The sequence below is a fragment of the Kitasatospora sp. NPDC001119 genome (assembly GCF_053598475.1).
This window is the reverse complement of record NZ_JBSFKI010000017.1, coordinates 1-113,579: the sequence shown is the minus strand read 5'-3', so window position 1 is coordinate 113,579 and position 113,579 is coordinate 1. Positions and strand designations below refer to the sequence as shown.

Annotated in this window: 97 protein-coding genes (1 of these 97 running past the window's edge); 47 read left to right on the top strand and 50 right to left on the bottom strand. The window is 73.6% G+C overall.

All coding sequences use genetic code 11. The annotated features are described in order from the left end of the window. Positions 1-183, top strand: the 3' portion of a protein-coding gene (locus ACWDD9_RS22090) for a PIG-L deacetylase family protein (RefSeq protein WP_375872947.1). 864 nt of this gene lie to the left of the window's left edge; only the last 183 of its 1,047 coding nucleotides appear in the window; the start codon falls outside the window, past its left edge; the stop codon is at positions 181-183. A 209-nt stretch (positions 184-392) separates the two neighbouring features. Here the strand turns inward: ACWDD9_RS22090 and ACWDD9_RS22085 are convergent, their stop codons facing one another. Continuing rightward, positions 393-1,628 carry a hypothetical protein gene (locus tag ACWDD9_RS22085; RefSeq protein WP_449812432.1) on the bottom strand — a complete coding sequence of 412 codons (1,236 nt, stop codon included), beginning with the start codon at positions 1,626-1,628 and terminating at the stop codon, positions 393-395. A gap of 161 nt (positions 1,629-1,789) precedes the next feature. On the opposite strand from ACWDD9_RS22085, the gene ACWDD9_RS22080 reads away from it, so the two are divergent. The 5 genes from ACWDD9_RS22080 (at position 1,790) to ACWDD9_RS22060 (ending at position 7,016) form a co-directional block, all read left to right on the top strand. After that, entirely contained in the window at positions 1,790-2,992 is a 1,203-nt protein-coding gene (locus tag ACWDD9_RS22080) for a nucleotide disphospho-sugar-binding domain-containing protein (protein ID WP_375872949.1), read from the top strand. Continuing rightward, positions 2,989-4,233, top strand: a complete 1,245-nt coding sequence (locus tag ACWDD9_RS22075; protein WP_375872950.1) for a hypothetical protein — start codon at positions 2,989-2,991, stop codon at positions 4,231-4,233. The genes ACWDD9_RS22080 and ACWDD9_RS22075 overlap by 4 nt, the downstream gene beginning before the upstream one ends. Before the next feature lie 79 nt (positions 4,234-4,312). Then, on the top strand, positions 4,313-5,068 hold the full coding sequence (locus ACWDD9_RS22070) for a TylF/MycF family methyltransferase (protein WP_234348545.1): 756 nt from the start codon (positions 4,313-4,315) through the stop codon (positions 5,066-5,068). Beyond that, positions 5,065-5,820: a tRNA-dependent cyclodipeptide synthase gene (locus tag ACWDD9_RS22065; protein ID WP_375872951.1), complete on the top strand. Its 756-nt coding sequence runs from the start codon at positions 5,065-5,067 to the stop codon at positions 5,818-5,820. Before ACWDD9_RS22070 ends, ACWDD9_RS22065 begins: the two co-directional genes overlap by 4 nt. Beyond that, entirely contained in the window at positions 5,817-7,016 is a 1,200-nt protein-coding gene (locus ACWDD9_RS22060; protein ID WP_049655872.1) for a cytochrome P450, read from the top strand. Before ACWDD9_RS22065 ends, ACWDD9_RS22060 begins: the two co-directional genes overlap by 4 nt. Before the next feature lie 205 nt (positions 7,017-7,221). On the opposite strand, the gene ACWDD9_RS22055 is transcribed toward ACWDD9_RS22060, so the two are convergent. The 4 genes from ACWDD9_RS22055 to ACWDD9_RS22040 form a co-directional block, all read right to left on the bottom strand. Continuing rightward, on the bottom strand, positions 7,222-9,036 hold the full coding sequence (locus ACWDD9_RS22055) for a trypsin-like serine protease (protein WP_375872952.1): 1,815 nt from the start codon (positions 9,034-9,036) through the stop codon (positions 7,222-7,224). A gap of 609 nt (positions 9,037-9,645) precedes the next feature. After that, positions 9,646-10,188, bottom strand: coding sequence for a hypothetical protein (locus tag ACWDD9_RS22050; protein WP_053112263.1), 543 nt, complete (start codon positions 10,186-10,188; stop codon positions 9,646-9,648). Between the two features lie 268 nt (positions 10,189-10,456). Next, on the bottom strand, positions 10,457-10,756 hold the full coding sequence (locus ACWDD9_RS22045; RefSeq protein ID WP_143204551.1) for a hypothetical protein: 300 nt from the start codon (positions 10,754-10,756) through the stop codon (positions 10,457-10,459). Between the two features lie 202 nt (positions 10,757-10,958). Further along, on the bottom strand, positions 10,959-14,276 hold the full coding sequence (locus ACWDD9_RS22040) for an ALF repeat-containing protein (RefSeq protein WP_449812431.1): 3,318 nt from the start codon (positions 14,274-14,276) through the stop codon (positions 10,959-10,961). Between the two features lie 749 nt (positions 14,277-15,025). Between ACWDD9_RS22040 and ACWDD9_RS22035 the strand changes: the two genes are divergently transcribed. The 4 genes from ACWDD9_RS22035 to ACWDD9_RS22020 all read left to right on the top strand — a co-directional run bounded on the left by ACWDD9_RS22035 (position 15,026) and on the right by ACWDD9_RS22020 (position 17,888). After that, the gene (locus ACWDD9_RS22035; RefSeq protein WP_449812430.1) at positions 15,026-15,394 is read left to right on the top strand and encodes a hypothetical protein; all 369 of its coding nucleotides are present in this window, start codon (positions 15,026-15,028) and stop codon (positions 15,392-15,394) included. Between the two features lie 294 nt (positions 15,395-15,688). Continuing rightward, on the top strand, positions 15,689-16,186 hold the full coding sequence (locus ACWDD9_RS22030; RefSeq protein WP_074002869.1) for a beta-class carbonic anhydrase: 498 nt from the start codon (positions 15,689-15,691) through the stop codon (positions 16,184-16,186). 109 nt (positions 16,187-16,295) lie between these two features. After that, entirely contained in the window at positions 16,296-16,889 is a 594-nt protein-coding gene (gene thpR / locus ACWDD9_RS22025; protein ID WP_449812429.1) for an RNA 2',3'-cyclic phosphodiesterase, read from the top strand. 276 nt (positions 16,890-17,165) lie between these two features. Then, the gene (locus tag ACWDD9_RS22020) at positions 17,166-17,888 is read left to right on the top strand and encodes a phospholipid scramblase-related protein (RefSeq protein WP_449812428.1); all 723 of its coding nucleotides are present in this window, start codon (positions 17,166-17,168) and stop codon (positions 17,886-17,888) included. 150 nt (positions 17,889-18,038) lie between these two features. Here the strand turns inward: ACWDD9_RS22020 and ACWDD9_RS22015 are convergent, their stop codons facing one another. The 4 genes from ACWDD9_RS22015 to ACWDD9_RS22000 all read right to left on the bottom strand — a co-directional run bounded on the left by ACWDD9_RS22015 (position 18,039) and on the right by ACWDD9_RS22000 (position 22,158). Further along, the gene (locus tag ACWDD9_RS22015; protein ID WP_074002867.1) at positions 18,039-18,362 is read right to left on the bottom strand and encodes a hypothetical protein; all 324 of its coding nucleotides are present in this window, start codon (positions 18,360-18,362) and stop codon (positions 18,039-18,041) included. Positions 18,363-18,504: 142 nt separating this feature from the next. Continuing rightward, positions 18,505-19,836, bottom strand: a complete 1,332-nt coding sequence (locus ACWDD9_RS22010; RefSeq protein ID WP_449812427.1) for a M64 family metallopeptidase — start codon at positions 19,834-19,836, stop codon at positions 18,505-18,507. Positions 19,837-20,120: 284 nt separating this feature from the next. Then, on the bottom strand, positions 20,121-21,374 hold the full coding sequence (locus ACWDD9_RS22005; RefSeq protein ID WP_449812426.1) for an MFS transporter: 1,254 nt from the start codon (positions 21,372-21,374) through the stop codon (positions 20,121-20,123). Between the two features lie 43 nt (positions 21,375-21,417). Continuing rightward, the gene (locus tag ACWDD9_RS22000; protein WP_449812425.1) at positions 21,418-22,158 is read right to left on the bottom strand and encodes a class II aldolase/adducin family protein; all 741 of its coding nucleotides are present in this window, start codon (positions 22,156-22,158) and stop codon (positions 21,418-21,420) included. 191 nt (positions 22,159-22,349) lie between these two features. Between ACWDD9_RS22000 and ACWDD9_RS21995 the strand changes: the two genes are divergently transcribed. After that, complete coding sequence (locus tag ACWDD9_RS21995) at positions 22,350-23,267, top strand: LysR family transcriptional regulator (RefSeq protein WP_449812424.1); 918 nt, start codon at positions 22,350-22,352, stop codon at positions 23,265-23,267. A 215-nt stretch (positions 23,268-23,482) separates the two neighbouring features. Here the strand turns inward: ACWDD9_RS21995 and ACWDD9_RS21990 are convergent, their stop codons facing one another. Together ACWDD9_RS21990 and ACWDD9_RS21985 are read right to left on the bottom strand one after the other, a co-directional pair. Beyond that, a complete protein-coding gene (locus ACWDD9_RS21990) occupies positions 23,483-23,959 on the bottom strand; it encodes a hypothetical protein (protein ID WP_049654339.1) in 477 nt (158 codons plus the stop codon). A 322-nt stretch (positions 23,960-24,281) separates the two neighbouring features. Then, the gene (locus ACWDD9_RS21985; RefSeq protein ID WP_449812423.1) at positions 24,282-25,598 is read right to left on the bottom strand and encodes a serine hydrolase domain-containing protein; all 1,317 of its coding nucleotides are present in this window, start codon (positions 25,596-25,598) and stop codon (positions 24,282-24,284) included. A gap of 378 nt (positions 25,599-25,976) precedes the next feature. Here ACWDD9_RS21985 and ACWDD9_RS21980 point away from each other — a divergent pair, with 378 nt between their 5' ends. The 5 genes from ACWDD9_RS21980 to ACWDD9_RS21960 all read left to right on the top strand — a co-directional run bounded on the left by ACWDD9_RS21980 (position 25,977) and on the right by ACWDD9_RS21960 (position 31,197). Next, on the top strand, positions 25,977-26,777 hold the full coding sequence (locus ACWDD9_RS21980; RefSeq protein WP_449812422.1) for a ferritin-like domain-containing protein: 801 nt from the start codon (positions 25,977-25,979) through the stop codon (positions 26,775-26,777). Then, positions 26,774-27,580, top strand: coding sequence for a ferritin-like domain-containing protein (locus ACWDD9_RS21975; RefSeq protein WP_375872966.1), 807 nt, complete (start codon positions 26,774-26,776; stop codon positions 27,578-27,580). Before ACWDD9_RS21980 ends, ACWDD9_RS21975 begins: the two co-directional genes overlap by 4 nt. Positions 27,581-27,777: 197 nt before the next feature. Further along, the gene (locus ACWDD9_RS21970) at positions 27,778-28,362 is read left to right on the top strand and encodes a sigma-70 family RNA polymerase sigma factor (RefSeq protein ID WP_380739316.1); all 585 of its coding nucleotides are present in this window, start codon (positions 27,778-27,780) and stop codon (positions 28,360-28,362) included. After that, a complete protein-coding gene (locus ACWDD9_RS21965; protein WP_449812421.1) occupies positions 28,359-29,105 on the top strand; it encodes an anti-sigma factor in 747 nt (248 codons plus the stop codon). Before ACWDD9_RS21970 ends, ACWDD9_RS21965 begins: the two co-directional genes overlap by 4 nt. Before the next feature lie 289 nt (positions 29,106-29,394). Further along, positions 29,395-31,197 carry a S8 family peptidase gene (locus ACWDD9_RS21960; RefSeq protein ID WP_449812487.1) on the top strand — a complete coding sequence of 601 codons (1,803 nt, stop codon included), beginning with the start codon at positions 29,395-29,397 and terminating at the stop codon, positions 31,195-31,197. Between the two features lie 106 nt (positions 31,198-31,303). Here the strand turns inward: ACWDD9_RS21960 and ACWDD9_RS21955 are convergent, their stop codons facing one another. From ACWDD9_RS21955 to ACWDD9_RS21925, 7 genes are all read right to left on the bottom strand, one after another. Next, entirely contained in the window at positions 31,304-31,474 is a 171-nt protein-coding gene (locus tag ACWDD9_RS21955; RefSeq protein WP_181970411.1) for a hypothetical protein, read from the bottom strand. Between the two features lie 346 nt (positions 31,475-31,820). Then, positions 31,821-32,912, bottom strand: coding sequence for a glycosyltransferase (locus ACWDD9_RS21950; protein WP_449812420.1), 1,092 nt, complete (start codon positions 32,910-32,912; stop codon positions 31,821-31,823). Positions 32,913-32,916: 4 nt separating this feature from the next. Then, positions 32,917-33,951 (bottom strand): GTP 3',8-cyclase MoaA, encoded by a 1,035-nt coding sequence (gene moaA, locus ACWDD9_RS21945; RefSeq protein WP_049657070.1) that lies wholly within the window; start codon positions 33,949-33,951, stop codon positions 32,917-32,919. Further along, complete coding sequence (locus ACWDD9_RS21940) at positions 33,932-35,125, bottom strand: deoxynucleoside kinase (RefSeq protein WP_449812419.1); 1,194 nt, start codon at positions 35,123-35,125, stop codon at positions 33,932-33,934. The genes moaA and ACWDD9_RS21940 overlap by 20 nt, the downstream gene beginning before the upstream one ends. Before the next feature lie 44 nt (positions 35,126-35,169). Next, entirely contained in the window at positions 35,170-37,560 is a 2,391-nt protein-coding gene (locus ACWDD9_RS21935) for an MBL fold metallo-hydrolase (protein WP_449812418.1), read from the bottom strand. Next, positions 37,545-38,144 carry a non-canonical purine NTP pyrophosphatase gene (locus ACWDD9_RS21930; protein ID WP_449812417.1) on the bottom strand — a complete coding sequence of 200 codons (600 nt, stop codon included), beginning with the start codon at positions 38,142-38,144 and terminating at the stop codon, positions 37,545-37,547. Before ACWDD9_RS21930 ends, ACWDD9_RS21935 begins: the two co-directional genes overlap by 16 nt. Next, positions 38,141-38,944, bottom strand: coding sequence for an SDR family oxidoreductase (locus ACWDD9_RS21925; protein ID WP_449812416.1), 804 nt, complete (start codon positions 38,942-38,944; stop codon positions 38,141-38,143). The genes ACWDD9_RS21930 and ACWDD9_RS21925 overlap by 4 nt, the downstream gene beginning before the upstream one ends. Positions 38,945-39,360: 416 nt before the next feature. Between ACWDD9_RS21925 and ACWDD9_RS21920 the strand changes: the two genes are divergently transcribed. The 3 genes from ACWDD9_RS21920 (at position 39,361) to ACWDD9_RS21910 (ending at position 42,140) form a co-directional block, all read left to right on the top strand. Then, positions 39,361-40,164: a class I SAM-dependent methyltransferase gene (locus ACWDD9_RS21920; protein ID WP_449812415.1), complete on the top strand. Its 804-nt coding sequence runs from the start codon at positions 39,361-39,363 to the stop codon at positions 40,162-40,164. Positions 40,165-40,633: 469 nt separating this feature from the next. Continuing rightward, positions 40,634-40,852, top strand: a complete 219-nt coding sequence (locus ACWDD9_RS21915; protein WP_049653036.1) for a ferredoxin — start codon at positions 40,634-40,636, stop codon at positions 40,850-40,852. Between the two features lie 82 nt (positions 40,853-40,934). Continuing rightward, positions 40,935-42,140: a cytochrome P450 gene (locus ACWDD9_RS21910; RefSeq protein WP_449812414.1), complete on the top strand. Its 1,206-nt coding sequence runs from the start codon at positions 40,935-40,937 to the stop codon at positions 42,138-42,140. 47 nt (positions 42,141-42,187) lie between these two features. Here the strand turns inward: ACWDD9_RS21910 and ACWDD9_RS21905 are convergent, their stop codons facing one another. Beyond that, positions 42,188-42,832: a sulfotransferase family protein gene (locus ACWDD9_RS21905; protein WP_053112125.1), complete on the bottom strand. Its 645-nt coding sequence runs from the start codon at positions 42,830-42,832 to the stop codon at positions 42,188-42,190. An 86-nt stretch (positions 42,833-42,918) separates the two neighbouring features. Here ACWDD9_RS21905 and cysC point away from each other — a divergent pair, with 86 nt between their 5' ends. Both cysC and cysD read left to right on the top strand, forming a co-directional pair. Next, the gene (gene cysC, locus ACWDD9_RS21900) at positions 42,919-43,497 is read left to right on the top strand and encodes an adenylyl-sulfate kinase (RefSeq protein ID WP_049653039.1); all 579 of its coding nucleotides are present in this window, start codon (positions 42,919-42,921) and stop codon (positions 43,495-43,497) included. Then, entirely contained in the window at positions 43,494-44,432 is a 939-nt protein-coding gene (gene cysD / locus ACWDD9_RS21895; RefSeq protein ID WP_049653051.1) for a sulfate adenylyltransferase subunit CysD, read from the top strand. The genes cysC and cysD overlap by 4 nt, the downstream gene beginning before the upstream one ends. 103 nt (positions 44,433-44,535) lie before the next feature. Here cysD and ACWDD9_RS21890 read toward each other — a convergent pair whose 3' ends face one another. From ACWDD9_RS21890 to ACWDD9_RS21880, 3 genes are all read right to left on the bottom strand, one after another. After that, positions 44,536-45,525, bottom strand: a complete 990-nt coding sequence (locus ACWDD9_RS21890; protein WP_449812413.1) for an aldo/keto reductase — start codon at positions 45,523-45,525, stop codon at positions 44,536-44,538. A 193-nt stretch (positions 45,526-45,718) separates the two neighbouring features. After that, the gene (locus ACWDD9_RS21885; protein WP_449812412.1) at positions 45,719-46,897 is read right to left on the bottom strand and encodes a DmpA family aminopeptidase; all 1,179 of its coding nucleotides are present in this window, start codon (positions 46,895-46,897) and stop codon (positions 45,719-45,721) included. A 58-nt stretch (positions 46,898-46,955) separates the two neighbouring features. Next, a complete protein-coding gene (locus tag ACWDD9_RS21880; RefSeq protein ID WP_375872978.1) occupies positions 46,956-47,603 on the bottom strand; it encodes a TetR/AcrR family transcriptional regulator in 648 nt (215 codons plus the stop codon). A gap of 118 nt (positions 47,604-47,721) precedes the next feature. Between ACWDD9_RS21880 and ACWDD9_RS21875 the strand changes: the two genes are divergently transcribed. After that, entirely contained in the window at positions 47,722-49,191 is a 1,470-nt protein-coding gene (locus ACWDD9_RS21875; protein WP_449812411.1) for an APC family permease, read from the top strand. Positions 49,192-49,298: 107 nt separating this feature from the next. On the opposite strand, the gene ACWDD9_RS21870 is transcribed toward ACWDD9_RS21875, so the two are convergent. From ACWDD9_RS21870 to ACWDD9_RS21860, 3 genes are all read right to left on the bottom strand, one after another. Further along, the gene (locus tag ACWDD9_RS21870) at positions 49,299-50,216 is read right to left on the bottom strand and encodes a glycoside hydrolase family 19 protein (protein ID WP_380739352.1); all 918 of its coding nucleotides are present in this window, start codon (positions 50,214-50,216) and stop codon (positions 49,299-49,301) included. A 253-nt stretch (positions 50,217-50,469) separates the two neighbouring features. Continuing rightward, positions 50,470-51,480, bottom strand: a complete 1,011-nt coding sequence (locus tag ACWDD9_RS21865) for an NAD-dependent epimerase/dehydratase family protein (protein ID WP_449812410.1) — start codon at positions 51,478-51,480, stop codon at positions 50,470-50,472. Next, positions 51,477-52,430, bottom strand: coding sequence for a putative sugar O-methyltransferase (locus ACWDD9_RS21860; RefSeq protein ID WP_449812409.1), 954 nt, complete (start codon positions 52,428-52,430; stop codon positions 51,477-51,479). The genes ACWDD9_RS21865 and ACWDD9_RS21860 overlap by 4 nt, the downstream gene beginning before the upstream one ends. Before the next feature lie 170 nt (positions 52,431-52,600). Here ACWDD9_RS21860 and ACWDD9_RS21855 point away from each other — a divergent pair, with 170 nt between their 5' ends. Beyond that, the gene (locus ACWDD9_RS21855) at positions 52,601-53,890 is read left to right on the top strand and encodes an activator-dependent family glycosyltransferase (protein WP_449812408.1); all 1,290 of its coding nucleotides are present in this window, start codon (positions 52,601-52,603) and stop codon (positions 53,888-53,890) included. 49 nt (positions 53,891-53,939) lie between these two features. On the opposite strand, the gene ACWDD9_RS21850 is transcribed toward ACWDD9_RS21855, so the two are convergent. From ACWDD9_RS21850 to ACWDD9_RS21815, 8 genes are all read right to left on the bottom strand, one after another. Further along, positions 53,940-55,214: an RNA polymerase sigma factor gene (locus tag ACWDD9_RS21850; RefSeq protein WP_449812407.1), complete on the bottom strand. Its 1,275-nt coding sequence runs from the start codon at positions 55,212-55,214 to the stop codon at positions 53,940-53,942. 36 nt (positions 55,215-55,250) lie between these two features. Then, positions 55,251-55,850 (bottom strand): dTDP-4-dehydrorhamnose 3,5-epimerase family protein, encoded by a 600-nt coding sequence (locus tag ACWDD9_RS21845; RefSeq protein ID WP_074002845.1) that lies wholly within the window; start codon positions 55,848-55,850, stop codon positions 55,251-55,253. A 60-nt stretch (positions 55,851-55,910) separates the two neighbouring features. After that, positions 55,911-57,173 carry a methyltransferase domain-containing protein gene (locus tag ACWDD9_RS21840; RefSeq protein ID WP_449812406.1) on the bottom strand — a complete coding sequence of 421 codons (1,263 nt, stop codon included), beginning with the start codon at positions 57,171-57,173 and terminating at the stop codon, positions 55,911-55,913. A 64-nt stretch (positions 57,174-57,237) separates the two neighbouring features. Next, positions 57,238-58,359 (bottom strand): DegT/DnrJ/EryC1/StrS family aminotransferase, encoded by a 1,122-nt coding sequence (locus tag ACWDD9_RS21835; protein ID WP_449812405.1) that lies wholly within the window; start codon positions 58,357-58,359, stop codon positions 57,238-57,240. Between the two features lie 19 nt (positions 58,360-58,378). Beyond that, positions 58,379-59,635 (bottom strand): acyl-CoA dehydrogenase family protein, encoded by a 1,257-nt coding sequence (locus ACWDD9_RS21830; protein WP_449812404.1) that lies wholly within the window; start codon positions 59,633-59,635, stop codon positions 58,379-58,381. Positions 59,636-59,685: 50 nt separating this feature from the next. Next, the gene (locus ACWDD9_RS21825; protein ID WP_049650264.1) at positions 59,686-60,879 is read right to left on the bottom strand and encodes an acyl-CoA dehydrogenase family protein; all 1,194 of its coding nucleotides are present in this window, start codon (positions 60,877-60,879) and stop codon (positions 59,686-59,688) included. A 127-nt stretch (positions 60,880-61,006) separates the two neighbouring features. After that, entirely contained in the window at positions 61,007-62,365 is a 1,359-nt protein-coding gene (locus tag ACWDD9_RS21820; protein WP_449812486.1) for an NDP-hexose 2,3-dehydratase family protein, read from the bottom strand. A gap of 134 nt (positions 62,366-62,499) precedes the next feature. Next, positions 62,500-64,023 (bottom strand): FAD-binding protein, encoded by a 1,524-nt coding sequence (locus tag ACWDD9_RS21815; protein ID WP_449812403.1) that lies wholly within the window; start codon positions 64,021-64,023, stop codon positions 62,500-62,502. 408 nt (positions 64,024-64,431) lie between these two features. Between ACWDD9_RS21815 and ACWDD9_RS21810 the strand changes: the two genes are divergently transcribed. Beyond that, positions 64,432-65,178, top strand: a complete 747-nt coding sequence (locus tag ACWDD9_RS21810) for a DUF2306 domain-containing protein (protein ID WP_449812402.1) — start codon at positions 64,432-64,434, stop codon at positions 65,176-65,178. 25 nt (positions 65,179-65,203) lie between these two features. On the opposite strand, the gene ACWDD9_RS21805 is transcribed toward ACWDD9_RS21810, so the two are convergent. Then, the gene (locus tag ACWDD9_RS21805) at positions 65,204-65,548 is read right to left on the bottom strand and encodes a YciI family protein (RefSeq protein WP_234348258.1); all 345 of its coding nucleotides are present in this window, start codon (positions 65,546-65,548) and stop codon (positions 65,204-65,206) included. A 157-nt stretch (positions 65,549-65,705) separates the two neighbouring features. Here ACWDD9_RS21805 and ACWDD9_RS21800 point away from each other — a divergent pair, with 157 nt between their 5' ends. Together ACWDD9_RS21800 and ACWDD9_RS21795 are read left to right on the top strand one after the other, a co-directional pair. Beyond that, positions 65,706-67,292: an MFS transporter gene (locus tag ACWDD9_RS21800; protein WP_449812401.1), complete on the top strand. Its 1,587-nt coding sequence runs from the start codon at positions 65,706-65,708 to the stop codon at positions 67,290-67,292. Between the two features lie 131 nt (positions 67,293-67,423). Beyond that, positions 67,424-68,113: a DUF899 domain-containing protein gene (locus tag ACWDD9_RS21795; protein WP_449812400.1), complete on the top strand. Its 690-nt coding sequence runs from the start codon at positions 67,424-67,426 to the stop codon at positions 68,111-68,113. A 65-nt stretch (positions 68,114-68,178) separates the two neighbouring features. Here the strand turns inward: ACWDD9_RS21795 and ACWDD9_RS21790 are convergent, their stop codons facing one another. Then, complete coding sequence (locus tag ACWDD9_RS21790) at positions 68,179-68,811, bottom strand: streptomycin biosynthesis protein StrG (protein ID WP_241852903.1); 633 nt, start codon at positions 68,809-68,811, stop codon at positions 68,179-68,181. A gap of 156 nt (positions 68,812-68,967) precedes the next feature. Continuing rightward, on the bottom strand, positions 68,968-69,648 hold the full coding sequence (locus ACWDD9_RS21785) for a TetR/AcrR family transcriptional regulator (protein ID WP_449812399.1): 681 nt from the start codon (positions 69,646-69,648) through the stop codon (positions 68,968-68,970). A gap of 152 nt (positions 69,649-69,800) precedes the next feature. Between ACWDD9_RS21785 and ACWDD9_RS21780 the strand changes: the two genes are divergently transcribed. From ACWDD9_RS21780 to ACWDD9_RS21770, 3 genes are all read left to right on the top strand, one after another. Next, positions 69,801-71,291: an MFS transporter gene (locus ACWDD9_RS21780; protein WP_449812398.1), complete on the top strand. Its 1,491-nt coding sequence runs from the start codon at positions 69,801-69,803 to the stop codon at positions 71,289-71,291. A 167-nt stretch (positions 71,292-71,458) separates the two neighbouring features. Beyond that, positions 71,459-72,262: a TIGR03084 family metal-binding protein gene (locus ACWDD9_RS21775; protein ID WP_074002837.1), complete on the top strand. Its 804-nt coding sequence runs from the start codon at positions 71,459-71,461 to the stop codon at positions 72,260-72,262. Between the two features lie 153 nt (positions 72,263-72,415). Beyond that, complete coding sequence (locus ACWDD9_RS21770; RefSeq protein WP_449812397.1) at positions 72,416-73,807, top strand: FAD-dependent oxidoreductase; 1,392 nt, start codon at positions 72,416-72,418, stop codon at positions 73,805-73,807. 126 nt (positions 73,808-73,933) lie between these two features. On the opposite strand, the gene ACWDD9_RS21765 is transcribed toward ACWDD9_RS21770, so the two are convergent. Next, entirely contained in the window at positions 73,934-75,091 is a 1,158-nt protein-coding gene (locus ACWDD9_RS21765) for an epoxide hydrolase family protein (RefSeq protein ID WP_449812396.1), read from the bottom strand. Between the two features lie 256 nt (positions 75,092-75,347). Next, positions 75,348-75,761 carry an SgcJ/EcaC family oxidoreductase gene (locus ACWDD9_RS21760; RefSeq protein ID WP_074002835.1) on the bottom strand — a complete coding sequence of 138 codons (414 nt, stop codon included), beginning with the start codon at positions 75,759-75,761 and terminating at the stop codon, positions 75,348-75,350. A 280-nt stretch (positions 75,762-76,041) separates the two neighbouring features. On the opposite strand from ACWDD9_RS21760, the gene ACWDD9_RS21755 reads away from it, so the two are divergent. The 4 genes from ACWDD9_RS21755 (at position 76,042) to ACWDD9_RS21740 (ending at position 81,667) form a co-directional block, all read left to right on the top strand. Next, a complete protein-coding gene (locus ACWDD9_RS21755; protein WP_449812395.1) occupies positions 76,042-77,274 on the top strand; it encodes a cytochrome P450 family protein in 1,233 nt (410 codons plus the stop codon). Positions 77,275-77,295: 21 nt separating this feature from the next. Then, on the top strand, positions 77,296-78,315 hold the full coding sequence (locus ACWDD9_RS21750; protein WP_449812394.1) for an alcohol dehydrogenase catalytic domain-containing protein: 1,020 nt from the start codon (positions 77,296-77,298) through the stop codon (positions 78,313-78,315). A 416-nt stretch (positions 78,316-78,731) separates the two neighbouring features. Next, positions 78,732-80,660, top strand: coding sequence for a CRTAC1 family protein (locus ACWDD9_RS21745; protein WP_181970774.1), 1,929 nt, complete (start codon positions 78,732-78,734; stop codon positions 80,658-80,660). Next, positions 80,657-81,667 carry an enediyne biosynthesis protein gene (locus ACWDD9_RS21740; RefSeq protein ID WP_449812393.1) on the top strand — a complete coding sequence of 337 codons (1,011 nt, stop codon included), beginning with the start codon at positions 80,657-80,659 and terminating at the stop codon, positions 81,665-81,667. The genes ACWDD9_RS21745 and ACWDD9_RS21740 overlap by 4 nt, the downstream gene beginning before the upstream one ends. Before the next feature lie 104 nt (positions 81,668-81,771). Here the strand turns inward: ACWDD9_RS21740 and ACWDD9_RS21735 are convergent, their stop codons facing one another. Beyond that, positions 81,772-82,503, bottom strand: coding sequence for a maleylpyruvate isomerase family mycothiol-dependent enzyme (locus tag ACWDD9_RS21735; RefSeq protein ID WP_449812392.1), 732 nt, complete (start codon positions 82,501-82,503; stop codon positions 81,772-81,774). Positions 82,504-82,821: 318 nt separating this feature from the next. Between ACWDD9_RS21735 and ACWDD9_RS21730 the strand changes: the two genes are divergently transcribed. The 3 genes from ACWDD9_RS21730 (at position 82,822) to ACWDD9_RS21720 (ending at position 86,286) form a co-directional block, all read left to right on the top strand. Beyond that, positions 82,822-83,862 (top strand): DUF1702 family protein, encoded by a 1,041-nt coding sequence (locus ACWDD9_RS21730; RefSeq protein WP_449812391.1) that lies wholly within the window; start codon positions 82,822-82,824, stop codon positions 83,860-83,862. Between the two features lie 88 nt (positions 83,863-83,950). After that, entirely contained in the window at positions 83,951-84,925 is a 975-nt protein-coding gene (locus tag ACWDD9_RS21725) for a DUF1702 family protein (protein ID WP_449812390.1), read from the top strand. Between the two features lie 2 nt (positions 84,926-84,927). Next, a complete protein-coding gene (locus ACWDD9_RS21720; RefSeq protein ID WP_375872997.1) occupies positions 84,928-86,286 on the top strand; it encodes a cytochrome P450 in 1,359 nt (452 codons plus the stop codon). 117 nt (positions 86,287-86,403) lie between these two features. On the opposite strand, the gene ACWDD9_RS21715 is transcribed toward ACWDD9_RS21720, so the two are convergent. After that, entirely contained in the window at positions 86,404-87,195 is a 792-nt protein-coding gene (locus tag ACWDD9_RS21715; RefSeq protein WP_449812389.1) for a helix-turn-helix transcriptional regulator, read from the bottom strand. 578 nt (positions 87,196-87,773) lie between these two features. Here ACWDD9_RS21715 and ACWDD9_RS21710 point away from each other — a divergent pair. The 8 genes from ACWDD9_RS21710 to ACWDD9_RS21675 all read left to right on the top strand — a co-directional run bounded on the left by ACWDD9_RS21710 (position 87,774) and on the right by ACWDD9_RS21675 (position 100,746). Further along, the gene (locus ACWDD9_RS21710; RefSeq protein ID WP_380740992.1) at positions 87,774-88,304 is read left to right on the top strand and encodes a DUF5987 family protein; all 531 of its coding nucleotides are present in this window, start codon (positions 87,774-87,776) and stop codon (positions 88,302-88,304) included. Continuing rightward, a complete protein-coding gene (locus ACWDD9_RS21705; protein WP_049657656.1) occupies positions 88,301-89,956 on the top strand; it encodes an FAD-dependent oxidoreductase in 1,656 nt (551 codons plus the stop codon). The genes ACWDD9_RS21710 and ACWDD9_RS21705 overlap by 4 nt, the downstream gene beginning before the upstream one ends. 97 nt (positions 89,957-90,053) lie before the next feature. Continuing rightward, positions 90,054-91,121 carry a carboxymuconolactone decarboxylase family protein gene (locus ACWDD9_RS21700; protein ID WP_449812388.1) on the top strand — a complete coding sequence of 356 codons (1,068 nt, stop codon included), beginning with the start codon at positions 90,054-90,056 and terminating at the stop codon, positions 91,119-91,121. A 289-nt stretch (positions 91,122-91,410) separates the two neighbouring features. After that, a complete protein-coding gene (locus ACWDD9_RS21695) occupies positions 91,411-97,281 on the top strand; it encodes a type I polyketide synthase (RefSeq protein WP_449812387.1) in 5,871 nt (1,956 codons plus the stop codon). Then, the gene (locus tag ACWDD9_RS21690; RefSeq protein ID WP_074002823.1) at positions 97,281-97,778 is read left to right on the top strand and encodes an acyl-CoA thioesterase; all 498 of its coding nucleotides are present in this window, start codon (positions 97,281-97,283) and stop codon (positions 97,776-97,778) included. Before ACWDD9_RS21695 ends, ACWDD9_RS21690 begins: the two co-directional genes overlap by 1 nt. A 98-nt stretch (positions 97,779-97,876) precedes the next feature. Further along, positions 97,877-98,353, top strand: a complete 477-nt coding sequence (locus tag ACWDD9_RS21685; RefSeq protein ID WP_053112049.1) for a flavin reductase family protein — start codon at positions 97,877-97,879, stop codon at positions 98,351-98,353. Positions 98,354-98,369: 16 nt separating this feature from the next. After that, positions 98,370-99,401: an NAD-dependent epimerase/dehydratase family protein gene (locus ACWDD9_RS21680; RefSeq protein ID WP_449812386.1), complete on the top strand. Its 1,032-nt coding sequence runs from the start codon at positions 98,370-98,372 to the stop codon at positions 99,399-99,401. Between the two features lie 160 nt (positions 99,402-99,561). After that, positions 99,562-100,746, top strand: a complete 1,185-nt coding sequence (locus ACWDD9_RS21675) for a cytochrome P450 (RefSeq protein WP_079272181.1) — start codon at positions 99,562-99,564, stop codon at positions 100,744-100,746. Between the two features lie 45 nt (positions 100,747-100,791). On the opposite strand, the gene ACWDD9_RS21670 is transcribed toward ACWDD9_RS21675, so the two are convergent. Both ACWDD9_RS21670 and ACWDD9_RS21665 read right to left on the bottom strand, forming a co-directional pair. Continuing rightward, a complete protein-coding gene (locus ACWDD9_RS21670; protein ID WP_449812385.1) occupies positions 100,792-102,162 on the bottom strand; it encodes an ammonium transporter in 1,371 nt (456 codons plus the stop codon). Between the two features lie 11 nt (positions 102,163-102,173). Beyond that, positions 102,174-102,545, bottom strand: a complete 372-nt coding sequence (locus ACWDD9_RS21665) for a hypothetical protein (RefSeq protein WP_159028431.1) — start codon at positions 102,543-102,545, stop codon at positions 102,174-102,176. A gap of 187 nt (positions 102,546-102,732) precedes the next feature. On the opposite strand from ACWDD9_RS21665, the gene ACWDD9_RS21660 reads away from it, so the two are divergent. The 3 genes from ACWDD9_RS21660 to ACWDD9_RS21650 are packed head-to-tail and all read left to right on the top strand — an operon-like array spanning position 102,733 to position 104,112. Next, on the top strand, positions 102,733-103,308 hold the full coding sequence (locus tag ACWDD9_RS21660) for a hypothetical protein (RefSeq protein ID WP_159028432.1): 576 nt from the start codon (positions 102,733-102,735) through the stop codon (positions 103,306-103,308). Continuing rightward, on the top strand, positions 103,305-103,808 hold the full coding sequence (locus ACWDD9_RS21655) for a hypothetical protein (protein ID WP_049651320.1): 504 nt from the start codon (positions 103,305-103,307) through the stop codon (positions 103,806-103,808). The genes ACWDD9_RS21660 and ACWDD9_RS21655 overlap by 4 nt, the downstream gene beginning before the upstream one ends. Continuing rightward, entirely contained in the window at positions 103,798-104,112 is a 315-nt protein-coding gene (locus ACWDD9_RS21650; RefSeq protein ID WP_159028433.1) for a DUF6968 family protein, read from the top strand. Before ACWDD9_RS21655 ends, ACWDD9_RS21650 begins: the two co-directional genes overlap by 11 nt. 39 nt (positions 104,113-104,151) lie before the next feature. Here the strand turns inward: ACWDD9_RS21650 and ACWDD9_RS21645 are convergent, their stop codons facing one another. The 8 genes from ACWDD9_RS21645 to ACWDD9_RS21610 all read right to left on the bottom strand — a co-directional run bounded on the left by ACWDD9_RS21645 (position 104,152) and on the right by ACWDD9_RS21610 (position 113,444). After that, the gene (locus ACWDD9_RS21645) at positions 104,152-104,619 is read right to left on the bottom strand and encodes a nuclear transport factor 2 family protein (RefSeq protein WP_449812384.1); all 468 of its coding nucleotides are present in this window, start codon (positions 104,617-104,619) and stop codon (positions 104,152-104,154) included. Positions 104,620-104,733: 114 nt separating this feature from the next. After that, positions 104,734-105,369, bottom strand: coding sequence for a TetR/AcrR family transcriptional regulator (locus ACWDD9_RS21640; RefSeq protein ID WP_449812383.1), 636 nt, complete (start codon positions 105,367-105,369; stop codon positions 104,734-104,736). 79 nt (positions 105,370-105,448) lie between these two features. After that, positions 105,449-107,059 carry a benzoylformate decarboxylase gene (gene mdlC / locus ACWDD9_RS21635; protein WP_449812382.1) on the bottom strand — a complete coding sequence of 537 codons (1,611 nt, stop codon included), beginning with the start codon at positions 107,057-107,059 and terminating at the stop codon, positions 105,449-105,451. Positions 107,060-107,203: 144 nt separating this feature from the next. Next, entirely contained in the window at positions 107,204-108,040 is an 837-nt protein-coding gene (locus ACWDD9_RS21630) for an alpha/beta fold hydrolase (RefSeq protein ID WP_388045484.1), read from the bottom strand. Positions 108,041-108,322: 282 nt separating this feature from the next. Next, positions 108,323-109,594 carry an MFS transporter gene (locus tag ACWDD9_RS21625; RefSeq protein WP_449812381.1) on the bottom strand — a complete coding sequence of 424 codons (1,272 nt, stop codon included), beginning with the start codon at positions 109,592-109,594 and terminating at the stop codon, positions 108,323-108,325. Beyond that, entirely contained in the window at positions 109,587-110,786 is a 1,200-nt protein-coding gene (locus tag ACWDD9_RS21620) for a cytochrome P450 family protein (protein WP_449812380.1), read from the bottom strand. The genes ACWDD9_RS21625 and ACWDD9_RS21620 overlap by 8 nt, the downstream gene beginning before the upstream one ends. Positions 110,787-110,833: 47 nt before the next feature. Further along, on the bottom strand, positions 110,834-111,550 hold the full coding sequence (locus tag ACWDD9_RS21615) for a DUF5825 family protein (RefSeq protein WP_449812379.1): 717 nt from the start codon (positions 111,548-111,550) through the stop codon (positions 110,834-110,836). Next, positions 111,531-113,444 carry a RiPP maturation radical SAM C-methyltransferase gene (locus tag ACWDD9_RS21610; protein WP_449812378.1) on the bottom strand — a complete coding sequence of 638 codons (1,914 nt, stop codon included), beginning with the start codon at positions 113,442-113,444 and terminating at the stop codon, positions 111,531-111,533. The genes ACWDD9_RS21615 and ACWDD9_RS21610 overlap by 20 nt, the downstream gene beginning before the upstream one ends. Between the last annotated feature and the right edge of the window lie 135 nt (positions 113,445-113,579).

Here is a 113,579-nt window from a genome sequence, read left to right as displayed (position 1 = left end):
TGCTACAACAGCTGGGATCCGTCCAAGAACCTCTACGCGCTCGGCTACCACAGCGTCCCGGAGAAGCTGGAGGGCGCAGCGGCCGACCCGCACGAGTACGTCTTCGCCCTCCCCAACAACAAGTACCAGTACGGGGACATCGGCCGCAAGGACAACGGCAAGCCGCAGTGGGGGTGGTCCTGACGGGGCCGCCGGGCGCGGTCCGGTGCCCGGGACGGTCGGTCGCCGACCGCCCCGGGCGGTTCGTTTCCTGACCGCCGGTCGGGACTGCGAGGTGATGATCGCCGACCCCGGTCGGACGCACTGTCGCACCCTCGACGAGGCCCGCGCCGTGCTGGGGTCCGCCTGGCTCTTCGCCGGGCTCTGCCTGTGGAACGAGCGGTGTTGCGGACTCAGTGGCGGATCCAGCCCGGGATCCCCCCTTCGGCGTTGCGGCCCTTCTCCAGGAACGCGATGTTGCGGTAGAGGTGCATTCCGGCCAGGGACGGACCGACTCCGCCGGTGGTCTTCAACGGCTGCTCCTCGTAGTGCAGGTCGTCGACGAGCCGTTTGACGAGGCCGAGCGTGGTGCTGTCGCACGCCTCCGGGTCCTCGTTTCCGCCGAAGCCCGGGGCGTAGGAGGTCCACAGGTCCTCGATGACGTAGAGGCCTCCGGCGCGGACGTGGGGGAACAGCGCCCGGAATGTTGTCCTGACGTGTTCGTTGATATGACTTCCGTCGTCGATGACGATATCGAACGGACCGTGCCGTTCGGCGATTTCGATCATCTGGGCGGGGTCGCTCTGGTCCGCCTTCAGTGTGTGCAGGCGCTGTTGGTCGAGGCCGCTCTTGTCGTACAGGTCGACGCCGAATACCAGACCGCGCGGGAAGTAGTGTTTCCACATCTTCAATGACCCGCCGCCCAGGGTGGGGTGGTCGTATCCGCCGATTCCGATTTCGAGCACTCGGACGGGTTGGTCGCGCAGCTGGCGCAGGTGGCGTTCGTACAGGGCGGCGAACCAGTGCAGGCCGCCCCACTTGTCCGAGTCGTGGCGCAGGGCCAGCCGGGCGAGTCCGGGGTGGTCGGAGGAGCAGCCGGTGAGGATGGTGCTGGCCGCCGCCATGATCGAGCCGAGCGGGCGAACGCCCTCCACTGTCATGGACTCCGGGACGAACCGCAGCTCGGTCCGTCGGTTCGCCGGCCCGCCGGGCGCGGACGGCCCGAACAACTCCCGTACCAGGTCGAGCACATCGTATTCGATGCGGAAGAGTGCGGCCGGGCCGTCCGCACCGTTCAGGCCGACCGGTCGACCGGCTTGGACGAGAAAGGAGGTGCTGACCCGCTCCTCGCCGCGCGTGACGTCCAGGTCGACGGTGACCGGATCGGTGTTGCCCGGTGGATCGCAGCGGAACAGGATCTCGTCGACCAACACGGCCGTGAGGTCGGCCAGTTCGAAGGAGTGGACGACGGAGTGCAGGGAGCGGGTGTCGTCTCCGGCCAGCCTGAGACATTCGATGGGTGTGGCCGAATCGGCTTTCCTGTCCGCCATGGGATCCGAGAATGTGCTCATCACATGAAATCCCTTTGTCCGAACTCTGTTGGAATGACCGTCGCGTGACACGGTCTCGTGTCCGTTGCTTCCGGTCAAGCTCCCCCGGAATGCGCGTGCCAGGCAATCCGGTGCGATCGGTCCCGGGGTGACGGTCCCGGCCCGGCGTACTTGAATACGGTGTGGCCGAGCTGGACAATCCCAACGAATCACGCCGAATTCGGCGGTCCTCGATGCCTCCAGCCGGTTAGGAGCACTTCGTGCGCATCTTGTTCGTGGTGGCACCCGGGGTCGGCCACCTCATGCCTGCGGTGCCCACCATGTGGGCGGCGCAGTCGGCCGGTCACGAGGTACTCGTGGCCGCGACCGGACCGAGCCTGGACATGGCCGCGCGTTCGGGCCTGGCCGCCGTGGACGTATCCGACGGCGACGCCGCCGACGCCTACCACCGGCTCGGTGTCCGGGTCACGAAGAACCGGCCGGACCGGTACGACCTGTCCGACGCCTGGCGCCGGTTCACCGGTGCGGCGGGCCGGCCGGGCCCGACGGCCGCCGATCGGCTGGACCCCGCGCGCGAGGACGTCGCCGCCCTGGTCCTCGGGGTGGGAGGCCGGATGGTGGACGGCACCGTGGACCTGATCCGCCGGTGGCGCGCGGACCTCCTGGTCTTCACGACCTTCCTGGCCGGCGGTCAGCTCGCCGCCGAGGCCACCGGAATCCCCTGCGTGATGCACGGGATCGGGCTGCCCTACCCGTCCTTCGCCGCGGTGCTGAGCGCACTGGAGGACGTGCGGGCACGCCACGGGATCACCGGTGCGCTCACCGATCCGGTGGCGACGGTCGACCTGTGCCCGGAGAGCCTGCGCCCTCCGGACGCCAAGGCCGGATGGCCGATGCGTTACGTGCCGTACAACGGCGGTGCCGTGCTGCCCGACTGGGTGAGCGCTGCGCCGCGGCGCCCACGCATCTGCGTCACCTGGGGATCGGTGCTTCCCGCGGTCGGTGGAACCCCGGTCCTGCGGGACGTGGTCGACGCGCTGGCCGCCGCGGACGCCGAGGTCGTCCTCACCACGGGTGGGGCGGACCTGTCCGGCCTGGGGCCGCTCCCGCCGAACCTCCGTGCCGTCGACTGGGCGCCGCTCAGCGCTCTGCTGCCGAGCTGCGCCGCCGTCGTCCATCACGGCGGGTCGGGCACCACCTTCACCGCACTCGCCAACGGGGTGCCACAGCTGGTCCTGCCCCAGGTGGCGGATCAGCCGGTGAACGCACAAGCGGTGGTGGAGCGGGGGGTGGGGGTGGCGTTCCCCGACCGGGACATCGACCCCGCGGCACTCGCCGACGGGATCCACCGCGCACTGACCGACCGGCGGATCCGAGAGGCCTGCCGGCAGGTCCGGGAGGAGATCAAGGCCATGCCCGGCCCCGAGCAGGTCGTCCGACAGCTGGTCGAGGCCGCGTCATGACCCGCACCGGCCCTGGACCGGTCGGCGCCCCGACCGCGGCACCGGTCGGCGGCGCCCCCACGGGCGCGGTGGCTGGCCCCGGCTGGCCCGCGATCGAACCGCTGCTGCGCGCGGCGGCCGACGAGCACCGGCTGGCGCGGGCCGTCGCCGACCTCGGGCTCGACCGGGTCGCGGAGGTCGTCGTCGAGGAACTGGCCGTGCGGTGCGATCCGGTGCCGGTGGACGGCGCCGCGCACCTCGCCTTCGAGCTCACGTCGGGCGGTGAACGGGCCTGTCGCCTCCTCACCGTCGACCGCGACGGGCTGACCTCGAAGCGGGACGGCTGGCAGGCGGCGCCGGTGCGGATCACCCATGACGCCGTCGACCTCCTGCGCGGCCTCTACGGCCCCGGCACCGATCGTCGGACCAGTCGACGGGTCACCACCTGCGCCGAGCTGAATGCTCCAAACCCGGCCCCCGGTGGGCTCACCGCGATCGTCCGCGAACGCCAGCGGCTGGCGGTCGCGGTCCAGGCGGTCGTGGCCGCCTGCCAACGGCACCCGGTCGACCTCGGCGGGCTCTCGACCCGGTTCGGCTCGGACAAGTGGGCCGACCTCCACTGGTACACCCAGCACTACGAGCGGCACTTCGCCCGCTTCCGGAACGCGCCGGTCCGAGTGCTGGAGATCGGGATCGGCGGCTACGACGCACCCGACCAGGGCGGCGCGTCACTGCGCATGTGGCAGCGCTACTTCCCGGCGGGACTGGTCCTCGGGCTCGACATCGTCCCCAAACCCGGTGTTCGGGGCCCCCGCATCGCCACCGCCGTCGGGGACCAGGGCGACCCCGGACTCCTGGACGACCTCGGCCGTCGGTTCGGGCCGTTCGACATCGTCATCGACGACGGCAGCCACCTCAACGCCCATGTGCGAGCCTCCTTCACCGCCCTGTTCCCGCACGTGCGGCCCGGCGGGCTGTACGTCGTCGAGGATCTCCAGACCGCCTACTGGCCCGGCTACGGCGGCACCGCCGGCCCCGTCGCCGGGCCCGGAACCTCGGTCGGCCTGCTCAAGCAGCTCGTCGACGGCCTGCACCACCGGGAGTGGGTGCCACCGGCGGCAGCGCCCGGACCGTCCTACGCCGACCGGCATGCCGTGGCTCTGACGATCTACCACAACCTCGCCTTCGTCGAGAAGGGCGTCAACTCCGAGGAGGGCGCTCCCGACTTCATCGACCGCGGGTGGTCCGCACCACCAGCGTGACGTCCGCCAAGCCCTCCGGACCGATCTTGACCGATCTGGACCGATCCGGACCAGAACCGACCTGCCAGGGAGACAGCCAGTGGATGACTGCGACAGTGACGGGCACCTCTACCTGGACCTCATGAAGAAGGTCCTGACCAATGTCATCTACCAGGACGGTGGGCTCACTCCGGACGGACCGACCGGCTACCAGGCCGAGGAGCGGCACGGAGGGTTGGACTGGCCCGCTGCCGCGCACACGATGATCGGAAGGGAGCGGCTGGACAACCTGCACGACTGCCTGGAGCGGGTCGTCGCGGACGGCGTCGACGGCGATCTCATCGAGACCGGCGTCTGGCGCGGCGGGGCCTGCATCTTCATGCGTGCCTTCCTGAAGGCGCACGGCATCACCGACCGCCGCGTGTGGGTGGCCGACTCCTTCACCGGCATCCCCGAGGTGGGTGCGGACGGGCACCCCCTGGACCGCGAACTGGCCCTGCACGAGGCCAACGGGGTACTCGGCGTGCCCCAGGAGGAGGTGGCGGAGAACTTCCGCCGCTACGGGCTGCTGGACGACCACGTCGCCTTCCTCCCGGGCCGGTTCCGGGACAGCCTGCCCCAGGCGCCGGTCGAGAAGCTGGCGCTGCTCCGGCTCGACGGCGACCTCTACGAATCCACCTGGGACGCCCTGACCCACCTGTACCCCAGGCTGTCCACCGGAGGGTTCGTGATCATCGACGACTACGTCATCCCGGCGTGCCGGGCCGCTGTGCACGACTTCCGTGAGGAGCAGCGGATCGACGACCCGATCCGACGGATCGACGTCTGCGGCGCGTACTGGCGGCGGAGCCTGTGATCGCGGTCCCGGCGGAAGCCGTCACGGTCCACCCGCTCAACGAGCAGTCGCGGGAGATCCTCGACACCGGTGAGGCCGCGGTGTTCGGACTGAGCCCGTTCAACGGGTTCTACCGGCCCGCGACCGTCGAGACCCTGCTGGCCTGGGCCGCCGGAAGGTTTCGGCACGTCGAAGCCGTCCTGCCCGGCTACGAGATGGCCTTCGGCCTCATCGCCTGCGGGCGGGCACCCCGGGAGGCCGCACAGAGCGCGACCCGGGCCGTGCGCAGGATGCGCGCGGCGGCACGGCGCGCCCTCCACGCCTCCGGCCCGAACCCGCACGACCGGGTCAACAGCTGGACCCGGCTCATCAACCGGAAGCGCTACCGCGAGCTGCGCGCCCAGGTCGACGACGCCTTCCGCTCGGACGGCCGGTTACGGGAACTGTGCCGGGAAGCATCCCGCGGCTACCTCATGACGGTCCTCGGCGGCGAGCCGACCCCGGCGCAGATCGAACTCAACCTCGGCTACGTCCTCGCCGAACTCCCGCTCGTCCTGGACCTGCCCGGCATCACGGGGACCCGGACCGCCCTCCTCCTCTACAACCGTCCCTGGCCCTTGCAGCTCGCCCTGTGGAACGGCGAGGTCCCGGCCCTGGCGCCGGCGCCGGGCCACGGCTTCGCCACCATCGCACTGGCCGTCGAGCCGGCCGTGGCACCGGCCGTCGAGCAGGCCGCGCCGCCGAACGCCGGTACCAGAGGAGCCCAGTCGTGACCCTGTCGGACACCGACATCCTCCAGTGGCCGCTGCCCGCGGGGGAGCACGGGACCCCGCCGCCGCTGTACGCCACGCTGCGGCGGGAGCGCCCGGTCTGCCCGCTGCGCATGCCCAGTGGGCAGACCACCTGGCTGCTGACCCGCCACGACGACATCACCGGAGTCCTGACCGACCCGCGCTTCTCCAGGGACCTGGTCTACCCGGGCGCGCCGCGACTGATCGGCGAGGACTTCAACTCCGTGCCCGGGGGCATCTTCAACCTGGACCCGCCCCGGCACACCCGGGTGCGGCAGATCCTCAACCCGCTGTTCAACCGGCGAGCCGCCGAACGGTACTCCACCGCCATCGCGGCGCACGCCGAGGACCTGCTGACGGCGATGGCCGCGGGAAGCAACCCCGCGGATCTGGTCAGCGCCTACACGGCGCCCCTCGCCCTGCGGGTCAGCTGCGGGCTGCTCCGCATCCCGGCGGACCGGCGCCAGGCGCTGCACGGCTGCTTCCGTGAGCAGACCAGCCAGAACGCCGACCGGACGGACGTCTCGGCCGCCACCGAGCAGATCGGCGCGCTGGCCGCCGAGATCGTCGCGGACAAGTGGTCCGCTCCCGACCCGACCGAACCGATCGGCGCCCTGATCGCGGCCCGTCAGGCCGACGAGATCACCTCCGACGAGCTGCACGGCACCGTCAGCTACCTGCTCGTCACCGGGATCGAACCGCTCGTCTCCTCGGCGTCCACGGGCATCGTCACCCTGCTCAGGCACCCCGAGGAGCTGCAGTGCGTCCTCGAAGACCCGCGGCTGTGGCCCGCCGTCGTGGAGGAGGTCCTGCGGTTCCACCACAACGGCTACCTGTCCAACCCGCGAGTCGCGTTGGAGGACACCGAGATCCGCGGCGTGCCGATCCGCGCGGGGGAGTCGGTCGTCACGCCGATGATCGCGGCGACCTGGGACCCGGATCACTACAAGCACCCCCACCGGTTCAACATCCACCGCCGTACGGACGGATCGAGGACCTTCGGCGCCGGCCCGCACTTCTGCCTGGGCGCCTCACTGGCCCGGGCGCACCTGCGGATCGCTTTCGAAGCACTCTTCACCCGGTTCCCGAGGCTCATCCTCGCGATCGACGCGGACGAACTCCCCTGGGACGAGGACAACCTGTTCACCCGCCCGCTCGTCCTGCCGGTCGCCTGGTGAGGGGGGCGACAGCGCACGGGCCGGGGTCGGCGGACTACCAGCGCGTCGTGCGGGTTCGAGCGGACCGCGACCGGATCGGTCACGGTCCGCTCGAAGGCCCTGGGCGGGAGAGTGCGTAGCATCGACGCCGCACCACAGCCCGGCGTCCGGGGCCCGCATCGCGCAGTGCGCGGCGCGGGCCCCGGACGGTGAGGCGGGCCCGGGATCAGGCGAAGGTGTTGGTGGACCAGATGGCGTTGCCGATGCCTTCGCCGCCGTCGGCCTTGTAGACGACGAGGTTGCCGTCGTCCTGGAGCTTCAGGAAGGCGCCCGCCGACCAGAAGGTGCCGGAGGCCCAGAGGCTGCGGCTGCCGTCCGCGGAGTAGACGACGGCGTTGCCGTCGGGCTGGATCCGGAGGAAGGCGTTGCCGTTGCCGGCGGTGTTGCTGTGCCACAGGACCGCGTTGTCGCTCAGGCGGTAGAGGACGAGGTCACCGTCCCACTGCATGGCCAGGCGGGTGGTCTTCGCGTACACCTGCTGGCCGGCCACGAGCTGGGTGCCGGAGCGGAAGGTGGTGGCGCTCCAGACGGTGTTGGCGACCGTCTCGGCGGCGTTCTTCTTGTAGAGCGCGAAGGTGCCGTCGTCCTGGAGCTTGAGGAACGCGCCGTTCTGGCCCCAGGTGTTGGAGCCCCACAGGGCGCCGGTGCCGGCGGCCGGGTTGCCGTCGCTCTTGTACAGGACGAAGTTGCCGTCCGTCTGCACGTACGCCCACGCCCCCTTGTTCCCGGAGGTGTTGGTGTTCCAGGTGGGCTCGGCGTCGGCGCGGCGGTAGCGGACCAGGTTGCCGTCCGCCTGCATCTCGACCACGGCGGTCTGCGACTGGAACCACTGACCGGGCTTGATCTTGGTGTCGCTGTTCAGCTTCTGGTCCAGGCGGATGGTGCCGGCGGACCACAGGACGGAGCTGCCGTCGGCCTTGACCATGGCCACGTTGCCGTCGTTCCGGAGCTTGAGGAACGCGCCGTTCTGGCCCCAGGTGCCGGAGGCCCACAGGGCGCCGGTGCCGGCGGCCGGGTTGCCGTCGCTCTTGTAGACGACGAGGTTGCCGTCCGGCTGGATGTACGCCCAGGCGCCGTTGTTGCCCGAAGTCCCGCTCGACCACAGGATCCCGTTGTCGACCTGCTTGTGGGTGACGACCAGGTCGCCGTCCGGCCGCATGGTCAGCTTCAGGTCCGCGCCGACGATCGACTGTCCGGAGGTCAGCTTGGTGTCCGACTTGACCGACACGCCGCCGGCGGCCACGGTCGAGGAGACCCATCCACCGAGGTCGTCGACGCGGGTGGCGGTCGCGCCGGTGCGGGTCTCGGTGGCCGGGGTGTCGAGGCAGCCGCCCTGCCAGGAGCGGGAGGCGACGGCGACGAGTTCGGACTTGCCGCCCGTCTCGCGGATCGTGGGGGCGCCGGTGTCGCCCTTGCAGACCGCCGCGCCGCCGGTGCCGGTGACGCTGATGCCGGTCGCGCTCACGGTACCGAGGGTGAAGGAGCCGGTGTGGGGCTTCAGCGGGGCCCACTCGTCCTTGGTGCGGCCGTACCCGGCCACCCGCAGGTTCTCGCCCGAGGTGGGGGCGGTCGTGGCGAACGCCGGCGGGGTGATGCCGTCCACGGCGGTGGCCAGGCGGGCCATCACCAGGTCGCGCTCCTGCCGCGGCACCAGCTCGGCCACGTCGGCGGACTTGGCGCCCACGGTGACGGTCGTCTTCCACTTCGGCGCGCCGGCCGCCAGCGTCTGCGGCTGTGCGGGGTCGTCGGAGAAGCAGGACGCGGCGGTCAGCACCCAGTAGTGGTCCACCAGCGTGCCGGTGCAGCCGCGCAGGGCGTCGCCGACGACGATCCGGGCGGTGTAGGCGTACGAGCCGTCGGCGGCGGCGTCGCCGGTCACCGCGCCGGCCGGGGTGAAGGAGGTCATCGTGCCGGCGGCCGCGGCGGCGGCCGCTACCAGCACGCCCGCTCGTCGGGAGCGGAGCGAGGAGTTGCGAGGCATGAACAGGGTTCCCAACGATAAGAGGTGAATTCGGGTAGCGATCGGTCCGACGTGGTCCGGCGGGTTTCCCGCCGGCGTCCTCGCCGACGATCGCGAAGCGCTGTCCTGGAGCGCGCAGGGCCTGCGGGGCAGGTCAGCGGTGAGGCTGGCCCGGCAGTTCGGGCCCGTGGTCGCCGAGGCCGGGGACGAGTGAGCCGCCCGCGTCCGACGGAGTCCGCGATCGTGCGGCCTCTGACGGGCCGCCAGGCCGTCGCCCTGCACCCGCTCAGCGGCCTGGAGCGGTACGAGCGGCAGGCCTGCAGCAGGCTCGCCGGCCTGTGCGGCCGGTGGCCCATCGCCGAGCGACGGCAGCCGGCTGCCGAGGAACTCGCAGCGCAGGCCCGGCCGTTCGGCACCCTGGCGGTCGGAGTCCCGCTGTGCGGCCCCGTTGGACTTCGTGGAGTCGGCCGCCGTCTGCGGGGTGGACGCGGAGGGCGTTCGCACCGCTCGCGGGCCGCGGCGATGCGGGCCGCTCGGATGGTTCGGGTCCCGCTGGTCCCGGTCCCGCCACTCGCGCGGCGGGGCCGGGATCGGGGGATCAGGCGTGCGTCAAACCGCCTGATCGGAGCCTCACTTGGAGGTGGTGAGCTCCAGCAGGGTGAACGGGCGCTGCTGCGGGTCGGTGAGCTCGCCGACCTTGTTCCAGGTGTTCGGCTTCAGGTCGTGGATCTTGGTCTCGGTGCCGTTCACCATGACCACGTGGACGGAGTAGTCGGAGGTGGAGACGGCGTAGGTCGACGGCAGCTCCAGGCTGAGCCGACCGGACGTGCCGGTGGTGGTGAAGCAGAAGCGGCCGCCGCCGACCTTGTCGGTCTCCGCCATGTTCCGGGCGTCGACCTCCAGCAGACCCGGGGCGCAGGGCACGAGGACGATGTGGCCGTCACCGCTCTTCAGCCGGATGCCACGGTCCGCGAAGATCTGGTCCGCGCCGGGGTAGGCGAAGTCCTCCACGGCCGGCGGCGGAGTGTCGTCGGCGGTCAGCGCCTTCGGAGCGGCGGCGGTGCCGCCGGGCGCGGCGGCGCTGCGGTCAGCCGCGACGGCGCCCACGACGCCGGACACCGCGACCGTGCCGGCGACCGCGCCGACGATGACCATCTTGGTGATGGAACGCATGAATAAAACCCCCTGATTAGCCGTCAATTGCTGCTGGTTCGCAGCGGACCTGCCGAGTCGGTGCACGTACCGGCGACCTGGTCGAATGGCGTTTCCGGCCACCCCCGGCCACCCCCGGCCCCGACCGGCACCATTGCTATCACGAGCGGGTCGACTTCCGGAAGATCGTTTCCCGCTTCGGAAGCATCTGGAATTCCGCCATGTTCGTGTACGGTCTATATGGCCGGGGAGAAGGTTGTCGCGGGCGGGTGAGCCGTGGACCGAGCCGCTACCGGGTGGTCCAGATCGCCGCGGTCCCGAAGACGACCAAGGACACGAAGACCTGCGCCATCATGGCGGGCGGCCACGTGTTGTCCTCCGACTCGCCCCTCTCCTTCGCCTCCATCAGGCGCTGCGCGAACTTCCTGCGGTGGCCGACCATTCCCACCGGGAAGGCCACCACCGCGAAGGAGTACATGGCGAGCACCGCGGCCGCGTCCATGTGCTTCGCGTAGTAGCTGCCGAGGCCGAAGACCACCATCGCGGCCGGCGCCAGCGCCATGCTGATCCGGTGCGTGCGCGTGGGCATTCCCGGTACCAGGACCGCCCAGAACACCGCGGTCGCCAGAATCGCGAGCCACCACCACGAAACGACACCAAGCCCCAACGGATACACCGCACACCCCCCTCGTTCCGGCTGTGGAGCCCGCGTCGGACGCGGGCTCCACAGCCACCGTTCTGTCACGGCCATTCGAACACGGCCGATCACTCACTGCCTAGCGATCACCTGATCAGTCGTCGCTCGAGAACCAGCTGACGACGGACGAGACGGCACTGTGTCCGGCCTTCACCAGCCTCTCGCCGACCTTCTCGGTCACCTTCACGCCGAACTTGGCCGCTTCCGCCGCGCCCTTCTCGATCGCGCCGACCACTCGGCCACCGATCAGGGAGAGGCCGACGGATGCCACCGAGCCGATGAACTTGTCGCTGCTGAAGCCGTAGCCGATCCCGGTGTACAGGGCCGAAGCCACACCCGTCACCAGCGAGAACGTGCCGACGGCGGCCGCGAAGGGCTGGCCACCCGGAATGAGCATCAGGCCGGCCGCGACGAACCCGCTCCAGGTGCTGACACTGCCCAGGAAGTCTCCGTAGTCCTTGAACAGCTGCTTGTCGTCCTTCGGCGGAGAGCCCGGAGCGGGCTTCTCGGGAGCCGGAGCCGGAGTGGTCACCTTGTCGTTGGCCGGCGTGTTCACCGGGTCGACGTGGTTGGCCTCGTTGGCCTTCGCCTGGGCCGCCGCGGCGGCGGCAGCGGCGGCCTGCTCCTGCGCCCGCTTCTGCGCGGCGATGGCGTGGGCGTCGCTCGCGGCCTGCGACGCCGTGGCGGCGTCCTTGCCCGCCGCGCTCGCGCTGGCCGCGGCCTGCGCCGCCGAGGCCCTCGCGCTCGCCGCCGAGTTCACGGCCTGGTTCGCGGAGGTGGTCGCCTGGGTGGCCGAGTAGTTGGCCTGCCGGTTGGCCGTCTGCGCGGTCGCCGCCGCACTCTTGGCCTTCTGCGCCGAAGCGGCGGCGGCTGCCGCGGAGGCGTCGGCGGCGGCGGACTTGGCCTTGGCGTCGTCCGCGTACCCCTTCGCCTGCTGGGCCGACTGCCCTGCCAGGCTCGCCCAGTGAGCGGCCTCATCCGACGCGTGGCGCGCGTCCGCGGCGATCTGGTACGCCCGCTGGGCGCTCTCGCTCGCGGTGGCCGCGTCCTTCGCGGCGTTGGCGATCATGCTCAGCACGGACGACACGTGCGCGTCGGTGTCCGCGTCCTTCTGCGCCGCCGTGAACTGGGTCTTGCGGACGAACTCGTGCTGCATCCAGGCCGGTCCGGCCAGGGCGACCGCGCCCGCGGCCTTCACGTTGGGCCCGCCGCCGTCCGTGGCGACCACCACGGCCACCCGGTCGTCCTCGGCCAGGGCCTTGGCGTAGCCGTTGGACAGGAAGGCGGCCAGGACCGACACCCGGCCGTCGGCCAGTGCGGCGCCGCCGTCCCGCTGGACGGCCTTGCCGCCGTCCGAGACCAGGGAGACGGTCCGCACCCGCAGGTCCTCGGCCTGGGCCTGGAGCGCCCCACCGCTGAGGAACTTCTCGACCGCGGTCGGGTCGGTGCTCTCCAGCGTCTTCTGCGCCTCGGTCGCCAGCTTGGCGTTCGCGATGCTCGTGACGGCCAGGATCTTCTCCCGGTCGTCGAGCTGCAGGCTGCGCTGGTAGTCCGACTTGGCCCAGGAGACCACGGCCTCGTCGGTGCCGGAGAGCGCGGCCTGCGCCGACGCCCGGGTCCAGGAGCCGGTGGACTTCAGCAGGTTGACCGCGGCCTTGCGGCCGGCCTGGGCGGCCGTCGCCGTGGCGGTTCCGGTCGCCGCGGCCTGCTTGACCAGGTCCTTCGTCGCGGCGTCCTGCGAGGCGGCCTCGGTCTGCTGCTGGTTGAAGTCCGCCTGGGTGGCCTGATCGTCCTTCAGCAGCAGGTCGGCCTGGGTGACACCGAGCTGCTTGTCCGACTCCAGCTGCACGGCCTCGGCGTCACGGGCCAGCTTCTCGAGCGTCTGGGCCTTCGCCACCGCCGAGGCCGCGGTCTCGGCGGCGACAGCGGCGGCGTCCGCGTGCTGCCCCGCGATCTTCGCCCAGTCCTGGGCTTGGCCCGCGGCGGCTGCCGCGGCGTCGGCTGCCGCGGCGGCCTTCTCCGCGTGGTCGGCGGTCCGGTTGGCCAGATCCTTGGCCTCGCCCGCCGCGGCGGCGGCCGCGGTGGCGAGGTTCTGGGCACGGGTCGCGGCCGTGCTGGCCGCGTTGGCCGCGTTGCGGGCGGTGGTGGCCGCGTTGCGGGCGCGGGCCGCCTGCTCGGTGGCCTGGCCAGCGGAACCGGCCGCCTGGGCGCTGGCCTCGGCGGCAGCGGCGGCGTTGTTGGCGGCGCGGGCCGCGGCGGAGCCGGCCTGGCCCGCCCGGGCACTCGCGTCGGCGGCGGACGAGGCGGCCGACGCCGCGTCCCGCGCACCGGCGGCGGCGTTGCGCGCCAGCACAGCGGCGTCGCTCGCCGCCTTGGCCTGGGACCGGTCGCCCGCGGCGGCGGCAGCGGCGTTGTACGCGCGGCTGGCGGCCTGGCCGGCGGCGGCGGCGGCCGAAGCGGCCGAACGCGCCGCCGTGGCAGCCGTCTTGGCCGCCGCCACCGCCGTGTTGGAGGCGTCGATCGCGGTCTTCGCGGCCTCCGCCGCACCCTGGGCGGCCTCGGCGGCCCGGTTGGCCGCGGCGCCCGTCTTCTCGGCGTCGTCCTTGGTCTTGGCAGCCTCGTCCGCGGCCGTCAGCGCGGCCTGCTTGGCCGTCTCGGCGGCCTTCTCGGCCCGGGCGCCCGCCTCCTGGGCGGCGGCCGTCTCCTCCAGGGCGCGCTTGGTGGCGTCCTTCGCGGTCTGGGCGAGCTGCTTGACGTCGAGCGTCTCCTGGTCCCTCGCCTGGGCGAGGAGCTGGCCGTTCTCCAGGAACTCGCGGATGTCGGCGGGTGTGCCGCTGAGCGCCCGGCCGGCCTGCTTGGTGAACTCCGGGCCGGTGTAGACGTCCATCAGGCGCAGGACGGCGACCCGGTCGTCCTCCTCCTGCGCCTTGAACCGGCCGGTGGTCAGGAAGGCGTCCATGGCCTCGGCGGTGCCGTCGCCGAGCGCCTTGGTCCCGGCCGTGCGGACGGCGACGTCGGCGCCGTCGACGATGGTGACGATCGCCGCCCGGCGGTCGTCCATCATCGGGTTCTGCCAGCCGCTGGTGACGAACGCGTGGAGGTCGGCGTCCGACCCGCTCAGCGCCTTCGACGCGGCGTCGCGCACGCCCTTGCCGGTGTTGCTCAGCATCTTGATGACGGCGAAGCGCTCGTCCGACGCCTGAGCACGGCTCAGCGTGCTGGTCAAGAACGTGGTGATGTCGGCGTCCGAGCCGACCAGTGCCCGTGCGGCCGCGTCCTTCACCGCTGTGCCGCCGCCCTGCCAGGCTTCGACCACCTGTGCGCGGTAGTTGGCCGGCAGCGGCTCCGGGGCCGTGTCGGACGGAAGTGCTTGGGCGACCGTCGTCCCCATGACGGTCGCGGCCAGCATCATGGCCGTGGCGGACAGGATCCTGGCGCGTGAGCGCCGTGCCGACCCTGCCCTCATTGGCGAGTTCGCCATTTCCCCCTCTTCTTCCCCAATCTCCTGGCCCGTCAGGGCCAGTGTTCACCAGGACAGTTGTCCTGATGCCGCAGGAATCCTAATGCCGGAGAAGGCGGATCGACGGGGCGGAATGATTTTGTCTGGATCGCATGCCAACTGGCTGAATCCCCGTCGGTTTCGGCCACCGATCGCATAGTCCTGCAATGGATTCACCCAAACGGCGGCAAAGGACCGGTTCATCACCCTCGTCCGGTTCACGTACATCCCCCCTGCGCCCCGAATGTCAGAGTGACTGACCGTCAGTATGGCGGCCAGTCACTGAAAGTGATGGCAGGATAGGGATTTGCCAAACCAGGAAAAATACAGGAAGGGCACAGGAAGAACACAGGAAGAGTGCCGCTCCGGGGGCGCGAGCATCCGATCCACCGGGGAGCAGCGAACACCACCGTGGTGTTCGCCGAAGCTCGCGAGGTTGCTGAAGGTTTCCGGGGTCGAGTCGATCGGTGCGCCGGCCGCTGTTCCGGAGAAAGGGCGACGGCCGGGCGCGGTGGCGCATCAACTAGCGCATGTCGGTGGGTATTTCGGCGGGGTGTCGTCCTGCTGGGCGGGCGGGAATCCGTCATCACGCACCTGTGTTTCCGTGATCACGTGGTCATCCGAGGGTGCTGTGTTGATCCTTGGGTTCGCCACCGTTTTCCGTGAGGGAAGCGGTTCGCCGGCGTGCGATCGACGCCTTCCAGGCCGCCACCGCACTGGCCTGCTTCCTCCACGTTCCCGATCTCGCCGCGCGCTTCTCGAAGGAGGACCGCGGCGGCGGGTGGCGGCTCCTCGAGAACCCGGCGTCGACCGGCGCGGTCCGAGAGGGCGGCATGTGGCGTGAGGGAACGTGTGGGATCGCCGCAGCTCGGCTGTCCACGGAGGCGGTCACCCGGCGGAGTGGAGAATGGGCGAATCCTGGGCGGGGCCGCTCCGGCGGGCAGTACGGTGCCCGCATGACCGTGCTCGTCCGCCGTCGTCACATCGACTTCGGCCGCATCCACTCCACAGGCTGTCTGGTCATCGTCTGATCGCCCGTTCCAGCCGCCCGGCCGTGCCGTTCCGTTGCGCCCTTCCGTTGCGCTCCGTTCCGAACGGCACCGCCGTGGCGGCCGTCGCTCCCCGCCGCCACGAGGGTCGGCCGTCGCCCCGGTCGACGGACCCTCCGAGCGGCGCTCCGGACGCATCCGGCGGGACGCGCTCACCCGCTGCTCCGTGCCGCCCGCTCCGTGCTGCCCGCAGCACGCACCCGCGGGCGGGACGGGGCGCTCCCACGCGTCCCGGCCGACCACGATCCGACCGCACCGAGAGGACAGCCGTCCACCATGACCGACACCGCCACCGACCACTACCTGCGCAACAACGCCGACTACGCCGCGGCCTTCGACGGGCCGCTCCCGCTCCCGCCGGCCCGCCGCACGGCCGTCCTGGCCTGCATGGACGCCCGGCTCAACGTGTACGGCGCGCTCGGCCTCGCCGAAGGCGACTCGCACGTGATCCGCAACGCCGGCGGGGTGGCCACCGACGACGCCATCCGCTCGCTGGCGATCAGCCAGCGGCTGCTCGGGACCCGGGAGATCATCCTCATCCACCACACCGACTGCGGCATGCTCACCTTCGGCGACGACGCCTTCCGCGAGTCGATCCGGGAGGAGACCGGCGTCAAGCCCCCGTGGGCCGCCGAGGCCTTCGCCGACCTGGAGACGGACGTGCGCCAGTCGGCCGCCCGGATCCGCACCAGTCCCTTCGTCCCGCACACGGACGCCGTGCGCGGCTTCGTCCTCGACGTCGCGACCGGCCTCCTCAAGGAGGTCGTGCTCTGACCTGACGGCGTCCCGGTGCGGCGGTCGGACGGGGCCGCCGCACCGGGGCCCGGCCGGCCCGTACGGGAGAGTCGAGGGCGGCGCCGGCCGTCGACTACCCTCCCCCCTCGTGGACGATCACCCCGAACCCCGGACCCTGCGCGTCTTCGTTGCGCTCGCCCCGCCCGACGACGCCAAGGACGAACTGGCCAGGGCCCTGCGACCCGCCTATGCCGGCTACCCGCGGCTGCGGTGGAACCGGATCGAGGACTGGCACATCACCCTGGCCTTCCTCGGCGAACAGTCGTCCGCGGCGGTGCCGCTGCTCCGGTCGGCGCTGGCCGCCGCGGCCCCGTCGCGCCCCGCCCTGCAGCTGGGCCTGCGCGGCGGCGGCTACTTCGACCAGCGGCTGCTGTGGACCGGCGTCGACGGTGACCTGGAAGGACTGCACCGGCTCGCCGCCGACGTCCGGGACCTCGCCAGGTCCTGCGGGATCGACTTCAGGGAGCGGCCGCTGAACCCCCATCTCACCCTGGCCCGCTCCCGCCGCGACGACTCCGTCAGCGTGCCGCTGGCGGCGGCCGGGCTCACGGGATTCGTGGGCCGGCCGTGGCGGACCGAACGCCTCCACCTCGTCGGCAGCAACATCGGTCGCGGCCCCGGGCCGATCCACTACCGCGACATCGAGGCGTGGCGGCTCGGCGTCGCCGCGGCCCCGGCCTGAGGCGCCCGGGGGCGTAGGCCGGGGAGGCGGGTGCCTGTACCGGCTTACGGGTACGTGCCTACGGGTGCGGCTCCGTTCGATGTCGCACGGTTTTTCCGCCGTCCGTGATCGATCGGCGGATGTGACATCGGCCACACGCCTGCCGGCCGTCGGTCGGCCCTCGTTGGCAACACCCGGACCCGCAGGTCGAATTCGCGACTCGGAGCCCCCGGCGCGCCGGGTGGGCGTCCGAAACGATCTCGCTGCTGACGGTGGATTGGCCCTAGCCTGCCGGGCATGTCCCAGAACACGAACATCCCCGGTTTCCCCGGGGGGCCGACCGTTGCGGTCGGCGACTCCGCCAAGGTGCAGCGCCAGGTGCGGCAGCAGGCGGGCGTCGGACCGGTCTACGGTGGCGGCGGCACCCTCTTCTCCGAGCCCGTCCTGGTGGTGAACCAGAAGGCCAAGCTGATCGAGCTGACCAACGAGTACTCGGTCTTCGACCAGCAGGGTGCCACGCTGGGCTCGGTGGTCCAGGTCGGCCAGAGCGGCCTGCGCAAGGTGGTACGGCTGCTCTTCTCCATCGACCAGTACCTGACCCACAAGCTGGAGATCCGCGACGCGCAGGGCACCCCGGTGCTGCTGCTGACCCGTCCGGCGAAGTTCATCAAGTCGCGGGTGATCGTGCAGCGTCCGGACGGCCAGGAGGTCGGCCAGATCGTTCAGCAGAACGCCATCGGGAAGATCAACTTCTCGCTGGAGGTCGGCGGTCAGAAGGTCGGCGCGATCAAGGCCGAGAACTGGCGGGCCTGGAACTTCTCCATCGTCGACGGGACGGACACCGAGATCGCCCGGATCACCAAGACCTGGGAGGGCCTGGCGAAGACGATGTTCACCACGGCCGACAACTACGTTCTCCAGATCCACCGCCCGCTCCCCGACCCGCTGCTCAGCCTGGTCGTGGCGACCGCGCTGACCGTGGACACCGCGCTGAAGCAGGACGCCCGCGGCCTCGGATAGCCGCGAACCGGGGAAACCGGGGACTGACGGGCAGGCCGCCCGAACGTTGCGGGCGGCCTGCCCGTCCCCGCGTTCCGGGTGGTCCCCGGTGCGTGCACTCCGGGCGGGAGGCACCCGTAGGCGATGCCCGGGGGCGGGCCGCCCCCCGACTCAGACGAAGGCGATGACGAGCAGGACGGCCGCCAGCAGGAGAACGACCGTCAGCGCCGGGGCGCCGGTACGCCCGCCGGCCTCGGAGGTGACGGCGATCAGCGAGACGGCGGGGACCGCCAGCGAGAGGAAGACCGCCAGCCACCTGACGGTACCGATGGGAACCCCGGCGACCATGGCTCCCCAGACGGTCGTGAACATCACCGCGAGCCAGCCCGTCGCGGTCAGCGCCGCCCAGGTCGCACGCGCGGTCCACCGCTCGACCGGGTCGGCCGAGCGGAAGTTGGTACGGGTCATCGTGAAGATCCGGGTCAAGTTCGCCACCTGAGCATCCTTTCGAACAACACGGCCGGGCACCAGCGACGGAAGCACACGGCGACCCGGCGTACGGAGTAAGGGTGACGTCGTGTCGGACCAGGTCGGCGTGGGCCCTCGCCGGCTCGGCCGTGAGGGTCCACGCCCGTGGTCAGCGGGTGACGCTCCAGACCAGGCTGCGGGTCAGCGCCGGGGTCAGCGCCGGGTCGATGACGGCCGAGGTGGGGTCGTTCGCCACGGCCTTGAGCTCGTGGGACGCGGGCTTGGAGCCGGTGGGGCCGAGGTCGGAGACGGCGATCGACTTGTGGTCGCGCAGGGCCGTCACCTCCTTGCCGTCGAGGTACCAGCGCAGCTTGGTGCCGGAGACCGGGAGGTCGACGGTGAGGTGGTCGGTCGCGGTCAGGCGGGTGGTGACCGGCGTGCTGCTGGAGAGGGTGGAGGCGTGCCGGTAGAAGCCGGCGATCATCGCCTCGCGGCCGGGAAGGTTGAACTCCCGCCCGAGGGAGCGCATCACGGAGTTGTCGGTCGGCCGGTTGAGGCCGGTCGGGTAGTTGCTGCCGCCCTGGTACGCGCCGACGGCGCCGCCGTCGGGCGAGGTCTTCCCGAGCCAGCGGTACCACTTGGCCTTGTCCTGGCGCATCCGGTCGGCGCTCAGGGTGGTGATGTTGGGCTGCGGGGGCTCCGCGCCCTGGTAGGGCCCCGCCCCGTCGGCCCAGTACTCGTCCGCGAGCTTGCCCAGCGAGTGGCCGGTCTCGTGCACGGCTATCTGACCGGACGCGCTGTTGCCGCCCGCGACGGTGGCGATGCCCTCGTACCCGAGCGGCGACTGGGTGCTGCCGTAGCCGGCGCCGCCGTACTTGGCGGTGTTGGCGACGACGATCACGAGGTCGGCCTGCGGGGCCTTGGCGGCGTAGGTGTCGACGGCCTTGATGTCCACGCACAGCAGCCGCTCGATGGAGTTGCACCAGAAGCGCGAGCCGAGGGCGGTCTTGCGGACGGTGTCCTGCTTCGGGTCGCCGGAGACGCCCGACTGGGCGGAGACGGCGCCCACGGCCCACACGTTGAACAGCTTGCGGTAGGTGGCGTAGGGCTCGACGGCGCTGATGTCCTTCCACTTCGCCGCGGCGTCCTTGCGGAACTTGTCCTGCTCCGAGGCCGTGTAGCCGTCGCCGATCATGACCACGTCCAGCTTGCTGTCCGTGCTCCCGTTGTTGACGATCTTCGTCACGGTGCCGTCCGCCGCGGCGCCGGCCGCGTTCATGACCGGCGCGCCGACGAAGGGGGAGGCGGCAGGGACCTTGGTCCGGCTGATGGCACCGTCCTCGGCGAAGACCTCCACGTCCTGGTCCCCCGGGGAGACGGTGACGGAGGCCGGGTCGACCGGGTCGGACGGAGCGGCGACCGCCGGGCCGACGCCGACGGCGAGAGCCGCCAGTGTCATGGCGCCGGCCAGGGTGACCGAGGTGAACCTGCTGGTGCGCAAGAGGGTTTCTCCGAAATCTATGGGCGGCGAAAAGTGGTGGAGCGCGGGGGAGTGCGGCCCCGTGCCGTGCTGCCGCCGCACTCCGCCAACACGGCTGCACGGAGCCGGAACTGACAAGGTGACACTGTCGGGTGGTCACCTCATCGGTGGATACGGCCGGCTGCCCACGAACGGTTCACGCGGGCTGTCGCCGTCTCGCCGGTGAGCGAGCTCCTGGCGGCTGCGGGACCGTCTCATCGCCTGCCGGCGTGTTCCGGTGGCCGGCCGGCCCGGTCTCCGGGGAGTCACCGGCGGGCGGGTGCCCGCTGGGTCAGGAGGACGGCGGCGGCCAGGGCGGCGACCGCGGCGGCGAAGACGGTGGTGGCGGTGCGCAGTCCGACGGCGCCGATCAGCGCGCCGACGCCTACGGCCGGCAGGGCCAGCATGGTGTACAGGGCGGCGAAGAAGGCCGAGACGGTACGGCTGCGGGTCCCGGGCGGGGTGCGCGCGCCGATGAGCGCGATCCCGTGGCCGACCGCGACGCCGGTCGCCAGGCCGACCGTCAGCGCCGCGCCGAGCAGCGGCAGGAGGGAGGAGGCCGCCACGGCGGCGGCGATCAGCCCGGCCGCGACGATCAGTCCGGCGCACGCCGCGGGCAGGGCGGCGCGCCCCAGTCGTGCGGCCAGGAGCTGGCCCGTGCCGGTACAGGCGAAAGCGAGGGAGACGGTTGCCGCGGTGGCCAGGAGGTCGTGGAGGTGCGCGACTTCGGCCAGGAACAGCCCGGTCACCGCGGTGAGCACGCCGAGGACGGCGAATCCCGCGCCAGCGGCGAGCGCGGCGTGCCGGAACTCCCTGCGGATGGCGGTCGGCACACGGGGCGTGCGGGCGACCGAACCGGTTCCCCGCTCCCTCGGCGTCACGGTCTCCGGGGCCACGGCGAGTGCGGCCAGGGCTGCCGTCAGCAGGGCCGCGGCGGCGACCCAGACGGCTCGCAGCGGCCAGCCGGTGGTGTCGGCGAGCACGGCCGCGAGCAGCGGGCCGCAGGCCAGGCCACCCATGTTCGCGGCGAGTGCCAGCCGCCCGGCACGGAACCGGCCGTCGGCGGGCGCCAGTTCGGCCAGGTGGGCGGTGGCGGTCCCGGTGATGAGCGCGGCGGCCAGCCCGGACAGCACCCGTCCGACCAGGAGGGCGGCCAGGTTCTCGGCGAGGAGGAACACGACGGCGGCCGCCAGGGCGGTGAGCAGCGCCGCGGCGGCGACGGGACGGCGGCCGTACCGGTCGGAGAGCCCGCCGAGCGCCAGCAGCCCCGCGACCACGGCCAGCGCGTAGACCGCGAAGGCCACGGTCACGGCCAGCGGTGAGAAACCGAAGGCGCGCTCGTACAGCGGGTAGAGCGGGGTGGGCACCGTCGTTCCGGCCGTGACGGCCCAGAAGGCGCCGGCGACCGCCCAGGTGCCGGTCCGCCGTCTGCCGCCTGGGGCGCCCGCCCCGGGAGTGGCGGCGGTCCCGGCGGCGGGCGCGGTCGGTGGGGCGGGTATCGGGGAGGCGTGGGTGTTCACGTGCGGGGTTCCTTCCGCGTGGGCGTTCCGGGAACGGGAAGGGTCAGTGGGCCTGGAGGAGTGCGGCTCGGCGCAGCCAGTACCGCCAGCCGGCGTCGATCTGGCTGTCGGGCCAGGCCACCGCGTCCTTCTCCAGGCATTCCTGATGGCCGGTCCAGTGCCGGAGCTCGCCCGCGGCGCGGGCGGTGAGCTGGGTCCGGCAGGCCCGTTCGAGCAGGATCGCGTACATGACGGCATGGGCGGTGTCCCGACCGACCGCCGCCAGGCCGTGTCCGGGCATCAGGCAGGCGCGGGCGCCGCCGAGGTCGGCCGCGAGCGCGCGGCCCAGCCCGGGGGTGCGGACGAGGTTGTCGGTGGCGGTGTACCGGGGCAGGCCGTGCTCGGCGAAGACGACGGCGTCGTGGCTGAGCGCACGGAGCGGTTCACCGAGCGCGCTGAAGGCGTTGACCGTCGGGGAGTGGGTGTGGACGCTGGCGCGCACGTCGGGACGGGCCCGCATGAGTTCGGTGTGGAGGTGGTGTTCGAGGTGGACGCGTCCGGTTCCCGCCAACCGTTCGCCGGTCCACGAGACGAGCAGGACGCGTTCGGGAGTGATCTCCTCCAGGCCCCAGCCGGCCGACTTCATCCACACGCCGCGCCCGTCCGGGTCGCGGACCGCCAGGTGTCCCCACACCATGTCACCGTGCCCGGCGGCGGCCAGCGCCCGGCTGCCGAGCGCGACCAGCTCGACCGGGTCGATCGGGTCGATCGGGTCGATTGGGTCGTCCATCGTGTCGTCCGTCATGGGTGGTGCTCCTTGATGTCGTGTCCGGGCCCGTTCTCGGGCTGCTGTGGCCGCCGTCTTCCCTCGTGTGCCGGGGGTTTCGGGCCATGCGTCCAGGGCGTCCGGGACCGCATCCTGCGGCGGTGCTCACGACCCTAGGAGCGGTCGCGGATTGCGACCAGTGAAAAGAATGCAAGTGCTATTTTCACTTGGTGAAAGTCACGTCCCTCGACCTCAACCTCCTCGTCATCCTCGACGCCGTACTGGAGGAGGGCAGCGTCACCGGGGCGGCCCGCCGGCTGGACCTGTCGGCACCGGCCGTCAGCAGGGCCCTGGGCCGGCTGCGGACCGCTTTCGGCGATCCCCTGCTGGTGCGCTCCAGCCGCGGACTGAAGCCGACCGCGCACGCGCTGGCGCTGCGTCCGCGGGTACGAGCCCTGGTCGAGGACGCCCGGAACCTGCTGGGGCCCGCGGAGGAGGACGCGCCGGCCGCCTGGTGCCGCAGCTTCACCGTTCTGGCGCCCGAGGACCTGATCGGGTGCTTCGGTACGGACCTGCTGGCCCTCGTGCGCGCCGAAGCCCCCGGCGTCCAGCTGTGCTTCCTCGGCGAAGGGCGGGCGGCCGACGAAGGCGCGGCGGTGCGCGAGGGCACCGCGGATGTCGCGATCGCGGTCAACGCCTCCAAGGAGGCCGACCTCCGCTCGGAAGGGCTGGTCCGCGAGCCGCTGCTCGGCGTGGTCCGCGCCGGTCACCCGCTGAGCAGCGGCGAGGTCACGGCGGCCGGCTTCGCGGCGTGGGAGCACGTCGTGGTCTCCCGTCACGGCCGCCTGCGCACCGCGGTCGACAGGCTGCTGGAGGCCGAGGGCGTGCGGCGTAGCGTCGCGGCCTCCGTGCCCGGCTTCGCCACGGCGCTGCGCCTGGTAGCCGCCGGCGACCTGGTCGGGATCGTGCCGGCAGCTCTGGCCGGCCGTCTGGCCGACCCGCTCGAACTGGTCACCTTCCCGGTGCCGTTGGACGTGAAGCCGCTGCGCGTCAGCATGCTGTGGCACCCTCGCCACGACAACGACCCGGCCCACCGCTGGCTGCGTGCCCGCGTCCGCGAAGCGGCCGGCCGGCGGACCGCCCCGTGACGCGCGCCGCCCCGCCCGTCCGCACGGGGCGCGGACGGGCGGGGCGGTCAAGTGCCGTGGCGTGGTCAGGCCTTGGAGCCTCGGCAGCCTGTCGGCGACGGTGAGGCCGAGGGTACGTTCCTCGGCACGGTCCGGCGCCGTGACGGGTCCTCGGTCCCCGTCACGGCGCCGTGTCCTGATCCGGAAAGATCCCGGGGAAAGGCCCGGGGGCGGCGTCAGTAGATGAGGACGTCCCAGTGGCTGCCCTCGTTGCAGTACAGGTTGCCCGACGCGGCCTGCCACTGCGGGTAGCCGTCGCCCCGGAGGCCGATGTAGGTGAAGCTGTTCTGGATGTAGCCGTCGATGCAGGAGCTGCGGGCGATGTCGACCTTGTAGCCGTTGTAGTGGCTGTAGGTGCCGGAGGCGTGGCCGACCTCGGTGCCGCCCGTGATGTTGATGGCGCAGCCGCTGGCCTGCTTGAGGGTGATGACGGCGCTGACCGTGCCCGAGTTGATCTGGTCGAACGAGGTGCAGGTGGAGTTGGACCTGGTGGTGCAGCCCCCGCTGGAACTCCACGTGATGCCGGCGCCGCTGAACTGGCCGGCGGCCGCGGACTGCGACAGCTTGGTGCCGCTGGCGCCGGCCGTGGGCGCCGAGAGGGCGAGGCCGGCCAGGGCCAGGGCGACGACGGTGGCTGCGGTGCGTGGCTTCATCTGCATCTCCCGGTGAGGATGGTGTGCATCCGACTCGACCCCCGCCCTCCTGCCGCGCCTCGCTGGGAGGGCGGGAGGTCCGGCGCCGGGCCGACGGAAACGGCCCGGACGTAGGGGGCGTACGCAGTGCTGTGACGCGACAGTGCTCCGGCACGAGGGCCGACCGATCCCTCCGGCGCCACCGCCTGCCGCTCCCGGATTAGGGGGACGACGGGCTTCGAGCGCCGGCATCGGACCAGGATGCCCCATCGTTGTCTATGCGAGTAGACCCCGGGCTGTGAATTTCGCGTGACCGGGAGCGGCCTTCAGTGCGTCGAAACGCTCAGGCGAGCGGTCCGGCGGAGTACGGTGTCGCGGCGGCGTCGGACGGGAGGATCGACGGCGAGGAGGCCGACGGGCCGCCGCCGCAAGTGCCCGCGGAGTACAGGGCGTTGGAGGTCCTCAGCATCGCGGCATGGTCCGACAGGTCGTACCGGTTGATCGAGGTGGCGAACTGCCGCTTGCCGGTGACCTCGCCGACCAGCAGGGTGTTGTAGCCGGGGATGCCGCCGTCGTGTCCCCAGAACTCGCCGCAGGGCGTGGACAGCCGCTGGAGCCCGAGGCCGTAGCCGGCGGCCGCGTTCGGGCCGCTGGTGTCCTTCATCGCGGCGAGTTCGGCCGGGCCGAGCAGCTGCCCGCCGAGCAGGGCGGCGATGAAGCGGGTGAGGTCCGCGGTGGTGGAGATGCCCGCCCCGGCGGCGGACGCCATCGACGGGTTGAGCAGCGTCACGTCGGCGGGGCCGGTGGGGAGCTTGTAGTAGCCGTGCGCGTGGGAGCCGGGGATGAAGGGCGAGTAGAGGGGCATCGAGGTGCCCGTCAGGCCCAGCGGCCGGATGATGCGGCGGTCCACCTCCTGCCCCCAACTGCGCCCGGTGAGGCGCTCGATGATCATGCTGATGAGCACGTAGTCGGTGTTGGAGTAGTGCCAGCCCTGACCGGGGGCGAAGTACGGCGGGTACGTGTTGGCGATGTCCACGAGCTGCTGCGGCCGGTAGGACGTCCAGCGCCCACCCGCCAGCCACTGCCGCAGTGTCTCCTCGTTGCTCGCGTCGAACGCCGGGTCCTCGGTGAAGTCGTGGATGCCGCTGGTGTGGTTGAGCAGTTGGCGCACGGTGATGCCGGCGCCGTTCGGGACCACACCCGGCAGGCGGCTCTCGACGGAGTCGTCGAGGCCGATCCGGTGTTCCGCGACCAGTTGGAGGACCACCGTCGCGACGAAGGTCTTGGTGACGCTGCCGATCCGGAACCGGCCGTCCGGATCGGCGGGCGCACCGGTGGCCAGGTCGGCCACGCCGGCCGCACCCTTCCAGACCGTGGAGCCGTTCTCCCGGACGCGGGCCAGTGTCGCCGCCGCACCGCCCTCCCGCACCATGGCCCGGACCGCCGCGTCCAGGGCCGCCCCGTCCGCCGTCCGCTCACCGCCCGCCGTCACCCGGTGGGGCGCCGCCGGGCTGTCCGCCGCGCCGGCGGCCGGGGCCAAGGCCGCCAGCAGGCCCGCGCCTGCGAGCGCGACGATCGCCGACCGCCCGACCGGGCGCCGCCACCGTCGACCCTTCGAGCCGAGTCTCCCGCGCCTCGGATCCGCCGTCCCGTCCGCCATGCCGTCCTCCCGAAGTCGACCGACGGATGCGATCAACACCCGTCACAACAAAGACAGTTGACAGAATGTCAGTCAGCAGCGTTACGAGGCGTCCACCTCAGGTCCGGAGCGTCTCCGCCCAGGGATCCATCTTCCCGCCCGGAGGACTCCACCTCAGGTCGAAGGCCGCCCCCGACGGATCCCTGAGGCCTCGGTGGATCGAGTGGCCGGCAGCCGGGATAGGGGCTGGCGCACGCCGTCCACCTCGCCCTGGTGGTTCACCCTCACGGGTGAACTACGGGCCCATCCGGCCCTGTGACCAAGCCGGGGCCGGGGAGGCGCCGAAGGCCGGGAGGAAGCGGTCCGGCATTCGGCCGGGCCGACGAGCCGAGACGGGACATGATGGCCAGCGAGCACATCGACACCCGGCTGCTGGAAGAACTCGCCGAGCAGTCAGAGGACTTGAACAGTGACGCGCTGCGGGTCACCCGCACCGCGCTGACCGACTTCGAGCAGGGCGCCGAGCCCGCGCGCCGCTGGTGGCAGCGTGGCACGGCGCTCGCGGGCCTGGCGGGAGCGGTCGGCCTGGCCGGCCTGACCCGGGCGGCGGCCTCCCCGTCGGCGACGGCCTCCGGGGACGACATCCGGGCGCTGCAGACCGCCGCGTCGATCGAGAACCTGGCCGTGGCCGTCTACCGGGCCGCCGCGGGCCTGCCGTTCATCAAGGACGGCAACCGGACGGTGGCCGCGTTCATCGCCAGGACCACCGAGCAGCACCAGGCCCACGCCAAGGCCTTCAACACCGCCGCGACCTCCGCCGGTGGCAAGGCGCAGAACGACCCCGACCCGAAGTACAAGGCCGTCGTCGACCAGGCGCTGCCCACCCTCAGGACCCCGGCGGACGTGGTGAAGCTCGCCATCACCCTGGAGGACGTCGCCGCGCAGACCTACACCAGGAACGTCGGCCAGGTGGGTAGCGCGGACCTGCGCAGGCTGTTCGCCTCCGTCGCCCCGGTCGAGGCCCAGCACCGCGCCGTCCTGCTGGCCGTGCAGGCGCTGCTGGCGGGCGACGCCGCCGACCTGGTGACCATTCCGGTCGACCCGGCGAAGCTGCCCGCCGCGGCCGGAAGCGTGGGTTTCCCCGATGCCTTCCAGACGACCGAGAACGCCTCCCCGATCGCCGAAGGGGCCGTGAAGTGACTGCCGACCGTACCTGGGAGCCCGCCGTCGGCGAGGCCGAACTCACCCGTCTGACCCGGGAGATGAACGAAGCCCACCGGGCCACCCTCCCGGCCATGCGGGCGACCGCCCGCGAGCTGGTCGCGGACATCCGCGCCACCAGGCGGGTCGACGTGGGCCGCCGCCGCTTCCTGCTCGGCGCGGGCGGGGCCGCCGCCGGCCTCGTCCTGACCGCGTGCTCCAGCAGCCGGAGCCGCACCAACCCCGTCCCCGGCGGCGGCGCCTCCACCACGCCGGCTTCGGCCCGGGCGTCCGGGAGGTACACCGGCGATCTGAAGGTGGTGGCCCTGGCCACCGCGCTGGAGAACCAGGCCGTCGGTGCCTACCAGGCCGCACTCGACGCCGCGAAGGCCGGCAGGCTCGGTGCCGTCCCCCCGGCGGTGGCGACGTTCGTGACCGCCGCGATGGCCCAGCACGCCGACCACGCCAAGGCCTGGAACGCCGTCCTCACCGGTGCCGGCCTGCCCGCGATCACCGACGTGCCGCTCTCCAACCAGCCGGAGACGCTGGCCGCGCTGGGCAAGGCCGCCTCCGTCGGCGACGTTGCCGAGCTCGCCCTCCGACTGGAGGACCAGGCGGCCCAGACGTACCTCTTCGCGGCCTACAACGTCGCCAGCCCCGCCGGCATCGCCACCGCTGCCGGTATCGCCCCCGTCGAGGCCATGCACGCCGCGATCCTCAACTTCGTGCTCGGCCGGTACCCCGTTCCGGACGACTTCCTGCCCACCGACAAGGCCGCCGCGCCCACCCTGCTCACCGTCTGACCCCCCAGCAGGCGCGCGCCCGGCGATCCGGACCGACACCCCCCCGGCGGGCGCGCGCCCCATCCCGACCGGTGCCGATCGACCGGTCCTGCCCGCCGCTCGGCCCAGGAGGCCCTCATGCATTGCTACCGTTCGCACGGCAGGCCCGGACGGTCGCAGCCGGCCGGATCCGACAACGGCCGCGGAGGGAGGCGGGGGTGAGCGCCGTCGTGTACCTTCCCGCTCCCCGCTTCCGCGGCCCGGATCTGAAGGAACTGGTCGCCAGGACGGCGTTCGGCGACCAGGAGGCGTTCGCCCGGCTGTACGACGCGGTGGCCGGCCCGGTGCTGGGCCTCGTGCTGCGGGTGCTGCGGGATCCGTCGCAGTCGGAGGAGGTCACCCAGGAGGTGATGTTCGAGCTGTGGCGCACCGCGGACCGGTACGAGCCGCAGCGCGGAGAGGTGATGGCCTGGGTGCTGACGGTGGCCCACCGACGAGCGGTGGACCGGGTCCGGGCCGCGCAGGCCGCCACCGAGCGGGACCAGAGGGCGGCCGCCCGGGCGCGTGTTCCCGCGTTCGACGAGGTCGTCGAGCAGGTCGAGGGCCGGCTGGAGCGCGAGCAGGTCCGCCGATGCCTGCGGTCGCTGACGGAACTGCAGCGTGAATCGGTCACCCTGGCGTACTACCGGGGGCACACCTACCCCGAGGTCGCCCAGCTGTTGGGCATCCCGCTCGGCACCGTCAAGACCCGGATGCGGGACGGCCTGATCCGCCTGCGCGACTGCCTGGGAGTGGGATCATGAATGCGGTACCCGATGCGCACACCCTCACCGGTGCGTACGCGGCGGACGCGTTGCCGGACGGGGACCGCGTCGCGTTCGAGCGCCACCTCGCCCAGTGCCCGGCCTGCGCGCGGGAGGTCTCCGAGTTCCAGGTGACCCTGGCGCGGCTCGGGGCCGCCGAATCGGTGGAGCCGCCGCAGGAGCTCAAGGCGCGGGTGATGCGGGGCATCGGCCACGTCCGCCAGCTCCGGTCGACGGCCGGGCCCGCGGCGGCGCGACCGCGGTACACGTCGAGCCTGGCATGGCAGTGGCCCAGGGTGCTCCTGGCGGCGTGCCTGGCCCTGGCTGCGGGGGCCGGTGCCATCGCGGTGCGACAGCACGGTGAGGCGGGCCGGGCCCAGGCCCAGGCGAGCCGGCTGCGCGACCAGCAGGCGGCCGTCGCGAGCCTGCTGTCCGCTCCGGATGTGCGCACCTCCACTGCGGTCTCCGGCCCGGCCGCCGCCACGGTCGTGTGGTCGGCCGGCCGCGGGCAGGCCGCGTTCCTCGTCACCGGCATGCCCGTCCCGCCGCGGGGGCGTGCCTACGAGCTGTGGTTCGACGATGGCGGCACGATGAGGCCGGCCGGCCTGCTGCGGGCCGGCGACGGGCAGTTGCTGCTCACCGGGAGCATCGGCGGCGCCGGCGGGGTCGGCGTGACCGAGGAACCGTCCGGCGGATCGGACCACCCCACCGGGCGGCCCCTCATGATGCTGCCGCTCGTCTGACGCCCCGGCGGGAGGATTCCCGCGAGGTCAGGAAAACGGCGGCGGCGATCAGCCTGGTGCACGTCGTGGGCGGGGCGGCGGGTGCCGGAGGCCCCATGACATCAAAACGTAACGCTTCCGTGGAAAGTCGCCGGGCGTAAAGTCTTCCCCAACTCCTGCTAAATCTGGCATGTTTCCCTCAATTCCCGTGCGATCCCCCTCACGCACGGTCTGAATCGGAGGATACGTGTCACCCCTGATATCCCGGCGGCTCGGCCGCCCGGCCGCAGCCCTCGCCGTGCTCTCGGCCATGGCGCTCGCCACCCCCACCGCGTTCGCGACCGCCGCCACCACGACCACCACCCCCACCGTCCCCGGCGCCGTCTCCGCGCCCGCGGCACAAGCGCCCGCGGCACAAGCGCCCGCCGCCCAGGCCCCCGCCGTTCCCGCCGCCGCGGGCAGCGCGGCGGGCTGGGCCGCCGGCACCCGTGCCTACCTGGTGATCAGCGCCCCCGCCGACATCGCCGCCGCCAAGGCCGCCGTCGCCGCCAAGGGCGGTACGGTCTTCTCGAGTTACGACCAGATCGGTGTCATCGTCGCCCACTCCACCAGCGCCGGCTTCGCCGCCGCGCTGCGCACCGTCACCGGCATCCAGCAGGTCGGCGCGACCCGCACCTCCGACGTGCCGGCCGACGCCTACAGCCCGGCGCTGCCCGCCAACCCGGCGCAGGCGGCCACCACGCTCACCGAGTCCAACCGCTGGGACATGACGCAGATCAAGGCCGACCAGGCCTGGAGCGTCAGCACCGGCTCGCCGTCCGTCAAGGTCGGCGTGCTCGACACCGGCGTGGACGACCAGCACCAGGACCTCGCGCCGAACTTCGACGCCGCCGACTCGGTCTCCTGCGCCTACGGCAAGCCCGACGCCCGCACCGGCGCCTGGCGGGACGTGGACACCCACGGCACCCACGTCGCCGGCACCATCGCGGCCGCGAAGAACGGCAAGGGCGTCATCGGTGTCGCACCGGGCGTGAAGATCGCCTCGGTCCGGATCGCCGAGCCGACCAGCACCCTGTTCTACGCCGAGAACACCGTCTGCGGCTTCGTCTGGGCCGGCGACCACGGCTTCAAGGTCACCAACAACAGCTACTACACCGACCCCTGGCAGTTCAACTGCCCGAACGACCTCGACCAGGCGGCCATCATCGAGGGCGTCAAGCGCGCCCAGGAGTACGCCGAGGGCAAGGGCTCGCTGCAGGTCGCGGCGGCCGGCAACGCCAACTACGACCTGGCCAACAAGACCACCGACACCGAGAGCCCGAACGACTCCACCAAGGTCACCCGGACGATCAGCAACGCCTGCATCGACATCCCCACCGAACTCCCCGGCGTGGTGACCGTCGCGGCCACGGGCAGCGGCAGCGGCAAGGCCTCCTACTCCAACTTCGGCCGGGGCGTCATCGACGTCGCGGCGCCCGGCGGTGACGGTGCCACCGGCGTCTACTCGACCCTGCCCGGCGGCAAGTACGGCACCAAGAACGGCACTTCGATGGCGTCCCCGCACGTCACCGGGGTGGCCGCGCTGATCGCGAGCAGCAACCCCTCGCTCACCCCGGCGGACATCCGGGCCCGGCTGGCGAGCCAGGCCAACGACCTGGCCTGCCCCGCCTCCGACAGCCGCTGCACCGGCACCACCGCCGACAACTCCTTCTTCGGCGAGGGCCAGGTCGACGCGCTGAAGGCGGTCGGCGGCGCCACCCAGCCCACCGGCACGTACTTCGAGAACACCGCCGACGTGGCGATCCCCGACAACACCACGGTGGAGAGCCCGATCACCGTCACCGGTGTCACCGGCAACGCCCCGGCGACGCTCAAGGTCGGCGTGGACATCAAGCACACCTACCGCGGCGACCTCGTTATCTCCCTGGTCGCGCCCGACGGCACGGTCTACCTCCTGGAGGACTTCCCGAACAGCGACAGCACCGACAACGTCGCCAAGACCTACACCGTCAACGCCTCCGCGAGCGCGGCGAACGGCACCTGGAAGCTCCGGGTGAAGGACGGCGCCTCCGGCGACACCGGCACGATCGACGCCTGGAACCTCACCTTCTGATCCCGCGGTTCGGCCCGGCCGGCCGACGCCCGAGCGCGTCGGTCGGCCGGGAGCGTGCGCAGGCCGCCGACCACCACCGGGGCGGGCGGCTCACCAGGCCCTGCTCCTATCTGCCGTCCTCGTCGGCCTCGTCGGCGTCGGGCGCCAGGCCGACCTCCTCGCGGTCCTCCTCGGTGCGCTCCTCGAGCTCGGCCTCGTCGGGGCGTCGCGGCAGGCCGCGGCCGTGGCCGGTGTCGGGGTCGCCCTCGACGTCCTTGTTCGACTTGTGGTGCGACATGGTTCCTCCTGGGCCGGACGGCCCGCGGGCGGGTTCGCTGTTCTTCCCCCTCCTATCACCGCCCCTGGTCCGGCAGTCCGCAAGTCGGCTGGTAGGCCCGCGGCCGAAGGGCGGGACCGGTAGCCGGTGCGGAACCGGGTCAGCCCCAGAACTCCCGCAGGGCGGCGTTGACGGCGGCGGGTCCCTGGGCGTGCGGCCGCCGGCCCGGTCGCGGTCGTCCCACACGGTCACGTGCACGGCTGCCACGGGGCATCCTCCCGAAGCCGAGGAAGATCAACTCCACTGAGGGCAGGATTCGGTGGTCAGCTCGACATCGACCGTGTCGAGCGGGGGCGGTGTCCGGGCGTCACGGTGCCCCCGCGCCGCTGCCGCGGGAGGTGGCGGCGACCAGGTCGCGGGCGATCCGGGCGGCGCCGTCCGCCTGTCGGGCGGGGGTGGCGGCCGGCCGGGCCCGGGTGCCGGACGGGCCGTTCAGGGCTTCGGCCAGGGCCCGGGCGATGGCGTGCTCCTCGGCGTCGGCGACCACCACGTTCGGGCTGTCGGCGGCCTTCAGGTGGACGCGCTGGTCGTCGAAGTCGCGGATGCCGGGGACGGCCACCACCGGCACGCCGGAACGGACCAGTTCCTGCACGGTGTTGTACCCGGCGTGGGTGATCGCGGCGTCGGCGTGCCGGTACACGTCGTACGACGGCCCCAGGTACGGGCGGACCCGCACCGGCCCGGGCAGGCCGGGTGGCACGAGGACGGCTCCGTCGAAGTGCGGGCCGGTGAGCACCAGAACGTCGACGCCGGCGGGGCGTCCGCGCGTGAACGCGCGGATGCCGTGCAGCGCGGCCGTGAGGAATCCGGGCGCGTCGTCGTGCCCGCCGCCGCCGGCCACCACCGCGACCCGGAGGGCGCGGGTGTCCTCGGGCCAGGGCGACCGGTCGTCGAGCAGCGGTCGGACGACGTGGGGCACCCCCAGCACACGCACCCCGTGGACGGTCTCCTCCGGTCCGGGCTCGCCCAGCAGGTAGATCGTGCCGATGGCGGGCGTGTGGCGGGAGACCCAGTGGGGCGGGTCCGGGCGGTTGCGCTGGAAGCGGTGCACCAGGAACTGGGGGCAGCCCAGCCGGGCGGCCTGGTCGTACAGTTCCCGCTGCACCGTCACGTCGTGCAGCACCACGTCGTCCGGCCGCAGCACCCAGGCGACCATGGCCCGGGCGAGACCGTGGTCCACCGCGGGGCCGGTCCCGTGCAGTGGCTCGCCGACCAGGCTGTCGGCGTCGGTGGGCAGGACGGTCTGGGCGAAGCCGTAGTCCTCGATCAGCCGTTGGGGCCGTTCGGTCAGCAGCAGGGAGTCCCGGCCCAGCCCGCGCAGTTCGCGGTGGACGGCGATCTGGCGGGAGACGTGGCCCAGCCCCCGGCCCCAGGTGAAGGAGACCACACGGCCGTTCACGGCTTCAGCCGCCGATCATCGACATGCTGCGGTCGGGCCGGACGAAGTCGGGGTGGTTGATCTTGTGTCCGGGCCACTTGTGCCAGAGCGCCTCGCGGACCAGCCGTTCCAGTTCGGCGTCGTCGGCACCGGAGCGGAGCGCGGTGCGCAGGTCGGTCTCCTCCAGCGCGAACAGGCAGACGCGGAAGGCTCCTTCGGCCGTGGTCCGCATGCGGTTGCAGCTGTCGCAGAAGGGCTTCGTCACCGAGGGGATGAAGCCCAGGACCCCCGGGGCCCCGTCGGCGAAGCGGAAGGAGGTGGCCGGCTGCGGCGCGTCCTGGACGACGGGGGCGAGGTCGTAGGCCGCGGAGACCGCCGCCAGCGTCTCGGCGGCCGGGACGACCTTCTCCCGCTCCCAGGTCCGCTCCGCGTCCAGCGGCATGTACTCGATGAAGCGCACGTCGTAGCCGCCTTCCCGCGCCAGGCGGGCGAAGTCGACGGCCTCGTCCTCGTTGCTGCCGCGGATCACCACACAGTTGATCTTGATCGGGTCGAATCCGGCCTCGCGGGCCGCCTCCAGCCCCGCGGTCACCTTGTCGAAGGCGTCCCGACGGGTCATCTCGGCGTAGCGGTGCCTCATCAGGGAGTCGCAGGACACCGTGATCCTGCGCAGCCCCGCCTCCCGCAGGGGCCGGGCCAGGCGGTCCAGCAGCAGCCCGTTGGTGGTGATGGAGACGTCCACCCCCTCCAGCGCGCACACCCGGGCCACGATCTCGGGCAGTTCCCGGCGGACGGTCGGCTCCCCGCCGGTGATCTTGAAGTCGCGCACCCCGAGGGAGTGGAAGAGCCGGGCGAGCCGGTCGATCTCGTCGACGGTGAGGAGCTCCTCCTTCTCCAGCCAGGGCAGCCCCTCGGCCGGCATGCAGTAGGTGCACCGCAGATTGCACTTATCGATCACGGAGATCCGGAGGTCGCCGCCGACCCGGCCGAACGTGTCGATGAGCGGGCCGCCGGTCGGAGCGGGTCCCGGATTGCGCCAGTCAGCCTTGGGCTTGGTCATGTCGGTCGGTCCTTCGGTCGGCGGAGCCGGTGCGCACGGGGAGCAGCTCCTCGAAGCGCGCCAGCACCTGGTCGGGGTTCAGCTCGGAGGTGTCGAGGTGGTGGACGGGGATCCGCGGGGCGAGCTCCTCGGCCACGTCCTCGAAGCACTGGGCCACCAGGGACACGTAGGAGCTGGTGAACGAGCGCTCCAGGACGCGGTCGCGGCGGCGCAGCCGGCGCATCAGCACGTCGGTACGGGCGGTCAGGTGGACCACCGCCTCGGGCGGCGGCAGTGCGGAGGTGATCAGGTGGTGGTAGCGGTAGTACGTCTCGTACTGCTGGGCGCTCAGGGCGCCGCTCAGCCGGAGCGCCTTGGCGTAGGCCAGCGAGCTGTGCACGTCCTGGTCCATGACGCCGCTCTCGCCGGTGCGGAGGTTCTGCAGGACCCGCAGCAGCAGGGTCTCCATCTGGCAGAAGAACCCCGAGGCGTCGTCCCCGCGCAGGTAGCGGGTCAGGTAGTTGTCCGGGCCCGGGCCCCGGTCCCGGCGCACCGGGACGACGTCCCGCACGTGCTCGGTGTCCGGGGCGCGGGCGGTGTGCCGCTTCAGCAGGGTGCTCTTGCCGACGGCGGGCGGGCCGATGACCACCACGCGGGCCGCTCCGTCCCTGCGCCACAGCGCGGGGACCGGATCGATCAGCCGCCGCGCCTCGTCCTCGATCTCGGCCACGGCACGGATCCCGCCGTCGTCCGCGGCGTCGCCGGGGCGGTGCCGCAGCAACTCGCCGACGCAGTACGCGGATGCCGCGTCGAGTCCAAGGCCCTCCCCGGTACCGGACTGCGGCGGGCTCCAGCGCAGGTCCGGGCCGGGTGCGGTACGCCGGGAGGCGCCCGCGTACCGGTGGACGAACACCCGCAGGTCGTGGGGCGCTTCCCCGTGGGGGCCGGGCGGGAGGTGGAGTTCGGTGAGGTAGCGCAGCCGGGCCGCGGCCACGCGCTGGCGGCAGGCGTGGCGGGCCACGGCCGCGGCGGTCTCCCGAGCGGTGCTGCCCGGCGGCACGACGGCCCAGGGCAGGCCGGGCCGCTCGTCGGCCGACCGCGGTTCGGTGAGCAGGACCCGGTCCTGCCCGTCGAGGATGACGCACGCGGCGCGGAGGTGGTCCGGGCGGTGCCGGGGCGGTAGTTCGGAGAGCATCACGGTCCTTGAGGTCGGTCGGAAGCGGCCGGGGGCGGTCGGGGTCAGCCGGTGCCGGCCGGTGGCGGCCCGGTCCTCGGGTACGCCCGGCGGGCCAGTTCCGCGAGGGCGAGCAGGGCGACCCGCTCCGCGAAGGCGACCGGGTCCACGGCCCGTCCGGCCTTCCGTACGGTCTCCCGGGGCGGCAGCAGCCAGGAGAACCGCACGTCACCGCCGAGCAGTGCGTGCAGGACGGCGTCCGGTGGCGCCGACGGGCGGGACAGCGCCGCCCGCACGCGGAAGTCGGGCTGTTCCACTGCCGGGTCCTCCGGCCCGGGGGCGGCCTCGACCAGACCGTGGAGCCGGCACCCGGGCGACTCCTGGAGGACCAGGGCCCGCCGGCCGTCGGACGGCCCCTCCAGCGGGGGCACGCCGAGCCACCAGCAGCGCTCGGCTCCGCCGGTCACGGCGGGGTCGGGACCGACCGGGCCGAGCAGTTCGCCGTCCCAGCCCCGGCGGGCCAGGTCGGCCCGGAGCCGCTCGGCCGAGACGGGGAACAGCGAGGCCGCACGCCACCGGGGCACCCGCACCCCCGGGGGAAGCGCCGTCGCCACCCGCCACCGGCGGACGGGAGAGTGCTCGATGTTCGCCAGCAACCGCCGGTAGGAGGAGTCCGGGAACCGCACCCCGCCACCGAGGTGGGGTTGGGCGTCCAGCAGGCTCGTCAGCACGAGCAGCCCCACGCCGTCGTCCGGCCCGGGCTCGGGCGCGGGCCACTCGCCGCGCCCGAGCACACCGAGGTAGTGCGTACGACCGGCGTCGGTGAAGGTCCCGGACGCGGCGGACGGGTCCTCGCCCCGCGCCAGGCAGCGGGCGACGCGCGGCCAGAACCGGGGCGGCTGCTCCCCGGCCCGCGACTGAGGCCGGACGACCGGGGGAAGGGTACGGGCCGGCGGCGCGGAGGGCGGAAGCACCGGAAGCACCGAAGGCACCGGACGGTCCGGGAGCCGGGCGTCGAGCTCGTGGTCCAGTTCCACCAGTGCCGAACCGAGCCGGGCGCGCAGCAGGATCGCGAACAGCCCGATGCCCGACAGCATCACCGCCCCGGTGGCGGGGACCGGGTCATGACGGCTGGTGACAACGGCGGGGCCGGCGTCGGGATCGGCCGCCGGCCCGGGCCGCACCTCGCGCAGCCGCCCGCCGTACTGCGCCGCGGAGTAGCCCAGGCGCCCGTCGAGCAGGTCGTCCAGATCCCGGACGGAGACCGCCAGTTCGACGTCCGGCACGCTCTCCGGCGGCAGGGCGGACAGCGTGCCCTCGACGCCCAGCCGTACGGTCCGCTCCGCGAGCGGCTCCGCGCCGGCGCCCACCGTGACGAAGCGGTACGCGGTGGCGCGGAGCCGGCCCCGGGCGGCCGTGGCGAGCTCGGGCAGGCCGGGCACCGTCACCCGGCCGGAGGGGGCGTCAGCCCCGGGAAGCCCCGGGAGCCCGGGGAACAGCCGGTCCAGTGCGGCCGCTCCGCTGTGGCCGTCCGGCGCGCTCCGGCCGTCCCCGGCGGCGGGACCGGGGCCCGCGGCCAGCCGGCCGATCCAGCTTCCCGGACGGTAGCTGCGGTCGCGCGGCTCGTCGGTGGCCCGCACCCACTCCGCGGCGGCCTCCTCCCACCGCACGGTCCCTCCCGTCACGGTGAGCCGGTCTCCCGGGCCGGGGCGCAGCACCCGGCGGTCCGGGTCGTCCGCGCGCAGCGCCCGGTCGACCAGCCGGGGCGGTACGGGAAACTTGTGCCCGTTGAGCCAGGCCGCTTCGCCCAGCCCGTACTGCCCCTCCGGCAGCGGGACCACGTGTGCGGGGCGGACCTGTGCCATCAGCGCCGTCAGCGGGTCGGACCAGTCCGGGTCCACTCCGGGTGGGACGCCCTCCACACTGCGGGTCTCCTCGATCGGCTGGCAGGGAGCCAGCAGGACGTCCGGCGGTGGTCCGTCGGCGAGCAGCCGCCGCACCCACGCGGGCGTGACCAGGCTGTCGACCATGTGCCAGACGAAGGCGTCCCGGGTGCGGACCGAGAGCCCGTGCTCGGGGACCGCCATCGTCGAGGGCGTCCAGGTCAGTTCGACGCCCCGGCGGGGGCTGAACGCCGTCCAGTCGCGCACCACGACGGTGTCGCGGAAGCCCAGCCGGCGGAGGGCGTGCGCGATCCTCGGGTCGTCGGGGTGCAGGACCGGCAGCGCCCGGTCGAGCCGGGCCAGGGAGGCGAGGTCGAAGTGGTCGCGGTGGGAGTGGGAGATCCACACCGCGTCGGGCCGGGGCAGCGCGTGCGGCAGGACGCGTCGAGCGGGGGCGAAGCCGAGGAGGCCGCCGCGGTAGCTGTCGTGCAGGTGGGGGTCGCAGAGCAGGGTGAAGGCGTCCGCCCGGATCAGGACCGTCGCGTGTCCGCCGAGCTCTAGCGCGACCGGCATGCCGCGCTCTTCAGGGAGGCGGCCAGGCCGCGGAACGCCCGCCCCCGGCAGTACAGCCGGGCCTTCTCGTCCGCGGTCATCTGGCCGAGCGTGCGTCCGTCGCCGTCGTCGGGCACGAACACGGCGTCGTAGCCGAACCCGCGGTCGCCGAGCGGGCGTTCGGTGATCCGGCCCCGGGCGACCCCTTCGCTGACCACCCGCCGTCCGTCCGGGTAGCAGAGCAGCGCCACGGTGCGCACCCGGGCTCCCCGGCCCGGGGCGGCGACACCCGCCATCTCGGCGAGCACCTTGGCCACGTTCGCGGCGTCGCCCGCGCCCTCGCCGGCGTAGCGGGCCGAGAACAGCCCGGGAGCGCGCCCGAGGGCGTCCACCTCCATCACGGTGTCGTCGGCCACCGCGGGCAGGCGGGTCGCGAGGGCCACCGCGGAGGCCTTGAGGTAGGCGTTCTCCTCGACCGTCGTCCCGTCCTCGACGGTCTCGGGAAGCCACCCGGGCCGGGGCAGCAACTCCAGGACCCCGTGGAGCAGTTCGACGATCTCGGCGGCCTTGCGGGGATTGCCGGTCGCCAGTACGGCGTGCATCATGCGGGCGTCCCGTCCACGTGCCGGGAAGGGGCCCGGTCGTCCCTGCGCCCCGGCAGCACCTCGGGTTCCGACCTGCTGTGGCCCATCGCCAGGTAGCCGCCGTCGACCGGCAGGTCGGCGCCGGTGATGAACGACGCGCCGGGCCCGCAGAGGAACAGCACGACGGCCGCGACCTCCTCCGGCTGCCCCACCCGCCGCAGGATGTGGTGGTCGCCGAGCAGGGGCCCCCAGCGCGCCCGGTCGCCGCCGGTCATCCGGTCGGTCTCCGGGGTCCAGATCAGGCCCGGCGAGACGCTGTTGACCCGGATGCCGTCGTCCGCCAGGTCGAGCGCCTGGCAGCGGGTCAGCGCGAGCAGCGCCCCCTTGCCGGCGCTGTACGTCCACTGGCGGGGCTGGGCGATGTGCCCCGAGACGGACGCGACGTTGACCACCGAAGCCCCTCCCGCCTTGCGCAGCAGAGGGGCCAGCGCCGACGTCATCATCGCGCTGCCCTTGACGTTCACGCCCAGGCTCCGGTCCCAGTCCGCGGGGCCGGCGCCCTCGCCGAGGGCCAGGAAGCTCGCCGCGCAGTTGACCAGCGACCGGACCGGCAGCGCCGTCCCCTCGGCCGCCCGCGCGGCCTCCAGGCAGTCCGCGTGCCGCGAGATGTCGCCCACCACCACGGAGGCCGTCGGGCCGAGTTCTCCGGCGACCCGGTGCAGCCCGTCGGAGTCCCGGTCCACCAGGACGGCGTGGGCTCCCGCGCCGACGAAGGCGTGGGCGACGGCGCGACCGATGCCCGACGCGCTTCCGGTGATCACACAGGTCGTGTCCGCGAGGCCCGGACGAGGAGCGGAACGCGGCTTCGCGGGGTCGGGGTGAGGGTGGGGCGCCATGTCCCGCCTCCTCGGCTTGGAGCGACGGCGATCAGTCGTCGGACGAACCACCTACCTGTGACTTATGGTGCACGTGGCGATACGCACCGCAACCCAGCACCCCCGCCTTCCCAGCCCGCCCCGCCCGCCGCCTGTCGGAGGAACGCCCGTGCACCCGCCCGTGACGACCGGATTCCCGGTGCCTCCCGAGGATCGCCGGCCCCCACCGAACGCCGGCCGGACGCGAGCCCATTGGGAGGCCGCCGCCGACCGCCTGCCGGAAGCCCTGCCGCCCCTCACCCGCCCGGACGGGGCGGCGGTGAACCCGCCCGGCACGCCCCGGCCGGTCGTCGGAGGTCCGGATGTCCTCCCCGGGTGAGCTCTTCGCCTCCGGCGCGTCGCACTACGCCCGCTACCAGCCGCGGTACCCGCGGGAGCTCTTCGACTTCCTCGCCGAGGCCTTCGGGCTGGACGGGACCCAGACGGCCCTCGACCTCGGATGCGGGCCAGGCATCCTCGCCCTCCCGCTGTCCCGGCTGGTCGCCCGCGTCATCGCGGTGGACCCGGAACCGGGCATGCTCGAAGAAGGCCGGTCGATCGCCGAACGGCAGGGCGTCGACACCATCCGGTGGAGGCGGGGAGACTCCTCGGACCTGCGCGCGCTGGGCCTTCCCCCGCTGGACCTCTGCGTCATGGGCAGGTCGTTCCACTGGATGTCCCGCGAGCAGGTCCTCGCCGACCTCGACGGCCTCGTCAACCCTGAGGGCGGCGTGGTCATCGTGGCCACGGAACCGGCCGGGACGGCGTGGTCGCGCGCCGTGGACGAGGTGCGGGAGGCGTACCGCACGCTCCCCGGCGGCGGAGACGACGGCTCCCGCCCGGAACAGGAGGAGTCGAACCGCGAGATCCTCCGCCGCTCCCCCTTCCCCCGCGTCACGGCCGCGCACTGGACGTACCGCATCGACCGCACCCTCGACGAGGTCATCGGCCTCCAGTTCTCGCACTCCTCCTTCACCCCTGCCCGGCTCGGCGGCCGGAAGGACGCCTTCGAACGGGACCTGCGGGCGGCGCTGACCGGCATCAGTTCGGGCGGCCGCTTCGAACAGACCGTCCGTACCGAGGCGTTGACCGCGACGCGGCGGCATCGAGGACTCCGCCCCGGGTAGGTTCTGTCATGAGCGGAGCCGTACGACCAGTGCGGTGCCGCCCGGGAGACCGGGCGGGACGCCCGGACGGTGCCGGTCCGGCCGGAACCGGTCGTCGAGGTCGCCTTCGACGGCCTCCGGCGCGGCCCCCGCCACCCCGCCGGGCCGGCCCGGCGGTTCGCCCGGGCGGTGCGCTACCGGACGGACAGGAGCGCCGCCGAGGCCGATACAGTGGCCTCCGTGCGGGAGTTGGCCACCGCCGAAGGCTTGTGATGCCGTCCGCGCGGCCGGGTCCGCCGACCCCTCCGATGAAGTACCACGGGTTGAACGCATTGTGCGGCCATGGGGGTTCACGCACAGGGGCCGATTCAGCCGTTCTCGGTCCGGCCACCGTACCCGTCCGTAAGCGGACCGGCGACGGCTAGTTTGACCGTGACAACGAGAGGCGGCCGCCGGGCAGCCGGCGCCGCCCTGGCGAAAGGTGCCCGACATGCAGGTGAGCGTCGACCGGGACCGTTGCTGCAGCTCCGGCATGTGCGTGACGAACGCCCCCGCGGTCTTCGACCAGGACGAACGGGACAGTCTGGTGAGGCTCCGTCAGACCGTCCTGCTGCCCGAGCAGTTCGACGACGTCAGACTCGCCTCCGAGCTCTGCCCGGGCCGGGCGATCACCGTCACCGGGGACGAGCCCGCGCGGACCGGGGCCTGACGGACCCCCGCCGCAGGCCGCCGGGAACCCTCCCGGGCCCCGAACCCCACGAGAACACCCGCGACGTGAGGAGACCCCCGCCGTGACCACCGCACCCACCACCCCCGTCCTCCCACTGCCGGCCCGGCACTCCGGCGGCTGCCCGTTCGGCCCGCCGCCCGCGTACCCCGAGGCCGCCGCCACCGGGCCGGTGACCAGGGCCGTGCTGCCCGACGGCGACCTCTGCTGGCTGGTCACCGGCATCGCCGAGGTCCGCACCGTGCTGTCCGACCGCCGGTTCAGTGCCGACATTCGCCACCCGACCTTCCCGCTGCTGATCGCCGGCGCTCGCGAGCTGATCACCGACAATCCGGACTTCCTGCGGCTCGACGACCCCGAGCACGCCCGCCAGCGCCGCATGCTCACCGGGGAGTTCCTGGTCAAGCGGGTGGAGGCGCTGCGCCCGGAGATCCAGCGGATCGTGGACGAGGCACTGGACCGGATGACCGCGGGCCGGACCACGGCCGACCTGGTCACCGACTTCGCGCTGCCGGTGCCCTCGCTGGTGATCTGCCTGCTGCTCGGCGTGCCGTACGAGGACCACGACCGCTTCCAGCGCCTGAGCCGCACGATGCTCAACCGGGAGAGCACCGTGGAGCAGCTCCGGGAGGCCCAGGAGGAGGTCCATGACTACCTGCGCGACCTGACGGCCCGCAAGCGCGCACAGCCGGAGGACGACGTCCTCAGCCGACTCGCGGCGCGGGACGACCTGACCCCGGTCGACGTGGCCGCCATGGGCGTGCTGCTGCTGGTCGCCGGGCACGAGACGACCGCGAACATGATCGCGCTGTCGACCGCGCTGCTGCTGGACCACCCCGAGCAGATCCCCGGCCTGGCCGACCCGGCCACCTTGCCGGGCGCGGTGGAGGAGCTGTTGCGGCTGTTGACCATCGTGCACACCGGCCTGCCCCGGGTGGCGCTGGAGGACGTGGAGCTGGGCGGCGTCACCGTCCGGGCCGGGGAGGGCGTGATGGCGATGCTCTCTACCGCCAACCGGGACGAGGCGGCGTTCGGCGGCGCCGGCCACCGGGCGACGGACGAGCTGGACGTGTACCGGGACGCCCGGCGGCACCTGGCGTTCGGCTTCGGCGTGCACCAGTGCCTGGGCCAGCCGCTGGCCCGCGCCGAACTCCAGATCGCCCTGGAGACGCTGTTCCGCCGGCTGCCCGGGCTGCGGCCGGCCGGCGAGCGCGAGTTCCGTACCGAGTCGTTCATCTACGGGATGCGGTCACTGCCCGTGACCTGGTGAGCGGGGCCGAGGGAGAACCCTCACCGGAGTACCGGCCGGATCCCTGGCTAGTTGAGGTGGGGGAACGGCTCGTCCGGGACCGGCACGCCGAGGAAGGGGGCGAGCCGTTCGTACCCCTCGCCCCCGACGACGTCGAGGACGAGCAGGTCGCCGGCCCGGTCCGCGAAGTACCGGGCCACCTCGGCGACATGCCGCCGGTACACCCCGCGGAACCGCTCCGCGTGGAACGCGTGGCAGCCGTACACCGCGGCCCGCAGGAAGCGCTGGAGGTCGCTTTCGAGACGGACGTCCCGGCCGTCGCCCCGGTCCGGCAGCGGTCGTTCCCAGTGCGTCCGGCAGGACCGCAGCCAGCTCTCCTCCTCGCGGACGGTCAGTACGAACCTGCTGCCCGGCCAGGCGAGGTCGAGGTCCTGGTAGTACGGCACGACGGTGATGTCGGTGAGGCCGTCGTGCGATTCGAGCAGCGGGAACCGCGCGCTGCCGGCCAGCAGCGTCCGGTAGGTGGCCCCGTCGACCGGGTAGTGGACGACGTCGAACCCCAGGACGCCCAGGGCCGCGGTCAGGGAGCGCGTGCCCGTGCGCGTCAGACCGAGGCCGAAGACCTTCGGCGGGCGCGGGCGGCCGCCGTCGCGCTCGGACGGGACCGGCTGGAAGCGCTCGGAGGGGACCGGCTGGAAGGAGGATGCGCTCACATGGGAACCCAACGACGCGGAGCCCCGCGGGGGTACGGAGCCGCCCGGCATCGTGTCGTCACGGCGCCGGCCTCGTTCTAGCGGGTGTGAACGATCCGTCCCGCCCCGTCGCCTCCCGCGAGGGCCTCCCCGGGGCCACGGTCTGGCTGACCGGCCTGCCCAGCGCCGGCAAGTCGACGATCGCGTGGGCCCTCGCCGCGCAACTGCGGGCCGAGGCCCGCCGGATCGAGGTGCTGGACGGGGACGAGATGCGCGGCCTGCTCTCGGCCGGCCTCGGCTTCTCCCGCGCCGACCGGGACACCAACGTCCAACGGGTGGGCCTGGTGGCCGAGTTGCTCGCCCGCAACGGCGTCCTCACGCTGGTGCCGGTCATCGCCCCGTACGAGCAGGCCCGCGAGGCGGTGCGCAGGCGGCACGAGAAGTCGGGGACGGCGTACCTGGAGGTCCATGTCGCGGCGCCGGTCGAGGTCTGCGCCCGGCGCGACGTCAAGGGCCTCTACGCGCGGCAGCGCGAGGGGCTGCTCACCGGCCTGACCGGGGTGGACGACCCGTACGAGGAACCGGAGCGGCCGGACCTGAGGCTCGACACGGACCGGCAGAGCGAGGCCGAGTCGGTCAGGGCGCTGCGCGCGCTCCTGACCGACCGGGGACTGTGCGCGCCGTGACGGCCGGCGGCGCTCCGCCCGACGGACCGGGCACGGGCCCGCCCGGCCTCTCCCAGCTCGACCTGCTGGAGTCGGACGCCGTGCAGATCATCCGGGAGGCGGTGGGCGAGTGCGGGCGGCCCGTGCTGCTCTTCTCCGGCGGCAAGGACTCCATCGTCCTGCTGCACCTGGCGCGCAAGGCGTTCGGCCCCGGGCCGCTGCCCTTCCCGCTGCTCCACGTCGACACCGGGCACAACTTCCCGGAGGTCCTCGCCCACCGGGACAGCCTGGTCGCCGCCCACGGGCTGCGCCTGCACGTCGTCTCCGTCCAGGAGTTCATCGACGACGGGCGGTTGCGGGAGCGGCCCGACGGCAGCCGCAACGTGCTGCAGAGCGTCCCGCTGACGGCCGCGATCGAGCGGCACGGGTTCGACGCGGTGTTCGGCGGGGCCCGCCGGGACGAGGACCGGGCCCGGGCCAAGGAGCGGGTGTTCTCGATCCGCGACGGGTCCGGCGGCTGGGACCCGGGGCGCCAGCGCCCCGAGCTCTGGCGGCTCTACAACGCCCGGTGCGGCCCCGGCGAACACGTCCGGGTCTTCCCGCTGTCCGACTGGACCGAGCTCGACGTCTGGCAGTACATCGAGCGCGAGGGCATCGGCCTCCCCGCGCTCTACTACGCCCACCTCCGGGACGTGTTCGCCCGCGCGGGCATGTGGCTCACCCCCGGTGGCTGGGGCGGCCCGGGGGAGGGCGAGCGGCTGGAGACCCGGCTGGTCCGCTACCGCACGGTCGGCGACATGTCCTGCACCGGAGCCGTCGAATCGGACGCGACGACCCCGGCCCAGGTCATCGCGGAACTCGCGGCCTGCCGTTCGACGGAGCGCGGCGCCACCCGTGCGGACGACCGGCTCTCCGAGGCGGCGATGGAGGACCGCAAGCGGGAGGGGTACTTCTGACGCACGCCCGCCGCCGCCCCCGGGCCCGGAGGTCCGGGGGGAGCGGCAGTCGCGCCCCTGGTCGTCGCCGGGCTCCGGGTCCGGCGACGGGAGCGGCGGTCGTTCAGCGGTTGACCGCCCGCATCCCGTCCTCGTCGTAGCGCTCGCCCGCGACCGCGGGCAGCTCGGCCTCGATGCGGGCCAGGTCCTCGGCGGTCAGCTCGACGTCGACCGCGCCCGCGTTCTGCTCCAGGTAGCTGCGGCGCTTGGTGCCCGGGATCGGCACCAGGTGCTCGCCGCGGGCCAGGACCCAGGCGATCGCCAGCTGGGCCGGGGTGACCTGCTTCTCCGCGGCGATCTCCTTCACCTTCCCGGCGAGCCGGAGGTTGGCCGCCAGGTTGGCCTCGGTGAAGCGCGGGTTGGTGCGGCGGAAGTCGTCCTTGTCGAGCTCGTCCGGGGAGCTGAAGCGGCCCGCGAGGAAGCCGCGGCCGAGCGGGGAGTACGGCACGAAACCGATCCCGAGCTCCCGGCAGGTGGGGAGGACCTCGGCCTCCACGTCTCGTGTCCAGAGCGAGTACTCGCTCTGGACGGCGGTGACCGGGTGAACGGCGTTGGCGCGGCGGATGGTCTCGGCGCTCGCCTCGCTCAGTCCGATGTACCGGACCTTCCCCTCGGCGACCAGTTCGCCGAGCGCGCCGACGGTCTCCTCGATGGGCACCTCCGGGTCGACCCGGTGCTGGTAGTACAGGTCGATGCGGTCGGTGCCGAGCCGCGCGAGCGAACCGTGGACGGAACCGCGGACGTGCTCGGCCGAGCCGTCCTGGCGGCCCACGGTCGACATGTCGCCCGGAACGGCGCCGTCCATGCGGTAGTTGAACTTTGTGGCGATCACGTACTCGTCACGGTGTCCCCGGACGGCCTCGCCGACCAGGGACTCGTTGGTGAGCGGCCCGTAGACCTGCGCCGTGTCGAGGAACGTGATGCCGAGGTCCAGGGCGTGCCGGATGGTCGCGACGGCCTCGTCCTGGTCGGCGGTGCCGTAGAAGGCGGACATCCCCATGCAGCCGAGGCCGATGGCCGACACCTGGAGGTCCCGCAGACTGCGCTGTTGCATGTGACGTGCCAGCCCTTCGTCCCGATCTTCCCGCGGCCCGACGCCTTCCGGCGCCCCGGTCCGGGTGACCGGTCGGCCTCGTCTTCCGGAGAGGACCTTACGGTGCCGGGGCCTTCCGGCGGCGGACCGGCACGGCCGGGTGCGGGACGCCGGTGCGGGGCCGCCGCGACGACTTCCGCGGTCACGGCCACGGCTACGCGGACAGCGGCCCCGCGCCCGGGACGGACGGTGTCCCGTCCTCGGCCGCCGCCAACGCGCCGCGCGCCGCGAGGAGTTCGCGGAGCCGCTGGTGGGGGAGTGCGGGGGAGCGGTGGCCGTCGCGGCCGGTCGTCTCCTCGGCGGTGACCAGGGCGTTCAGCACCGCCTCCTCCACGGCCTGGACGACGGCCTCGTAGAAGGGGTCGATCCGGCCCCAGGGGATGAACCGCAGGGTGTCGTAGTCGGTGTCGCCGGGCTCGCCCCGGGGGAAGGAGCTGCCCAGCGCGCCCGGGTTGGCGGTGGAGAAGGCGAGGAAGACGTCACCGGAGAAGTGACCCCCGCTGGTGCCGGTCCGGGCCAGGCCCAGCGGCACCCGGCGGGCCAGCGCCTTGCACTGGCCGGGCAGCAGCGGCGCGTCCGTGCCGATCACGACGATCACCGAGCCGGCCCCGCCGGGGGCGAACCAGTCGCCGTCCTCCATCGGGTTGTCCGCCGACAGCTCCCGCCCGACCGGGACGCCGCAGACCACGAGTTCGCGCCGGTCGCCGAAGTTGGCCTGGACGAAGGCGCCCACGGTGTAGTCGGCGGAGCCGTAGCGGACGACCCGGCTGGCGGTGCCGGAACCGCCCTTGAAGCCGTAGCAGTTCATCCCGGTGCCGCCGCCGACGCAGCCCTCCTCGACCGGCCCGGCCGCCGCCGACTCGATCGCGGCGATCGCGTGCTCGGCGCGGACGTGCGGTCCGTTGATGTCGTTGAGGTAGCCGTCCCAGGTCTCGGCGACCACCGGCAGCAGCCACTGCCGGGCCAGGTCGGGCCGGTGGGCGGCGGTCCAGTCGACGACGCCCCGGTGCACGGTGCCGACGGCGTGGGTGTTGGTCACCATGACCGGGCCGTTGAGCGCGCCGGTCTCCTCGATCCAGGTCGTCCCGGTCATCTCGCCGTTGCCGTTCAGCGCGTACCAGCCGGCCGCGCACGGTGTGCCCACGCCCTCGCGTCCGCGCGGGAGCACCGCGGTGACGCCGGTGCGGACCTGCTCGCCCTCGACGAGCGTGGTGTAGCCGATCCGCACGCCGGGGACGTCGGTCAGGGCGTTGGCGGGGCCGGGGGTGCCGTCCAGGAGCAGGCCGAGGGCACGGGCCCGGGGGCGTCCGGACGGGGTGGAGAGCGTGGTCATGTGGATCCTTCCTCGCGGGGCAGAGGCGGGGGCGGGGCAGGGGCTGGGGCGCGAGAGGTCAGTCGCGGGGGCGCGCGGCCGGACCGTCCACCGCCCGGTCGGGGCGCAGGTCCGGGCAGCCGGTCGCCGTCCGGGCGTAGCCGAGCAGCAGCTCCAGCGAGCGCTCGGGGGTGAGCGAGGCGTTGCGGGAGACGATGTGCAGGCCGTAGCCGTCCTCCAGGACGACCAGGTTGGCGGCGAGGTCGAGGGCCGGCCCGGTGGGCTCGAAGTGGCCCTGGGCCCGACCGATCTCCAGGATGCTGGCGTAGAGGGCGACCTGACGGTCGAACAGGCTCTGCGCGAGTGCGGAGTAGACCGGGTTGTCGTGCGTGGCCGAGCTGAACTCGTACAGCACCAGGGCGAGTTCGTCGTCCGGGCCGTCCGGGAGGCCGAGCCGGGCGCAGGCCACGAGCTTGTCGCGGGCGTCCGGCAGCCCGGCCGCGACGGCGCTGCGGCTGGTGAAGAAGCGGTCGGCGGCACGCTGGTAGACCTGCTGGAGCAGTTCGCCGATGTCGCTGAAGTAGTAGCTGACCGACCCCCGGGCGACGCCGGCGGCGTCCGCGATGTCGGCGACGCGCAGCTGCGCCAGGCCGTGCCGTCCGACGGCCTCGGTGGCCGCGAGGACCAGTTGTTCGCGGCGGGCTGCCTGGTTCTTTGCTCGGGCCATCGCATTCCTTGTCACTGATGTCGGATTACGTCGTACCTCTTGACGTGGAACTATCGCAGAACTTTGACTTCTGTGCCAAAGAACTCCGACGAAGTTTCATGGACTCGGAAGGAGCACGATGGCCGATCCCCGCGCCACCGACCCCGCCGCCACGGACCCCGCCGCCACCGCCGCCTCGGGCTCGGCGCCGTCGGCCGGCTACGCCCAGGACCTCTCCCGCTCGCTCAGCCTGCGCGAGAACATGCTGATCACCCTCTCCTCGGTGACCCCGGCCTCCAGCGTGTTCATCGTGATGCCGGCGGTGATCCGGGGCCTCGGCGGCGCGGCGGCCGTGGCCTTCGCCCTCGCGGCGGCGGTCGGCGTGCTGATGGCGCTCTGCTACGCGGAGCTGTCCAGCGCCTTCCCGGTCACCGGGGGCGAGTACGCCTTCGCGGCGCGCACCCTCGGCCGGTCCACCGGGTTCGCGCTGTTCGCGCTCAGCCTGCTCGGCGGGGTGCTGGTCACCGCCGTCATCGCCCTCGGCACCGGCAGCTACCTGGGCGTGCTCTGGAGCGCGCTGGACGGGAAGGGGACCGGGCTGGCGGTGATCGCGCTGGCCTCGCTGGTCGCGGTGCTCGACATCCGCACCAACGCCTGGGTCACCGGGGTCTTCCTGCTCCTGGAGCTGGCGGCGGTCGCGGTGCTGGCCGTGCTCGGCTTCGTCCACGTCGACCAGCCGGTCTCGGTGCTGTGGACCCCGCAGGCGCTCGGCGGCGCCGGCGGCGACGTGCTGGTCGGGGCGTCCTGGGGGCTGGTCGCCTCGTTCACGACCACCGCGATCTTCGCCTACAACGGCTACGGCACCGCCGTGTACTTCGCGGAGGAGACCAGGCGGGCGTCCTCGATCGGCCGGGTGGTGCTCTGGTCGCTGGGGATCACCGTCGCCGCCGAGTGCCTGCCGCTGGTCGGGGTGCTGCTGGGCACGCCGAGCATGAGCGGACTGATGTCGGCGGCCTCACCGATGAGCTACTTCCTGCTGGAGCGGGCCGGTTCCACCGTCAACACGGTGGTCAGCCTGGGCATCGCCGTCGCCGTCGTCAACGCGGTCATCGCGATCATGCTGCAGAGCGGACGGCTGCTCTTCTCCTCGGCCCGCGACCGGGCCTGGCCGGACCGGGTCGGCGCCCCGCTCGCCTCCGTCCACCCCCGGCTGCGCACGCCCCTCGCGGCGACCCTGACCATGGGCGTGGCCACGCTGCTGGTCGGCTGGCTCGTCTCGCTCGACACGCTGATCCTGGCCACCGGCTCGACCCTGGTCGTGGTCTACGTCCTGGTCGCGCTGTCGGCGCTGTTCGGCCGGATCAGGGGGACCACCGCCACGGCCCCCTACCGGATGCGCGGCTGGCCGTACGTCCCGCTGGGCGTCGTCGCGATCATGCTCTACGTCGGCTACGAGTCGGTACGGGCCGACTGGCGCCCGATCGCCATCGCGGTCGGGATGACGGCCGTCGGCTACGCCTACTACTACGGCTACCTCCACCCCCGCCGCGCCGACCGCTGGACCATGCCCGACCCGGTCCGGGAGGAGGACGGGGGCGCCACCGGCTGAGGCCCGGGGCGGGTTCCACCGGGACCGGGACCGGGACCGGGACCGGGGCGCGCGGCGGCGGCGCCGAGGCCCTCCGCGGTGACGTACCGCGGAGGGCCCGTGCGGGTTCAGCAGCCCAGGTGGTCGCCCGGCACGGTGCCGAGCAGCTGGGTGAAGCGCTGGTAGGCGTCGATCCGGCTCTGCACCTGCGCGGGGTTGCCGCCGTTGCACTCCAGCGAGCCGTTGATGCTGCGGATCGTCTCGCCGAAGCCGTAGCCGTTGACGATCGCGTTGTGCGGGGTCATGGTGCCCGGCCCGTTCTGGGTGTTCCAGTACCAGAGCGCGGTCTTCCAGGCGACGGCCGGGTCGGTCTGCACCAGGTTGGGGTTGCGCAGCAGGTCGATGCCGAGGGCGTCGCCGGCCGCCTTGTAGTTGAAGTTCCAGCTCAGCTGGATCGGGCCGCGCCCGTAGTACGCGGCCTGCCCGGCCGGGCAGCCGTACGGCTGCGAGGTGTCGCAGTAGTGGGGGTAGTTGGCGGTGTTCTGCTCGACCACGTAGACCAGGGCGCCGGTCTCGTGGTTGACGTTGGCCAGGAAGGCCGCGGCCTCCTGCCTGCGGACGGTGTCGCTGCCGGTGGCGGCGAAGGCGGGGTAGGCGGCGAGGGCGTCGATCAGGCCCTGGTAGGTGTAGAAGGCGTTCCGGTTCGGGAACATCTGGTTGAACTGGGCCTGGCTGACCGGGAACCCGCCCGGGTTCGGGGTGCCGGTGGACGTCGGCGTGGCGGTCGGGCTCGGGCCGGTGCCGCAGCCGCCCTGGTCGGACCAGACGCCGGAGCCGCCGGTGCTGGGCGGCTCGTTCTGGGTCCACCACTTGGCGAGCCAGTTGTGGCCGTTGTAGGAGACGGCGGCGCCGCCGGTGTAGACGGCCGAGGAGCTCCAGGGCGTGGCGCAGACGGCGGCGCTGGCGTTGGTCGCGGGCAGCAGCAGGAGCACCGTCAGCGCCGTGGCGACGGCGGAGAGCAGTGCGAGCAGGCGTTTCGTGGACACTTGATCACCCCTTGTGCGGTGTGGGGCCGCACGGTCGTGGAGGTAGGGACGTCGGGGCAGGGGAGCCGGGCCCCGCGGGGTGGGGGCACGTCGTGGGGGACGGGCCGACCGGGGTGCGGGCCGGTGCGGGGCTGCCCCAGACTCAAGCGGAGTGGTCTATACCTGTCAAGGGGTTCCGGGCAAAAGACCCGCCCGCGAGCGGCGCGGTGGGCGGCGCCGGGGCGGCGGGGCGTGCGGATGCCGGCCCGGGTGGTCACAGGTCCGCGAGGTCCGCGAGGTTGGCGATCAGGTCGGCGAGTCCGGCGTCCAGCGGGATCAGCGGGCGCCATCCGGTCGCGGCGCGGAACCGCGAGGAGTCCGCGACGGTGCTCCGCAGGTCGGTCGGCAGCGCGTGCTCCGGCGGGGGGACGGAGACCACCGGCACGGCGGGACGGCCGGTCCGCACCGCGACGCCGTCGGCGATCGCCCGGAAGACCCGCCCGAGCGGCTCGCCGTGCCCGGTGCCGAGCACCCAGTGCCGGCCGGCGACCGCGTCGGGCCGGTCCAGGGCGGCCAGGAAGGCCCGCCCGGTGTCGTCGACGTGGAGCAGGTCGCGCCGTACGGAGCCGTCGTGCCACATCGTCAGCGGCTCCCCGGCCAGCGCGCGGCGCACCATCGTCGCCAGCACCCCCCGGTCGCCCCGCCCCGCCGGTGCGCCGCGGCCGTAGACCGTCGGCAGCCGCAGACAGGCGCCGCGTACCGCGCCCTCGGCCGTGGCGGCCAGCAACTCCCGTTCCGCCGCAGTCTTCTGGCGGTCGTACGGGCTGGCCGGGGCGTCGGGCGCGGACTCGTCGACCGGGATCGGCGCGTCCGGCCCGGCCTGCGAGGTCGAACCGGCGAACAGGACGACCACGGGGGCGCCGCCGCGCCGTGCGCGCTCCTGCCGGAGGGCCGGCAGGAGCGAGCTCATCACGCCGGCGTTGGTCCGCCCCAGCGCCTCCTCGGGCTGGCCGGTGCCGCGCCACCCCGCGCGGTGCGAGACCAGGTGGACGACCGCGTCGGATCCGGCGACGGCGGCCCGGAGGGCCTCGGGGTCCGTCACGTCGGCGGCGACCACCTCGACCTCGGCCCGCCCGGCGAGCGGCACGGCGACCGCCCCCCGGGCCACCGCTCGCAGCCGGAGCGGCCGTTGGGCGAGCGCCCCGAGGACGACGGAGCCGACGAAGCCCGAGGCGCCCAGCACGGTGACGCGGGGGCGGCGCGCCGCCGCGACGGGGCCGCTCACGCCGTGTCGGCCGGCGGCCGGGCCGTGCCGACTCCCGCGTCGGACCGCCGGTACAGGGCCTGCCAGTAGTAGCTCCACGGGACGGCCCCGCCGTCGGCGACGGTCTCCCAGAGCGGCCCGGGGCGGTAGGACGAGAGGAACTTCGGCGCCAGTGCCTCGACGGCGCGGCTGTCGTGGATGTCGAGGACGTCCCGCAGCAGCCCGGTCGCCAGGGCCATCCGGACGACCTCCTCGCCCTGGGCGTGGTTGTCCAGCTCCTTCTCCAGGTACTTGCCGACCGGGTTGTTCACGTAGAGCGCCGCGCACCGGCGGTCGACCAGGTCGAGGTAGTTGAGCACCGTCCCGGGCGGCATCTCCGCGAACGAGTCGATGTTGAGGCAGAGTTCGAAGCGGCTCCCGCCGAGGGCCCGGTCCAGGTCGTCCGTGTCGTCGACCGGGACGAACCTGACACGCGCGAAGTCCTCGGGGGCGAGCACCCTGCCGAGGTACGCCCGCGACAGCGAGAGCACGCGGGCCAGGTCGACGATGCAGTACTCCTCGACGCGGTGGTTGGCGAAGATCGCGTGGCAGGTCCGGCCGTAGCCGGCGCCGATCTCCAGGACGCGGGCGCCGTCCAGCGGGAGGTGGCGGGAGATGAAGTCCAGTTCGTGGACGGCGAGCAGGTAGTCCATGCAGACCCGGTCGCCGTCGTGGGTCACGGTGATGGGCGAGCCGAGTTCGCGGCCGCGGATCCGGCGCAGGCGGGACCGGTTCTCCGGCGTGAGCCGCGTGGCGAGTTCGAAGATGAGCGCCTTGAGGTAGCGAACGCCGTTGACCTGCGGATCCCAGAGGGCGAGCTTGAAGTTCACCGGCTCGGACTTGAAGGATCCGAGCTCGGCCACGCCCTGCTCGGTCACCTTGACGGAGTTGTTGTATTCCCACAGTGCGCTGGGGGCGTACCTGTCATCCATGGCTGCCGATGCTAGGAGGCCCGGCCGACGGGGGCTTCCTCGATCGTGCTGTTCCCGGCCGGCCCGGCCGCCCGCCGCCCCCGCCGCCCCGAACACAGCACTCCGCGAGAAGTGCGGCCGTCCGCCGCGGTGCCAGAATCACCGGGATTCGTCCGAGCTCGGAGGGCCCGTTGCGCGTACTGTTCGTCACCGCACCGTTCCGCTCGCACCTCTACGTGCAGACGCCGCTCGCCTGGGCGCTGCGCACGGCCGGCCACGAGGTCCGGGTCGCCTGCTCGCCCCGCCTGACCGAGGACGTCGTCCGCACCGGGCTCACGCCCGTGCCGATCGGCGAGGAGGTCGACCTCGGGGACCTGATGGCGCGGTCGGAGCCGGAGCGCGCCCCGGCGGCGCCGGCCGGGGGCCGGAAGTCGCACCAGAGCGACTACCCCCTCGGCGACCCGACCGCCGAGCTGGCCTCCAACGCGGCCGGCTGGCGGACGCTGTTCAACCCCGACTCGTCCTTCGACGACCTGGTCGCGTTCGCCGAGCTGTGGCGCCCCGACCTCGTCGTCTCCGACACCTTCGTCCTCTCGGGCGCGCCCGCCGCCCGCCGGGTCGGGGCGGCGCACGCCCGCATGCTGTTCGGCGCGGACGGGCTCGGCCAGCTGCGCACGGCCTGCCGCGCGCAGTGGCGGGCGCAGGGCTCCGGTTGGGACGGCGTCGATCCGCTGCGGGAGTGGCTGGAGCCGGTGTTCGGCCGGTTCGGCGTGGAGTTCGACGAGGAGGCGGTCCTCGGGCAGTGGACGGTCTTCCCGATGCCCACCTGGGTCTGGCGCCCGGCCGGGATCCCGTACGTCCCGATGCGGCACGTCCCGTTCAACGGCCCGAGCGCCACGCCGTCCTGGGTGTACCGGCGTCCGGAGCGGCGGCGGGTCTGCTTCACCCTCGGACTGGCGCACCGGGAGGGCCGCGGCCACGGGGTGTCCGCCTCGCCGCGCGAGGTCTTCGACGCCATCGCGGACCTCGACGTCGAGGTGGTCGCGACCCTCGCCCCCGGTCAACTCCCGCCGGGGCTCCGCGTTCCCGACAACGTGCGGGTGGTCGACTTCGTCCCGCTCAACGACCTCCTGCCCACCTGCGCGGCCGTCATCCACAGCGGCGGGGCGGGGGCCTTCGCGGCCGCCGTCGAACACGCCGTCCCGCAGCTGATCGTGCCCAACGTGTACTGGAGCGAGAAGTGGTGGGGGCCGGTGGCGATGGCCTCCGGGCTGGAGGAGCAGGGCGCCGGCCGGTACGTCGCCGACGCCGACGGGCTGACCGGCGAGCTGCTCCGCTCCGAGCTGCGGCGGGTCCTGGAGGACCCGGCCTTCCGGGAGGGCGCCGCGCGGGTGTCCGCGCAGTCGGCCGCCCTGCCGAGCCCGCACGACCTCGTCCCGGTCCTGGAGGGGCTCACCGCCAAGCACCGTTACCCGGCCTGACCCCCGCACCGGCCCGCCGGGCCGCCCGCCCCGCCCCGGGACCGCCGGCTCACCGCCGGGCCGGGCCGCCCCGGGACCCGCCCGGCTGACGGACCCGCTCCGCCTGCGCCAGCAGGTAGCGCCGCTCGGGGTCGCTCTCGGTGCGCCGCGCCGCGGCCTCGTAGGCGGCCCCGGCCTCGGCGGGGCGGTCCGCGAGTTCCAGCAGATGGGCCCGGACGGTGTCGACCCGGTGGTTCTGCGCCAGCGCGGGGTCGTCCGCGACCTCGGCGAGCACCTCCAGCCCGGCGAGCGGGCCGTGGACCATGGCCGTCGCCACCGAACGGCTGAGCGTGACCACCGGGCTCGGCGCGATGCGCTCCAGGATGCGGTACAGCATCAGGATCTGCGGCCAGTCCGTCTCCGCGACGCCGGGCGCCTCCGCGTGCAGGGCGGCGATCGCGGCCTGCAACCGGTACGGGCCCGGCCCGAAGCGTTCGAGGGTCCGGGCCACCAGGGCGACCCCCTCCGCGATCGCGTCCCGGTCCCACCGGGTGCGGTCCTGGTCGGCGAGCGGGACGAGCGCGCCGTCCGGTGCGGCGCGGGCGTCCCGCCGGGCCTCGGTCAGCAGCATCAGCGCGAGCAGCCCCGCCACCTCGCCCTCCTGCGGCAGGGCGCGGTGCAGGTCGCGGACCAGGCGCAGCGCCCACGCCGTCAGGTCCGGGCGCACCACGTTCGACCCGCTGGACGCGGTGTGCCCCTCGTTGAAGATCAGGTACAGCACCTGGAGGACCACCTGCACCCGCGCGGCGCCCTCCTCGCCGACGGGCATCCGGAACCCGCCCCCGACCTCCTTCACCCGCTGCTTCGCCCGCCGGATCCGCTGGCTCATGGTGGCCTCCGGCACCAGGAAGGCACGGGCGATCTCCGCGGTGGTCAGCCCGCCGACCGCACGGAGCGTCAGCGCGGCCTGGGCCTGCGGCGAGAGCTCGGGGTGGCAGCAGAGGAACAGCAGGCGCAGGGTGTCGTCGGTGTCGCCCGGGCCGGCCTCGTCGGCCGGGGGGACGGCCGGCTCGCCGGCGGCCGACCGGGCCACCACCACGGCCTCGCGCCGGTGCCGGGCGCTCTCGCTGCGGATCACGTCCTGGAGGCGGCGGGTGGCGACGGTGAGGAGCCAGGCGACCGGGTCGTCCGGCACCCCGTCCCTCGGCCACTGCACGACCGCGGCGAGCTGCGCCTCCTGCATGGCGTCCTCGCAGTGGTCGAACTGCGTGGGGTGGCGGCGGGTGAGCAGGCCGAGCGCGCGCGGCGCCGACCGGCGCAGCAGTTCCTCGACGACGACCGCCACCCGGACCTCCCCAGCGTTGCGGTCCAGGCTAGCCGATCACCGCCCTCCGGACCCGGCCCGCCGGCACTCCCGGTAGTCGGGCAGCAGCCCGGCGGAGCGGGCCTCGGCGAGCGACGGCGCGTCCCGGTCGCGCGCCGAGAGGAGCGTCCGGGACGCCTCGGGGACGGGCAGGGCCAGCGCGGGGTCGAACGGCGACAGCGCCAGCTCGTTGCGCGGGACGTACTCCTGTGACAGCAGGTAGGACACGACGGTGTCGTCCTCCAGCGCGAGGAACAGGTGCCCCACGCCCACGGGCAGGTACACGGCGCGGTACCGGTCCGGGCCGAGCTCGACGGAGTCCCACCGCCCGAAGGTCGGGGACCCGACCCGCAGGTCGACGACGACGTCCAGGGCCCGCCCGCGCGGGCACGTCACGTACTTCTCGCAGCCGGGCGGGGTGGCCGTGTAGTGCACCCCGCGGAGCACCCCGCTCCGCGACCGGCTGTGGCTGGCCTGTCGGACGGCGAACAGCGTTCTCCCGGTGGCCGCGCGGAAGTCCGCCTCCTGGTAGCCGGACAGGAACTCCCCCCGGTCGTCGGGGAAGACGCGCGGGGTGAACTCCAGCGCGCCTTCGACCGCCAACTCCCGTACGTCCATGGCACTCCTCTCCTCGCGGGCCGGCCGGGGAAGGGCGTTCCCCGGCCGGGTGGGCCGCGGTCAGTCGACGCGTACCTCGGGGACGTAGCGGATCCACCGGCCGCCGGCCTCGCGGAAGCCGGTCTCCTTGGCCATGATCTCGTCCGCGTGGTTCCAGGCGAAGAGCAGCGCACAGTCCGGGTACGGGTCGGCGAACGCCTCGGCGGGGCGCACCGGGATGTGCGTTCCGGGGGTCAGGCGGCCCTGCTTGGCCGGGGTGGTGTCGCAGACGAAGGAGACCAGGTCGGGGCCGATGCCGCAGTAGTTGGCGACCGTCGCGCTCTTGGCCGTCGCGCCGTAGGCCACCACCGTGCGGCCCTCGTCGCGGAGCCGGGTGAGCAGCGCGAGCAGGTCGTCCCGGACCGCCGACACGGCGTCGGCGAAGCCGCGCAGGGTGTCCGGGGCCGCGAGCCGCCGTTCCTCCTCGTGGGCGAGCAGCTCGCCCACGGCCGGCGAGGGGCGCCGGGTGCCGGGCCGGGCGAGGGTGTACCTGATCTCCCCGCCGTGCACCGGCAGTCGGCGGACGTCGACGAGCTCGAAGCCGAAGCGTTCGGCCATCGCGTGGACGGAGCGCGCGGTGAAGAGGTAGAAGTGCTCGTCGTAGATCTGGTCGAAGGAGGTCTTCTCGACGACGTCGCCGAAGTACGGGTCCTCGAAGACGAACACGCCGTCGGGGGCGAGCAGTGCGTCGACGCCGCGGAAGACGGACTCCAGGTAGGGGATGTGACAGATGGTGTTGGCCGCGTAGATCACGTCGGCGGGCCCCTCCGCGCGCCGGACGTCGGCCGCGGTCGCCTCCTCGAAGAAGTCGCCGCGTACCCGCACGCCGGCTGCGCGCGCGACCTCGGCGACCTTGCGGGAGGGTTCGAAGCCGAGGTGGCGGACGCCGGCCTCGCCGACGGTCCGGAGCATCACCCCGTCGTTGCAGCCGATCTCGACGGCGAACGCGCTGTCGCGGGCCAGTTCCGAGGCCAGGAACTCGCCGGCGGTGCGGGCGAAGTGCTCGCGCATCACGGCCGACCCGGACGAGTAGTACGGGTAGTCCTCGTGGAACATCCGCTCCCTGGGCACCTCGTCGACCAGCTGCACCATGGTGCAGGCGGTGCAGCGGGCGACCCGGAGCCGGTAGAAGAACTCGTCGGCGACGGGCGTCCGCGCCGGGAAGGCGTCGGAGAGCGGTTGGCGGCCGAGGTCGAGGAACTCCTCGGTCGCCGCGCCGCAGATCCGGCACGGGTGCGGTGGGGCGGGCGGGGCGGGCGGCGCGGTGTCGATCCGGTCGGTCATCGTCGGGCCTCCATCGTCATCGTCGTCGGCACGGCTGCGGCTGCGGGCGCGGGGGAGCGGGAGGTCAGAGCCCGGCCAGGACCTCGCGCAGGGCCTCGATCACCCGGTCCTGGAGGTCCGGGGGCAGCGAGGGGTACATCGGCAGCGAGAAGATCTCGCCGGCGAGCCGCTCGGTCACGGGCAGCGCGCCCTCGCCCACGCCGAGGTGGCGGAACCCCTTCATGGTGTGGACGGGCCACGGGTAGCTGATGTTCAGGGCGATGTCGTGCCGGAGCAGTTCCTTCAGGACGAGGTCGCGCCGCGGGTGGCGCACCACGTAGAGGTAGTGGACGTGCTCGTTGCCGGGCGTGGTCCGGGGCAGCACCAGGCCGTCGGGGGCGGCGAGGTCGGAGAGGGCCTCCTCGTACCGGCGCGCCACGCTCCGGCGGCCCTCGATGTACGCGTCCAGGCGGGTCAGTTTGCGCCGGAGGATCTCGGCCTGCACCTCGTCCAGCCGGCTGTTGTGGCCGGGGGTGTCGACGACGTAGTAGGTCTCCTCCATCCCGTAGTAGCGCAGCCGCCGCAGCGCGCGGTCGGTGTCCGGGTCGCGGGTGACCACGGCCCCGCCGTCGCCGTACGCGCCCAGTACCTTGGTCGGGTAGAACGAGAAGGCGCCGGCGTCGCCCATGGTGCCGGCCGTCCGGCCGCGGTGGCGTGCCCCGTGCGCCTGGGCGCAGTCCTCCAGGACCGCCAGGCCGTGTTCGCGCGCCACCCGGAGCACCGCGTCCATGTCGACGCACTGGCCGTAGAGGTGGACGGGGACGATCGCCCTGGTGCGGTCGGTGACGGCCGCCGCTAGCAGGTCGGTGTCCATCAGGTAGTCGTCCTCGCGCACGTCGACGAAGACGGGCACCGCCCCCACGGCGTCGATCGCGACCACGGTCGGGGCGGCCGTGTTGGACACCGTGACGACCTCGTCGCCCGGCCCGACGCCGAGCGCCTCCAGCCCGAGGACGATGGCGTTGGTGCCGTTGTCGACCCCGACGCAGTGGTCCAGCCCGTGCCAGGCGGCGAACTCCGCCTCGAAGCCGCGCACGCTCGCGCCGAGCACCAGCTGCCCGGAGCCGAACACCGTCTCGACGGCGTCGAGCAGGTCCTCGCGTTCGTTCCGGTACTCCGGAAGGTAGTCCCATACCCGCGTTGTCATCTGCGCCCTCCTCGGTGGGTCAGCGCCGCCCGGCGGGGCGGGCGGCGCGGGTGCTCATGTAGTCGTCGTCCCGGTCGATGCGCAGCGCCCGCGCACTGAGGTGGTCGACGGCGTCGGGGTAGGTGTAGGGCTGCATGAACCACCCGGCCCGGACGTCCCGGTAGAGCCGGGCCAGGCTCGAACTCCCGGCGTACGAGGCGCCGCCGACGATGGTGAGGCAGTCGTTGACGATGTCGGGCGCGAGCCGGTTGAGCGTCAGCTTCGCGCACTGGAACGCCGTCATCATCCGGGGGCCGCGCACGGCCGGATCGGGCACGCCGGCGGTCAGCGCGTCGGCCTCGGCCAGGGCCGCGGCGGTGGTGGCGCGCGCCGCGTACAGGCGGGCCTCGACCTCGGCGACGAGCGTGCGGACGGCGGCGGGCGCGCCGGGGCGCTCCCGCTGCCACTCCACGGCGGCGTCCCGCGCGGCCCGGGCGACGCCCAGGTAGATGCCGAGCATGGTGATCGAGCTGACGGTCTGCCCGGCCAGCGCGGCGTCGCCGCGTTCCCCGACCGGGCCCCGCACCAGCACGTCGGCGTCCGGTACGGGGCACCGGTCGAAGGCGATGTCCCAGGTGCCGGAGGCGCGCATCCCGAGGCCGTCCCAGGTGTCCAGGACGGTCAGGCCGGGGGTGCCGAGGGCGACGAGGGGCGCCGCGAGGCAGGTGCGGCCGTCCGCCTCGACCAGGGCGTAGGCGAAGAAGTGGGTGGCCACCGGGGCCATGCTCACCAGCGTCTTGCGGCCGGAGAGCAGCCAGCCGCCGGAGCCGTCCGGCTCCAGCCGCGTCACGGTGCCCGGGGGGTCCTTGACGGCGCCGCACACCCGCGCCTCGCCGGTCGCCATGGCGCGCAGCACCCGCTCGGCGAGCGCCGCCGCCTCCGGCTTGCCGTTGCGCCACTCGTACGCCAGCGTCAGGCCCCGGCTGAACTGGACGTGCAGGGCGAGCGCCGTCGAGGCGTCGGCCCGGGCCACCTCCTGGAGCGCCAGGGCGACGTCGTGGAGGCGGTCCACGCCGAGCCCGCCGAGTTCCGCCGGGACGGTGCCGCCGAGCACGCCGGCGCGTGCGAAGCGTTCGAAGACCTCGACCGGGAAGGTGCCGGTCCGGTCCCGTACGTCGGCGTCGGCGCGGATCGCCGGCACCTGCTCCCGGACGAGGCCGAGCAGCTTGCGGCCCGCCTCGCTGACCGGCGCGGACAGGTCCGGGCGCGCGGCCTCGTTCGCGGCCTCCGTCAGCACAGTTCGCCTCCCGTTTCGTTCCGGCCGGGCATCGCGCTCGCACCGGCGGTTCAGAGGTACTGGGTGTTCGGCGCCTGGCCGCACAGCAGCCGGCCGTAGAGTTCCAGGTTGGTGTTCGGGTGCATGACGGCGTGCAGGTGGAGGGTCCGGACGTCCCGCTCGATCCGCTGGATCGGCACGTCCAGGTAGACCGAGGACGCCCCGCTCGCGGTGGCCAGGATGTCCACCGCCTCCTTGACGCGCGCGCAGACCGCGCCGGTCTCCAGGCGGGCCAGGGCGCGCTCCTCCAGCGTCCAGGGCTCGGCGGCGGCGTTCTTCGCGTCGACGAGGTCCGCGAGGCGGTAGCAGTGGAACTCCGCCTCGTCGATCTTCACCGCGGCCTCCGCGACCTGGAGGTGGGTCAGCGGCGCCTCGCGCTGGTCGGTGTAGTCGGTGTAGGTGATCCGCCGGTCGGGGAGGCGCTCGAAGAAGGCGTCCTTCGCGGCGATCGCGAGGCCGAGGGCGGTCGCGCTCACCGTCGCGCAGGCCGTCGGCATGATCGGGGCCCGGTAGATCTCCGAGCCGGCGTTGCTGCCCGCCCCGCCGCCGCCGATCATGACCGGCTCCATCGGGATGTAGCGCTCCGCGGGGACGAAGACGTCCCGCGCGACCGTGGTGACGCTGCCGGACCCGCGCAGCCCCACGGTGTGCCAGTCGTCGACCACCTCCAGGTCGGAGACCGGGATCAGCGTCATGATGGGCCGGGGGGCCGCGTCGGGGGTGAGCAGGACCGCCGCGTTGGTGTCCCAGGTGCTGTGCTGGACACCGCTGTTGAACTTCCAGGAGCCGTTGACGAGGATGCCGCCGTCGACCGGGACGGCGGTGGCCGTCGGGCTGATGATGCCGCTGACCAGGGCGTCCGGGGAGGCGAGGACCCGGTCCTGCACCTCGTCCGGGAACAGTGCGGCGACCCAGGCGCTGATCGACCAGACGCCGGCCGTCCAGGACGCCGCGCCGTCGGCGCGGGCCAGCTCCACCAGGAGCTCGGCCTGGGTGCGCATGTCGACCTCGAAACCGCCGAGGCGCCTGGGGATCCGGGTGCGGAGCAGGCCGGCGTCCGCCAGGACCGAGACGGTCTCCTTCGACAGGCGCCGGTTCTCGTCGCCCCAGGGCGCGTTGTTCCTCAGGACCGGCGCCACCTCGCGCGCCCGGCGGAGGATCTCGGCGCGGTCGGGGACGGCGGTCGTTGCGGTGGTGTCCGTCATGACGTGCTCTCCCTGGTGAAGGACGGGGCAGCGGAATTCGGGGCATGGCGGGGGCGGGTCCACCGGTCGCGCGGTGGCGGTCCCGCACCCCGTGGACGGCGTTGCGGGGGGATCGGAGCCGGGGGGATCAGAGCCGGACGGCGCGCGTGGTCAGCGCCGAGAGCAGGGTGCGGGCCTGGACGTTCACCCGCCCGCCGCGGGTCACCAGCGCGGAGAGCTGACCAGGTGTCACCCAGCAGTACCCGGGCGGTGGTTGGGACGGCGCCTGCGCTCCGTCCGCCTCCACGATGGCGTAGCGGCTCACCGCGTTCAGGAAGCGGCCGCCCTCCTCGGAGTGGAGGGCCGAGTAGCGGACGCGGGAGGGCGCGGCGGTCTCGACGACGTCCAGGAAGTGGTGGCGGGGCCCGCGGGGGCGGCCGCGGTGGTGCTCCGGGGTGCACTGCACCGTCGGCGCGAGTTCCGCGATCTCCTGGAAGCCGACCTCCACGCCGGCCCGGGCCAGCAGGTGCGGCACGCCCGAGAAGTACCGCAGCACGAAGGCGCTCAGCCCCAGCCGTACGGGTTCGACCAGCGGCTGCGTCCACTGGGCCACCTCGCGGCTGCCCGCCTCGACGGCCACCGCGACCACGCGGAAGTGGCGGTCCGGGACCCGGCGGATCGCGTGCGCGGTCCGTATCCAGCCCCCGGTTTCGCGCAGCGGGACGCGCCGCACCCGCAGCGAGCGGCGGGCCCGCTCCGCGGCCAGCCAGCCCTCGATGTGCTCCACGGAGATCAGCCCGCTCGCTCCCGAGACGGGGAGGGGGAGGCAGGAGAGCACCGTGCGGGCGTCCATGTTGACGAGGTTGTCGCGGTGCAGCAGCGCGGCGATCCGGTCGAGGGTCAGCCAGCGGAAGTTCTCGGCGACCGGCACCTCCTCGTCGACCAGCACGATCGTGTTCCGGTTGAACTTCCGGTTGAACCAGTCGCCGTGCTCGGACTGCAGCACGTCCGCGACGGGACGCCCCCGGGACGGATCGAGGAAGTACTCCAGGTAGGCGACCGGCGCGCCCTTGTGCACGCCGGTGTAGTTGCTGTGGGTCGCCTGCACGGTGGGGGAGAGCTGGACGATGTTGGGGTTGCCCGGCTCCATCTTCGCCTGCATCAGGTAGTGGCGCACCCCGCCGAAGTCCTTGGCGATGATCCCCAGGATGCCGACCTCGGGCTGGTCGATGATGGGCTGGCGCCAGGTCGGCACCGGGCCGTCGGCCGTCTCCACCTCGACGCCCTGGATCGAGAAGAAGCGCCCGCTGTCGTGCACCAGGTCGCCGGTGTCCGGGGCGAAGGACCACCCGCGGAGCCGGTCGAACGGGATGCGCTCGACCCGGAAGCGGTCGGCCCGCACCCGGGCGGACAGCCAGTGCGCTATCTCGTCGGCCGAGGCGCCCGGACCGTCCCGGCCCGGTGCCGCGGCGGGGCGCCGGGTGAGGGCCGGAAGCCGGGTTCCGATGCCTCCACGAACCGTACCGATGGTGCTCAACTCCACGTCCTTTCAGGGGAATCGGCTGTCACGGGAATCGGCGCGGAGGTCACCCCGGGGGGCCGGCCCCGGCCGGGCGGCGCGAACCGCCCGGCCGGAACGCGCTAGGACGGGAGTTCCACCGACATCGCGTGGCGGAAGACGTTCCCGGGGTCGTACCGCTTCTTGACCGCCTGCAGCCGGGCGTAGTTGTCCCGGTAGTACAGCGTCGTCCAGGAGACCCCGAAGTCGTTCAGCTTCGGGTCCAGCAGGTCGACGTCGGGGTAGTTGATGTAGCTCCCGGAGTTCCGCTCGTCCGGGAGCGGGACGCCGCCGGTGGCGGCGTAGACGTCGCGGTAGAAGGAGCGGACCCAGTCGAGGTGCTCGGCGCCCGAGCCCCCCTCCCAGTTCCCGGTGGAGTAGACGGCCTTCACGATCGCGTCCCGCTGGGCCGTGGCGGTGGCGTCGGCGGGCAGCGCGTTGACCTGGCCGCCGAACCCGGAGAGGCCGAGGTTCGCGGCCGGGTTGTGGTAGTCGGTGCTGCTCAGGTACCTCCAGATGACCGCTATCTGCTCGTCCGTGTACCCCTTGCGGAGGTCCCCGGCCTTGTGCTTGTAGTTCCCGGACGGCTCGTAGGGCCAGTTCTGCGGGGACATCCAGGGGATGACCTGGTCGGTGTCGATCACGGGCGTGGCGCCGACCCCGGCGGTGAGGAAGTCGACATGGGTGTTCAGTCGCTCCGACGCGCCCGGGAGCGCGTCGTCGATGACGGAGATCAGGCCGAGCATGCCCCCCGAGCGGTGGAAGAGCTGGAGGACCCCCCAGATGTCGCAGGCCGGCGTGCCGGGATCGCTGTTCCGCTCGTACCAGGTGCCGTAGTTGCGGATCAGCGTGCCGAACGACGCCTCGTCCATGCCGTCCCAGGAGTACATCACCGTCCGCCGGCGCGCGTTGCCGGGGGCCTTCGGCAGCAGGTCCGCCGGCCGGTCGGAGCGCACGCCCCGGCTGCGCAGCCAGAACCGGGTGACCACGCCGAAGCTGCCGCCCCCGCCGCCGGCGTGCGCCCACCACAGGTCCCGGTTCGGGTCGCCCTCCTCACGGGTGGCGACGACGGTGCGGGCCCTGCCCTTCTCGTCGACGACCACCACCTCCACCGCGTACAGGTGGTCCGCCACCAGGCCGTCCCGGCGGGAGAGGTGGCCGTAGCCGCCGCCCGTCAGGTGCCCGCCGATCGCCACGTCCATGCAGGCCCCGGCCGGCAGGGTGACGCCCCACTCCTTGAAGAGGGTGCGGTAGACGTGCCCGAGCGTGGCGCCCGGACCTATCGCGAAGGCCCGGCGCTCCGGGTCGTGGCGGACCTCGTCCAGCAGCGACAGGTCGATCAGCGTCTCGACCTCCGGAGCGAAGGTGAAGCCCTCGAAGCAGTGGCCGCCGCTGCGCACCCCGATCCGCTTCCCGGCCCGCACCGCCTCCTCGACGACGGCGACGACCTGCTTGGTGCCGTGCACCACGCGCACCGAGTCGGGGCGGCCGACGAACCGTTGGTTGTGGCCGATGGTCAGGCTGCTGTACCGGCTGTCCTCGGGGCGGACGACCGTCCCGTCGGCCCGGGCCGGGGCGAGACCTCCGGGATCCGTCACATCACTCACGTACTACCTCCGGAAACAGTGGGCGGAGTTGTCTCCCCGGCGGCTCTCGGCGAAGCCTCCGCACGTGGGCGCGGACCGGCGCGGTGACCGGGACGGCCACGCGGCGGCACGTCGAGGCCCGGGGGTTCGTTCGACGAACTCCGTCAGCGTACAGGTGAGTTGACGAACCATGAGATCGATCCGATCGGACCCCGGACGCTGCGGACCCGACCGGTCCCCGACACCGTCCAGCACAGCCGTCCCTCCTCGCCCGTCGCCCCGATCGGCTCCAGACGCATCGTCGTCCGTCGCAGGGGCCCCTGTCTTCTCGTGGATTGCGCAGGAGGGACAGCAAGCCGGGAGGTGCCGTCCGGCCGCTCGGTTTGTGAAGCTGGCGGCCATTCGTCACCCGGGCGGGGAAGGACACCCATGGCTCAGCAGACCGACAGCACCGCCACCGCCGCGCTCCCCGAGTCCGGCCGGCGCCGCGACTCCGGCGGGCGGGACGAGTCCGGCGGAGCGGGCGCGGACGGCGGGCGGGGCGCGGGGCGGGCCTCCGCCCGCCGGTGGGCCGCGCTGCTCGCCCTGCTCGTCGGGCTCTTCCTCGTCGACGAGCTCCCGCCCTACCTGCGCTTCGATCCGGCGAAGGCGCGCATCAACCTGGACCCCCAGGTCCCGTGGCACTACGCGGTCCTGGTGGCGCACATCGCCTTCGGGTCGATCGCGCTGGTCACCGTCGTGCTCCAGCTGTGGCCCGGGCTGCGGCGGACCCGCCCGCGGGTGCACCGGCTCAGCGGTCGGCTCTACGTGTACGCCGGCGCCCTGCCCTGTGCCGTCACCGCGCTGGTGATCATGCCGCTGATGCCCGAGTGGCGCGGCGACATCGGGATCGCGCTCCAGGCGCTGCTGTGGATCGCGACCACGGTGGCCGGGACGGTGGCGGCCCGCCGGCACCGCTGGGCCGAGCACCGCCGGTGGATGCTGCGGAGCTTCGCGCTCGCCGCCGGCGTGCTGTGGGGCCGCGCCATGGTCGACGTCATGGTCCACACGGGTGCGCCCGTCCCGCTCGACTACCTGTTCGAGGTCGCGCGCTGGCTCGGCTGGATGGTCAACCTCGTCCTCGTACAGCTCTGGCTGGACCGGAAGCCGCGGCGACGGCTCCCGGTGTCCGCCTGAGGGAAGGGCCGCCGGGCCCCTCCGGTCACGCCTCCGGCCCCACCATGGGCCTGATCTCCACCCGGGCCAGCCGGGCGTCGGGAATGCGGGCGGCGATCTCCGCCGCCCGCTCCATGCCGTCGCAGTCGACGATGTCGTAGCCCGCCAGGTGCTCCTTGACCTCGGCGAACGGACCGTCCACGACCTGCACCGCGCCGTTGCGGACCCGCACCGCCCGGCTCCGCTCCGGGGGAGCCAGCACCGAGCCGCCGACCCACTCCCCGGACGCCTCCAGTTCGCCGATCAGCGCCGCGTGCTCGGGGCCGAGCGAGGCCCGCTCCGCCTCCGTGAGCGCTTCCCACACCACCGGGTCGCTGTAGATCAGCAGCATGTACTTCACGCACGTCCTCCGCGGCCTGTTCCGGAACTTCGTGGACGACGATAGCGAAGCGGATGTCGGATCGCAGGCCGCGGCTCCGACCCCGGGGTGACGGACGCCCTCCGGGGGCGGTCCCGTCCCGTACAACCCGACTCTGGAGGACGTACCCATGACCTCGCCGACGACCGCGGCCTCCCCGCCGCGAGCGGGGCGCCGCGAGTGGACGGGCCTGGCGGTTCTCGCCCTGCCCACACTCCTGCTCGCGCTGGATCTCAGCGTGACCTACCTGGCGCTGCCCAGCCTGACCGACGACCTCGGGGCCGGCGCCACCGAGCAGCTGTGGATCACCGACGTGTACGGCTTCCTGACGGCCGGCTTCCTGGTCACCATGGGCACGCTGGGTGACCGCGTCGGCCGCCGCAAGCTGCTGCTGTACGGCGCGGTGGCCTTCGGGATCGCCTCGGCGGTGGCCGCCTGGTCGACCAGCCCGGGCATGCTGATCGCGGCGCGCGCCGCGATGGGCGTCGCCGGGGCCACCCTGATGCCCTCCACGCTCGCGCTGATCAGCAACATGTTCCAGGACCCGCGGCAGCGCGGCATGGCCTTCGCCGTGTGGATGAGCTGCTTCATGGGCGGCGCGGCCGCCGGGCCGGTCATCGGCGGCGCGCTGCTCAGCCACTTCTGGTGGGGCTCGGTGTTCCTGCTGGCCATCCCGGTGATGGTGCTGCTGCTGGCCGTCGGCCCGGTGTTCCTGCCCGAGTACCGCTCCCCGCAGGTCCGCGGCGCGGACCCGCTGAGCGTCGCCCTGTCCCTGCTGGCGATGCTTCCCCTGGTCTACGGCATCAAGGACATGGCCCGGGACGGGGTCCAGCCGCTGGGCGCGGCCGCGGCCGTCGCCGGCCTGGCCTTCGGGGCCGTGTTCGTGGCGCGGCAGCGCCGGCTCGACGACCCGCTCCTCGACGTCCGGCTCTTCAAGCGGCTCGCGTTCACCGCGGCGCTGGTGATCCTGATGCTCGGGGTGGCCACCCAGGGCGGGGTGATGTTCCTGATCAGCCGGTACCTGCAGTCGGTCGAGGGGTTCACCCCGCTGCACGCGGGCCTGTGGCTCGTCCCGTCCTCGCTGGCGATGGTGGTCGGGAGCATGCTGGCGCCGCTCGCCGCACGCCGGTTCACCCCCCGGGTGGTGATCGCTGCCGGCATGGGCCTCGCCGCGGTCGGCTTCGCGCTGCTCGCCGTCCTGGACACCTCGGACGGGCTGTCCCAGCTGGTGGGCGGCATCATCCTGGTCTTCCTCGGGATCGGGTTCGTGGGCGCGCTCGGCCAGGACCTCGTGGTGGGTTCCGTGCCCCCCGCGAACGCCGGGGCGGCGGCGGCGCTCTCGCAGACCAGCGGCGACTTCGGCATCTCGCTGGGGGTGGCCGCGCTGGGGAGCATAGGAGCCGCCGTCTACGGTGCCCGGATGGACGGCTTCAGCCCGTCCGGGGCCCCGGCCGGCGCGCTCCCCGACGTCCGGCAGAGCGTCGAGGCCGCCGCGCAGGAAGCCGGGCGGCTGTCCGGGGACGCGGGCGCGCGCCTGCTCGAGCACGCGCGCGAGGCGTTCACCTCGGGCCTGAACGCCGCCGCCGTGGTCAGTGCCGTCCTGGTCGCCGCCCTCGGTGTCCTGGCGCTCGGCGCGCTCGGGTCGCGCTCCGCGGCCGGGGCGGTGTCCCCGGCGGCGGAGGAGTCGCCCGCACCGACCGCCACGGCCGTGGAATGACCCGCCGCAGCAGAGCGCCGCGGAACACCGCGGCCCGGAACACCGCGGCACGGAACACGGCAGTACGGAGCACGGCAGTACGGAACACCGCAGTACGGAACACCGCACCGCACGAGAGGAAGAACGGCACCATGGACACGGAACCGCAGTCGGAGCTCCCCCAGGTCGTCGGGCGGGAGGAGTGGCTCGCCGCCCGCAGGGAGTTCCTGGTCAGGGAGAAGGAGTTCACGCACGCCCGGGAGGCGCTGAGCGCCGAGCGCAGGCGGCTCCCGATGGTCCGGGTCGAGGAGGACTACGTCTTCGAGGGCCCCGACGGCAAGGCGTCCCTGGCCGACCTCTTCGAGGGACGCCGGCAACTGATCGTCCATCACGTGATGTTCGACCCGGAGTGGGAGGAGGGCTGCCCCAGCTGCCGGTTCCAGATCCGGGAGATCGGGTACCTGCCGCACCTGCACGAGCGGGACACCACGCTGGTGCTGGTCTCCCGCGCGCCGCAGGAGAAGATCCGCCGGTACAAGGAGCGGATGGGCTGGGACATCCCGTACTACTCGTCGTACGGGAGCCGCTTCAACTACGACTTCCACGCCACGCTGGACGAGTCCGTGACCCCGCTCCTGATCAACTTCCGGACCAGGGAGGAGCACGAGGCCGCCGTCGGCCCATGGGACATCTGGGGCCACGAACTCCCCGCGGTCAGCGTCTTCCTGCGGGACGGCGAGGAGGTCTACCACACTTACTCGACCTTCTCGCGCGGGCTGGACATCCTCCTCGCCGTCCACAACTACCTGGACCTGACGCCGCTGGGCCGGCAGTTGGGATGACCGCGCCGGTGCGCCGCCGGCCCCGCGTCACGGACGCGGGGCCGGCGGCGCCGGAGCGGAACCGGTCAGAAGACGTCGAAGTAGTCCCCGATCCACAGCCCCCGGCCGGCGTCCACCGTCCGCAGGTCCGAGGCGCGGTAGTCGGCGAGCCGGATGCAGCGGAAGTCGAAGCTCACCCGGGTCGAGTCGGTGTCGTTCACCTTGTTCCCGTGGTTCCAGCCGACCGCGTCGAAGACCAGCAGCTGCCCCACGTCGAGTTCGGTCGCCGCGTAGTCCTCCGACCCCTGCTCCCGCTCGACCCACACGGAGTTGGTCCCCCAGGCCCGGGTCAGCGGCAGCCAGAAGTTCACCTCGCCGTCGGCGTGGTGGTAGTCGCCGTCCTTGTGGAACTCGCCGACCGCGACATTTCCCGGGAAATGGATCCGGAAGGTGGGAACGCGCTGGAAGCAGAACTCGTCGGTGCCGAGCACGTCCGGCACGAAGGATTTCACGAAGCCGCGGTACAGGTCCCGGAGCCTGGGCTCGAACTCCCGGTAGAAGGCGGCGTGGAACTCCGTGGACTGGTCGGTCCGCCAGGTGAGCAGCTCCATCGGGGCGTCCGGCCGCAACGCGCTCAGGTCCTCGGTCCGGTAGATCGACCGCACCGCCGCGGCGAAGTCGAACACGGCCGGATCGTACTCGTAGGTCTTCGGCTGCATGCTCTCCCACACTCCCCGAATTCTCCTGGCGGATGGCGGACAATGCCTCCTGTTCGAGAAGCTAGCGCAGCGTCCCTTCTCCACCAAGACGTTCCGAACGGCAAGAGCACGACGGGAGAAAGCGGTCCGGAAAGAGTTCGGGTGCCCGGCGCCGGACTATTCCGGCCCCGCCGGGTCCACCACCGGCACCACCTCCTCCCGCAGCCGCCGGGCCGAGGCCGCCACCGATCCGGCGGCGGCCTCCCGGGTGTCGCCGACACCGACCATCAGCCCCACCAGCTGCGCCTCCAGCAGGCGGTCGGCGTCGCAGGGCTCGATCAGGTAGCCGCCGAGCTCCAGGACGACCAGGCCGTGCACCGCCGACCACATCTGGTGCGCCACCAGTTCCGGGTCCGCCGGGCGGAACCGGCCCGCCCCGACGCACCGGGCCGCGCACTCGGTCACACCGGCCAGCGTGTAGCGGCCGTACTGGCGGTCCTCCTCGTCGAGCGAGAACCCGGCCAGCGAGGAACCGCCGAACATCACCGCGTACAGGTGGGGGTTGGCCAGCGCGTTGCACCGGTAGGCACGGCCCAGCAGCGCGAGGTCGCACACCGGGTCGTCACTGGGCCGCACCTGGGTGAAGTGCTGCTGGAGCCGGGCGAACCCCTCGTGGACGATGGCCCGCGCCAGCCCGCGCATTCCGTTGAAGTGGGTGTACAGGGCCATCGTCGAGGTGCCGACCTCGCTCGCGATGCGGCGGGTGGACAGTGCCTGCGGCCCCTCCTCCGCCAGCAGCCGGGCGGCGATGGTCACCAGCCCCGGGCGGGCACGGGGATCCGAGCGACGCGGACTCATGTCCCCAGTCAACCAAAACGCCGTGGTGCCGGAACCGGTCGCGGGTCCACAACTCCCGATCCCAGCACACTGCGAGAAGCGGCCCTCAGGACGCCCGGCGTAGCTTCCCAGTCACCCGGCGCGACCGCCGCCCCCGACCGAAAGGCCGCCCCGTGTTCTCCAGACCCCTCGGCGCCGCGATGCTCCTGTACGCGGGCAGCGCGATCGTGCTGGTCTCCTCCGCACTGGCCTTCCACCACGCCTTCGCCATGGACCCCGCGATGCCGATGCCGATGCAGATGGAGATGGCGCACGCCCCGGCCGACGCCGGACGGAAGCTCGGCGGCATGCCGCTGGCGGAGATGCCGGAGATGTTCACCGCCTTCGCCGGACTGCTGCTCGTGGTGGCCGGCGCCGCCCTGCGCGGACGGCCGCGCTCGGCCCCGACCGAACTCCGTGGCGGCCGGCGCGGCCGGCTGCTGATCGCCGTCATCGGTACGGCCGCCCTGACCGTCGACATCAGCAAGACCTCCACGCTGGGCTTCGTCATCCCCGGCATGCGGGCCGACTACGGCCTCGACCCCCGGACGGCCTCCCTGCTGGCGGTCTGCGGACTGACCGGGACGGCGGCCGGGGCACTGCTGTTCGGTGTGCTCACCGACCGGATCGGCCGCCGCAGCTCCTACCTGATCGCCACCCTCGGCTTCACCGCCACCAGCATGTGCGGCTCGATGCCCACCTTCCGCGGGAACCTGCTGATGTGCGGGCTGATGGGCCTGGCGGTCGGCGGCCTCGCCCCGCTGCTGATCACGCTGCTCACCGAGGCGGTCGGCGGGCGGGTCCGCGGCTCGGTGGTGGTGGCGCTCTCCGTCGTCGCCACCGCCGTCGGCTACCTGATCGCCGCCGGCTCGGCCCTGTGGCTGGAGCCGGTGTTCGGCTGGCGGATCCTCTGGCTGATCGGCGCCCCCACCGGCGCCGTGCTGGCCGTGCTGACGCCCTTCGTTCCCGACTACGTGGCGCTCTCCGCCCCGGCGGCGCGGAGCGCACCGGCCCCGCGGCGGGACTCACGGTCCGCGCGGGCCCTCACCCACGGCCTCCAGCGGGCGTTCGCCACCCTGATCGGCCTGCTCACCTTCGGCCTCACCACCTGGGTGCCGAGCCTGGCCCGGATCGGCGGTGTGCCGGTGCGCACCGCGAACCTGATGCTGACCGTGGCGGCGGTGGTGATGGTCCCGTGCGCCCTGCTGCTGATGCTGGGCTACCGCCGGTTCGGCCCGACCAGCATGGCGGCGGGCCTGGCCACCGTCACCGCCGTGCTGCTGCTGGCGCTCACCGCCAGCGGCGCGGTGGCGCAGGTGGGCTGGATCTGCGCGGGCGCGCTGGTGGCGGCGCTGTTCTCGGTGAACTCGATGGCCGCGATCTTCCTGCCGATCGCGGCCGACCTGGCCGATCCGGAACGGCGCGGCCGGACCACCGGCTGGGTCTCCTTCTTCAACCGGCTGGGCGGCCTGTGCGGGCCGCTGCTGCTGGCGGGCCTGGTGTCCTCGGCCTCCGACGTCCTGCTGGCGGTCTCCGTGCTGGCGCTGCTGTGCGGCGCGGCCGCCTGGTACATCAGCCGCCGGAGCCGGCTCGCGGCCCCGGCGCTCGGCGCGGCCTCCGAGTGACGGGGCGCGGGTGACAGGGGCGCGGGTGCGGCCGGTGGCAGAGCACGGGCGGAGAAGCCCGCCGATCTCCGGGAGCAGATACTGGATTCGCCCAACTCGCCATGGTTCGAGGCGGATTGGGAGTGCGCCGGGCATCCGGCCGGTTCCGCTCAACGGAAGGAAGAGGCATGGTCGACCGACAGGACGTGATCTCCGCGCTGGTGCTGGACGGCGAGGCCGTCGACGCGCTGGTGGCGAACCTGCCCGAAGCCGACTGGGCACGCCCCACGCCGGCCCCCGGCTGGACCGTCGCCCACCAGGTCGCCCACCTCACGGCCACCTTCAGGCTGGCCGGACTCGCGGCGGGCGACCCCGAGGCCTTCCGGGCGGTCGCCGCCGGCATCGGGCAGGACATGGACGGTGCGGTGCAGCAGGCCCTCAAGCCCTACCTGGCGAAGGCGCCGAAGCTCCTGCTGGAGAGCTGGCAGACCGAGCGCCGGGCCGCCGAGGAGGCCCTGGCGGCCGTTCCGGCGGACCGGCCGCTGCCGTGGCTGGTCCGCCCGCTGACGGCCCCCGTGCTCGCCGCCGCCGGCATGATGGAACTGTTCGGCCACGGCCAGGACATCGCCGACGCGCTCGGGGAGCGCCGCGAGCACACCGACCGGATCCGCTACCTGGTCGAGTTCGCCGTCCGCACCTGGGACTTCGGCTACCAGGCCCGCGGGCTCACGCCGCCGGAGACAACGTTCCGTTTCGAGATCACCGCTCCGTCGGGCGCTCGGTGGGAGTTCGGCCCCGCCGACGCGGAGCAGCGCGTCAGCGGACCCGCCGTCGACTTCTGCCTGCTGGTGACCAGGCGCCGGCACCGCGACGACCTCGCCCTGACGGCCCGTGGCGAGGACGCCGAGGCCTGGCTCGACCTCGCCCAGGCCTACCGCGGCCCGGCCGGTCCGGGCCGCACGCCCGGCCAGTTCCGGTCGACCGGGCACTGACCGGGCACTGACCGCAAGCGCCACCGGGTCCGCGGCACCGGGCGGGGGTGCCGCGGACCCGCGCGCACGCGCGCTCCGGGCGAAGGCCGACAGCGCGGCGGCGCACCAGCACGGGGACCGCCACCCGTCCCACACCCGACAGAAGGGACCGTCATGGGCACCCGTACCGACGAATGCGCCGTGGTTCTCGGCGGAAGCATCGCAGGCCTGTTGGCAGCGAGGGTGCTCGCCGAGTCCTATCCCCGGGTCGTCGTCGTCGAACGCGACCGGATCCTCGGCGTCCGCGGGCCGCGGCGCGGCGTCCCGCACGGCAACCACGCCCACGGGCTGGTCGCCCGCGGCCACCAGATCATGGAGTCGCTGTTCCCCGGCCTCACCGACGAACTGGTCGCCGCCGGGGTGCGGCCCGGCGACTTCAGCGCCGACATCCGCTGGTACTTCAACGGGCTGCGGCTGCGGCCGGCGCACACCGGCCTGCCGTCCGTACCCGCCACCCGGCCGGTGCTCGAACACCACCTGCGCGAGCGGGTACGGGCGCTGCCGGAGGTGACGTTCCTGGAGGAACACGACGTCATCGCCCCGGTGACCGACACCACCAGGCGCCGGGTCACCGGGGTCCGGGTGCAGCGGCGCGCCCCCGGGAGCACGGAGCGCACGCTCTCCGCGCACCTGGTCGTCGACACCACCGGCCGCGGCTCGCGCACCCCGCGCTGGCTGGCCGACCTCGGGTACGAGGCACCCCCCGAGGAGCGGATCGAGATCGACCTGGCGTACACCACCCGCCACTACCGCCTCAAGGGGGATCCGTTCGGCAGCGACATCGCCATCATCCCCGCCGCCACGCCCTCGCACCCGCGCGGGGCCTTCTTCTACCGGGTGCCCGGCGAGGACAACCGGGTGGAGCTGTCGGTGACCGGGATCGTGGGCGACCACCCGCCCGTCGACCCCGAGGGGTTCCACGCCTTCGTCCGCTCGCTGCCCGTCCCCGAGATCCACGAGGCGATCCGCGACGCCGAACCGCTCGACGAGCCCCTGCGGTTCCGCTTCCCGGCCAGTGTCCGCAGGGACTACCACCGGCTGGAGCGCTTCCCCGCCGGGCTGGTCGTCCTGGGCGACGCGGTGTGCAGCTTCAACCCGGCCTACGCCCAGGGCATGACCTCCGCCGCGCTGCAGGCCCTGGTGCTGCGGCGGCACACCGCGGGGCGGCGGCTGCCGAACCCCCGGGCCTACTTCCGCGACGTCGCGCGGGAGATCCGGGCCCCCTGGTCCTTCGCCGCGGTGACCGACCTGGGCTACCCGGGCGTCGCGGGCCGCCGCACCCCGCAGACCCACCTGGTCAACCGCTACGCGGCGCTGGCCCAGCGGGCGGCGGTCCACGATCCCCGGATCACCGAGGCACTGGTGCGGATCGCCGGACTGGTGGCCACCCCGCAGTCGCTGATGCACCCGCGCACCCTGCTGCGGGTGCTGCGCGCCGCCCGCCGGCCCGTCCCGCCCCCGGCCGGCGCCCACGCGGGCGCTCCGGAGCTCTCCGGCCGGAACTGAGCCGGCGGCGGCCGATCGGAACGGGCCGCCCGCCGGCACGGCCGCGCCCACCGGTACGGCCGCCCGCCGGAACGGCCGCGCCCGGCACCGGACTCCCGGTGCCGGGCGACTCCGTGAACGGTCCGCTCAGCGGACCCGACGCGCGAACTCCCGGACGTCGTCGACGAACAGCCCGGGCTGCTCCAGGGCGGCGAAGTGCCCGCCGCGGTCGAACTCGGACCAGTGGGCGAGGGTCGGCAGGATCCGTTCGGCCCAGCGCCGGACCGGCCGGACCGCGTCCTCGGGGAACACCGCCACCCCGACCGGTGCGGACAGCGGCCAGGGGCCGGCCCAGGTGCGGAGGAAGTCGGCGTCCAGCCGGTTGGACTCGTAGTAGAGCTGGGCGCTGGAGCCGGCGGAGGCGGTGAACCAGTAGATCGCCACGTCGGTCAGCAGCCGGTCCCGGTCGACGACGTCCTCGGGAACCGTCCCGGCCGCCGTCCACTCCATGAACTTCTCGACGATCCAGGCGAGTTGGCCCACCGGCGAATCGGTCAGGCCGTACGCGAGGGTCTGCGGCCGGGTGGATTGGATCTTCCGCCAGCCGGCCCCGTCCTGCTCGAAGTACCCGGCGAACTCCAGCCGGGCCCGGTCCGCCGGGTCCAGCCGGGCGAACTCGGCCGGGTCCTGCGGCGGGAAGGTGGCGAGCATGTTGAGGTGGACGCCGGCCACGTGCTCCGGGTCGGCCAGGCCCAGCTGCAGCGAGACCGGCATGCCCCAGTCGCCGCCCTGGACGAGGTACCGGTCGTAGCCGAGCCGGCGCATCAGCTCGGCCCAGGCCCGGGCGACCCGGGCGGTGTCCCAGCCGGCCTCCCGGGGGTGGCCGGAGAAGCCGTAGCCGGGCAGCGAGGGTATGACCAGGTGGAACGCGTCGGCGGGATCGCCGCCGTGGGCCCGCGGATCGGTCAGCGGGCCGATCACGTCCAGGAACTCCGCCACCGAGCCGGGCCAGCCGTGGGTGACGACCAGCGGCAGGGCGTCCGGCTCGGGCGAGCGGACGTGCAGGAAGTGGACGTCCACGCCGTCGACTTCGGTCAGGAACTGCGGGAAGGAGTTGAGGTGCGCCTCGGCCTTGCGCCAGTCGAAGCCGGTGCGCCAGTACTCGGCCAGTTCCTTCAGGTAGCCGAGCGGCACGCCGCGCCGCCAGCCGGCGCCGGGGAGTTCGCCGGGCCAGCGGGTGGCCGCGAGCCGGCGGTCCAGGTCGTCGAGGGCTTCTTGCGGGATGTCGATACGGAAGGGACGCATCCGAGTCCTCTCAGCGGGACCGTGCGCCGACCCGGGCCGGCGCCGGAGGGGTGGCGGCCGGCGTACCGGCCGGTCCGTGCGGGGGTGCCGCAGCCGTACGGCACCGTCCCGCACGGCACTGTACCGGCCGCGCGGCGCCCCGGAGCGTCGATCGGCCGGGCCGCCGGGGGAGGGCCGGCGGTCGGTGCGGAGCCGGGGCCGCCGCGCGGTCTCCGGGGGGAGAACAGGCGACGGCCCCGCCGCTCCGGCTCCGGGCTCAGGCGGCGACGGGGGTGTTCTGGTACGAGGCGATCCGCCAGTCGGCGCCCTGCCTGGCCAGCACCCAGGTCGCCCGGATCGCCCGCTCGGGCGTCACCTCGGTGTCCCCGGGGGCCAGCACGCCGCCCTTGGTGACCAGGACGGCCACGTCGTCGGCCAGCGGGCGGACCGACTGCGGCTCACCGGTGACCTGGGTGCCCTTGAACGGGCCGGCGAACGCCTGCGCCATGAAGGCGCGGATCTGCTCGCGGCCGGTCAGGTAGACGTCCCCGGGCAGGATCAGCGTCGCGTCGTCGGTGAAGACCGCGGCGAAGCCGTCGGCGTCGTGCCGTGCCCAGGCCGCGATGATGAGTTCCGGGACGGCGCGCAGCGCGGCGACGTCGGCGGCGGTGGGCGGGGGAGTGGCGGACATGGCTCTCTCCTTATCCGGCGGTTCCCGGCCGCGATCACCACGGCCCGGTGACGGCCAGCGTCACACCGGGCCGTCGGCCGCCGCATCTTCCCGATTGCGCTGGGCGGCCGCCCAGCCGCCGGCCGGGGGGGACGCCGCAAGCCGGGAGATGCGGGCACCCCGCGCGGGTGCCAGCCTCGACAGGGCCGGTCAACGGCCCTGGCCCCGCTGCCGCGTGGCCCCGCGACCCGGCGACTCCCTGACTCCGCCCGCGCCCCGCTCCGACCGCCTGGAGGCTTCCGTGTCACTCCCCGCCCCCGTCGTCATCGACCGAGCCGGACGTGACATCCACGCGGAGGGCGCCCGGATCCGGGCGAACGGCCCGGTCGCCCGGATCGAACTGCCCGGTGGCGTACCGGCCTGGTCGATCACCGGCCAGGACGTCGCCCGGCGGGCCCTGGCCGACCACCGCCTGTCCAAGGACCCGCGCCGGCACTGGGCGGCGTTCGCCGAGGGCCGGATCGGCGCGGACTTCCCGCTCATCGGCTGGGTGCTGATGGACAACCTCACCACCCGCTACGGCGCCGACCACACCCGGCTGCGGCGGCTGACCGCCGGCGCCTTCACCCCGCGCCGGGTCGAGGCGATGCGGGCCGAGGTGGAGAAGGCCGTCGAGGAGCTGCTGGACGACCTCGGCCGCCTCGCGCCCGGCGAGGTGGTCGACCTCAAGGCCCGCTTCGCCCATCCGATGCCGGCCCGGGTGATCTGCGACCTGTTCGGCGTGCCGGCCGGGGACCGTGAGCGGATGCTGCGCGGCGGCGAGGTGAACGTCGACACCACCATCACCCCGGAGGAGTCCGCGGCCAACGTCGAGCGGTGGCACCGGGAGATGCTGGAGTTCGTCGAGGGCAAGCGCCGCGACCCCGGGGACGATCTGACCAGCGACCTGGTCCAGGCCCAGGAGGAGGACGGATCCCGGCTGAGCGACTCCGAACTGGTCGGCACCCTGCACCTGCTGCTCGCCACCGGGACCGAGCCGGTGATGAACCTGCTCGCCAACACCGTCCGGGCCGTGCTCACCCACCCCGACCAGCGGGCGCTGCTCCGGTCCGGCGCGGTGGGCTGGGCGGAGGTGATCGAGGAGAGCCTGCGCGCCGAAGCGCCGGTCGCGCACCTGCCGTTCCGCTTCGCGGTGGAGGACATCGAGCTCGGCGGGGTCACCATCGCCAAGGGGGAGCCCGTCCTGATCAACTTCGCGGCGGCGGGCCGCGACCGCGCCGTCCACGGGGAGGACGCCGACGCCTTCGACGCCACCCGGGCGAACAAGGAGCACCTCTCCTTCGGCCACGGCGTCTACCGCTGCATCGGCATGCCGCTGGCCCGGATGGAGGCCGAGACCGCCCTCGCCGCGCTGTTCCGGCGCTTCCCGGACCTCGAACTCTCCGTACCCGCCGAGGAGTTGGCACCGCAGGCCACCTTCATCATGAACGGCGTCCAGACCCTCCCGGTCCGGCTCGGGCCGCGGAGCAGTTGACAGGGAAAGGTGGTTCGGCCGATGTGGGCAGCCGTCGTACCCGAGGCCAAGGCGCGCTGGGAGCTTCGCGAGATCCCTACCCCGAGGCCCGGTCCCGGCCAGGTGCTGATCCGGGTCCACGCCTGCGGGGTCTGCCACAACGACCTGCTGGTCAGTCAGGGCGTGTTCCCCTTCCCGGCGTTCGCTCCGGTGGTGGTCGGGCACGAGGCCGCCGGCGAGGTTGTCGAGGTCGGCGCCGGGGTGACCGGCCGCCGGGTCGGCGACCGGGTCGGCGCCACCTGGGTGCAGGCGACCTGCGGCCGGTGCGCGTACTGCCGGCTCAACCTCCCGCTCTCCGGGCAGTCCGGGATGAACTGCCCGGAGGCCGTGATGAGCGGCCTCACCGTGCAAGGAGGACACGCGGAGTACGTCGCGGTGGCGGCCGCGAGCACCGTGCTGCTGCCGGACGCCGTCCCGTACGAGACCGCCGCCCCCGTGCTGTGCGCGGGCTACACCGCGTGGAGCGCGCTGCGCGCCGCCGATCCCGGACCGCGCGAACGGGTCGCGGTGCTCGGGATCGGCGGACTCGGCCACCTCGCCGTGCAGTTCGCCCGGGCCAGCGGCTTCGAGACCGTGGCCGTCACCAGCTCGCCGGACAAGCACCGGCTGGCCCGGACCCTGGGCGCGGACCACGTGGTCGCCGACGGTGAGGGGCTGCGGGCGATCGGCGGCGCCGACGTCGTCCTGGTGACCGGCACCTCCTACCGGGCCGCCGCCGGGGCCCTCCAGGGGCTGCGGCCGAACGGCCGGATGGTGCTGGCCACCATCGACCCGGTCGAGCCCTTCGCCATCCCGCCGACCAGCCCGTTCTGGGCGCAGCGCCAGCAGGTGATCGGCGCCACCCACAACGGCCTCGACCGGCTCACCGAGGCCCTCGACCTAGTCGCCTCCGGGGCCGTCACGCCGCTGGTCGAGACCTTCCCCAAGGAGCGGGTCGCCGAGGCGCTGGACCGGGTCGAGCGGGGTGAGGCGCGCTTCCGCGCGGTCGTCACGTACGCCTGACCGGTGAACCGGTGAACCGGCGGACGGGAGAAGCCATTCCCCCCCCCCCGGTGAACCTCTCTTGAGTTCTGGAAGCGCCCTTCCGCGGCACGCGCGCGGGAGGGCGCTTCGTCGTGCGGTCGAGGGCCGGCCGACGGTCCCGGCGGCGGCCGCAATTCCTCCCGCTGAGCAACGGGGAAGTAGCGATTCCGAGTGCTTTGCGTACATCCTCGTACAGTAGACCCGCGCGTGACGTGCCTATCGCCGGCGCATTTCGGGTCGTGAATTCCGTCATCCCGAACCGTCCTGCCAGCAGGGGGTTTTGGCCGCGTCCTGCACTCGACGCGGGCACGGGGTCGTATTCGATCCGTCGAGAGGGGAACCCGGTGGCGTACCGTGAACGAATCCGCAGACTGATTCCAGGCCTGGTGGTGATAATGGTGGCCACCTCGCTGTTCTTCGCCGTACGGACCTCGGTCGCGGCGGCCGGGGCGGAGGAGGTCGCGAAGCAGTACGGCTTCAAGGAACTGCCCATCGCGATGCCGCCCGGCTACGAGCAGCGGCCGATGCGGACGGTCCGGACCGTCAACCCGGCCTACCAGAAGATCCGTTCGTGGATCTCCTCGGTCGGGGCCAGCATCGCGATCAACGACCTGACCGGGCACGGCGTGGCCGACGGCATGTGCATCGTCGACACCAGGACCGACAGCGTGATCGTGACGTACACCCCGACCGCCCGGCCGGCCGACCGCTTCACGCCCTTCGTGCTGGACGGCAGGCCGCTGCCGATGGACGACACCATGGCGCCCACCGGCTGCACGCCCGGCGACTTCAACGGCGACGGCCGGATGGACCTGCTGGTGACGTACTGGGGCCGCACGCCGATCCTGTTCATGGCCAGGTCGGACGCCACGACCCCCGCCGCGGCCTCCTACGTGCCGCGCGAGCTGGTGCCCTCGGAGTCCCTGGACGGGAAGTACCACGGCCCGCGCTGGAACACCGACGCGGACTACGTCGGCGACATCGACGGCAGCGGGCGCCCGTCGATCGTGATCGGCAACTACTTCCCCGACTCCGACGTGCTCGACCCGAACGGGCTGAACAACGTCGTGATGAACGACTCGCTGTCCAGCGCCAAGAACGCCGGCGGCGACCACGTGCTGCGCTGGCAGCAGAGCACCTCGGGGACGGAGCCCACCGCGTCGTACGTGGAGGAGAAGGGCGCGATCCCCTACGACGCGTCGACCGGGTGGACGCTGGCCATCTCGGGCGCCGACCTGACCGGTGACGGACTGCCCGAGCTGTACATCGCCAACGACTTCGGACACGGGCACCTGCTCTACAACCGGTCCACGCCCGGGCACATCGAGTTCAGCGAGGCCAAGGGTGAGCGCACGCCGACCACGCCCAAGTCCTTCGTCCTCGGCAACGGCTCGTTCAAGGGCATGGGCGTCGACTTCGGCGACATCGGCCGCAACGGCGACTTCGACATGATGGTCAGCAACATCACCGTCGCCTGGGGCCTGGAGGAGAGCAACTTCCTCTGGATCAACAAGGCCAAGGACGAGGCCGACATGCGCCGCAAGCTCGCCGCCGGCATCGCCCCGTTCACCCAGGAGGCCCAGGAGCACGGCATGGCCTGGACCGGGTGGGGCTGGGACACCAAGATGGGCGACTTCCTCAACAGCGGCGACCTCGCGGTGCTCCAGGCCACCGGCTTCGTCAAGGGGAAGATCGACCGCTGGCCGTGGCTCCAGGAGATGGCCATGACCAACGACGACCTGCTGTCCAACCCCGCGATGTGGCCCAACGTCCAGCCCGGCGACGACATCGCCGGGGACGAGGCGATCGCCTTCTACGCCAAGACCCCCGACGGCCCGTACGTGAACATCAGCTCCCGGCTGGGCATCGCCGTGCCGACGCCGACCCGCGGCCTCGCCACCGGCGACACCACGGGCACCGGCCGGCTGGACTTCGCGGTGGCCCGCCAGTGGGGGCCGCCCGCCTTCTACGCCAACACCGCGCCGGCGCTGGGCAGTCAGCTGAACCTGCGGCTCTACCGGCCGACCGGTGAGGGCGCCGCGGGACAGGGCCTGGTGAACACCGGGGCGCCCGCGTACGACGCCACCGTGCGGGTCACCACCCCGACCGGCACCCAGATCTCCCGGCTCGACGGCGGGGGCGGCCACGGCGGCTTCCGCAGCTTCGACGTGCGCTTCGGTCTCGGCGCCCACCAGGGGCCGGTCACCGTCGACCTGAGGTGGCGGGACGCCGCCGGGGGACTGCACGAGAAGAGCGAGCAGCTCAGCCCCGGCACGCACACGCTCGTGCTGACCGACCAGGTCCAGGAGGTCCCGAACCGATGAGCGCGAGCGTGCAACCCCGAGCCGGCGGCGCCCCGGCGGCCGCACCGGCCGCCCCCGCGAAGCCGAAGGACCCGCGGTACCTCGCCCTGCGGAACTTCGCCCTCTCGATCAGCGTGTTCAACATCTTCGGCTACACCCTGCTCGGCTTCGAGCAGCCCTGGCTGTGGCCGTTCGTCGCGGTGTTCACCGCCTACGCCTGCGAGATCGGCTTCGAGCTGATCAGCGCCTGGGCCCAGCGCCGCGCCCCCCGCTTCCGCGGGAACGGGTTCCGCGGCGTGTACGAGTTCCTGCTGCCGGCCCACATCACGGCGCTCGCGGTCAACATGCTGACCTACGGCAACAACCAGCTGCTGCCGATCGTCTTCGGCGTGGTCATCGGCGTCGGCGGCAAGCACGCCCTGCAGGCACCGATCGCCGGCCGGATGCGGCACTTCATGAACCCGTCCAACTTCGGGATCACGATGTCGCTGGTGTGCTTCGGCTCGTGGTTCAGCATCGCGCCGCCCTACGAGTTCACGGAGAACGCGAACACCTTCTTCCGGGTGATGATCCCGCTGATCATCGCCACGGCCGGAACCGTGATCAACGCGCTGCTCACGAAGCGGACCCCGCTGATCGTCGGCTGGCTCGGCGCGTTCGCCATCCAGGCGTTCCTCCGGCACTGGATCTGGGACGTCGCGCTGTTCTCCGCGCTCGGCCCGATGACCGGTGTCGCCTTCGTGCTGTTCACCAACTACATGATCAGCGACCCGGGCACGACGCCGGTGAAGGGCCGGGCCCAGTTCGTGTTCGGCAGCTCGGTCGCCTTCGTGTACGCGATCCTGATGGTGTTCAACGTCGTCTACACGCTGTTCTTCGCCACCACGCTGGTCTGCGCCCTGCGCGGGCTCGGGTGGTGGGTCGTGCACCTGCGCCGGCGCTCCCGGCGGGCGGACGCCGCCGGGGCGTCCGGGGGCGGAACGGCCGTCCAGCCGCAGCAGAGCCAGGTCGGGGCGGCCGTGGCGTGAGGCCGCGGCCGGTCTGCCGCACCACGACCGCCGCGTGACACCGTGACCTCTCCGTGGCGCCGCCCGCTCGGGCGGCGCCACGGAGCCGTTCCGCGGCCCGGGCGCTACCGCGCGGCGACGGCGGCCTCCACGGGCCGCTCCGGCGGCCGGAACGGCCCCCAGGTGAACGCGGGCAGCCAGGCGTCCGGCGCGGTGCTCCAGGCCAGTCCGGAGACCTGCCCGACCGTCCGCCGGCCGGTGAGCGACCGGAGCAGGTCGTGGCGGTGCCCCTGGAGGACGGCGGCCGGCTCGCCGTCACCGGCCTGCCACTCGGCGCCCGCCGTCCGGATGCGCAGCGCCGGAAGCCCGTGGGAGCGCACCGAGTTGGCGAAGCCCCGGACGACCAGGTCCAGGGCCGAGGGGTACGACGGCTGGTCCGCGACCACCGGCGCCCGGAGCGCGCCGCGCAGGTCGAGTTCGTGGGTGAACGCGTCCATCATCATCATGGTGTGCCGCAGCTGCGGCGTGTCCGAGAGCACCCGCTCCACCGGGCCGTCCAGCCGCGACCACTCCTCGAGCAGGCCGGCCAGGCCGGTGCCGGACTCGGCGTGCGGCACCTCCCACAGGTTGCCGGGCACGTCGGCGGCCACCGTCCGGCAGACCTCGACCAGGTGGCCGAGCAGGTCCAGGACGGTCCACCCGGGACAGGCGGGGACCGGGACGCCGGCCGCCCCGGGCCGGGCGGCGAGCAGCAGTTCGGTGATGTTCCGCCGGGACCGGCGGTAGGCCACGCAGTCGGGCGCCCGGTCCCAGAGCGGCTCGGGCGGGGCCTCGTCCTGCTGGTGACGCGTGTTCATGCGCGCACTCCTTCGATGGGACGGCCTGGACGGGGAACGGACCCGACGGCGCCGGGCACCCGGTCCCGCACGGCCCCATTCCACCGCGCCGCCGGGGATTTCGACAACACGGTCCGCGGCACCCCCGGGCGCGGTTTCCGAGGCCTTTCGGCGGCCTGGCCGAGGAAACCTCAGGTGGGGAAAGGCCGCTTCGTGAAAGGGAGTTCGGGTAGCGACGGTCATCCGGCCGAAAAGAACGCAACCGCGGAGATGCGGCCGCCCCCGCCGCCCCCGGAGCATGGAGGGGCCGTCATTCAGGACGCTGGGCTGGGAGGGATCGTGCCGACGACCTTCGGATCACTGCGCCGACTGGTGCTGACACCGTCACTGGCCTCGGTGGCCTTCGCCGGAAGGGGCTTCCCGGTGACCCCCACGGCCGCCACCGAACGCCTGGAGGCGGTGCCCCAGGCGGTGGTCTGCGGCTTCGAGTGGGGCATCGACGCCCGCAACCAGTGGGAGGTCGAGCGCCGGCTGCGCCTGGTCGACCCGGAGCAGCGCGGATTCGCCTACGAGGGCGCCACGATGGCCTTCACCGTCCTGGACGCGACGGGCCGGGGCAGCCGCACCCGCGACCTGCTGGCCGGGCCGGGGCAGCCGCACATCTTCCTGGCGTACATCGGCATCGGCTTCGCCATGGCGCGCCTGCCGCGGCCGCTGTGGCGCAAGGTGCTGCCGGACCTGGCCGGGACGCCGTACCACCCGACGATGAGCTGGCTGGCGGTCGACGGGTACGGCTTCGACCTCGCCTACTTCGGCACCCGACGCTGGGTGGACGAGCAGCGCGAGGTGAAGCCGTACCCGTGGCAGGGTGCGCCGGAGTACTTCCGGCGGGCCGTCGACCAGGGCATCGGGCGGGCGCTGTGGTTCATCCACGGCGGGGTGCCGGAGCAGGTGGCCGTCGCGGTGCGGAGGTTCCGCGCCGACCGGCGGGCCGACCTGTGGAGCGGGGTGGGACTGGCCGCGACCTTCGCCGGCGGCGCCACGGCGGACGGCCTGGCCGCACTGCGCGGGGAGGCGGGGGAGCACCGGGCGGAGCTCGCCCAGGGGTCGGTGTTCGCCGCGAAGGCGCGCGCGTACGCGGGCTTCGTGCCCGCGCACTGCGAGGCCGCCGCCACGGCCCTGACCGGCCTGTCGGTCGACGGGGCCGCGAAGCTGGCCGACGACTGCGCGGTGGACGAGCCCGCCGCGGCCGGCCGTGCCCCGGGCGCCGCCGCCGGACCGCCGGCGTACGAGCTGTGGCGGGCCAACGTGCGGACGCACTTCCGTGCCGCCGGGCAGCCGGACCGGCCCCGGCCGCCCGCGGCGGCCCCCGCGAACTGAGCAGGTGCGGAGAAGCCCCGCCGGAGCCGGCCGGGCACCATCCGCGTGGCAGCACACCGACGTGAGGAAGACCTGAGAGGAGAATGGCGTGCCCAGTGCATGGCGAACGCTCCGACGACGCGTTCTCACCCCGAGCACCTCGGAGACCCTACTGGAGAAGCGCGGCTTCCACCGGAAGTCACCGGACGCCCAGCACCTGCTGGAGTCGGTCGGCGGGCGGTTCCTGGAGGGCTACGCGTACGCGATGGAGGCCCGGGACCCGGCGGCGGCGGAGCTCCGCCTGGAGGGCGTTCCGGCCCCGTTCCGCGGATTCGCCTACGAGGGCGCCGGCATGGGCTTCGCCGTGCTCGACGGGCTGCCGCTGTCCGGCCGCGGCTCGGTGGGGCGCTTCCTCGCCGGGCGGGGCGCGGACCACGTCTACATGGTCTACGTCGGGATCGGCTGGGCGATGGCCCGGCTGCCGAGGTTCCGCCGGCCGGACGTCGACGGGCTCGACCCGCTGCTGCGCTGGCTCGTGCTCGACGGGTACGGGTTCCACCAGGCGTACTTCCGTACCGCCCGGTACGTCCACGAGCAGTACCGCGAGCCGGCCTTCCCCTGGCCGGCCGGTGACACGCCGTCGTACGCCGGCCACGCGATCGACCAGGGCATCGGCCGGGCCCTGTGGTTCGTCGGCGGCACCGACGCGGACCTGGTCGCGACCATGATCGAGAAGTTCCCGGAGTCCCGGTGGTCCGACCTCTACAGCGGGGCCGGACTGGCGGCCACATACGCCGGGGGCGCGGACGAGGCGGAGCTGCGGGCGTTCCGGGACCGGGCCGGACCGCACCGGGCCATCGTCGCGCAGGGCAGCGCGTTCGCGGCCGAGGCCCGGCTGCGGGCCGGTCTGCTGGTCCCGCACACGGAACTGGCCACCCGGGTCCTCTGCGGCATGGGACCGGAGGAGGCGGCCAGGGTCACCCGGGACGTCCGGCCGGCCGGGCCGGTGCCGGGCGCGCTGCCCGCGTACGAGGTGTGGCGCCGGGCCGTCGCCGACCGCCTGGCGAACGACGGGGGGTGCTAGCCGTGCCCGCGACCCGCCGGGTGCCGCCAGGACCGCCGCGCCGGGCCGCCCCGGTCCTGCTGCGCAGGCTGGTGGGGGACCGGCTGGAGCTGATGCGCTCCGCCGCGCGGGAGTACGGCGACGCGGTCCGGATCTCCATCGGCCCCAAGACGCTCTACTTCTTCAACCACCCCGAGCACGCCAAGCACGTGCTCGCGGACAACGCGGCCAACTACCACAAGGGAATCGGCCTGGTGCAGGCCCGACGGGCCCTCGGCAACGGCCTGTTGACCAGCGAGGGCGAGCTCTGGCGCAAGCAGCGCCGGCAGATCCAGCCCGCCTTCCAGCACAAGCGGATCGCCCGGCAGGCCGGGGTCGTCGCGGAGGAGGCGGTCAAGCTGGTCGGCCGGCTGCGGGCGCACGAGGGCGGCGGGCCCGTCGACGTGGTCCACGAGGTGACGGCGCTCACCCTCGGGGTGCTCGGCCGCACGCTGCTGGACGTCGACCTCGGCGCCTTCGAGGCGGTCGGCCACGACTTCGAGGCCGTGCAGGACCAGGCGATGTTCGACATGGTCACCATGGGCGCGGTGCCCTCCTGGGTGCCGCTCGCCAAGCAGCTGCGCTTCCGGCGGGCCCGGCAGGACCTGCAGCGGGTGGTCGACCGGCTGGTCGCGGACCGGACCGCCCGCGACGGCGGGCGGAGCACGGGCGACGACGCGCTGTCCCGGCTGATCACGGCCACCGCGGAGGAGCCCGACCCGCGGGTCGGCCGGCAGCGGATGCGCGACGAACTGGTCACCCTGCTGCTCGCCGGCCACGAGACCACGGCGAGCACCCTCGGCTGGACCTTCCACCTGATCGACCGGCACCCCGAGGTGCGGGAGCGGCTGCACGCCGAGGCCGTCGAGGTGCTCGGCGACCGGCTGCCCGAGTTCGAGGACCTGCACCGCCTCCGGTACACCTCCAGGGTGGTGGACGAGGTCATGCGGCTCTACCCGCCGGTGTGGATCCTCCCGCGGCAGGCGCAGGCGGACGACGAGGTGGGCGGCTACCACGTGCCGGCCGGCGCCGACGTCCTGATCTGCCCGTACACGCTGCACCGCCACCCCCGCTTCTGGGACGCGCCCGAGCAGTTCGACCCGGAGCGCTTCGACCCGGACCGGGCCACGGACCGGCCGCGCTACGCCTACATCCCGTTCGGGGCGGGGCCGCGCTTCTGCGTCGGCAACCACCTCGGGCTGCTGGAGGCCGTCTTCACGATCGCCGTGGTGGCCCGGGACCTCCGGCTGGTCAAGGTGCCCGGCCACCGGGTGACGCCCGAGCCGATGCTGTCGCTGCGGGTGGCCGGCGGCCTGCCGATGACCGTGCACCCGGCCGGCTGAGGCACACCCTCCGTCGCGGCCCGGATCCCCCCGCAGAGGACCTCCGCGGGGGGATCCGGGCCGTAAGGACTTCGCCGTCCGTCGGGTCTTCACCGTCCTGTCGGGGCGGGCGGCGGCTCAGGCGCTGTCGGCCCGGGGGGCCTCGGCGACCTGGGACAGCTCGTTGAACGCCGTCGACCGTACGTCCAGCAGCGCCAGCAGGACCGGTGGGTCCAGGGCCCGGATCGGGCGCAGCCGCAGTTCCATCGGCAGCAGCGGCACGTCCGGCCGCACCTCGATCGGTCCGACCGATCCCACCGAGAGCTCGCCGTCGCCGGTCAGCACCTCGTCGAAGGAGACGGGGACGGAGTGCGCCAGCAGGTACCAGGTGCCGCTCGGCACCCGGTCGAGCAGGAAGGCCCCGGGGCGGGGGAGGACGCAACAGGCGGCCGGCCGTCCCTCCGGGATCCGGGTCGGGAAGAGTCCGACGAACACCCGGCCGAGGTCCCCCGCGACCGAGGCCCGGATCTCGCCCCGGAACGTCGAGAGTTCCGCGCCGCGGCCCCGGCCGTGTAAGTCGACCTCGATCCGGGGAGTGAAGCCCCGGAGCTGACGGAACATCGTGGGGGAGGCGCCGACGCTGCTGGTGAACCGGGAGCTGAACGTGCCGACGCTGTTGTACCCGACCCGGTGGCTGATCTCCGTCACGGTGAACGTCGTCTCGATGAGGAGGCGTTTCGCGGTCTCCAGGCGTATGGCGGAGAGGAATCGCCGTGGCGAGACCCCGGTCATCCGTTGGAACTCACGGGAGAAATGGAATTTGCTGTACATGGCCGCCTGCGCCATATCGTCTATGGTCAGCAGCTCGCCGATGTTCTCGTGCATGGTCTCGATGGCCCGGGTCACGGCTTGCTCGATGGCAGATTTCATGATCGACTCCAGGTTCTCTGCTGTACATGCGAATGAACAGAAATTCCGCCCGTGCGATGGTCGGGTACGAAAGTCGCGGCCGTGGTTTCCGGGCCGGCGGTCAGAGAGGCCATGGCATGCGAAGGCGTCCCCCGCCGGAAAGGGGAGGACGAAAGGGGGCCGCCGCCATAACGAGAGACGACGTTATCAGTTGGTGCATGACAAGTGCAATGGCGCGTTGGCACATTCCGTTGGCATGTCTGAAAGTTGGGATGCCGGGGGGGTTCGTATGTTTGAACCCGATTGTCAAGGGCGATTGCCGGAACGGGCGGGATCGGGTGCGCACCACCGCCGACCCGCGGTGGGGGATGGTGCGCTCACGGGTCAACGCCGCCGCGCGGCCGCCGGGTTGAGGCCGCCGAAGCCGATCAACGCTCCTCAGCAACGCAGGAGATGCGGAGGTGGAGGTATTGCCCGGACGATGCCAAAGTCGCGTATGCGAATCGGGGTCGGCCGGTGCGTCGGGCCCGTTTTTTCGACGACCACCTGAGGAGATGCCGGTGGGCTCGCGTATCCCAGATCAGCAGGATTACCGCACCATGACGCTCGAGGCGTTCGCGGACACGATCGTCCCGGGGGAGAAGCGCTCCCCCGACGACCGGGCCGTGGCCGGCGCCTCGACCGGAGGCGGCGCGGTGCAGGCAGGCGCCATCGAACTGCTGGAGACGCCCGCGACCGGGCTGTCGAACGCCCTGGACGACTACGAGCAGGCGCTCAACCGCCACGCCCGCGCCTACGCGCAGGAGCACGGCCGGCCGCTCGACGACGCGGTGCCGCCGTTCGTCGCCCTTCCGTTCGCGGACCGCACCGGCCTGGTGCGGACGCTGACCGGCCCGGACCACCCGGAGCGCGAACTGTGGGTCCTGCTGGCGCTGTTCAGCAACATGGCCTACGACACCGCCGCCCACCTGCACACCGCGGACGCGATCGCGGCGGGCCACCCCGGCCTCACGGCGATGGGGTTCATGGACCCGGACGCCGACGGCCTGTGGCGGTTCTCCGACTTCTCGTACCGGCGGCAGCTGGCCGAACCCCACCCGGGCACCACGTCCACAGGGAGCCCCGCATGACGAGCACCGAGAGCACCGACGTCCTGATCGTCGGCAGCGGCTTCGGCGGCGCCATCGCCGCCTACCACCTGGCGGCCGGCGGCGCGCGGGTCACCGTGCTGGAGCGCGGCCCGTGGCTGGAGGCGCCCGACTTCGAGCACGACTTCCTGCTCGGGTCCTCCTACACCCGCATCTTCGACTTCGTGGTCGGCGACGGCATGAGCCTGCTCGGCGGGAACTGCGTCGGCGGCGGCAGCGTGGTGTACTTCGCCGCGATGCCGCGCGCGCCCCGGTTCGCCTTCGAGCGCCGCGGCGGCATCGGCCGCCGGATGTGGCCGGCGGCCATCACCCGGGACACCCTCGACCCCTGGTACGACCGGGTGGCCGAGGCGCTGCCGATCACCCAGCAGGACTGGAACGACGTCACCTACGCGGGCGGCCTGTTCGCCGCCGCCTGCGACCACGCGGGGCGCACCGCCAACCCCGTCCCGGCCGCCATCGACCGGGCGAAGTGCACCAACTGCAACTGGATGATGTCCGGTTGCCGCTTCGACGCGAAGCGGTCGCTGCTGCTGAACTACCTGCCCGCCGCGCTCGCGCACGGGGCCGAGATCCGGCCGTTGCACGAGGTGCAGCGGCTCTCCCGGACGGACGGCGGCGGCTACCGGGTGCACTACGACGTCGTCGACGACACCGACTACCGGGTGCACGTCGGCAGCGGCACGATCGACGCGAAGATCGTCGTGCTCGCGGCCGGCGCCGGCGCCACCCCGGTGATCCTCCAGCGCTCCGAGGCGGACCTCGGCACGATGCCCTCCGCCGTCGGCCGCTACTTCTCCGGCAACGGGGAGCGCCTCAACACGGCCGTCGTCGACGAGGACCGGGCCCGCGACCTGCTCGGGCTCAAGCGCTCCGACGGCCTGGCGTTCGGGGCCAACCAGATCGGCAAGGGGCCGGTCGTGGCGAGCTGGGACAACCTCGACGGCTCGCTCCCGGAGCACTCGCGGTTCTCCCTGGAACAGCTCTACTTCCCGCCCGGGTTCGGCACCATCCTGGCGCAGGTGCCCGACGCGACCGGCCCCGGCTGGTTCGGCGTGGAGAAGAAGGAGATGGTCCGGCGGTGGCAGTCCTGGCTGACCGTCTTCACCATGGTCGAGGACGACAACGAGGGCGTCTTCGGCCCGCCGCCGGCCACCGGCAACGCGGACCGGATCTCCCAGCAGATGCTCGGGCGCGGACCGATCAGGTACCGGCCGACCGAGAACACCCTGCGCGGCTGGGCCGAGTCGGACGCCGTGGTGAAGGACATCCTGGAGCGCGACGGCCTGGCCCGCGTCATGCCGTGGACCAACGACCTGGTCGGCGCGTACACCGTGCACCCGCTGGCGTCCTGCCGGATCGGCGACGACCCGGGGACCTCGGCGCTCGACGACCGGCACGAACTCCGCGACCACCCGGGCATCTTCGTCACCGACGGCTCCGCCGTCCCGGGAGCGCTCACCGTCAACCCCGCGCTGACCATCTCCGCGCTCGCCGAACGCGCGGTCCCCGGCATCGTGCGCGCAGCGCGCGAGCGCGGCGTGAACGTCCGGTACGGCGCGCCCTCGCCGGACGGCGGGACCAGCGGACGGCGCGGGGTGCGGACGCAACTGCCCGGCCTGACGCGGCCTTAGGGCGTGTCTGACCATTGGCGTCGCGCACCCGGCGGGAATTGTCAGACACGTCCCAAGCGCGCCACGACGACAGATCGAGCCAGAGAGGAGGAGAGCGATGGTGATACCGCTGCTGCGGCCGGCCCTGCGGCCGCTGGCGCAGATCCGCCGGGTCGCCCCGGTCCGCCCGGCCGACGCGGGGAAGGAGGTGGCCCGGGTCTATGCCGAGGTCGAGCGGGAGTTCGGCCTGCTCGCACCGCCGATCGGCCTGCACGCGCCCTCGCCGGCGGTGCTCGCCGCCTCGTGGGTGATGCTCCGGGAGACCCTGCTCGCCGCCGGGCGGGTCGACCGGGCGCTCAAGGAGGCGGTGGCCGTCGCCGTGTCGGAGGCCAACGCCTGCCCGTTCTGCACGGAGGTGCACGGCGCGACGCTGGCCGCGCTGCGGCCCGGACCGGGGGCGTCCGCCGGGGCTCGGGCGGCGGCGGGGAGGGAGCGGGAGGTGGCCGACTGGCTCCGGGAGACCGGGGACGGCGTGGGCGGCCGGGGTGCGCGACCGCCGTTCCCCGCGGACCGGGTGCCCGAACTGGTCGGCGTGGCGGTCACCTTCCACTACCTGAACCGCATGGTCAACCTGTTCCTGGAGGAGAGCCCGCTCCCGGCCGGCCTCCCGGCGCCCGCGCGGTCGGCGGCGACGGCCGTGCTCGGCCGGCTGATGCGCCGCAGCGCGCGCGGCACCCCGCCGGCCGGTGCCTCGCTGGACCTGCTGCCCTCCGCGCCGCTGCCGGCGGACCTGCGGTGGGCGGCGGGCACCCCGAGCATCGCCGGCGCGTTCGCGCGGGCCGCCGCCGCGATCGACGAGGCGGGGGCCCGCTCGGTGCCGGACGGCGTCCGGCGGCTGGTGACGGCCGGACTCGCCGGGTGGGACGGCGGGCCGCCCGGGACCGGCCGCGCCTGGGTCGAGGACGAGGTGTCGGCCCTGCCCGAGGAGCAGCGCCCGGCGGGCCGGCTGGCGCTGCTGGTCGCCAAGGCCTCGTACCGGGTCGACGACGGTCTCGTCGCCGAGTTCCGGCGTGGCCGGCCCGGCGACGCCGCGCTGGTCGAGCTCGCCTCCTGGGCCGCCCTGGCGGCGGCCCGGGAGCTGGGCGCCAGGCTGGGGGAGCGGGCTCTGACGGGCGGTCACGGCTGACACCGAAGCCGCCCGCGGCACTCCGAACGCACCGAGGCCCCCGCCGCGCGGCGGGGGCCCCGGTGCGTTCACGGCCGTCGGCTCCGGTGTGCCGCGCGGAATATCACGGCGTTATGGAATGCGAACGCGGGGAAATAACGCCGTTATTGAAAGAACGCGACCCGCGCGGGTGGTAAAGCAAACTCGGAGAAGGCATTTTCCCGGCCTTGGTCGCACGCTTGACCGATGGGTGGACTGCCGGGTTGGCGAAGGGATTCGCCGTCAATTCATCTCCATGGGTGGTGGATACATGAGCAGTGAACGGATCGCAATCGTGGGAATCGGCCTCCGCTATCCGGACGCCAATTCCCCGGGCGAGTTGTGGGACAACGTACTGGGCGGCCGCCGGGCCTTCCGGAGGCTGCCGGACGAGCGGATGAACCAGGCGGACTACTGGTCGGCGGACCGCACCGCGCCCGACCGGTACTACGCGACCAAGGCCGCCGTCCTCCGGGACTACAGCTTCGACCGGGTCGGGTACAGCGTCGCCGGCAGCACGTACCGGGCGACCGACCTGACCCACTGGCTGGCCCTCGACGTGGCCGCCGAGGCGCTCGCCGACGCCGGGTTCCCGGACGGCGCGGGCCTGCCGCGGCAGGCCACCGGCGTGGTGGTCGGCAACAGCCTCACCGGCGAGTTCTCGCGCGCCAACACCATGCGGCTGCGCTGGCCCTACGTGCGCCGGACGGTGGCCGCCGCCCTGGCGGGCAAGGGCTGGCCCGAGGGCGACGTCGCCGCCTTCCTCGGGGAGCTGGAGCCGCAGTACAAGGCGCCCTTCCCGCCGATCGACGAGGACTCGCTGGCGGGAGGCCTCGCCAACACCATCGCCGGGCGGATCTGCAACCACTTCGACCTGCGCGGAGGCGGGTACACCGTCGACGGCGCCTGCTCCTCCTCCCTGCTGTCCGTGGTCACGGCCGCCGGGGCGCTCTGCGACGGCGACCTGGACGTGGCCGTCGCCGGCGGGGTCGACCTGTCCATCGACCCGTTCGAGGTGATCGGCTTCGCCAAGACCGGCGCGCTGGCCACCGGGGAGATGAAGGTCTACGACCGGGACTCCAACGGCTTCTGGCCCGGCGAGGGCTCCGGCATGCTGGTGCTGATGCGCGAGCGGGACGCGGTGGCGCAGGGGCGGCGGATCTACGCGAGCATCAGCGGCTGGGGGGTCTCCTCGGACGGCAGGGGCGGCATCACCCGGCCCGAGGCGGGCGGCCACCGGCTGGCACTGGACCGCGCCTACCGGCGGGCGGGCTACGGGGTCGAGACGGTCTCGTACTTCGAGGGCCACGGCACCGGTACGGCCCTCGGCGACGCGACCGAGATCGAGGCACTGTCCTCCGCGCGCCGCGCCGCCGACCCGACGGCCCGACCGGCCGCGCTCGGGACGGTCAAGGGGAACTTCGGGCACACCAAGGCCGCGGCGGGCGTGGCCGGCCTGATCAAGGCCGCCCTCGCCGTGCACCACCAGGTGATCCCCCCGGCGACCGGCCACCACGACCCGCACCCCGGCCTGCTCGGCGAGACGGCGGCCATGTACGTGCCGGGCCGGGCCGAGCTCTGGCCGGCCGACCAGCCCGTCCGGGCGGGCGTGTCGGCCATGGGCTTCGGCGGGATCAACACCCACGTCGCGGTCGCCGAGGGCCCCGGCCGCACCCGGCGCGAGGCGCTCGACGAGCGCACCACCCGGCTGGTCGCCGGACGCCAGGACGCCGAACTGCTGCTGCTGGACGGCGCGGACCCGGCCGCGCTGCGCGCGGAGCTGGGCCCACTGCTCGACCTGGTGCCCCGACTGGCCCAGGCCGAACTCGCGGACCTGGCCGGAACGCTGGCCGAGCGGCTCTCCGGCGCCCCGGTCCGGGCCGCCGTCGTCGCGACCTCGCCGGACGACGCCGCGCGGGCCCTCGAACGGCTGGCCGCGCTGCTCGACTCGGGCGCTCGGGAGGCGTTCTCGGCCGCCGAGGGGGTCTTCCTCGGCCGGGCGCGGACCGCGCCCCGGATCGTCTACCTCTTCCCCGGGCAGGGCTCGGGACACGGCGCCGTCGGCGCGATCCGGCGCCGGTTCGCCACCGCGGAGGAGGTGTTCGGCGCGGCCGGACCGCCCGCCGGTGCGGACCAGGTCGCCACCGAGGTGGCCCAGCCGCGCATCGTCACCGGTTCGCTGGCCGCCCTCCGGGTGCTGGACGGACTGGGCATCCGGGCCGGGGCCGCCGTCGGGCACAGCCTGGGCGAGCTGACGGCGCTGCACTGGGCCGGGGCGATGAGCGAGGAGCAACTGGTGCGCCTCGCCACGGTCCGCGGCCGGGTGATGGCGCGGGCGAGCCTCGGCGGCGGCGCGATGGCCGGCCTGGCGGCGACCCCGGAGCGGACCGCCCGGCTGTCGGACGGATCGGACGTCGTCGTCGCGGGCTACAACGGCCCCCGGCAGACCGTGGTCTCCGGCCCGGCCGAGGCGGTCGACGAGGTCTGCCGCCGGGCGGCGGCCGAGGGCGTCACGGCGACCAGGCTGCGGGTGTCGCACGCCTTCCACTCGCCGCTGGTCGAACCGGCCGCGGCCGCGATGGCGGCCGAACTGGCCGGGTTCGACCTCCGCCCGCCGGTCCGCCCGGTCGCCTCCACGGTCACCGGCCGGCTGCTGGACCCGACCGCCGACCTGCGGGAGCTGCTGCGCGCCCAGGTGCTGCTCCCGGTCCGGTTCCACGAGGCCGCCGAGGCCGCGGCCGCCGACGCCGACCTGGTGGTGGAGGTCGGCCCCGGCCGGGTGCTGTCCGGCCTGCTGGCGGAGATCGCGCCGGACCTCGCGGTGCTGGCGGTCGACACCGACAGCGCCTCGCTCGGCCCGCTGCTCAGGGTCGCCGGCGCCGCGTACGTGCTCGGTGCGCCGGTGCGGACCGCGGCCCTGTTCGGCGACCGCCTGGTCCGGCCGCTGCCGCCGGAGAGCGAGCCCACCTTCCTGGCCAGCCCCTGCGAGGCGGCTCCGGCCATCGGCGCGGCCCTGGTGGCGCAGGCCGGCGGGGCGGACGACGGGGCGGACGGCGCCGAGCGGTCCGCGCGTCCGGCGGGCGCGGACACCGGCACCGGCCCGGTCTCCACCCTGGACCTGCTGCGCCGGCTCGCGGCCGAGCGGGTCGAGCTGCCGCTGGACTCCGTCACCGCGCGGACCCACCCGATGGACGACCTGCACCTGAGCTCCATCACGGTCGGCCAGATCGTCAACGACGTCACCCGGGCGCTGGGCCAGCCCGCGCTCGCCGCCACGACCGGCTTCGCGACCGTACGGCTGGGCGAACTCGCCGAGCTGATCGACCGGTTGGCGGACACCTCGCAGGCCGGGGCGGAGCCGGCGGGCGAGGTCCCCGGGGTGGCCCCGTGGGTGCGCCCCTTCGCGGTCGAGCACGTGGCGGCTCCCCTGCCAGCCGGGCCGCACCCCGGCCGCGGGGCGTCCGACCCCCGGGCTTCGGCCGACGGCTGGACGGTCTTCGCCACGCCCGGCCACCCGCTGGCCGCACCGCTGCGCACCGCGCTCGCCGCGGCGGGCCTCGGGGACGGCGTCCTGCTCTGCCTCCCGGACGAGTGCGGCGCGCAGGACACGGAGCTCTTCCTGACCGCCGCACGAGCCGTCCTGGCCGCCCCCGAGGGCACCAGGCTGGTCGTGGTCCAGCACCGCCTCGGGGCCGCGGGGCTGGCGAAGACTCTGCACCTGGAACACCCGTCCGTCCCGACCACGGTGGTCGAGCTGCCTGACACCGCCCCCGAGGGGGCCGCCCGCGACGAGGCGGTGGCCCGCGTCGTCGCCGAGGCCGCCGCCACGGCCGGCTTCGCGGAGGTCCGCTACCAGCGGGACGGCCGCCGCACCGTCCCGGTGCTCCGCCCCCTGCCGCGCCGCCCGGTGGCGGAGGGGGAGTCACCGCTCGACGCGCGGGACGTCCTCCTGGTCACCGGCGGCGGCAAGGGCATCACCGCCGAGTGCGCCCTGGCGGTCGCCCGGGACTCCGGGGCGGCCCTGGCCCTGATCGGCCGCGCCGACCCGGCCGCCGACCGCGAACTCGCCGGGAACCTGGCCAGGATGGACGCCGCCCGCCTGCGCTACCGCTACACCCGGGCGGACGTGACCTCGCCCGAGGAGGTCGCCGCCGCGGTGGGCCGGCTGGAGCGCGAACTCGGCCCGGTCACCGCGGTGCTGCACGGCGCCGGCCGCAACGAGCCGGCCGCCCTGGACGCGCTGACCGCCGAGGACTTCCGGCGGACCCTGGCGCCCAAGACCGACGGCCTGGCGGCGGTGCTGGCGGCCGTCGACCCGGACCGCCTGAAGCTGCTGGTCACCTTCGGCTCGATCATCGGCCGGGCCGGGCTCCGCGGCGAGGCCCACTACGCCACCGCCAACGACTGGATGACGGAGTTGACCCTCCGCTTCCGGGACCGGCACCCGCGGGCCCGGGCGATCGCCCTGGAGTGGTCGGTCTGGTCGGGCGCGGGGATGGGCGAACGGCTCGGCGTCGTCGAGGCGCTGATCCGGGAGGGCATCACGCCGATCTCCACCGAGGACGGGATCCGGGTGCTCCGCGAGGTGCTCGCGGACCCCTCGGCCGGCCCCGTCCTGGTGGTGAGCGGACGGGCCGGCGGCCTGCCCACCCTGGCCACGGTCCAGCGCGAACTGCCGCTGACCAGGTTCGTGGAGCGGGTGGTCGCCCACCACCCGGAGATCGAGCTGATCACCGAGGCCGAGCTGTCCGAGGGCAGCGACCCGTACCTGACCGACCACCGGCTCCAGGGCGACCTGCTCTTCCCGGCCGTCCTGGGCATGGAGGCGATGGCCCAGGTGGCCGCCGCGGTGAGCGGGCACCAGGGCTCGCCGCTGCTGGAGGACGTCGAGTTCCGCCGCCCCGTGGTGGTCCGCCCGGGCGGCTCGACCACCATCCGGATCGCCGCGCTGGTGCAGGCCCCCGGGACGGTCGACGTGGTGCTGCGCAGCGAGGACACCGGCTTCACGGCCGACCACTTCCGGGCGAGGCTGCGCTACCCCCGTCCCGAGCCGCCCGGCACACCGCCGCCGGTCTGGTCCGGCCTGCCGACGGTGCCGGTCGACCCGGTGACGGAGCTGTACGGCGGCGTGCTGTTCCAGGGCAAGCGGTTCCAGCGCCTGCTGGAGTACCGGCGGGCGAGCGCCCGGCACGCCCTGGCGGAGATCTCCACCGCCGCCCAGGCGCCCTGGTTCGCCGCCTTCCTGCCGCAGGAGCAGCAGTTGGCCGACCCGGGCACCCGGGACGCGATGATGCACGCCATCCAGTGCTGCGTGCCGGACGCCACCCTGCTGCCGCAGAGCATCGAGCGGCTCTGGCTGGCCGACCGGGCGGACCAGGACACCGGGTTCGTCGTGCTCGACGCCCGGGAGCGCTCCCAGGACGGGGACCGCTACGTCTACGACCTCGTCGTGCGCACGCCCTCCGGAGCGGTGGTCGAGCACTGGCAGGGGCTGACCCTGGTCGCCGTGCGCCGGCGCGACGGCGCCGGCCCGTGGGTGCCCGCGATGCTCGGCTCGTACCTGGAACGCAGCCTGGAACGGGTCCTGGGCGGCAGCCGCGCGGTGGTCGTCGAACCCGCCGCGGACGGCGACGCCGGGCACCGCGACCGCCGGGCCCGCACCGCGACCGCCGTCGGTCGGGCGCTGGGCCGGCCGGTGGAGCTGAACCACCGGCCGGACGGCAGGCCCGAACTCGGCGGCGGGCCGGGGCTCGAGGGCTGGACGGTGTCGGCCTCGCACGACGGCGGCCTGACCCTGGCGGTGGTGGGCCGGGGGCGCCTCGCCTGCGACGCCGAGTCCGTCCTGGAACGGACCCCCGAGGACTGGGACGCGCTGCTCGGCCCCGGCCAACACGCCCTGCGGGACCTGCTGGCGGCCGAGGCCGCCGAGGCCCCGGAGGTGGCCGGCACCAGGGTCTGGAGCGCGCTGGAGTGCCTGCGCAAGTCCGGTGCGACCACGCAGGCGCTGACCCTCGACCGCGTCCACCCGGACGGCTGGGCCGTCCTGTCCGCCGGCGACGCCGCCGTCGCCACCTGGGTGACCACCGTCAACGGACGGCCCGGGCCGGTCGTCTTCGCCGTACTCGCCGGAAAGGAGAACTGATGTCGGGCTACTACGAGCTGCGCCACACCGTGGGGTTCGAGGAGACCAACCTCGTCGGCAACGTCTACTACGTGAACTACCTGCGCTGGCAGGGGCGTTGCCGGGAGATGTTCCTCAAGGAGAAGGCGCCCGGGGTGCTCGCCGAGCTGCGGGAGGACCTGAAGCTGTTCACCCTCAAGGTGGAGTGCGAGTTCTTCGCCGAGATCACCGCGTTCGACGAGCTGTCGGTCCGGATGCGACTGGAGGAACTGACCCGGACCCAGGTCCAGTTCAGCTTCGACTACCTGCGGATCGACGGCGGGCAGGGGAGCCCGGTCGCCCGCGGCCGCCAGCGGATCGCGTGCATGCGCGGGCCGAACACGGCGACCGTCCCGGCCCCGGTGCCGGAGGAGCTGCGCCGGGCCCTGGCGCCGTACGCCGAGGACGCGGTGGCCGCCCGGGTCCTGGCGGCGCCGGCCCCGCCCGGCCGGCCGGTGGGCACGGGGAGGGCGCGGTGAGCGACAACGGCCGCGCCCTGGTCGACGACCCGTCACCGTCCACGACCTCGCCGTCCTCCCGGCACGCCGCCGTTCCGCCGGACGCGCTGCGCGAGACGATGGCCCGGTTCGCCACCGGGATCACGGTGCTGACCACCGGTGGCGAGCACGTCCACGGGATGACCGCCAACGCGTTCAGCTCGGTGTCGCTGGAGCCGCCGCTGGTGCTGTGCTGCGTCGCCCGCACCGCGACGATGCACCGGGCGATCACGGCGACCGGGTCCTTCGCGGTCTCCGTCCTGGGGGCCGAACAGGAGCCGCTGGCACGGTACTTCGCGGGCCGCGGCCGGCCGCGCGGCGCCGCCCAGTTCCACGGCGTCGACTGGCGGCCCGGCCCGTTCACCGGCGCCCCGCTGCTGTCGGGCTCGCTCGCCTGGCTGGAGTGCAAGCTGGCCGCGCAGTACGACGGCGGCGACCACTCGGTCTTCCTCGGCAGCGTGCTCGGGTCGGGCTGGACGGAGGGTCGGCAGGCGCTGCTGTTCTACGGCGGAGGATTCCACCGGGGCGTCGGCGGTGCCGGCGACGGGACCGGCTGAGCGGAGGGGTGGTCCGATGTTGGTGAGCGTGACCGGCGGCACCGGGTTCGTCGGCATCCACTCGGTCGCGGCGATGGTCCGGGGCGGGCACCGGGTGCGGATGCTGGTGCGCGACCCGGCCCGCGCGGAACGGGCCCTCGCCCTGATGGAGGTGGCCCCGGGCGCCGTCGACCTGGTCGTCGGGGACGTGACGGACGAGGCCGGTGCGGCCCGCGCGGTGCGCGGCGCCGACGCCGTCCTGCACGCGGCCTCGGTGTACTCCTTCGACAGCCGGCGGTACGCGGCCATGCGCCGGACCAACGAGCGGGGGACCGACCTGGTGCTGGCCGCGGCCCGCCGGTCGGGCGCCGATCCGGTCATCCACGTGTCGAGCATCGTCGCGCTGCTGCCGACCCGCCGGCGGCCGCTCCGGGAGGACTCCCCGGTCGGCCGCCCCCGGGAGACGTACATGGCCACCAAGGCCGCCGCCGAGCGCGTCGCCCGCCGCTACCAGCGGGACGGCGCACCGGTGGTCATCAGCTACCCGCCCGCGCTGCTCGGCCCGCTGGACCCGGGGCCGGGCGACCAGAACACCCGGCTGCGCAACACCCTGCGCGGGCTGATGCCGGTCTGGCCGCTCGGCGGCTTCCCGGTCGGCGACGTCCGCGACACCGCGCGGCTGCACGCCCGACTGCTGACCGCACCGAGGACGGGCCTCGACCGCCACTTCGCCCCGGGCCGCCAACTGGCCACCCGGGAGTACGTGCGGACCCTGCGGGAGGTCACCGGGCGGCGGCTGCCCGCGGTCTTCCTGCCCGCCCGCGCCATGCTGCCGGTCGGCGCCCTGGCCACCCTGGTGCAGCGCGGCTGGCCCTGGCACATCCCCGCGGAGTACGGCGCCGTCTACACCTGCGCCTGCGCGGCTCCCGTCCACCCGGCCGCGAGCACCTGCGGACTGGTGCCGAGGCCGATCGCGGAGACCATGGCCGACACGGTGCGCTGGCTCCGTGCCGAGGGTCTCCTGACGGACCGGCAGGCGGGTCTGCTGGCGGACGGGAAGGGCAGGTGAGCCTGGGGTGAGGCGCGCCGGGGGCGGCTCCGGCTCGGGAGAGGGGGCGCGTGCGAGGCCGCCGCGCCCCCGCGCGCCGCACGGGATCGCCGCCGACACGCGCGGCGGCCCGGGGCCCGGGGTATCGGGAAGGGGGTACCGGATGATCACGGGAGGTTCCATGAGCGAGCAGGACGTGCCGCCGATCTCGATCTTCTACCGTCGCGACGGGTTCGACCCGGGCCCGGCCCTGGGCGAGGCCCAGCGCGGGGACCCGGCCCGGCGGGTCCGGGACTTCTGGCTGCACCGGGTCGGCGAGTACCGCCTCGTCACCCGGCACGCCGACGTGCGGCGCGTCCTGGCCGACCAGGAGACCTTCGCGATGTACGACCCGGAACGCGCCCCGGTCCTGCCGAACGAACTCCTCAACATGGACCCGCCGGAGCACACCCGGCTGCGCCACGTGCTGACGCCGGAGTTCACCGGGAAACGGATCCGCTCCCTGGAGCCGATGATCCGCGCCCTGGTCGGCGAGCTGCTCGACGCCATGGAGGCGCGGGGGCCCGCGGCGGACCTGATGGACGCCTTCGCCCTGCCGCTGCCGCTCGGGGTGATCTGCGCGATGCTCGGCGTCCCCGACCCGGACCAGGGGGACTTCCACCGCTGGTCCCGGACCACGCTGGACCTCGGGCTTCCCATGGAGGAACGGCTCGCGGCCGGCCGGGAGTCGCACGCGTACGTGGCCTCCCTGGTGGCGGAGAAGCGGCGCAGCCCGGACGACGGGATGATCGGCATGCTCGTCCGGGAGCACGGCGGCGCGGTGTCGGACTCCGAACTGGTCGGGGTCTGCGAGCTGCTGCTGCTCGCCGGCCACGTCACGGTGTCCAACACGATCGGCCTGGGCGTGCTCGCCCTGCTGTCGCACCCGGAGCAGGCCGACCGGCTGCGCGACGCGCCCGAGGGCGATCCGGTGGTCGACGCCGCCGTCGAGGAACTGCTGCGGTACCTGTCCGTGTCCAGCACCGCGCTGGCCCGGACGGCGCGGTGCGACACCGAGATCGGCGGCGTGCCGGTCAAGGCCGGCGAGCAGGTCGTCTGCCAGCTGCCGGTGGCCAACCGGGACCCGGCGCTCGGCGCCGGGATGGACCGCCTCGACATCGGACGCGAGCCCGTGTCGCACCTGACCTTCGGGCACGGCCCGCACCACTGCCTCGGCGCACCGCTGGCCCGCGCCGAACTGCGGATCGCGCTGCCCGCGCTGCTGCGGCGACTGCCCGGCCTCGCGCTCGCGTGCCCCGCCGAAGAGGTGCCCTACCGGGTCAACAACGAGGTCTACGGGCTGCACGCACTGCCCGTCACCTGGTGACGGCGGCCCTCGGCCGGTGAAGGGGGCCCCGGCACGTCCCGCCGGCTACGGGGCCCTCCTCCGCAACGCCTTCCGCACGGCCGTCGCCAGGCCGTCCGCCACTCCCCGGGACCGGGACCAGGACCGGGAGCGGGGCCGGGACGCCGGGGGCTCGGGCCAGGGAGCCCCCGACGCCGTGAAGTCGTAGGCGGTCTCGGCGTGCTCGGTCTGGTCGATGCCGACCACCTCGACCTCCTCGGCGACCCGGAAGCCGACGGTCCGCTGGATCGCCCGGCCGAGCAGCCAGGAGAGCACGAAGGAATAGCAGGCGACCACCACGACTCCGACCGCCTGCTTGCCGAGCTGCCCGAAGCCGCCGCCGTAGAACAGGCCCCTGGCACTCTCGCCGACGTGCCCGGTGGCGAGCAGGCCGATCAGCAGCGAGCCGATCGCCCCGCCGACCGCGTGCACGCCGACCACGTCGAGCGAGTCGTCGAAGCCCAGCCGGTACTTGAGGCTGACCGCCGCCGCGCAGACCGCGCCCGCGACCAGCCCGATCACGATGGAACCGAGCACCGAGACCGACCCGCAGGCCGGGGTGATGGCGACCAGTCCGGCCACCGCGCCGGAGGCCGCGCCCAGCGAGGTGAAGGCGCCGTTCCTCGCCCGTACGTAGGCCAGCCAGCCGAGCATCGCGGCGGCGGTGGCGATCTGGGTGTTCAGGAACGCCGCGCCGGCGACGCCGTCGGCGGCCAGCGCCGAGCCCGCGTTGAAGCCGAACCAGCCGAACCAGAGCAGCCCGGAGCCGAGCATCACCAGCGGCAGGCTGTGCGGGCGCATCGGGTGCTTCCGGAAACCGACCCGCTTGTCCAGCACCAGGCAGAGCGCCAGGCCCGCGACCCCGGCGTTGACGTGCACCGCGGTGCCGCCGGCGAAGTCGATCACGCCCACCCGGTCGACCAGCCAGCCGCCGCGCCCGTTGTCGGTGCTGAACACCCAGTGCGCGACCGGGAAGTACACCACCGTGGCCCAGACCGTGACGAACAGCGTCCAGGCGGTGAACCTGGCGCGGTCCGCGATCGCGCCGCTGACCAGCGCCGGGGTGATCACCGCGAACATCAGCTGGAACACGGCGAACACGGTGACCGGGATCGAGCCGTGCAGCTCGTCCCGCCCGATGCCGCGCATCCCCAGGTGGTCGAGGTTGCCGATCAGGCCGTGGAAGGCGTCGGGGCCGAAGCTGAGCGAGTAGCCGTAGAGCACCCACAGCACGCTGACGATCGCCAGCACGACGAAGCACATCGACAGCATGTTCAGCGTGCTCTTGGCCCTGACCATGCCCCCGTAGAAGAAGGCCAGCCCGGGGGTCATCAGCATGACCAGGGCCGCACTGATGAGCACGAAGGCGGTGTCGCCCGCACTGAAACCGGCCGGCATCGGTGGCGGACTCAGCCGAGCCGGGTGCCGGTGCTCCGGTGGATCGCCGTCTTCCCGGACTCCACCGTGCCGTGCGCGGCGCGGACCGAGTCGCGCAGCAGCTCCAGTCGGTGGGGGCCGGGGGCGGCGCCCAGGGCGGTGAGCACGCCGAGCGCGGTGTCGGTCGCCTGGCGCGCGGTCCGCAGGATCGCGGTGCGCTCCTGGTCGTCGTCCTCGCCGAGGCTGTGCAGCGCCGCCGCCGCCTCCGCCAGGTGGGCGGCCACGCCGTGGACCGTCGGCGGGTGCGGATGCCGCCGGGCGGCCTGCCCGTGCGGCCACAGGTGGCAGCGCACCCGCAGCGACCGGGAGTGGCGGTCATGAGCAGGGTCAAGGTGCGTACTCATCGCGAAGCTCCTCGGGATCTCCTGGGGACGGCCCCCTGCTCCACCGGAATGCTAAGGCGGCTCCTCGATCGGCGCCCGCCGGGGAGGCCGGGGCGGAGGCGTGCGGAGCACCGGCCGGACACCTCATTGGGTAACCTTGAGATTACGGACAGATTTCGGAAAGGTAAACCACTATGGGGTGATCGTGATGCCTCCCCTCCCAACCTCCTCCCCTTCCCTGACCGCCTCCTCCTCCCTGGCCGCGACGCCGACGACCACGCCCCGAGCGGGGCCGCTGCGCCTGTTCGTCCGCCAGCCGTTGACCCGTTCCGGCCCGGGCGACCGGGACGTGGTGCAGAGCGTGGTCGACCTGGCCACCGACCCAGGGGTGGCGAGCGGCCCGGTGACCCTGCTGCCCTACCCCGCCGCCCAGCACGCGGGGACGTTCAAGGAAGCCTTCACCGAGGAGACCGGCCTGGCGTTCACGCCTGCGGCGTTCCGCGCCTGGCGGCTGGGCCTGCTCGACAGCGCCCACGCGATGCTGGTGGTGCGCACCGAGCTGAGCGAGTCCGGCGCCTACGAGGTGGCCTACAACGTCCACGCCGGGCCCCGGCTGCCCGTCTTCTTCGCCGTCCACGCCTCCTGCCCGATCAGGACGACCCTCCTGCAGGACCTGGCCCCGCTGGTGGACGCCCGCTACCACTCCTTCACCCGCGCCGGGGAACTGGCCGGGCCGCTGCACTCGTTCCTGGTCGCCGCCCGCCGAAGGGGACGGTCGGCATGATCTCGCTCGCCTCCCGCCCCGCGTCCGGCGGCCACCCCCGGGAGGTGGCGGAGTGGGACGCACGGCGCCACCTCGGGTGCGCGGCGCGAATGCTCCAGGTGCCCGACACGGCCTGGCCGCAGCAGCAGGACGCGGCCTGGGCCACCCTCCGGGAGGCCGTCCGCACCGCCCTGTCCGCGCTGGCCGCGGCCAGGGTGCCGCCCGGACCGCGCCGCCTGGTCCTGCTGCGCGAGACCGTCGGCGGCGCCCGCGCGACGGGGCTCTCGGCCCACATGGCCGTCTACCAGCAGCAGGCCGCCACCGCCCGCCCCGGAGCGGGCGAGACCGCGCTTCGGCACCATCCGGCGGGAGTCCGCGCCGAGCGGCGCCCTTCCGCTCCTCCGCCGCCCGGAGCGGACCCGAGGATCATCGGGACGAGGGCCGGCGCCCGGCCGCGCGGGGGACCTGCCGTCGATCACCCGGTGGTACGTCGTGTGGTGTACTGCGGCGGTGAGCACTGAGTACGAACTTGGTCGGGCCGTGGCCAGCCGTGAGCTGGTCTTCACCGCTCCGGACGGGACGAGGGTGCCGGTGCTGGTGGAGGTCGGGGCGCCGTCCCGCGACCCGGAGGGGCCGGACTGGTACTGCCCGTACCGGATCACCGGGCACCCCGGCATCGCCGACCGCGTGACGGCGATCTTCGGCGTCGACTCGTTGCAGGCGCTGCAGCTCGCCCTCACCTGCCTCCCCGACGAGTTGAGCGACGCGGCCGGGCTGACCTTCCTGGGCGGGACGGACCTGATGCTGGGGAGCGGCGGTTCGTGAGGGCGGAAGCCTGACGGATCGGGGGCCGGGCCCGGGCGGTCAGGACGGTGGGGCCGCCGAGGAGGCGACGGCGGCGGCGAAGTCGGGGTGCACGCCGAGTTGGGCGAGCATGACGCTGAGCCCGACGTAGCAGTTGAACTCCTTGACCTTCCCGTTCTCGACGTACCAGAAGTCGGCGGTGGGGATGCCGAGTCGGGCGCCGGGCGCCCGGACGGTGCCGGCGGGCGTCTCGAAGGGGCCGGTGACGGTGCCCTCGGTCGTCAGCTCGACGGCGACCACGTCGCCGATGACGTGGACCCGGTGGAGTTCGCGGTGGATGTCGGGTGCCAGGGCTGCCATGAAGACGACCTGGTCGCCGAGGTGTTCGCCGCGGTAGCTCTCGCCCGCGAGGACGTTGTTGAACACCCCGTCCTCGGCGAACCTGTCGATGAAGCCCGGTACGTCGAGGACGTGGCCCTCGGCCGCGTGGTAGGCGGCCCGCACCACGGCTTCCGCGTCGGTGGTCATCGCACTTCCCCTTCCATGAAAGCAATCAAATGCTTGCTTGAAATTATGGGAGCGTCATGGCGAGTGGTCAAGCATTTGCTTGAATGGTTCTGGTCGGACGGGGGTCCGTGCAGGTCAGCCGGGGTACGGCTGCCCGTGGAACACGCCGGTCAGGACGGGCAGCAGCTGCCGCTCGATCCGTTCGGCGGGCTCGCTGGCCAGCTCGGCGCCGATGGGGGCCAGGGCGAGCCAGTTCAGCAGGCCGGCGGCGCAGCGGGTGCGGAAGACGAGTTCCCGCTCGTCGACACCGGGCAGGTGGGCCGCCAGGACGCGGACGGCGTCCTGGCGGGCCCGTTCGAACTTGCCGCTCAGGCGGTCCCAGCCCTGGGGCGGATCGATGCCGACCCGGGCGACGGTGCGCATCACGGCCAGTTCCGGTCCGCCGGCGGCCAGTGCCCTGATCATCGGCCGGGCGAACGCCGCCGCGAGCTCCTGGAGGGTCGCGTCGGGGCCGAGCGGGTCGAGCGCCTGGATCTGGGCGTCCAGGTACCGCTCCAGCGCCTGCTCGATCGCGGCGTCGCAGAGCGCCCTCAGCGAACCGAAGTGGTAGCTGACCGCGGCGACGTTGGCCCCGGCGCGGTCGGTGACGTCGCGGAGCTTCACGCCGTCCTGGCCGCGTTCCGCCAGGAGGTCCAGGGTGGCGGCCAGCAGGCCGTCCCGGGTGCGCCGGCCGGTCTCCCGGCGCTGGTCCGTCTTCTCTGCCCGTGCCATGGTCCGGACTCAAGCAGGGGCTCGCGATGATTGTCAAGCGACTGATTGAGTTCCCGCCGCCCGGGCCCGGCCGTGCCTCCTACAGCGTGGCGGGCTGGGGTTGGGTGGGGACGACGATGACGGTGGTGGTGTCGGCGGTCAGGGCCGTGGTGAACTCCCGTTCCAGGTCCTCGGTCGTCTCTACGTCGACGGCGTGGCAGCCGAAGCCGCGGGCGAGTGAGGCGATGTCGAGGCCGGGGAGGTCGAGTGCGGGGACGCCGGGGGTGTCCTCCAGTCGGGCGAAGGACTTGAGGATCGCGTACTCGTGGTTGCGCATGACCACGTAGACGATCGGGAGGCGGTGCCGGGCCGCGGTGTAGAGGGCCTGGACGCAGTACTGGAAGGAGCCGTCGCCGATCAGGCCGACCACCGGGCGGCGCACTCCGCGCTCCCGGTCGGCGAGCGCGATGCCCACGGCGGCGGGGACGGCCCAGCCGATGCCGCCGCTGGCCGTGGAGAAGAAGGATCCGGGGCGGGTGGTGGGCAGCCATTCGAGCTGCTGGGCCATGGTCGAGGTGGACTCGTTGACGATGACGGCGTCCGGTGGGCGGACCCGGCTCAGGGCGGCGTAGACGGCGGGCGGGGGGAGCGGGAGGGTCGGGGAGGCCGGCAGGATCCGGGGCCGGGGCATCGGGTCGGGGGCGGTGCGGGCCGTGCCCTCCTGGACCAGGTCCAGCAGCCCTTCGAGGGCCAGCCGGGGGTCGCCGAGCAGGCTGTCGCCGGCCCGGGCGGTGGCGGCGGCGTGCGGGTCGCCGGTGAGCTGGAGCAGGGCGGTGCCCGCGGGGAGGTAGTCGCCCGGTACGTACGGGTAGTAGCGGAAGACCTCAGCGCCGATCACGGCGACCAGGTCGTGTCCGGTCAGGCGTTCGCCGACGGCCTTGACCGACAGGCCCAGCGGGCCGGCGTAGAGCGGGTGGTCCTCGGGGAAGGAGGTGCGCTCCGCGAGCGGGGGGCCGTAGACGGTGGCGCGCAGCTTCTCGGCGAGGGCGACGGCCGCGTCCCAGCCGCCGCCGCGGTCGACCTCGGGTCCGAGGACGAGCGCGGGCCGGCGGCTGGCGGAGAGGCGTTCGGCGAAGGCCCGCAGCCGTGCGGGGTCGGGGGCCACCCGGTGGCTGACCGTCCGCACCCGGGTGAAGGCGGACAGCGGCTGCTTCCAGTCGTCCAGCGGGATCGACAGGTAGACCGGCCCGGCGGGCGGCTGGAGCGCGTGCGCGTAGGCGCGCATGACGGCCTCGGGGACGTCCTGGGCGCGGGCCGGTTCGTAGGACCACTTCACCGAGGGCAGCGGCAGCAGGGTCGCCTCGCGGTTGGCGAGGTACGGCTCGCCGATCAGCAGTTCCCGGTGCTGCTGGCCGGAGGTGACGATCAGGGGCGTGTGCGCGTGGGAGGCCGACACCAGGTTGCCCATGGCGTTGCCGGTGCCGGCCGAGGAGTGCAGGTTGACCAGTGCGGGGCGGCCGGTGACCTGGGCGAAGGCGTCGGCCATCGTGATCGCGGAGGCCTCCTGGAGCGCCAGGACGTAGCGGAAGTCCGCGGGGAAGTCCTGGAGGAAGGGCTCCTCGGTGGAGCCCGGATTGCCGAAGACCGTGGTGAGTCCGAGCGTGCGCAGCAGGTCGTACGTCACGGTGCGGACGGTGGATCGCTCGGCCATGGGGGCCACCGGCTTTCCCTCGGGGACGTCGGGGCGATTCGGCTCCGGCCGTCGCACGGCCCGACACCAGCAGGAGAGCACCGGCCCCGAGGGCCCCGCAACCGGACGGGCGGGTGCGGGGCCCTCGGGGCCGGACGGATCCGGCTACTTCGCGAGGAAGGTCAGCAGCGCCTTGTTGACCTCTTCGGCGTGGGTCCACAGCAGGCCGTGCGGTGCGCCCTCGATCTCCACGTACTCGGCGGAGGGCAGGGCCCGGTGGAACGGGCGGGCGGTGCTGTCGATGGGCAGGATGCGGTCGCCGGTGCCGTGCAGGATGAGGGCCGGCACGTCGATGCGCGGGATGTCGGCGCGGAAGTCGGTGTACCAGGTGGAGGGTGCCGCGGCGGCGGCGTACCAGCCGCCGGCCGCCGCGACGTTCCAGCTGTTGCGGACGGCCTCCTCGCCGATCCGGGTGCCGAGGTTCTCGTCGAGGTTGTAGAAGTCCTGGTAGAAGGCGGTGTAGTAGGCGTACCGGTCGGCCTTCACGGCAGCCACGATGCCGTCGAAGAAGTCCTTCGGGGCCGCGCCGTCCGGGTTGTCGTCGGTCTTGAGGAGGTAGGGCTCCAGCGAGCCGAGGAAGGCCACCTTGGCGACGCGGCCGGAGCCGTACGCGGACACGTAGCGGGCGACCTCGCCGGTGCCCATCGAGAAGCCGACCAGGACGGCGTCCCGCAGGTCGAGGGTCTCCAGCAGGGTGTGGAGGTCGGCGGCGAAGGTGTCGTAGTCGTAGCCGGTGGTGGGCTGGGAGGAGCGGCCGAAGCCGCGGCGGTCGTAGGTGACGACCCGGTGGCCGGCGTCCAGCAGTGCGGCGCTCTGCCGTTCCCAGGAGTGCCCGTCCAGCGGGAACCCGTGGATGAGGACGACCGGCTGCCCGGAGCCGTGGTCCTCGTAGTAGAGCTCGACGGGGGCGGAGTTCTCCTGGCCGACGGTGACGAAAGGCATGGGCGCTTCCTTTCTCTCGGGCAGCGTCAGGGCTGCGGTGGGTCACACGCTAGGGCGTGTCTGACAATTGGCGTCAAATCAGCGCGCGGCGTTGGGGTGCGTGCATCGCAAGGCGGAGGAGGGAGCCACTGCGGAGCATTGGCGACCGACGACAACGCGGCGAGGTGCGTGCCCCGGCGTCGCGCACCCGGCGGGAATTGTCAGACACGCCCCCGGACCGGCCGGGTACGAATGGTTGCCGCTGCGGGCACCGCGTGTCGTCCGGGAGCGGCGTCGGGAGTCCTACAGCTCGCGCATCTCGCGCCTGGTCAGCGCGTATCCGAAGGCGCCGATCAGGCACAGCCCGGTGGTCGCGAACACCCACCGACTGCCGAAGGCGTCCACCGCCGCGCCGGCCGCGATCACCGAGACCGGGAAGACGCCCAGCGCGCAGAAGGTGACGGCCGCCATGACCCGGGCCAGCAGCGCGGGCGGGGTGCTCTTCTGCACGCCGGTGACGACCAGGACGTTGGTCACCGTGCTGGCGCCGCCCGCCACGCAGAGCAGCAGGACGGCGCCGACGAGGCCGGTGAAGGGCACCAGGCCGATCGCCGCGCCCATCACCAGGCCGGAGAGCATCGCCGTGCGGCCGCGGGAGCGCACCTCGGTGAGGCCGGCCGCGAACAGGCCGCCGACCAGCGCGCCGCCGGTGAACGCGGCGAGCAGCAGGCCCAGCCCGGCGGCACCGGCGGAGAAGCCGTGGGTGGCCAGGGTCGGCAGGGCGACCCGGGTGGCGCCGCCCACCGTCAGGTTCGCGATCGCCGTCACCGTCAGCACCGCGCGCAGCAGCGGCGATTCCCGTAGCAGGGTGCGGAAGTTCCTTGGTACGGAGGCGCGTTCGGAGATCGGGCGGGGCGGTGCGACGAGGCCGCCGCGACCGATCAGCAGCAGCGTCGCCGTGGACACGGCGAAGGTCGCCGCGTCCACGCCCAGCGCGGTGGCCGGGTTCAGCCAGGCGACCAGCGGGCCGGCCACCGCCGGGCCGAGCAGGCCGGCGCCGAAGGTGACCGTGCTGTTCAGGGCGTTGCCCGCGTGCAGGTCCTCGGCGGGCAGCAGGGCCGGGGTGATCGCCCAGGCGGCAGGCAGGAAGACCCCCGCCCCGAGGCCGACCAGCAGGGCGAGTCCGCCGATCAGCCAGAACGCGGCCGCCCCGCCGGCGGCGACCGCGCAGAGCCCGGCGGTGGCGAGCAGCCGGCCGAGGTCGGCGGTCAGCATCACCCGCCGGGCGCCGAACCGGTCGGCGAGGATCCCGCCGAGCGGGGTGGCGGCCAGCCGTCCCGCGCCGTAGGCGGCGACCACCAGGCTCAACTGGCGGGCGCCGCCGCCGAGGGAGTAGACCAGCAGCGGCAGGGCGACCACCTGGAACGCGTTGCCGAACTCCGAGGTGGCCTGGCCGATCACCAGCAGCCGGAAGCCGCGCGAGCGCAGCGGGGCGACGCCGAACCGGGGGCGGAACCGCAACAGGCCCGAAGCGCCAGCTGTCCTCGCGCCGTCCGCCTTCGCGCCGCTAGCCATCGAGCGAGACCGGCAGCGACTCCAGGCCGCGCAGCATGATCGTGTTGCGCCAGGGCAGGGTCTCCTCGGCGGCGGCCAGCTCGATCCGCGCGAAGCGCTCCAGCAGGCCGGTCAGCGCGACCTCGCTCTCCAGCCTGCCGAGGAAGGAGCCGAGGCACCGGTGCAGGCCCTGTCCGAAGGCCAGGTGGCCCGGATCGCCCCGGTCCAGGATCAGCCGGTCGGGATCGGTGAAGCGGGCCGGGTCCCGGTTGGCCGCGCCGAGCGAGAGCAGCACCAGTTCGTCCGCCGGGATCTCCACGTCGTCGACCATCACGTCGGCGTTGGTGAACCGCAGGGTGGCCATGCTCACGGGGGACTCGTAGCGCAGGAACTCGTCGATGGCGACGGGCATCGCCGCCGGGTCGGCGCGCAGCCGGGCGAGCTGGTCGGGGTGGTGGAGCAGGGCCAGGGTGGCGGTGCCGAGCAGGTTGACGGTGGTCTCGTGACCGCCGATCAGCAGCAGGAAGACCATCGAGAACACCTCCTGCTCGGTGAGTTCGCCGGCGTCGCGGGCCCGCACCAGGTCGGTCAGGACGTCCTCGCCCGGGGTGGCCCGTCGGGCCGTCATCAACTCCCGGAGGTAGTCGTTCATCTCGGCGGTGGCCTGGTCGAAGGTCATCTCGCCGCCCTGGGTGAGGATCGCCGTCGACCAGGTGCGGAAGGCGTGCATGTCCTCCGGGGGGAAGCCCAGCAGCTCGCAGATGACCATGATCGGCAGCGGGAAGGCGAAGTCCGCCACCAGGTCGGCGGTCTCCCGTCCGCGCAGCCCGTCCAGCAGGCCGCCGGCGATGCGCTCGACCATCGGCCGCATCAGGTCGACCCGCCGGCGGGTGAAGACGCCCTGGATCAGGCGGCGCAGCCGGGTGTGGTCCGGCGGGTCGCTGTTGAGCATGTGGACGACCTCGGAGCCGAGCGTCAGGCCGGAGCCCCGGCCGCTCGCGATGGCCTGGCTGCGGCGGACGTCCTGCCCGAAGCGCGGGTCCATCAGCGCCGCCCGGACGTCCTGGTAGCGCGTCACCAGGTAGACCGGCAGGCCTTCGCCGAACTCCACGACGGAGACCGCGCCGGCCTCGCGGATCCGGGCGAGGGTGGGGTAGGGGTCGCGGATGAAGGCGGACATCCGCCCGGCGGCGTCGTCGACCGCGGTGGTCATGGATCTCTCCTCGGGCTCGGAACTCTCGCGGTTACGCGGTCACGCGGCTACACCGTCAGCGACGGGAAGGGCCAGCGGCGCACCCGCATCGGCAGGAACCAGGCGCGGCCGGCCTGTTCGGCGATCAGACCGGCCTCGGCGAAGTCCCGGTGGACGGCCTCCGGCAGCCGGCCGACCTCGACGCCCTCGGCCAGCGCGTCCACCTGCGCCAGGTGGTCCGGCTCGTCGATGGTGAACAGCTCCAGCGTCCCGAACCGGCGGTCGCGCACCTCGACGAAGCCGGGGCCGCGCCGGAAGACGCACTTGCTCGGGTAGTACGTGGCGCGCCAGTCGGCGACGACCTCCTCCGGCCCGCCGGTCAACCGCTCGGGCGGGTACAGGTGGTGGAACCGGCGCCGCGCGGCGCAGCCGTCCGTGCAGACCGCCTGCCAGAGCACGGCCAGCCCCTGTCCGGTCGCCTCGCGCAGCAGCATCAGCGCCCGTGCGGAGGCCGCGGGCGCGTCCGCGCAGAGCCGCACCGGCTCGGTGAGCCGCAGGCAGCGGACCCCGGCGCGGTGCAGCCCGGTGACCTCCTCCTGCGCCGGGCCGGACAGGGTGCGGCGGCCGAGGGCGAAGCCCGGCAGCTCCCGGGCGGCGGGGTCGTAGTCGAGCCAGAGCTCGACCTCCGGGCCGGCCGCGCGCCAGGCGGCGTCGGTCCTTCCAGCACCGGTCCTTCCGGCGTCGTCCCGTGCGGCATCGTTCCGTTCAGCCGATCGCGACGGCATCGGGCACCTCCTCGGTGCGGGGGAGGGCGGCGGCGGTGCCGTGCCGGTGCCGCATCCGCATCAGCACCTGGTTGTCGGACTCGACGGCGACCTGGAGGTAGCCGGCCCCGTCGTGGAACAGCAGGCCCAGCGCGGTGAAGCGCTCCAGCACCGGTTCGACCGCCGCCGCCCCGCCGGGGACCTTGGCGGCCAGCGCGGCGGCCGAGCGGGGCTGGACCAGCAGCCGGAAGACGGCGAGCTCCACCGGATCGGTCAGCTCGACCACCCGCCAGTCGTACCCGGGACGGGTGTTGACGAGCACGACCCGTCCGCCCGCGTCCCGGTAGCTGAGCCGGCTGTCGGGGAACCGCGCGAGCCAGGTGTCCACCGCCGCGCCCAGCCGCTCCGCGAGCCCGCCGCCGATCCCGCGCGGCGGTGCGGTGAACACGTAGGCCAGTTCGTTGAGTTCACTCTCCGGCAGGCGGTACGTCGCGCGGTACTGGAAGGCCGGCCGGGTGATCGCGAAGCCCAGTTCGGGGCGGTCGAAGTACGGGCTGAACCGCTCGATCGCGATCCGGCCCGCCCCGGTCGGCGGGTCCAGGTGGTGCAGGACGGGCAGTTGGCGGATCACCGACTCGTAGTCCTCCGGCTGTTCGCCCGGGAAGCCGTAGAGGTAGTTCCAGGTCACCGAGACCCCGGCGCTCTGCGCGTCCCGCAGCGCGCGGACGTTCTGGCAGCCCGTCACCCCCTTGTCCATGATCCGCAGGACCCGGGTGCTCAGGTTCTCGATGCCGGGCTGCACCTGGGCCGCGCCCGAGTCGCCGAGCAGTTGGAACTGGTGGCGGCGCAGGTTGGCCTTGATCTCGAAGTGCAGCCGCAGGTCGACCGGGAGTTCGGCCAGCGACTTCAGGACGGTGTCGAAGTAGCCCATGTCCAGGATGTTGTCGACCACGTAGACGTCCAGCAGCTGGTGGCGTTCGGCGAGCGCGAGCACCTCGGCGAGGAAGTCCGCCGGCGGCTTGGAGCGGAACTCCATCGAGGAGCCGTTGAGCCCGCAGAAGGTGCAGTGGTGCTTCTCGCCCCACCAGCAGCCCCGGGAGCCCTCGACGACCAGCTTGGGATCGACCCAGCCGGCCGCGACGGAGGCGTCGAGCCGCTCGAAGAAGCCGTCGTAGCGGGGCGCCAGGATCGCGGAGGGCGGCAGCGGACGCTTCGTCATCGCGTTGGCCGTCGACGCCCCGGAGCCGTCGCGCCAGCACAGTCCGGGGACGGCGGAGAGGTCGCCGCCCGCCAGGAGGCCGTTCAGGAGCGCCGGGAAGGCGGCCTCGCCCTCGCCGCGCACCACGTAGTCCAGGAAGGGGAAGTTGCGGTGCAGCGCGGCGCCCTGCGGACCGTCGCAGTTCGCGCCGCCGAACACCGTGCGCACCTGCGGGCAGCGCTGCTTGAGCAGCCTGGCGGCGGCGAGGCTCGCGGTGTTCTGCTGGAAGGTGGTGGTGAAGCCGACCAGGTCCGGCGGGTCGGCGGCGAGTTCCTCGACCAGGCGGGCGATGAACGCCGGGGCGATCGCGCGGGTGGCCCGGGTCAGGGCGATCTCCTGCTCGCTCGCGCCGTTGGCGGCCAGGTACTCGAAGTAGCCGGTGCTGTCGGTGCTGTCGTCGTCGCCGTCGTCGTCGCCGTACAGCGCGCCGGCGAACGCCCAGTCGCCCGCGCCCTGGAAGTAGGACTTCTCGGAGAAGTACTGGTAGTCGTCCGCGCCGAAACCCGCGGTCTCGGCGGCCCAGTCCACGAAGTCCAGGTTGGCGTACCGGACGTCGACCTGGTGGCCGGCGCGCGCGGCGGTGGTGTGCAGGATCCCGAGCGCCAGCGACGGCACGTCGATCGCGCCCCAGGGCATGTGCAGAAGAACGATACGCATGGTGGCCAGTTCCGTCGGTCGCAGGCGGTCGGTCAGGGGTGTCGGCGGGGTGTGGGGGGGGGGGGCCCCCCGCCCCCCCCCCCCCCCCCCGGGCGCGCCCTATGCAGCTCCGGGACAAGCGCCACCGGCACCCCC

Excerpts from the sequence above, each read along its gene's own strand:
- ACWDD9_RS22075 (WP_375872950.1), top strand. The coding sequence starts at position 2,989 with ATGACCCGCACCGGCCCTGGACCGGTCGGCGCCCCGACCGCGGCACCG.
- ACWDD9_RS22055 (WP_375872952.1), bottom strand. The coding sequence starts at position 9,036 with ATGCCTCGCAACTCCTCGCTCCGCTCCCGACGAGCGGGCGTGCTGGTA.
- ACWDD9_RS22050 (WP_053112263.1), bottom strand. The coding sequence starts at position 10,188 with ATGCGTTCCATCACCAAGATGGTCATCGTCGGCGCGGTCGCCGGCACG.
- ACWDD9_RS22045 (WP_143204551.1), bottom strand. The coding sequence starts at position 10,756 with ATGCCCACGCGCACGCACCGGATCAGCATGGCGCTGGCGCCGGCCGCG.
- ACWDD9_RS22040 (WP_449812431.1), bottom strand. The coding sequence starts at position 14,276 with ATGATGCTGGCCGCGACCGTCATGGGGACGACGGTCGCCCAAGCACTT.
- ACWDD9_RS22030 (WP_074002869.1), top strand. The coding sequence starts at position 15,689 with ATGACCGACACCGCCACCGACCACTACCTGCGCAACAACGCCGACTAC.
- ACWDD9_RS22020 (WP_449812428.1), top strand. The coding sequence starts at position 17,166 with ATGTCCCAGAACACGAACATCCCCGGTTTCCCCGGGGGGCCGACCGTT.
- ACWDD9_RS22000 (WP_449812425.1), bottom strand. The coding sequence starts at position 22,158 with ATGACGGACGACACGATGGACGACCCAATCGACCCGATCGACCCGATC.
- ACWDD9_RS21990 (WP_049654339.1), bottom strand. The coding sequence starts at position 23,959 with ATGAAGCCACGCACCGCAGCCACCGTCGTCGCCCTGGCCCTGGCCGGC.
- ACWDD9_RS21985 (WP_449812423.1), bottom strand. The coding sequence starts at position 25,598 with ATGGCGGACGGGACGGCGGATCCGAGGCGCGGGAGACTCGGCTCGAAG.
- ACWDD9_RS21980 (WP_449812422.1), top strand. The coding sequence starts at position 25,977 with ATGATGGCCAGCGAGCACATCGACACCCGGCTGCTGGAAGAACTCGCC.
- ACWDD9_RS21965 (WP_449812421.1), top strand. The coding sequence starts at position 28,359 with ATGAATGCGGTACCCGATGCGCACACCCTCACCGGTGCGTACGCGGCG.
- ACWDD9_RS21960 (WP_449812487.1), top strand. The coding sequence starts at position 29,395 with ATGGCGCTCGCCACCCCCACCGCGTTCGCGACCGCCGCCACCACGACC.
- ACWDD9_RS21955 (WP_181970411.1), bottom strand. The coding sequence starts at position 31,474 with ATGTCGCACCACAAGTCGAACAAGGACGTCGAGGGCGACCCCGACACC.
- moaA (WP_049657070.1), bottom strand. The coding sequence starts at position 33,951 with ATGACCAAGCCCAAGGCTGACTGGCGCAATCCGGGACCCGCTCCGACC.
- ACWDD9_RS21940 (WP_449812419.1), bottom strand. The coding sequence starts at position 35,125 with ATGCTCTCCGAACTACCGCCCCGGCACCGCCCGGACCACCTCCGCGCC.
- ACWDD9_RS21935 (WP_449812418.1), bottom strand. The coding sequence starts at position 37,560 with ATGCCGGTCGCGCTAGAGCTCGGCGGACACGCGACGGTCCTGATCCGG.
- ACWDD9_RS21930 (WP_449812417.1), bottom strand. The coding sequence starts at position 38,144 with ATGATGCACGCCGTACTGGCGACCGGCAATCCCCGCAAGGCCGCCGAG.
- ACWDD9_RS21920 (WP_449812415.1), top strand. The coding sequence starts at position 39,361 with ATGTCCTCCCCGGGTGAGCTCTTCGCCTCCGGCGCGTCGCACTACGCC.
- ACWDD9_RS21915 (WP_049653036.1), top strand. The coding sequence starts at position 40,634 with ATGCAGGTGAGCGTCGACCGGGACCGTTGCTGCAGCTCCGGCATGTGC.
- ACWDD9_RS21890 (WP_449812413.1), bottom strand. The coding sequence starts at position 45,525 with ATGCAACAGCGCAGTCTGCGGGACCTCCAGGTGTCGGCCATCGGCCTC.
- ACWDD9_RS21885 (WP_449812412.1), bottom strand. The coding sequence starts at position 46,897 with ATGACCACGCTCTCCACCCCGTCCGGACGCCCCCGGGCCCGTGCCCTC.
- ACWDD9_RS21880 (WP_375872978.1), bottom strand. The coding sequence starts at position 47,603 with ATGGCCCGAGCAAAGAACCAGGCAGCCCGCCGCGAACAACTGGTCCTC.
- ACWDD9_RS21875 (WP_449812411.1), top strand. The coding sequence starts at position 47,722 with ATGGCCGATCCCCGCGCCACCGACCCCGCCGCCACGGACCCCGCCGCC.
- ACWDD9_RS21860 (WP_449812409.1), bottom strand. The coding sequence starts at position 52,430 with ATGGATGACAGGTACGCCCCCAGCGCACTGTGGGAATACAACAACTCC.
- ACWDD9_RS21845 (WP_074002845.1), bottom strand. The coding sequence starts at position 55,850 with ATGGACGTACGGGAGTTGGCGGTCGAAGGCGCGCTGGAGTTCACCCCG.
- ACWDD9_RS21840 (WP_449812406.1), bottom strand. The coding sequence starts at position 57,173 with ATGACCGACCGGATCGACACCGCGCCGCCCGCCCCGCCCGCCCCACCG.
- ACWDD9_RS21835 (WP_449812405.1), bottom strand. The coding sequence starts at position 58,359 with ATGACAACGCGGGTATGGGACTACCTTCCGGAGTACCGGAACGAACGC.
- ACWDD9_RS21825 (WP_049650264.1), bottom strand. The coding sequence starts at position 60,879 with ATGACGGACACCACCGCAACGACCGCCGTCCCCGACCGCGCCGAGATC.
- ACWDD9_RS21810 (WP_449812402.1), top strand. The coding sequence starts at position 64,432 with ATGGCTCAGCAGACCGACAGCACCGCCACCGCCGCGCTCCCCGAGTCC.
- ACWDD9_RS21805 (WP_234348258.1), bottom strand. The coding sequence starts at position 65,548 with ATGCTGCTGATCTACAGCGACCCGGTGGTGTGGGAAGCGCTCACGGAG.
- ACWDD9_RS21800 (WP_449812401.1), top strand. The coding sequence starts at position 65,706 with ATGACCTCGCCGACGACCGCGGCCTCCCCGCCGCGAGCGGGGCGCCGC.
- ACWDD9_RS21795 (WP_449812400.1), top strand. The coding sequence starts at position 67,424 with ATGGACACGGAACCGCAGTCGGAGCTCCCCCAGGTCGTCGGGCGGGAG.
- ACWDD9_RS21790 (WP_241852903.1), bottom strand. The coding sequence starts at position 68,811 with ATGCAGCCGAAGACCTACGAGTACGATCCGGCCGTGTTCGACTTCGCC.
- ACWDD9_RS21785 (WP_449812399.1), bottom strand. The coding sequence starts at position 69,648 with ATGAGTCCGCGTCGCTCGGATCCCCGTGCCCGCCCGGGGCTGGTGACC.
- ACWDD9_RS21775 (WP_074002837.1), top strand. The coding sequence starts at position 71,459 with ATGGTCGACCGACAGGACGTGATCTCCGCGCTGGTGCTGGACGGCGAG.
- ACWDD9_RS21770 (WP_449812397.1), top strand. The coding sequence starts at position 72,416 with ATGGGCACCCGTACCGACGAATGCGCCGTGGTTCTCGGCGGAAGCATC.
- ACWDD9_RS21765 (WP_449812396.1), bottom strand. The coding sequence starts at position 75,091 with ATGCGTCCCTTCCGTATCGACATCCCGCAAGAAGCCCTCGACGACCTG.
- ACWDD9_RS21760 (WP_074002835.1), bottom strand. The coding sequence starts at position 75,761 with ATGTCCGCCACTCCCCCGCCCACCGCCGCCGACGTCGCCGCGCTGCGC.
- ACWDD9_RS21750 (WP_449812394.1), top strand. The coding sequence starts at position 77,296 with ATGTGGGCAGCCGTCGTACCCGAGGCCAAGGCGCGCTGGGAGCTTCGC.
- ACWDD9_RS21745 (WP_181970774.1), top strand. The coding sequence starts at position 78,732 with ATGGTGGCCACCTCGCTGTTCTTCGCCGTACGGACCTCGGTCGCGGCG.
- ACWDD9_RS21740 (WP_449812393.1), top strand. The coding sequence starts at position 80,657 with ATGAGCGCGAGCGTGCAACCCCGAGCCGGCGGCGCCCCGGCGGCCGCA.
- ACWDD9_RS21735 (WP_449812392.1), bottom strand. The coding sequence starts at position 82,503 with ATGAACACGCGTCACCAGCAGGACGAGGCCCCGCCCGAGCCGCTCTGG.
- ACWDD9_RS21715 (WP_449812389.1), bottom strand. The coding sequence starts at position 87,195 with ATGAAATCTGCCATCGAGCAAGCCGTGACCCGGGCCATCGAGACCATG.
- ACWDD9_RS21710 (WP_380740992.1), top strand. The coding sequence starts at position 87,774 with ATGACGCTCGAGGCGTTCGCGGACACGATCGTCCCGGGGGAGAAGCGC.
- ACWDD9_RS21705 (WP_049657656.1), top strand. The coding sequence starts at position 88,301 with ATGACGAGCACCGAGAGCACCGACGTCCTGATCGTCGGCAGCGGCTTC.
- ACWDD9_RS21700 (WP_449812388.1), top strand. The coding sequence starts at position 90,054 with ATGGTGATACCGCTGCTGCGGCCGGCCCTGCGGCCGCTGGCGCAGATC.
- ACWDD9_RS21695 (WP_449812387.1), top strand. The coding sequence starts at position 91,411 with ATGAGCAGTGAACGGATCGCAATCGTGGGAATCGGCCTCCGCTATCCG.
- ACWDD9_RS21690 (WP_074002823.1), top strand. The coding sequence starts at position 97,281 with ATGTCGGGCTACTACGAGCTGCGCCACACCGTGGGGTTCGAGGAGACC.
- ACWDD9_RS21685 (WP_053112049.1), top strand. The coding sequence starts at position 97,877 with ATGGCCCGGTTCGCCACCGGGATCACGGTGCTGACCACCGGTGGCGAG.
- ACWDD9_RS21680 (WP_449812386.1), top strand. The coding sequence starts at position 98,370 with ATGTTGGTGAGCGTGACCGGCGGCACCGGGTTCGTCGGCATCCACTCG.
- ACWDD9_RS21675 (WP_079272181.1), top strand. The coding sequence starts at position 99,562 with ATGAGCGAGCAGGACGTGCCGCCGATCTCGATCTTCTACCGTCGCGAC.
- ACWDD9_RS21670 (WP_449812385.1), bottom strand. The coding sequence starts at position 102,162 with ATGCCGGCCGGTTTCAGTGCGGGCGACACCGCCTTCGTGCTCATCAGT.
- ACWDD9_RS21665 (WP_159028431.1), bottom strand. The coding sequence starts at position 102,545 with ATGAGTACGCACCTTGACCCTGCTCATGACCGCCACTCCCGGTCGCTG.
- ACWDD9_RS21660 (WP_159028432.1), top strand. The coding sequence starts at position 102,733 with ATGCCTCCCCTCCCAACCTCCTCCCCTTCCCTGACCGCCTCCTCCTCC.
- ACWDD9_RS21655 (WP_049651320.1), top strand. The coding sequence starts at position 103,305 with ATGATCTCGCTCGCCTCCCGCCCCGCGTCCGGCGGCCACCCCCGGGAG.
- ACWDD9_RS21645 (WP_449812384.1), bottom strand. The coding sequence starts at position 104,619 with ATGACCACCGACGCGGAAGCCGTGGTGCGGGCCGCCTACCACGCGGCC.
- ACWDD9_RS21640 (WP_449812383.1), bottom strand. The coding sequence starts at position 105,369 with ATGGCACGGGCAGAGAAGACGGACCAGCGCCGGGAGACCGGCCGGCGC.
- mdlC (WP_449812382.1), bottom strand. The coding sequence starts at position 107,059 with ATGGCCGAGCGATCCACCGTCCGCACCGTGACGTACGACCTGCTGCGC.
- ACWDD9_RS21630 (WP_388045484.1), bottom strand. The coding sequence starts at position 108,040 with ATGCCTTTCGTCACCGTCGGCCAGGAGAACTCCGCCCCCGTCGAGCTC.
- ACWDD9_RS21625 (WP_449812381.1), bottom strand. The coding sequence starts at position 109,594 with ATGGCTAGCGGCGCGAAGGCGGACGGCGCGAGGACAGCTGGCGCTTCG.
- ACWDD9_RS21620 (WP_449812380.1), bottom strand. The coding sequence starts at position 110,786 with ATGACCACCGCGGTCGACGACGCCGCCGGGCGGATGTCCGCCTTCATC.
- ACWDD9_RS21615 (WP_449812379.1), bottom strand. The coding sequence starts at position 111,550 with ATGCCGTCGCGATCGGCTGAACGGAACGATGCCGCACGGGACGACGCC.
- ACWDD9_RS21610 (WP_449812378.1), bottom strand. The coding sequence starts at position 113,444 with ATGCGTATCGTTCTTCTGCACATGCCCTGGGGCGCGATCGACGTGCCG.